Source organism: Niabella ginsenosidivorans (assembly GCF_001654455.1).
Taxonomy (GTDB): Bacteria; Bacteroidota; Bacteroidia; order Chitinophagales; family Chitinophagaceae; genus Niabella; species Niabella ginsenosidivorans.
Map to the genome: position 1 here is coordinate 4,382,732 of NZ_CP015772.1, position 115,343 is coordinate 4,498,074.

At 45.2% G+C, this 115,343-nt stretch carries 97 protein-coding genes and 1 tRNA gene (2 of these 98 running past the window's edge); 38 read left to right on the forward strand and 60 right to left on the reverse strand.

Annotation, left to right across the window (positions count from 1 at the left end; all coding sequences use genetic code 11):
- The 4 genes from metH to A8C56_RS18535 all read right to left on the reverse strand — a co-directional run.
- On the reverse strand, positions 1-288 hold the start of the coding sequence (gene metH, locus A8C56_RS18520; protein WP_067759366.1) for a methionine synthase. It extends 2,499 nt beyond the left edge of the window; the window shows 288 of its 2,787 coding nt (coding positions 1-288); the start codon lies at positions 286-288; its stop codon lies beyond the left edge, outside the window.
- 55 nt (positions 289-343) lie between these two features.
- The gene (locus tag A8C56_RS18525; RefSeq protein ID WP_067759368.1) at positions 344-1,387 is read right to left on the reverse strand and encodes a homocysteine S-methyltransferase family protein; all 1,044 of its coding nucleotides are present in this window, start codon (positions 1,385-1,387) and stop codon (positions 344-346) included.
- Positions 1,388-1,626: 239 nt separating this feature from the next.
- Positions 1,627-2,223, reverse strand: coding sequence for a recombination mediator RecR (gene recR, locus A8C56_RS18530; protein ID WP_245645577.1), 597 nt, complete (start codon positions 2,221-2,223; stop codon positions 1,627-1,629).
- 242 nt (positions 2,224-2,465) lie between these two features.
- Complete coding sequence (locus A8C56_RS18535) at positions 2,466-3,047, reverse strand: DJ-1/PfpI family protein (RefSeq protein ID WP_067759373.1); 582 nt, start codon at positions 3,045-3,047, stop codon at positions 2,466-2,468.
- Positions 3,048-3,359: 312 nt separating this feature from the next.
- On the opposite strand from A8C56_RS18535, the gene A8C56_RS18545 reads away from it, so the two are divergent.
- Positions 3,360-4,796: an Ig-like domain-containing domain gene (locus A8C56_RS18545; protein ID WP_084490278.1), complete on the forward strand. Its 1,437-nt coding sequence runs from the start codon at positions 3,360-3,362 to the stop codon at positions 4,794-4,796.
- A 60-nt stretch (positions 4,797-4,856) separates the two neighbouring features.
- On the opposite strand, the gene A8C56_RS18550 is transcribed toward A8C56_RS18545, so the two are convergent.
- A complete protein-coding gene (locus A8C56_RS18550) occupies positions 4,857-5,507 on the reverse strand; it encodes a tetratricopeptide repeat protein (RefSeq protein ID WP_067759379.1) in 651 nt (216 codons plus the stop codon).
- Between the two features lie 95 nt (positions 5,508-5,602).
- Here A8C56_RS18550 and A8C56_RS18555 point away from each other — a divergent pair, with 95 nt between their 5' ends.
- A complete protein-coding gene (locus A8C56_RS18555) occupies positions 5,603-5,962 on the forward strand; it encodes a hypothetical protein (protein ID WP_245645915.1) in 360 nt (119 codons plus the stop codon).
- A gap of 324 nt (positions 5,963-6,286) precedes the next feature.
- Here the strand turns inward: A8C56_RS18555 and A8C56_RS18565 are convergent, their stop codons facing one another.
- The 8 genes from A8C56_RS18565 to A8C56_RS18600 all read right to left on the reverse strand — a co-directional run bounded on the left by A8C56_RS18565 (position 6,287) and on the right by A8C56_RS18600 (position 18,225).
- Complete coding sequence (locus tag A8C56_RS18565) at positions 6,287-7,801, reverse strand: alpha-L-fucosidase (RefSeq protein ID WP_067759385.1); 1,515 nt, start codon at positions 7,799-7,801, stop codon at positions 6,287-6,289.
- A gap of 128 nt (positions 7,802-7,929) precedes the next feature.
- Positions 7,930-9,741, reverse strand: coding sequence for a RagB/SusD family nutrient uptake outer membrane protein (locus A8C56_RS18570; protein WP_067762262.1), 1,812 nt, complete (start codon positions 9,739-9,741; stop codon positions 7,930-7,932).
- A 72-nt stretch (positions 9,742-9,813) separates the two neighbouring features.
- On the reverse strand, positions 9,814-11,562 hold the full coding sequence (locus tag A8C56_RS25330; protein ID WP_067759388.1) for a SusC/RagA family TonB-linked outer membrane protein: 1,749 nt from the start codon (positions 11,560-11,562) through the stop codon (positions 9,814-9,816).
- Positions 11,480-13,234 carry a SusC/RagA family TonB-linked outer membrane protein gene (locus A8C56_RS25335; protein WP_169818799.1) on the reverse strand — a complete coding sequence of 585 codons (1,755 nt, stop codon included), beginning with the start codon at positions 13,232-13,234 and terminating at the stop codon, positions 11,480-11,482. Before A8C56_RS25335 ends, A8C56_RS25330 begins: the two co-directional genes overlap by 83 nt.
- Positions 13,235-13,448: 214 nt before the next feature.
- A complete protein-coding gene (locus tag A8C56_RS18585) occupies positions 13,449-14,480 on the reverse strand; it encodes a FecR family protein (protein ID WP_067759394.1) in 1,032 nt (343 codons plus the stop codon).
- A gap of 44 nt (positions 14,481-14,524) precedes the next feature.
- Complete coding sequence (locus A8C56_RS18590) at positions 14,525-15,091, reverse strand: RNA polymerase sigma factor (RefSeq protein WP_067759397.1); 567 nt, start codon at positions 15,089-15,091, stop codon at positions 14,525-14,527.
- 279 nt (positions 15,092-15,370) lie between these two features.
- Positions 15,371-16,888, reverse strand: coding sequence for a sulfatase (locus A8C56_RS18595; RefSeq protein WP_067762264.1), 1,518 nt, complete (start codon positions 16,886-16,888; stop codon positions 15,371-15,373).
- A gap of 572 nt (positions 16,889-17,460) precedes the next feature.
- Positions 17,461-18,225, reverse strand: a complete 765-nt coding sequence (locus A8C56_RS18600; RefSeq protein WP_067759398.1) for an outer membrane beta-barrel protein — start codon at positions 18,223-18,225, stop codon at positions 17,461-17,463.
- Between the two features lie 202 nt (positions 18,226-18,427).
- On the opposite strand from A8C56_RS18600, the gene A8C56_RS18605 reads away from it, so the two are divergent.
- Positions 18,428-18,501, forward strand: a tRNA-Ile gene (locus tag A8C56_RS18605).
- 297 nt (positions 18,502-18,798) lie between these two features.
- On the opposite strand, the gene A8C56_RS18610 is transcribed toward A8C56_RS18605, so the two are convergent.
- Positions 18,799-19,179, reverse strand: a complete 381-nt coding sequence (locus A8C56_RS18610; RefSeq protein WP_067759400.1) for a winged helix-turn-helix transcriptional regulator — start codon at positions 19,177-19,179, stop codon at positions 18,799-18,801.
- Positions 19,180-19,400: 221 nt separating this feature from the next.
- Here A8C56_RS18610 and A8C56_RS18615 point away from each other — a divergent pair, with 221 nt between their 5' ends.
- From A8C56_RS18615 to A8C56_RS18625, 3 genes are all read left to right on the forward strand, one after another.
- Positions 19,401-20,054 carry an NADPH-dependent F420 reductase gene (locus tag A8C56_RS18615; RefSeq protein WP_067759403.1) on the forward strand — a complete coding sequence of 218 codons (654 nt, stop codon included), beginning with the start codon at positions 19,401-19,403 and terminating at the stop codon, positions 20,052-20,054.
- A gap of 81 nt (positions 20,055-20,135) precedes the next feature.
- Positions 20,136-20,735 carry a UbiX family flavin prenyltransferase gene (locus A8C56_RS18620; protein ID WP_067762267.1) on the forward strand — a complete coding sequence of 200 codons (600 nt, stop codon included), beginning with the start codon at positions 20,136-20,138 and terminating at the stop codon, positions 20,733-20,735.
- An 8-nt stretch (positions 20,736-20,743) separates the two neighbouring features.
- The gene (locus tag A8C56_RS18625) at positions 20,744-22,237 is read left to right on the forward strand and encodes a UbiD family decarboxylase (RefSeq protein ID WP_067759405.1); all 1,494 of its coding nucleotides are present in this window, start codon (positions 20,744-20,746) and stop codon (positions 22,235-22,237) included.
- Between the two features lie 271 nt (positions 22,238-22,508).
- Here the strand turns inward: A8C56_RS18625 and A8C56_RS18630 are convergent, their stop codons facing one another.
- From A8C56_RS18630 to A8C56_RS18765, 28 genes are all read right to left on the reverse strand, one after another.
- Positions 22,509-23,351 carry a cyanophycinase gene (locus A8C56_RS18630; protein ID WP_084490281.1) on the reverse strand — a complete coding sequence of 281 codons (843 nt, stop codon included), beginning with the start codon at positions 23,349-23,351 and terminating at the stop codon, positions 22,509-22,511.
- Positions 23,352-23,353: 2 nt separating this feature from the next.
- A complete protein-coding gene (locus A8C56_RS18635) occupies positions 23,354-24,385 on the reverse strand; it encodes an isoaspartyl peptidase/L-asparaginase family protein (protein WP_084490282.1) in 1,032 nt (343 codons plus the stop codon).
- 21 nt (positions 24,386-24,406) lie between these two features.
- Positions 24,407-25,477 (reverse strand): cyanophycinase, encoded by a 1,071-nt coding sequence (locus tag A8C56_RS18640; RefSeq protein WP_067759410.1) that lies wholly within the window; start codon positions 25,475-25,477, stop codon positions 24,407-24,409.
- A gap of 2 nt (positions 25,478-25,479) precedes the next feature.
- Positions 25,480-26,877: a RagB/SusD family nutrient uptake outer membrane protein gene (locus A8C56_RS18645; RefSeq protein WP_067759413.1), complete on the reverse strand. Its 1,398-nt coding sequence runs from the start codon at positions 26,875-26,877 to the stop codon at positions 25,480-25,482.
- Positions 26,878-26,887: 10 nt separating this feature from the next.
- On the reverse strand, positions 26,888-29,995 hold the full coding sequence (locus A8C56_RS18650; protein ID WP_067759415.1) for a SusC/RagA family TonB-linked outer membrane protein: 3,108 nt from the start codon (positions 29,993-29,995) through the stop codon (positions 26,888-26,890).
- A 161-nt stretch (positions 29,996-30,156) separates the two neighbouring features.
- Entirely contained in the window at positions 30,157-31,194 is a 1,038-nt protein-coding gene (locus tag A8C56_RS18655) for a FecR family protein (RefSeq protein ID WP_067759417.1), read from the reverse strand.
- Positions 31,195-31,207: 13 nt separating this feature from the next.
- Positions 31,208-31,747 (reverse strand): RNA polymerase sigma factor, encoded by a 540-nt coding sequence (locus tag A8C56_RS18660; protein ID WP_067759419.1) that lies wholly within the window; start codon positions 31,745-31,747, stop codon positions 31,208-31,210.
- 359 nt (positions 31,748-32,106) lie between these two features.
- Positions 32,107-32,883: a hypothetical protein gene (locus A8C56_RS18665; RefSeq protein ID WP_157098035.1), complete on the reverse strand. Its 777-nt coding sequence runs from the start codon at positions 32,881-32,883 to the stop codon at positions 32,107-32,109.
- 51 nt (positions 32,884-32,934) lie between these two features.
- Positions 32,935-35,358 (reverse strand): TonB-dependent receptor, encoded by a 2,424-nt coding sequence (locus tag A8C56_RS18670; RefSeq protein WP_067759424.1) that lies wholly within the window; start codon positions 35,356-35,358, stop codon positions 32,935-32,937.
- A gap of 130 nt (positions 35,359-35,488) precedes the next feature.
- A complete protein-coding gene (locus A8C56_RS18675; protein ID WP_067759427.1) occupies positions 35,489-35,941 on the reverse strand; it encodes a Fur family transcriptional regulator in 453 nt (150 codons plus the stop codon).
- 301 nt (positions 35,942-36,242) lie between these two features.
- Positions 36,243-37,565, reverse strand: coding sequence for a sugar porter family MFS transporter (locus tag A8C56_RS18680; RefSeq protein ID WP_067759430.1), 1,323 nt, complete (start codon positions 37,563-37,565; stop codon positions 36,243-36,245).
- Entirely contained in the window at positions 37,562-38,326 is a 765-nt protein-coding gene (gene araD / locus A8C56_RS18685; RefSeq protein ID WP_067759433.1) for an L-ribulose-5-phosphate 4-epimerase AraD, read from the reverse strand. Before araD ends, A8C56_RS18680 begins: the two co-directional genes overlap by 4 nt.
- A gap of 252 nt (positions 38,327-38,578) precedes the next feature.
- Entirely contained in the window at positions 38,579-40,786 is a 2,208-nt protein-coding gene (locus tag A8C56_RS18690) for a glycoside hydrolase family 31 protein (RefSeq protein ID WP_157098036.1), read from the reverse strand.
- A gap of 13 nt (positions 40,787-40,799) precedes the next feature.
- Entirely contained in the window at positions 40,800-42,257 is a 1,458-nt protein-coding gene (locus A8C56_RS18695) for a glycosyl hydrolase family protein (protein ID WP_067759436.1), read from the reverse strand.
- A 100-nt stretch (positions 42,258-42,357) separates the two neighbouring features.
- On the reverse strand, positions 42,358-43,983 hold the full coding sequence (locus tag A8C56_RS18700) for an aldehyde dehydrogenase (NADP(+)) (protein ID WP_067759439.1): 1,626 nt from the start codon (positions 43,981-43,983) through the stop codon (positions 42,358-42,360).
- A 215-nt stretch (positions 43,984-44,198) separates the two neighbouring features.
- Positions 44,199-45,062 (reverse strand): amidohydrolase family protein, encoded by an 864-nt coding sequence (locus tag A8C56_RS18705; protein WP_067759441.1) that lies wholly within the window; start codon positions 45,060-45,062, stop codon positions 44,199-44,201.
- Entirely contained in the window at positions 45,059-46,057 is a 999-nt protein-coding gene (locus tag A8C56_RS18710) for a Gfo/Idh/MocA family protein (protein ID WP_067759444.1), read from the reverse strand. The genes A8C56_RS18705 and A8C56_RS18710 overlap by 4 nt, the downstream gene beginning before the upstream one ends.
- Positions 46,054-47,148, reverse strand: coding sequence for a mandelate racemase/muconate lactonizing enzyme family protein (locus tag A8C56_RS18715; RefSeq protein WP_067759446.1), 1,095 nt, complete (start codon positions 47,146-47,148; stop codon positions 46,054-46,056). Before A8C56_RS18715 ends, A8C56_RS18710 begins: the two co-directional genes overlap by 4 nt.
- A gap of 22 nt (positions 47,149-47,170) precedes the next feature.
- Complete coding sequence (locus A8C56_RS18720) at positions 47,171-48,112, reverse strand: U32 family peptidase (RefSeq protein ID WP_067759450.1); 942 nt, start codon at positions 48,110-48,112, stop codon at positions 47,171-47,173.
- Between the two features lie 53 nt (positions 48,113-48,165).
- Positions 48,166-50,289, reverse strand: coding sequence for a DUF2961 domain-containing protein (locus A8C56_RS18725; protein WP_067759453.1), 2,124 nt, complete (start codon positions 50,287-50,289; stop codon positions 48,166-48,168).
- A gap of 9 nt (positions 50,290-50,298) precedes the next feature.
- The gene (locus A8C56_RS18730) at positions 50,299-52,554 is read right to left on the reverse strand and encodes a GH92 family glycosyl hydrolase (RefSeq protein WP_067762273.1); all 2,256 of its coding nucleotides are present in this window, start codon (positions 52,552-52,554) and stop codon (positions 50,299-50,301) included.
- Positions 52,555-52,558: 4 nt separating this feature from the next.
- Positions 52,559-54,664: a DUF2961 domain-containing protein gene (locus tag A8C56_RS18735; protein WP_067759455.1), complete on the reverse strand. Its 2,106-nt coding sequence runs from the start codon at positions 54,662-54,664 to the stop codon at positions 52,559-52,561.
- A 133-nt stretch (positions 54,665-54,797) separates the two neighbouring features.
- Positions 54,798-56,951: a hypothetical protein gene (locus A8C56_RS18740; RefSeq protein WP_157098037.1), complete on the reverse strand. Its 2,154-nt coding sequence runs from the start codon at positions 56,949-56,951 to the stop codon at positions 54,798-54,800.
- A 91-nt stretch (positions 56,952-57,042) separates the two neighbouring features.
- Positions 57,043-58,920, reverse strand: a complete 1,878-nt coding sequence (locus A8C56_RS18745) for a discoidin domain-containing protein (RefSeq protein ID WP_169818800.1) — start codon at positions 58,918-58,920, stop codon at positions 57,043-57,045.
- Between the two features lie 352 nt (positions 58,921-59,272).
- Positions 59,273-60,100 carry a DUF3823 domain-containing protein gene (locus A8C56_RS18750; RefSeq protein WP_084490284.1) on the reverse strand — a complete coding sequence of 276 codons (828 nt, stop codon included), beginning with the start codon at positions 60,098-60,100 and terminating at the stop codon, positions 59,273-59,275.
- A 25-nt stretch (positions 60,101-60,125) separates the two neighbouring features.
- Positions 60,126-62,216, reverse strand: a complete 2,091-nt coding sequence (locus tag A8C56_RS18755; RefSeq protein ID WP_067759465.1) for a RagB/SusD family nutrient uptake outer membrane protein — start codon at positions 62,214-62,216, stop codon at positions 60,126-60,128.
- Between the two features lie 25 nt (positions 62,217-62,241).
- Positions 62,242-64,887 (reverse strand): SusC/RagA family TonB-linked outer membrane protein, encoded by a 2,646-nt coding sequence (locus A8C56_RS18760; RefSeq protein WP_067759469.1) that lies wholly within the window; start codon positions 64,885-64,887, stop codon positions 62,242-62,244.
- 14 nt (positions 64,888-64,901) lie between these two features.
- Positions 64,902-65,489: a carboxypeptidase-like regulatory domain-containing protein gene (locus tag A8C56_RS18765; protein WP_067759471.1), complete on the reverse strand. Its 588-nt coding sequence runs from the start codon at positions 65,487-65,489 to the stop codon at positions 64,902-64,904.
- 335 nt (positions 65,490-65,824) lie between these two features.
- Between A8C56_RS18765 and A8C56_RS18770 the strand changes: the two genes are divergently transcribed.
- Positions 65,825-66,688, forward strand: a complete 864-nt coding sequence (locus tag A8C56_RS18770; protein WP_067759474.1) for an AraC family transcriptional regulator — start codon at positions 65,825-65,827, stop codon at positions 66,686-66,688.
- A gap of 411 nt (positions 66,689-67,099) precedes the next feature.
- Entirely contained in the window at positions 67,100-67,537 is a 438-nt protein-coding gene (locus A8C56_RS18775) for a pyridoxamine 5'-phosphate oxidase family protein (RefSeq protein ID WP_067759476.1), read from the forward strand.
- 83 nt (positions 67,538-67,620) lie between these two features.
- Here the strand turns inward: A8C56_RS18775 and A8C56_RS18780 are convergent, their stop codons facing one another.
- Genes A8C56_RS18780 through prpB form a run of 3 tightly spaced genes read right to left on the reverse strand, consistent with a single transcriptional unit; the run spans position 67,621 to position 71,156 of the window.
- Positions 67,621-69,072 carry a bifunctional 2-methylcitrate dehydratase/aconitate hydratase gene (locus tag A8C56_RS18780; protein WP_067759479.1) on the reverse strand — a complete coding sequence of 484 codons (1,452 nt, stop codon included), beginning with the start codon at positions 69,070-69,072 and terminating at the stop codon, positions 67,621-67,623.
- Between the two features lie 34 nt (positions 69,073-69,106).
- Positions 69,107-70,261 (reverse strand): bifunctional 2-methylcitrate synthase/citrate synthase, encoded by a 1,155-nt coding sequence (prpC, locus tag A8C56_RS18785; RefSeq protein ID WP_067759481.1) that lies wholly within the window; start codon positions 70,259-70,261, stop codon positions 69,107-69,109.
- Entirely contained in the window at positions 70,251-71,156 is a 906-nt protein-coding gene (prpB, locus tag A8C56_RS18790; protein ID WP_067759484.1) for a methylisocitrate lyase, read from the reverse strand. The genes prpC and prpB overlap by 11 nt, the downstream gene beginning before the upstream one ends.
- Positions 71,157-71,369: 213 nt before the next feature.
- Here prpB and A8C56_RS18795 point away from each other — a divergent pair, with 213 nt between their 5' ends.
- The 3 genes from A8C56_RS18795 to A8C56_RS18810 all read left to right on the forward strand — a co-directional run bounded on the left by A8C56_RS18795 (position 71,370) and on the right by A8C56_RS18810 (position 73,569).
- Entirely contained in the window at positions 71,370-71,612 is a 243-nt protein-coding gene (locus A8C56_RS18795; protein ID WP_067759486.1) for a hypothetical protein, read from the forward strand.
- 265 nt (positions 71,613-71,877) lie between these two features.
- Positions 71,878-72,597 carry an SDR family oxidoreductase gene (locus tag A8C56_RS18805; protein ID WP_067759491.1) on the forward strand — a complete coding sequence of 240 codons (720 nt, stop codon included), beginning with the start codon at positions 71,878-71,880 and terminating at the stop codon, positions 72,595-72,597.
- A gap of 51 nt (positions 72,598-72,648) precedes the next feature.
- A complete protein-coding gene (locus tag A8C56_RS18810; protein ID WP_067759493.1) occupies positions 72,649-73,569 on the forward strand; it encodes a helix-turn-helix domain-containing protein in 921 nt (306 codons plus the stop codon).
- Positions 73,570-73,663: 94 nt separating this feature from the next.
- Here the strand turns inward: A8C56_RS18810 and A8C56_RS18815 are convergent, their stop codons facing one another.
- The 4 genes from A8C56_RS18815 to A8C56_RS18835 form a co-directional block, all read right to left on the reverse strand.
- Positions 73,664-74,059 carry a DoxX family protein gene (locus A8C56_RS18815; protein ID WP_067759495.1) on the reverse strand — a complete coding sequence of 132 codons (396 nt, stop codon included), beginning with the start codon at positions 74,057-74,059 and terminating at the stop codon, positions 73,664-73,666.
- Between the two features lie 369 nt (positions 74,060-74,428).
- On the reverse strand, positions 74,429-74,728 hold the full coding sequence (locus tag A8C56_RS18825) for a DUF1330 domain-containing protein (RefSeq protein WP_067759499.1): 300 nt from the start codon (positions 74,726-74,728) through the stop codon (positions 74,429-74,431).
- A gap of 23 nt (positions 74,729-74,751) precedes the next feature.
- The gene (locus tag A8C56_RS18830; protein WP_067759502.1) at positions 74,752-75,159 is read right to left on the reverse strand and encodes a DinB family protein; all 408 of its coding nucleotides are present in this window, start codon (positions 75,157-75,159) and stop codon (positions 74,752-74,754) included.
- A gap of 84 nt (positions 75,160-75,243) precedes the next feature.
- The gene (locus tag A8C56_RS18835) at positions 75,244-76,176 is read right to left on the reverse strand and encodes a helix-turn-helix domain-containing protein (RefSeq protein ID WP_245645579.1); all 933 of its coding nucleotides are present in this window, start codon (positions 76,174-76,176) and stop codon (positions 75,244-75,246) included.
- Between the two features lie 119 nt (positions 76,177-76,295).
- On the opposite strand from A8C56_RS18835, the gene A8C56_RS18840 reads away from it, so the two are divergent.
- From A8C56_RS18840 to A8C56_RS18850, 3 genes are all read left to right on the forward strand, one after another.
- Positions 76,296-76,637, forward strand: a complete 342-nt coding sequence (locus tag A8C56_RS18840) for a YciI family protein (protein ID WP_067759506.1) — start codon at positions 76,296-76,298, stop codon at positions 76,635-76,637.
- An 83-nt stretch (positions 76,638-76,720) separates the two neighbouring features.
- Positions 76,721-77,071 carry a YciI family protein gene (locus tag A8C56_RS18845; protein ID WP_067759509.1) on the forward strand — a complete coding sequence of 117 codons (351 nt, stop codon included), beginning with the start codon at positions 76,721-76,723 and terminating at the stop codon, positions 77,069-77,071.
- Positions 77,072-77,116: 45 nt separating this feature from the next.
- The gene (locus tag A8C56_RS18850) at positions 77,117-78,349 is read left to right on the forward strand and encodes an RNA polymerase sigma factor (protein WP_067759511.1); all 1,233 of its coding nucleotides are present in this window, start codon (positions 77,117-77,119) and stop codon (positions 78,347-78,349) included.
- A gap of 441 nt (positions 78,350-78,790) precedes the next feature.
- On the opposite strand, the gene A8C56_RS18860 is transcribed toward A8C56_RS18850, so the two are convergent.
- From A8C56_RS18860 to katG, 9 genes are all read right to left on the reverse strand, one after another.
- Positions 78,791-79,321 carry a DUF1697 domain-containing protein gene (locus tag A8C56_RS18860; protein WP_067759516.1) on the reverse strand — a complete coding sequence of 177 codons (531 nt, stop codon included), beginning with the start codon at positions 79,319-79,321 and terminating at the stop codon, positions 78,791-78,793.
- A gap of 491 nt (positions 79,322-79,812) precedes the next feature.
- A complete protein-coding gene (locus tag A8C56_RS18870; protein ID WP_169818801.1) occupies positions 79,813-80,214 on the reverse strand; it encodes a hypothetical protein in 402 nt (133 codons plus the stop codon).
- A 305-nt stretch (positions 80,215-80,519) separates the two neighbouring features.
- Positions 80,520-80,987, reverse strand: a complete 468-nt coding sequence (locus A8C56_RS18875) for a carboxymuconolactone decarboxylase family protein (RefSeq protein WP_067759524.1) — start codon at positions 80,985-80,987, stop codon at positions 80,520-80,522.
- A 240-nt stretch (positions 80,988-81,227) separates the two neighbouring features.
- On the reverse strand, positions 81,228-81,602 hold the full coding sequence (locus tag A8C56_RS18880; protein ID WP_067759526.1) for a DoxX family protein: 375 nt from the start codon (positions 81,600-81,602) through the stop codon (positions 81,228-81,230).
- Between the two features lie 214 nt (positions 81,603-81,816).
- Positions 81,817-82,950 (reverse strand): IS110 family RNA-guided transposase, encoded by a 1,134-nt coding sequence (locus A8C56_RS18885; protein WP_067758764.1) that lies wholly within the window; start codon positions 82,948-82,950, stop codon positions 81,817-81,819.
- The gene (locus A8C56_RS24715) at positions 82,913-83,128 is read right to left on the reverse strand and encodes a hypothetical protein (RefSeq protein ID WP_169818802.1); all 216 of its coding nucleotides are present in this window, start codon (positions 83,126-83,128) and stop codon (positions 82,913-82,915) included. The genes A8C56_RS18885 and A8C56_RS24715 overlap by 38 nt, the downstream gene beginning before the upstream one ends.
- A 301-nt stretch (positions 83,129-83,429) precedes the next feature.
- Positions 83,430-83,993, reverse strand: a complete 564-nt coding sequence (locus tag A8C56_RS18890) for a Crp/Fnr family transcriptional regulator (protein ID WP_067759529.1) — start codon at positions 83,991-83,993, stop codon at positions 83,430-83,432.
- 54 nt (positions 83,994-84,047) lie between these two features.
- Positions 84,048-84,974 (reverse strand): SRPBCC family protein, encoded by a 927-nt coding sequence (locus tag A8C56_RS25135; RefSeq protein ID WP_179946949.1) that lies wholly within the window; start codon positions 84,972-84,974, stop codon positions 84,048-84,050.
- 652 nt (positions 84,975-85,626) lie between these two features.
- Positions 85,627-87,903, reverse strand: a complete 2,277-nt coding sequence (gene katG, locus A8C56_RS18900) for a catalase/peroxidase HPI (RefSeq protein ID WP_067759531.1) — start codon at positions 87,901-87,903, stop codon at positions 85,627-85,629.
- 958 nt (positions 87,904-88,861) lie between these two features.
- Between katG and A8C56_RS18910 the strand changes: the two genes are divergently transcribed.
- From A8C56_RS18910 to A8C56_RS18980, 16 genes are all read left to right on the forward strand, one after another.
- Positions 88,862-90,961 carry an LTA synthase family protein gene (locus A8C56_RS18910; protein WP_067759535.1) on the forward strand — a complete coding sequence of 700 codons (2,100 nt, stop codon included), beginning with the start codon at positions 88,862-88,864 and terminating at the stop codon, positions 90,959-90,961.
- 619 nt (positions 90,962-91,580) lie between these two features.
- On the forward strand, positions 91,581-92,195 hold the full coding sequence (locus A8C56_RS18915; protein WP_067759538.1) for a hypothetical protein: 615 nt from the start codon (positions 91,581-91,583) through the stop codon (positions 92,193-92,195).
- A gap of 57 nt (positions 92,196-92,252) precedes the next feature.
- The gene (locus A8C56_RS18920) at positions 92,253-93,296 is read left to right on the forward strand and encodes a patatin-like phospholipase family protein (RefSeq protein ID WP_067759540.1); all 1,044 of its coding nucleotides are present in this window, start codon (positions 92,253-92,255) and stop codon (positions 93,294-93,296) included.
- Positions 93,297-93,672: 376 nt separating this feature from the next.
- Positions 93,673-94,602, forward strand: coding sequence for a ring-cleaving dioxygenase (locus A8C56_RS18925; protein WP_067759543.1), 930 nt, complete (start codon positions 93,673-93,675; stop codon positions 94,600-94,602).
- A 40-nt stretch (positions 94,603-94,642) separates the two neighbouring features.
- Positions 94,643-95,596 carry a VOC family protein gene (locus A8C56_RS18930; RefSeq protein WP_067759545.1) on the forward strand — a complete coding sequence of 318 codons (954 nt, stop codon included), beginning with the start codon at positions 94,643-94,645 and terminating at the stop codon, positions 95,594-95,596.
- 5 nt (positions 95,597-95,601) lie between these two features.
- Positions 95,602-96,228 carry an alpha/beta hydrolase gene (locus tag A8C56_RS18935; RefSeq protein WP_067759547.1) on the forward strand — a complete coding sequence of 209 codons (627 nt, stop codon included), beginning with the start codon at positions 95,602-95,604 and terminating at the stop codon, positions 96,226-96,228.
- A gap of 173 nt (positions 96,229-96,401) precedes the next feature.
- On the forward strand, positions 96,402-97,847 hold the full coding sequence (locus tag A8C56_RS18940; RefSeq protein WP_169818803.1) for a TolC family protein: 1,446 nt from the start codon (positions 96,402-96,404) through the stop codon (positions 97,845-97,847).
- 23 nt (positions 97,848-97,870) lie between these two features.
- Positions 97,871-98,896: an HlyD family secretion protein gene (locus A8C56_RS18945; RefSeq protein WP_067759550.1), complete on the forward strand. Its 1,026-nt coding sequence runs from the start codon at positions 97,871-97,873 to the stop codon at positions 98,894-98,896.
- A complete protein-coding gene (locus tag A8C56_RS25340) occupies positions 98,896-99,555 on the forward strand; it encodes an ABC transporter permease (protein ID WP_218917202.1) in 660 nt (219 codons plus the stop codon). Before A8C56_RS18945 ends, A8C56_RS25340 begins: the two co-directional genes overlap by 1 nt.
- Before the next feature lie 35 nt (positions 99,556-99,590).
- Positions 99,591-100,061: an ABC transporter permease gene (locus A8C56_RS25345; protein WP_317041116.1), complete on the forward strand. Its 471-nt coding sequence runs from the start codon at positions 99,591-99,593 to the stop codon at positions 100,059-100,061.
- Positions 100,058-101,203, forward strand: a complete 1,146-nt coding sequence (locus A8C56_RS18955) for an ABC transporter permease (protein WP_067759552.1) — start codon at positions 100,058-100,060, stop codon at positions 101,201-101,203. The genes A8C56_RS25345 and A8C56_RS18955 overlap by 4 nt, the downstream gene beginning before the upstream one ends.
- 232 nt (positions 101,204-101,435) lie before the next feature.
- The gene (locus A8C56_RS18960) at positions 101,436-101,804 is read left to right on the forward strand and encodes a hypothetical protein (protein ID WP_067759554.1); all 369 of its coding nucleotides are present in this window, start codon (positions 101,436-101,438) and stop codon (positions 101,802-101,804) included.
- Between the two features lie 19 nt (positions 101,805-101,823).
- Positions 101,824-102,687 carry a pirin family protein gene (locus A8C56_RS18965; protein ID WP_067759556.1) on the forward strand — a complete coding sequence of 288 codons (864 nt, stop codon included), beginning with the start codon at positions 101,824-101,826 and terminating at the stop codon, positions 102,685-102,687.
- A gap of 65 nt (positions 102,688-102,752) precedes the next feature.
- Complete coding sequence (locus tag A8C56_RS18970) at positions 102,753-103,646, forward strand: pirin family protein (RefSeq protein ID WP_067759559.1); 894 nt, start codon at positions 102,753-102,755, stop codon at positions 103,644-103,646.
- 1 nt (position 103,647) lies between these two features.
- Positions 103,648-104,622 (forward strand): quinone oxidoreductase family protein, encoded by a 975-nt coding sequence (locus A8C56_RS18975; protein ID WP_067759561.1) that lies wholly within the window; start codon positions 103,648-103,650, stop codon positions 104,620-104,622.
- A gap of 47 nt (positions 104,623-104,669) precedes the next feature.
- A complete protein-coding gene (locus A8C56_RS18980) occupies positions 104,670-104,984 on the forward strand; it encodes a GNAT family N-acetyltransferase (protein WP_067759564.1) in 315 nt (104 codons plus the stop codon).
- 209 nt (positions 104,985-105,193) lie between these two features.
- Here the strand turns inward: A8C56_RS18980 and ffh are convergent, their stop codons facing one another.
- Positions 105,194-106,534 (reverse strand): signal recognition particle protein, encoded by a 1,341-nt coding sequence (ffh, locus tag A8C56_RS18985; protein WP_067759566.1) that lies wholly within the window; start codon positions 106,532-106,534, stop codon positions 105,194-105,196.
- 318 nt (positions 106,535-106,852) lie between these two features.
- Here ffh and A8C56_RS18990 point away from each other — a divergent pair, with 318 nt between their 5' ends.
- On the forward strand, positions 106,853-107,230 hold the full coding sequence (locus tag A8C56_RS18990; protein ID WP_067759569.1) for an START-like domain-containing protein: 378 nt from the start codon (positions 106,853-106,855) through the stop codon (positions 107,228-107,230).
- A 15-nt stretch (positions 107,231-107,245) separates the two neighbouring features.
- Here A8C56_RS18990 and A8C56_RS18995 read toward each other — a convergent pair whose 3' ends face one another.
- Positions 107,246-107,860: a hypothetical protein gene (locus A8C56_RS18995; RefSeq protein ID WP_067759571.1), complete on the reverse strand. Its 615-nt coding sequence runs from the start codon at positions 107,858-107,860 to the stop codon at positions 107,246-107,248.
- A gap of 118 nt (positions 107,861-107,978) precedes the next feature.
- Between A8C56_RS18995 and A8C56_RS19000 the strand changes: the two genes are divergently transcribed.
- The 7 genes from A8C56_RS19000 to A8C56_RS19030 all read left to right on the forward strand — a co-directional run.
- Positions 107,979-109,745 carry an LptF/LptG family permease gene (locus tag A8C56_RS19000; RefSeq protein ID WP_067759574.1) on the forward strand — a complete coding sequence of 589 codons (1,767 nt, stop codon included), beginning with the start codon at positions 107,979-107,981 and terminating at the stop codon, positions 109,743-109,745.
- Between the two features lie 6 nt (positions 109,746-109,751).
- On the forward strand, positions 109,752-110,753 hold the full coding sequence (locus A8C56_RS19005) for a cation diffusion facilitator family transporter (RefSeq protein WP_067759576.1): 1,002 nt from the start codon (positions 109,752-109,754) through the stop codon (positions 110,751-110,753).
- A 110-nt stretch (positions 110,754-110,863) separates the two neighbouring features.
- Positions 110,864-111,271, forward strand: a complete 408-nt coding sequence (locus tag A8C56_RS19010; RefSeq protein ID WP_067759585.1) for an RrF2 family transcriptional regulator — start codon at positions 110,864-110,866, stop codon at positions 111,269-111,271.
- Positions 111,272-111,681: 410 nt separating this feature from the next.
- Positions 111,682-112,317: a peroxiredoxin gene (locus A8C56_RS19015; protein WP_067759587.1), complete on the forward strand. Its 636-nt coding sequence runs from the start codon at positions 111,682-111,684 to the stop codon at positions 112,315-112,317.
- 89 nt (positions 112,318-112,406) lie between these two features.
- On the forward strand, positions 112,407-113,102 hold the full coding sequence (locus A8C56_RS19020; protein ID WP_067759590.1) for a phosphoadenylyl-sulfate reductase: 696 nt from the start codon (positions 112,407-112,409) through the stop codon (positions 113,100-113,102).
- A gap of 83 nt (positions 113,103-113,185) precedes the next feature.
- Positions 113,186-114,094, forward strand: coding sequence for a sulfate adenylyltransferase subunit CysD (cysD, locus tag A8C56_RS19025; RefSeq protein ID WP_067759592.1), 909 nt, complete (start codon positions 113,186-113,188; stop codon positions 114,092-114,094).
- A 118-nt stretch (positions 114,095-114,212) separates the two neighbouring features.
- Positions 114,213-115,343: the 5' portion of a sulfate adenylyltransferase subunit 1 gene (locus A8C56_RS19030; RefSeq protein WP_067759594.1), read on the forward strand. The gene runs 111 nt beyond the window's last position; 1,131 of the gene's 1,242 nt are visible here — the first part of the coding sequence; it begins with the start codon at positions 114,213-114,215; its stop codon lies off the right edge, out of view.

Genomic DNA, 115,343 nt, shown 5'->3' on the forward strand with positions numbered 1-115,343 from the left:
ATCCGGCTCACTTTGCACCAGGTTAATAAACGTGGTCATTGCCTGCACTCCATCCAGCAGGGCATCGTCCATATTAATATCAATGACCTGTGCACCGTTCTCCACCTGCTGCCGCGCCACACTCAGTGCTTCTTCATATTTATTCTCGCGTATTAACCGGGCAAACTTCTTTGAGCCCGTTACATTGGTACGTTCCCCAACATTAATAAAATTTGTTTCCGGCCGCACTACCAGCGGCTCCAGACCGGAAAGACTTAAATACGAATGAATTTTTATATCTGCTGACATTAAAAGTAATCTTGTTGCTTTTTTGTTTTAATGTTATAAGCGTTCCTACCTGTTTTCAGGCAATGGCTTTCACTACCGGCAATGGCCTTGGCGCAACCCCGGCCACCGCTTTTGCAATAGCCGCAATATGTGCAGGCGTGGTGCCGCAACAACCGCCTACAATATTTACAAATCCTTCTTTTGCCCAGTCCTCCAGGAATGCGGAGGTCTGTTCCGGCTGCTCATCATACTCACCCATCGCATTGGGGAGGCCCGCATTGGGGTAGGCAGACACAAAGCAAGCTGCCAGGTGCGCCAGCTCTGCCACATGCGGGCGCATTTCTTTTGCTCCCAGCGCGCAGTTCAGGCCCACACTTAAAGGATTGGCATGCGCCACGGAAATATAAAATGCTTCCAGGGTTTGCCCGCTCAGGGTTCTGCCGGAGGCGTCTGTAATGGTTCCGCTGATCATGATCGGCGCGCCTTCAGCCCCGTTCTCAAAACGCACTGCTTTTTCAGGATGCTCCCTGAAGAACTGCCTGGCTGCAAAGATGGCAGCCTTTGCATTCAGAGTATCAAAGATGGTTTCTATCAGCAGCAGATCGGCGCCGCCATCTACCAGGCCTCGGATCTGCTCTGTATAAGCTGCTGCTACTCCATCAAAGGTAACGGCCCGGTATCCGGGGTTATTTACATCCGGCGATAAGGACAGGGTTTTATTTAAGGGACCGATTGCTCCTGCAATAAATTTGGGACCAGTGCCCGGGTTTTCTGCCACAAATTCCTCAATGGCTTCCCTTGCACATTTTACGCTGGCCACATTCAGCTCATAGGCCAGCGATTGCATTTCATAATCGGCCTGGGCTATAGAAGTGGAGCTGAACGTATTGGTTTCAATAATGTCAGCACCCGCCTTCAGGTATTCCTTATGAATGCCTTTGATCACTTCCGGCCGGGTAATGCTCAGGAGGTCATTATTCCCTTTTACATCACAATGCCACTGGGCAAAGCGCCCGCCCCTGTAATCAGCTTCTGTAAGCCGGTGCCGCTGGATCATGGTGCCCATGGCCCCATCCAGCACCAGTATACGTTCTTCCAGCAGTTCTTTTATTTTGCTCATAATACAAAATTTTAAGCCCGGCAATTTATATTGCCTTAATGAAAAACCCGAAAAAATAAACGTGGAAAATCTTTGAAGGAATTTTACGTTTATTAGTTCAGATTTTTAACAGGCTGAACAATAAACAAATCCGCCTGCGGCTGCAAAGGTAAGAAGAATTAAGTTATTCAGTTCTCAGTTTTTAGTTTTCAGACTGATCACTGACAACTGATTACTGAGAACTTATTGCTGACAACTAACTACCTGCTCATGTATTTTTCTACCGGCAGGCGGTTTTGCAGGCTCCGCCCCAGGGTAAGCTCATCAGCATATTCCAGTTCACCCCCAAAGGCAATGCCCCGGGCAATTGTGGTAATCTGTACCGGCTGTCCCTGTAATTTTTTCTGGATATAGTAAATGGTCGTATCGCCCTGTATGGTAGGATTCAATGCAAAGATGAGCTCTTCTGTTTTTTCATGCTCTACGCGGTACAGCAGGGCCCCTATGTTCAGCTGATCAGGCCCTATGCCGTCCAAAGGAGAGATAACACCGCCCAGTACATGATAAGTGCCATTGTATTGCTGTGTGCTTTCAACAGCAATAACATCGCGGATGGTTTCCACCACACAAATAGTATGTTGCTGGCGGTGCGAATTGGAGCAGACAGAGCAAAAATCTCCATCGGCCACATTAAAGCAGCGCTTGCAGAAACGGATCTCCCGGCGCATCCGCTCAATAGTTTCGCTGAACTGGCCTACCGCTTCCGGTTCCTGGCGCAGCAGGTGCAATACCAGCCGGAGGGCTGTTTTTTTACCAATGCCCGGCAGCTTTGCAAATTCATTAACGGCTGATTCCAATAAGCTGGAGGAAAACTGCATCCTGCAAAGATACACCTGAAAAAGAATAATCTTTTCGTTTAGTTATGCAAATTGAAACAGTGTTATCATTGATCCGCGCAAGATTTACAAGAATTTCTCATATATGTTCAATAAAGAACAGAACACTGAAGTGTGCGGCGCAAGGAAGTACCTAGTAGCGCTGCAGCCGGGGCCCTAAAAAAGCATCCGTTCCAATGAATGCGCCCTGCAATTGGCGGCTCCTATAATTTAATGGTAGTGCCTAAAACATCCAAAAAGGCTTTTATCCATTTTGGGTGGCCCGGCCATGCGGGCGATGTAACCAGGTTACCATCCACCACGGCCTCTGTGGGGGCAATGGCAACATATTCACCACCGGCAAGTGTTACCTCCGGCCCTACAGCCGGGTAGGCGGTCAGCCTGCGGCCCCTTACCACATCCGCTGCTGTTAATATTTGTATGCCATGACAAATGGAAGCCACCGGTTTACCCGCTTCCATAAAATGTTTTGCCAGTTCAATTACTTTTTTATCCAGGCGCAAATATTCCGGTGCCCGGCCACCTGCCATACAAAAGGCGTCATAATCTTCCCCCTTTACATCGTCAAAGCTATAATTGAGCTCAAACAGGTGCCCCGGCTTCTCACTATAGGTCTGGTATCCATCAAAATCATGAATCGCCATCATTACTTTATCGCCCTTCTTTTTACCCGGGCAAACCGCATGTACCTCGTGCCCTACCATGACAAGCATTTGAAAAGGCACCATGGTTTCGTAATCCTCTGCAAAATCGCCGGTTAAAAACAAAATTTTTTTCTTAGCCATAATCAGTGCTTTTAAACTTCAATTTACTAAAAAAAGGGTTCAGTGCCAAACAGTTGCCGGATACCTGGCATCCGGCAAGCCCATCATTCTGTATGAATAATGTAAGTACTTTCTTAATATCGTAACAATAAATGTTCTGCAGCATAAAGCAGACTTCCGCCTCTGGCGAAAGCACAAATAAAATGTATGCATCTGCAAGTTTTGCGCTATTTAGCCATGCTGGATCCGGTTTACCTGTTTGCAATGACTAAATTGCGCTTTATTAACAATCACTAAGTATTTGTTTATCCTTCATTTTCCTTAAAAGCAGTTATGTTTGCAAATCATATGCGGCTAAAAAGTATTTTAAGTTTATTTTTTATCCTTTTTGTTTCTATGCTGCTTATTTATTACGGCAGCGGTTGTGCAAGTGTTGTGCCTCCTTCCGGCGGGCCAAGGGATTCATTACCTCCCAAGATTGTAGAAGTGGATCCGCCCAATGAAACCAAACATTTTAATCAACAAAAAATCACTTTTCAGTTTGATGAATATGTAGACCTGAATGATGTTTACCAGAACCTGGTGGTTTCCCCTTTGCCCAAGACCATACCCCAGGTGGACCGGAAACTGCGTACCGTTACGGTGAAGCTAAAGGACTCCTTAAGGGCCAATACCACCTATGTGCTGAATTTTACCAACGTTATTAAAGATATTAATGAAGGGAATAAGGCAAAGGACATGCTTTACGTGGTTTCTACCGGCGACTATTTTGATTCCTGCCAACTGAGTGGTAATGTAAAAATAGCCAAAACCTTTAAGCCCGATTCTACCCTTACCATAATGCTGCATTCCAATCTTGACGACAGCGCGGTTGTAAAACAGCGCCCGGAGTATATTGCCAAAGTGGACAGCAGCGGCAATTTTTTGTTCCGGTTCTTAAAACCAGGTACCTACAGGGTGTATGCACTAAAAGATGAAGGAGGCGCCTATTTATATACAAGCCCGCAGCAGATCTTTGCTTTTGCAGACTCCGCCGTGGTCATTGGCCCCGTTCCCCCTGCTCCTGTACGCTTATATGCCTACGCAGAAGAGGAAGAGGAAAAAAAGACAGCAGACGAAGAGCAGCAGGAACCGGATAAAAAGGAGAAACGCCTGAAATTCCAGATCAACCTGCAGGGTGATAAACAGGATCTGCTGGAACCATTTACGATGACCTTCCCAACGGCGCTGAAAAATTATTACCCTGAAAAAATGGAGTTGTCCACGGATAGTACTTTCACCCCTGAGACCACGCATAAGTTTACACTGGATAGCACGCGCAGGATCATTACGATGAATATTCAGTGGAAAGAAGGTACCCGTTATAATTTAGTATTGCCAAAAGATTTTGCATCAGACAGCCTGGACAGGGGCCTTTTAAAGCCGGATACCATTAGGTTTACCGCTAAAGAGCAAAAGGATTATGGACAGGCCCGCATTACTTTTAACAACCTGGATACTGCAGTACATCCTGTATTGCTCATTTCACAGGGAGGAACCCTTAAAAACTCCTTCCCGTTAAAATCCAATATACTGCAGATTGACCTGTATAACCCCGGGGATTATGACCTGCAGATCCTGTATGACCGTAACCACAATGGCAAATGGGACCCGGGCGATTTTAAAAAGCATCTGCAGCCGGAGCTCATTGTTCCGCTTGACCGGAAACTGAATTTTAAAGCCAACTGGACCCTGGAACCGGAAATTAACCTGAAACCGGAGCCAAGGTGATCAGGTAATTGTAAGTTATCAGTAGTGACTAAAACTGATCACTAATAACTGGGCAACGCCTTACCCCGGCATACGGGAGATGTATTTTTCAATTTCTTTGATCTGGCTTACGATCTGCGGAGTGGTGGGTTTGCAGGCCTTTGCTTTCCGGAAGAAATCTTTGGCTGCGCGGAACTCTCTTTTATTCATCATGATGCTGCACATCTGCAGGTAAGCGGCAGCTTCATTTTCCTTATCTGGCAATCCTTTGCGGATGGCCTGGCGGATATAGCTTTCTCCCTGTTTGGTATTGCCCTTTTGCATGGCCAGCATGCCCATTTGCAGCATACTTGCGCCTTCTGCCTCTTTCATAGGCATTCCCAGGTCAAGCCCTTTCTTCATCATGGTTTCCGCACTGTCAAAATCCTGCTTGCTCATAGCAATATTGCCCTTTAATGTATAGTATACAGAGCGGATAGGCTTATACAAAAGATTGGGGAATTTAATAGAATTCAATACTTTTTCAGCGCCTTCCAGGTCGCCGTTTTCCATATATTCCTGTATTAAACGTAACGGACCAAAGAAAAAATGGCTGAAAACCAAAATGGCCCCGATAAGATATAAAGGAAAAGCCGGCCAGAAACTACCTGCATAGTTTACATAAATGCCCCCTAAAATGAGAATCACGCTGATGATGAGCCGGTATTTTATTATAAAATTATATGCTTTCATTAAAAATCCTGTTTTAAAGGTTTACCTTATACTTAAGGGCTGCAAAGATAAGGGTTGCCAATGAGCGTAAAAAGGCTTATTACTATTTGAGAAGGATGTATTTTTGCGCCATGATAACAGGCGATGATTTACAGATACGTTGGTGGAACCTGGAGGCAAAACTGGTGGAGCGGTTTGGAAAGAAGCCGGACCTGGAAACTATATTGTTTTTAATTGGTATACAGGAGTTTGGAGAAATAAAGCCCAAATTTTCAAAGGAACAGAAACAGGAACTGATGCATGTAGCGGTTTGCAGCCTGCTGGCTCCCAGCGGGTATTACGCTTACGAAGGGAAGGATAAGGATGGCTGGCCACACTTTAAACAGCTGAAGCAAATGCCGGTGATGGACCCCATTGAGCAGGAGCATTTCCTGAAAGACCATGTATTGCTGTATTTTGACCAGAATGGCATCTGAGCCGGCAGCTTCATTTGCCGGTTTCTGGTCTGAAGTTTACCTATTTAAGCAATTTCCACCACCATTGGTGTTAAGTACGATTTATGCGCGAGGGAAAGGCGCCAACGGCATAACAATGCTTGTTAGAGTTTCTGCAATCGCCGCAAAGCTGGTGCGCAACACCCAACAAAGGGGCAAACAATAAGACGCCATTTTAGATGCTGAAATAAATTCAGCATGACAAAAGGGACTCTTTGGTTGGCCCCAATAGACTTACCGCCATCTTCCTGCTCAATCACCTTTAGTCTTGCATACACTCCCCCCATATACAGCATAGCTTCTTTGCTACCGGTGTTCGGCAGGGCTGCAATACAATCCCACCTCTGCAATAGCCGGGTTCAACCTGGATGATTCAATTTCAATCCTGATTGCATCAGCTGTTACCGGATCAAAGCGCAACAGGCGTTTATAACCAATAGTCGATTCCTGTATAAGGGGTTTCCATTGATCGCCGTTTTTGTAATAAACGCTGAACCTTTCCACGCGCTGCCCTACCCTTATATTCTCCTGTACAGAAAATACATTAAACGTTTTTGCCTGTTTTAAACTGAAAAGAATGACAGTGGCGGTATCTGTACCTTTTGTTGTAAAATGGGTAGCATTATTACCATCCAGCATTGCCGGCATATTCAGCCCGTTTTTACAGGTAATAGCTGCACCTTTAAGCAGATTGATTTTAAACAATTCCCTGCGTATACGGCTCCATTCCTGCAGGGTTTTTACATCATGTTCATTAATGAGGCCTCTTTTATCCGGCGGTACATTTAACAGCAATACACTATTCATTCCTACGGAGGTGAAATAGATGCTCATCAGCTCTTCAGGAGTCTTAACCTTTTGATCCTGATCTGCATGATAAAACCATCCCGGGCGGATGGATACATCTGTTTCCGCAGGGTACCAGACAAGTCCTTTGGCATTTACAATTTTCTTACGGCTGCCCAGGTCATCGCCGGTCATATCTCCCTGTGGCTTAAAAATAACCCCTTGCTGGGAGCCGGCTGCAATCCGGTCCTGGTCTAAATTATTGGTAGGTACCACGCTCCATTCCATGCTGCGTCCATGACCGCTTTCCGTTCCCACCCATCGTACATCCGGCCCCATAATGGCAATCACGGCCTGTGGTTGCAGTTTGCGTATCAGCCGGTACCAGCGGTTAAAGTCATATACCTGTTTTTTCCCGTTTGGCCCTTCCCCGTTGGCGCCGTCAAACCAAACCTCATCCACTTTTCCATAACCTGTTAGCAATTCGGTCAATTGCTGCACAAAAAAATCGTTATAGGCATCCGTTCCGTACACCGGGCTGTTCCTGTCCCACGGTGAAAGATAGATCCCAAAGCCCATTCCCAGTTTTTTACAGGCAGTTGCTACTTCTTTTACCACATCGCCTTTCCCGTTTTTCCAGGGGCTGTTTTTTACGGAGTGCTGGGTGGTTTTTGTTGGCCACAGGCAAAACCCGTCGTGGTGCTTTGCTGTAACAATAACCTGTTTAAAACCCGCGTCTTTCATGGTTTGTACCCATTGTACTGCATCCAGCGCTGTGGGGTTAAAGATGGCAGGGTCTTCTTTTCCATCGCCCCATTCCCTGCCGGTAAACGTATTCATACCAAAATGGAAGAAGGCGGTCAGCTCTAATTGCTGCCATCGTAACTGCCGTGTGGAAGGAACAATATTTGCCGCTTTTTGAATGATCTTCCGTTCTGATTCGCCGGGGGTGAGCTGCACATAATTCGTTTTTTGGGCAGTAACACTAATGCAAAGTACCGTGAACCCGATCGCTAAAAATAGTTGTTTCACCATAAACTTAAAATGCTTTTAAAGAAGAGGCTGACATTATTTTTTGGTCAACCTTCATACAATTCAATTTATCTGCATATCCGTCTCCGGCAGCCGCAGCAGAAACGATGCATACAGTACATTATTCATTATTACCAGCCCGGGTTCTGGGTAAGAGCACCTTTACCAAGGTTGATCTGATCCTGTGGTATCGGGTTCAGGTAAAGCTTATCATTCCATACACGCATAGGAATTGTATAAGGGGCTATTACCTGCTTGTTTTTCCCATCCCAATCAGTGATCGTTTTAAGATTCACTCCTGTGAAAACATTGGAGTTATAATAACTATTATATTCATTTCTTACATTTTGGCTGGCTACTATTCCATAAACCGTTTTGGGGTTTTCAATTAATTTACCCGCATTCCATCTTACAATATCATCCCACCGGAACCCTTCAAACGCCAGTTCAATCCTGCGTTCCCGCCTGATCTCATAAATCAGCGGGGTAACCGCATAACCGTATCTGGGCTTTCCGTTAATTGTAGTTGCATTCGGGTCTGCGGGGGGATTCAATGTTAGCCGGGCCATTTTCCCATCAGGCAATGAAGGCTCGTCCAGCCGGGCGCGCAATAAATTGATCGAATTATCCAAATCGGCCTGCGTAATAGTGCCCAGTTCTGCCAGCGCTTCCGCATAAATTAATAAAACCTCGGCATAGCGAAACACAAACATATCGTAAGTGGTTTGGTTGGCTTCATTCTGTTTGGTAATAGGGCTTCTGAATTTATAAGCCAGATATCCGGTAGGCGTACTGCTGGAAATCGGAGATAAATAATTGGAAACGAGGTTGCCATTATTCATATTACTTGGCAAAAACCGGTTATCGATCATATTGCGCAGGCGCGGGTCTCTGTTCAGGAACTCTATAGCTGCAGAATCATCCCCTTTGTATCTTGAACTGAGCGCAATCGGCAAACCATCATCGCACAGGAAATCTTCAATAAGGTCCTTACTTACCCCCACATTGGGCTCTCCTACCGTTCTTGATAAACCGCTGGTCAATACATCAAGAACATATATTTTGGGCATTACACATTCCTTATTGGTGGTAAGATCTTCTGTAATAAATTGCTCCCGGTAATATAACGGGTAATCCCTTGCAGCGTGTGTTCCTGTTTTCGCATCTACCAGGTCCCCATTCTTGTAATAAGATAATGCTGTTGGCTTTGGAATAGCGTAAAGATTGCTTTGCATCATTTGTTTTGCGGCATCCACTGCATTATTAAGATACACTTGCCAACCGCTGATGTTGCGGTACTTCATCCAGGTGCCCTGGTACAGGTTTACCCGGGCCAGCATTTGCAGGGCTGCATATTTATGCAATCTTCCCAGCTCTGCCTTATCCGGTGTTGGTAAATTCGTTACGGCAAAATTCAGGTCGGCTATAACACTGTCTATTACAATTTGGCGCGCAGTTCTGGATTGGTACAGGAAAGAACTGTCATTTGTGTTCAGATCTTTGTTGATCCAAGGTACATCTCCAAAGCTTTTTACTTTATTAAAATATTCATAAGCTCTGAAAAACTTTATTTCGCCTACGTACTGGTTAATTACAGCCGGATCGTCAACCACCTCCTGGTAATGTGTTAAAAAATAGTTGGCGTTCCGGATATATTGCCAGTCACCAGATGCCCAGCCACCATTATTTGCAGGCACCACTGTTTGATTATAGAGAAAAGAATTGGGTGTATTGGGCACACTATTGTCACTTTGATTCTCAGATGTGCTGGTAGGTACTGATAATCTTTCATAAAAGTTGTTGCAGTATAATTTCAGGTTGTCTACGCTTTTCCAGAAATTCAGGTCGGTAATAGCATCCTGTGGCGACCTGTCCAATACCTTTTTACAGGAAGTGCCCAGCGAGAGCAAGGTGATTATATATAATAAATGTTTTGTTTTCATCTGTATATTTTTATTTACCACTTTGGGTGAATGATGGATATTAAAAAAATGAAGCAATACCTTTATAACTGCTTATTTCAATGTAATACTTAAACCAGCAGCCCAGGATTTAGTAACCGGGTAACCCAATAAGTTGAGGTTTTCAGGGTCATACAAACTGGAAAGCTTTGTAATCGTCAATACATTCTGGCCTGTTACGTAAAACTTCACTGAACTGATCCGGGCCCGCTCAAGCCAGGGCCGGGTGATCGTATATCCTAATGTTACCTGTTTTAAGCGCAGGTAAGCTGCGTTTTGCATATACCGGTCAGTACCATAGCCGAAACCGCCACGGTTCCCGTGAGCGCCGTCTATATAAGGACGTGGCAGGAAGCCGTCAGGATTTTCATACGACCAGTAATTTAGCGCCGCTTCCATAGGCACATCCCACTCGCTGGCAATACCGTAATAGCGCCCATCAGGCATCCAGTCCCTTTTGGCTACGCCCTGGACGAAAATATCCAGGTCCAAACCCTTCCAGGATAAACCTGCTGTAACACCATACTGATACCGGGGAGTTGAATTACCTATTATACTTAAATCACCACTTGAATCGGCAGTAGCTTTGCCGCTTGTAATCTTTTTATCACCATCCAGGTCAAGATACTTTACATCGCCCGCATGCCATGTTCCGCTATACAATAATGACTGATCAATAGGATAAGCTGCGGCTTCAGCATCAGACTGGAACAAACCATCGGTTTTTAATCCCCAGATTTCACCGATATGCTGGCCAACATAATAGAAACTATTATCCGTGCTCAAAAGCTTTGTAGGATTATTGTATTGGGTAATATAAGCATCGGAATTGGATAACACAATGCCCACCCTGTAGGTGGTGTTTTTACCAATATTGTCATGCCAGTTGGCGGAAAATTCCCAGCCTTTTGTTTTTAAATCAGCTGAGTTAGTTCTAGGCACATCTGTTCCTAATACACCTGGTAATGGTGAACTTGGCCCAAACATGCCTGTTGTATACCGGGTATAATAATCGTAGGATATGCTAAGGCGATGCTGCAGGAACTCCATTTCTGTTCCAATATTCCATTGGCTTACCTGTTCCCATGTAAAGGTAGGGCTTACCAGATTACCCGGGGCAATACCTACAGGAAGTGTTGTGCTGCTTCCCAATATATACGGATATGCTGTGTTAACAGCGTAATTAGATATATAAGGAAAATAGCCAAATTGATCAGGATTCAGTACCTGGTTGCCCAGGCGCCCATAAGAGCCTTTTAATTTAAATTCATTGAACACATCAGAAAGCGCCGTATTATTTTTCCAGAAATTTTCGTTGCTGATCCTCCACGCACCTGAAACAGAGGGATTGAATACATACCTGTGCCCGGGGGCGAAAATGCTGGTGCCGTCATATCTTCCGATCAGGCTCAGGTAATAGCGGTTGTCATAATCATAATTGAGCCTGCCAAAATAACCCTGAACGCCCCAACTGGGCAGTGCCTCATCCACGGCCATATCACCGGTTGCACCGTTTAGCACAGGGAGGCTGTTATCAATGAGATTCTTTCTTTGAGCGGAATAGAATTTCAGGTTCTTTACTTCCTGGTTGTATCCTGCCATTAGGCTAAAACTGTTCCGGCCAACCCTTTTTGCATAATTCCCATAAATATTCAGGGCATGATAATAATCATTATTGTTACTCAGGTTTACTAAATTAGGGTTTGTCCAGGGGTAAATATTATAGGTACCGTCTGCATGATTCCCTGAACAATTGTGAAGTAAATTCAGTATTATCCGAATAAGGATTAAAAGTATAATCAATATCTAACTTTAAATCCTTTATTGGCGTGATCGTAGCCGCGGCCGTTGCCCACAAATCATTTTTCTTTGTCTGGCTGTGTCCGCCCAATGCACCTACGGCAAAAGGGTTTGTAAAATTTCCCTGGCCTGCAAAATTCCCGTCAGGGTGCCTTACCGGCATCAAGGGTCTTAAATCGCCTTTTAGTGAACCGCCTGTTGCTGTCAGCCCTGAGTTACCACCTGTACCACCTGATGGATGATCTTCAAATGAGTACGTATACCGTATTTTACCAGACAGCCGCAGCCATTTGGTCACATCGGAGGTAATATTCAGATTAATATTATGCCGCTGATAGTAATCGTTGTAGGATGCCAGGAAACCATTCTGCCGCATATTTCCATAAGACATGTAGTAAGAAGTGTTTTTTGAGCCGCCGCTTAATGAAACATTATTTTGTAAAATACTGCCGCTTTTATAAAGCGCATCTGTCCAGTCAGTATTCCCCACATAGGTATAATAGCCGGTCTTATCAATCGAGGGATCATATAATACATAAGGATTATGTGCCGGATCATTAAAATAAGCTGTTACCCCATCCCGTATACGCTGGGAAAAATACAGCCCGTTGCCGGCATTGATGCTGGCAGAGTCCATATAATTGATATAGGTAAGGGAGTTTACATATTTGGGCCTTACGGTAAGATCATTGATCCCATAAGAGCTGGAAACATTAATTGAAGGAGACTGGTCTTTTTTACCGCTTTTGGTTGTAATTAATATAACGCCATATGCTGCCCTTGCCCCGTATATTGCTGCTGACGCCCCGTCTTTTAAAACAGTAACACTGGCTACATCAGCAGGGTTTACCAGGTTAGGGTCCTGTACCACACCGTCTACAAGGATCAATGGCCCGCCACCATTAATGGAAGTAATACCCCTGATATTAAAATTAGAGCCCTGGCCCGGCGCACCGCCCTGCGGGGTGATCTGCAGGTTGGGCACCACGCCCTGAAGCCCCGCGCCGATGTTCGTAATGGGGCGGTTTTCCAGCACTTCCCCGGATACCTGGGTTATAGCTGCTGAAACATCGCTTTTTTTCTGTGTGCCATAACCTACAACAATCACTTCGTTAAGGCTGTTTTCTGCCGGCAAAAGTATTATTTCCATATTTTCCTGGCCGGCAACTGCTATTTCCTGCGTCTGATATCCGATCAGTGAAAATACAAGGGTATCCCCGGTATTAGCGTTCAGCGAAAACCGTCCGTTTGCGGTTGTAATAACTCCGGTACTGGATCCTTTTATAATAACGGATACATTTTCCAGCAGCTCTCCTTTATTATTTTTGACAACTCCTGTAACAATACGCTCCGGAAAACCTGAACTGCTGCTATCTGCAACATTCCCTGTTACCACTACCTTATTGCCCGGCAACTGTTGCCAGTGCAGATGGGAGCCTTCCAGTATTTTCCGCATTACTTCATCCAGGGAAGCATTCTGCACGTTGATGGAAACAAAACGCGTTGCCGGCAGGATATCATTACTGTAGTAAAACCGATACTGAGAATGTTTTTCAATCTTTTGAAATACTTCAGGAAGAGAAATATTTTCTGCTTTTAAATTCAGTACCTGCTGCCCGTAATTAGCAGCGGACACCTGTAACGCAAAAAAAAGAAATACCGCAGATAACTTCATGATTAATACAAATTCCCTATAAAGGGCCCTGTTGCCTTTTTTATGGCAAGTACATTTTTGCATATATTTGTTTTGAGTTAATTAATACAGCACATTAGAGCGCTTACATACCTTTAATGTGCAATTACTTAGGGGAATGTTGGCGCATTCCCTTTTTAACAGATCCTGTTTTCTTTTTATCCTACCATAGTTCCTGATTTATAGTTTTGTAATCTTATTCAATAGTGATCCGGTTTTTATCCCTCTGGAATTTAATGGGTTTGGAAAGCTTCAGTATTTCCAGTATCTGATCCAGATCTGTATCATCAAAGGTTCCTGTATACCGGTACTGCCTGGCCTTTTCTGATTTAAAAACAATCGTTACACCAAATACCCGCTCCAGTTCTGCCGTAATTTCAGCTAAAGGCCGGTCAACAAAAACCAGCCGGCCTTTTGTCCAGGATGTTTCGGCAATCAGGCTGTCTTTAACCGTTACCGGCAGGATCATTACAGAGTCTGTTTTATTGTTGTTATGGCTGGCCACCAGCTTCTGGCCGGGTTTCAGTACAAAATCTTCGTCTGCATGATCCTTTAACCGGATGGCTACTTTTCCCCGGATCAATGCAGTTTCAAAAACGCCGTTATCAAAGGCCTTCACATTAAACGCTGTACCCAACACTTTTATAGTTCCGGCACCTGTATGAATGATAAACGGCCTGGCAGCATCATGCGTTACATCAAAATAAGCCTCTCCCCACAATGATACTTCCCGTACATCTCCTTTAAACTTTTCGTCATAGTTCAGCCTGCTGTTGGCATTGAGCAGGACAACAGTACCATCCGGCAGGCGAATCCGCGACCTGGATCCTTTTGTAGTAGCCATTTCATTACCTGCACCGGGTATTGCGCCGGGTTTCCTGTTAAGAAACACTACCAGCAGCAACACCGCTAACAACACTGCAGCCGCAACAGGCACTACCCATCTTTTTGTAAAACGAACGGGGTGCTGCCGGGCAGGCAATCCCTGTTTTTCGGTCAGCATTTCCTGCACATACATATTGGCCGCATGTGCCGCGTAGGAAATCTCCGCCCGCTCTGTATCCCTGGCGTCCCGCTGCGCGGGTTTGATCAATTCATCATAAAAAAACTGCAGTTCAGGATGTTGTACCAATATGGCTTCCAGTTCCTGCAACTCCTCTGCATTGGCTTCTCCAGATAATTTCAGTGCAAACAACCTGTAAAACCTATTTTCCAGTTTTTTGTCCATTGCTTTTTAATAAGACTGTTAAAAATGGGGTTACCGTGAACCCTTCAGGATTTTTTTTTCATAAGATAGTCATCCAGGGCATTCCGTAGCTTTTTTAATGCCGAACGCATATGCGTTTCCAGTGTATTCTGTGATAATTCCAGAACGGCTCCTGCTTCTTTATAAGAGAGCTCCTCTTCTTTTATTAACCGGTATACCATCTGGCATTGGGGCGGTAATGCCTGCACTGTTTGTTCAATCAGCACTGAAAGTTCCGTGGCCATTAACTGCTGATCAGGGGTATCGGCAGACATCGGTTCTCCATTACCCGCAGCTTCCGGCAAGCGGGTCTCCATACGGTGTTTTTTTAAATAAGTAATGGCGGTATTGCGGGCAGCAGTTAACAGGTACGTGTTTAAATGACCTACATAGGCCAGCTTATTTTCCATGGTCCATATCCTGATCATTACATCTGCAACGACCTCTTCAGCCAAAACATCCTGCTGAAGAATAGTATAGGCCATTTTGTAAAGAGCAGGATGAAAATACAGGTACAATTCTTTATAAGCCGCCTGATCCCTGGCATAAGCCACCCTGTTTTGCAGGTATAACAAATGTGCCCTATCCTTCATATAACGCTAAAATCAGGGGGAAGATAAAAAAACTGTAATAAACGCGACAGGAAAGTTTCCAAGAACCGACATTGTAAGGGATCACTTCTTTTTTCTAATACTAATAAACAAGAAGCATAGCAACTGTTCCCTACTTTAAAGCACTAATTAACTGCCGCCGTGTTAATGGGTTAACAATATGGAGCTCTCCATTTTGTATGCGGGGACCCACCGCTTAAACTCCATTTAATTAATTGTAAATAAATTAATTACATCAATCAACTTATGCCAAAAGAGCGACTACTCCACCGGAAAAGGAAGCGGCTTTCCTGTTGTTTTTTCAACAGGCATCGGCGCTTTCCATTCTTTTAACTGATGAAATAATTCCGTAGTAAGGAGTCTGCAGCGGTCCGCGTTTCCGGAAGCAAGGTCTTTTTCTTCCCCAATATCTGTCTTTAAGTTATACAGCTCCGTTTTACCTGTTCTTAAACTATAGATCAGCTTCCAGTCGCCTTTTCGTATTGCACTGTAATAATTGATGCCAGGGCCTGCGTCGTCTTTTATCCATTTATTTGGAATATGCCATATAAGGCTCCGGGTATTCTGAGTCTGGTTGGGGTTTTTCAGCAGGGGCACAAAACTCTGTCCGTCTATTTGCTGAACCAATTTGTAATTCTTTATACCGGCCATTTCCAATATTGTTGGGAAAAAATCTTCAATAATTACATATTGGTTGGTTACTGTACCGCCCCTGACCACTCCCGGCCATTTTACAATCATAGGCTCACGGATGCCTCCTTCGTTTACAGAACCCTTGCCTGCTTTTAATGGCTGGTTTTGCGTATTGGGCTTACCACCCCTGTTTGTAATGCTCAGGCCGCCATTGTCACTCATAAAAATAATAATGGTATTTTCTGCCACCCCCTTCTTTTTTAGAAAGTCCATAATATCTCCCAGGCTTTTATCCATTCCTTCAATTAAGGTGGCATATGCGGCTTCCTCCGGGTCAAGGTCTTTATAGTGCTCAATGAACCGGGGATCTGGCTGAACAGGAACATGGAGTGCAAAATGCGCCATATTCAAATAAAAAGGCTCGTTACGGCTAATGGGCGTTTCTATTGCTTTTAAAGCTTCCCGGGTAAGTGCTTCGGTGAGGAAGGTATTGGTTCCGTAATAATCCTGAAGGCCGGGGGTTGCCCGCACAGAATAGATGCCCGGTTTATTTCCATAATTCTCCTCACCATAATAGGATTGTTCCTGACCAGCCGCGCCACCGCCAATATTTACGATAAAGCCCATATTGTTAGGGTTTGCGCCGGGAGTTCCCTGTGAGCCCCAGTGTGCCTTACCTACATGCACTGTAAAATAGCCTGCATCCTTTAATAATTGAGGAAAAGTGGTGGCATAAATGGTGTAAGGAACTCCCGGAACAGGGCTGAGGCCATTATAATTCCAGTCTGCCGTCTCAAACTGATCATCCTTTTGATCAGTAGGCGTATTGAGCAGGGGAGACGTCCAGTTGGTAACCCCATGGTGCCCCGTATTCATACCCGTCATTAAACTTACCCGCGAAGGAGTACATACTGGTGCTGCGTAGGCATTCGTAAACTTCATGCCCTCTTTTGCCAGCCGTTCCATAGAAGGAGTGCGATAAATTTTATTTAATGGTGTTTTCTCTTTCCAGAAAGGTTCCGAGGTATCCTGCCAGCCCATATCATCTACCAAAAACAAAATAATATTAGGGCGTTTTGCCTTCTGTGCATGAAGCGTTCCTCCAACAATAACGGAGCTTATAAAAACAATCAACCAATTTTTCATGAGCATCTTTTTAATAATCATAAAGGCAAATACTGATAGCCGGTTTTGAAAGGCATCTGCTGTATCCAGCCTGACCGCACCCTCAATCAGGGACCGGTAATCTGTAAAGATATTTATTACCAATAAAGCTCCGTGGTTATTTATTGTTCAGTGACCGATATGTTTTACCTGTACTTAGAAACCTTTACAACCTGCCCTGAGAGAAGATAAAAAAACTGTAATAAAAAGTAACAGGAAATTTCAGAGAACAAGCATTGTGAAGATCACATACCTCTGTACAATAAACAAATAAGCGGATCAACCGTTCCAAACTACAAAGGCATTAATCGCATTCCACGTTAATAGTTCATTGTGCGAATTTCCTCTTTTTAAACGGCAGCTACCGGCAAAAAAAGCGGATCAAATGATCCGCTTTCATGCATTTATTAATCAATATTGTATTTACTACGTGCCATTGAAGGCTGTTAATAGCAGCACTGCAGCTGAAGTGTGCGACGCAACGAAGTTTCATAGCAGTACCCTGCCGGGCTCAATATAAAAAATACGAACTTAATAGTGCTCTTTTAAAAATATTATAAGCCGCCAAAGCTCAGGCCAACAGTAACCGGGCGCAGGTTAGGCCCAACGCCATCTTTGAGCAACTTGGTAAACTGGTAAGAACCAAACAGGGTAAAATGTCCCACACCGATGCGGGCAGTTCCTGCAATACGTGTTGTATTGAAATAATATTTACTGGACTCCTTTAATATGTATTCCTGGGTACCAGGTTCCTGCAATTTGGAACGTGTGCCTGATTTGATCAAAAACCCTCCTTTTATACCAATGGCAAACTTAAAGCTGCCGTCACTGTGCTCCGGGTTGGCTACATAGCGCAGCTCTATCGGGGCTTCCAAATAGCTGGTTACCACTTTTGTTTTTTTGATGGTTGTGGTAAGCGTATCATACAGGAATGGCATTGTGCCTGAAGTTGCCTTTACATTAGCAAAATTCTGTTTTTTATCCAGTGATATGTGGTCTGATCCAATGCCCAATCCAATAGCCGCGCTTAGCTGAGGAGTGGTTTTAAAGGGGAAGTCCAGCATAAAATATACGTTCACGCTCCTGGGCAGCCCCCCAGTTTGAATGCTGTCTGGTTTGCTCAGCCAGTTAGTGTAGCCAAATTGGACAAGAAAATGGTCATTAGCCCTTTTGGTAAGATCGTATTTCTTTTTAGGCCTGGCAGGAGTTTCTTTTGTTTCTTTTGTTGGCGGAGGTATGTTACCTGTGGAATCAACCTGTGCGTACAATATCCCGCTAAGCAAAAAGCTGGCAATAAGAAATAAAGCTATTTTCTTCATAAATATTTTAAAGTTGGCGCAAATATATTCGTCTTTGGGTTAAAATTAGGTTAATACGCCCCTGTTATTTTAATGAAGCCGTATTTTTTCCTGATTAAATTGATATTTTTTGCTTGCAGCATCATATTTTTTTTTAATTTCGCCCTCCCCTTTACCGGAAGGAGAAAACGATTTGCCTAAAAAATTTGCTGTTAACAGCATTGGTCCTATAGCTCAGCCGGTTAGAGCATCTGACTCATAATCAGAGGGTCCCTGGTTCGAGCCCAGGTGGGACCACAAGAAAATCAGGCAGTTACGAAAAAGTAGCTGCTTTTTTTGTGATTGCTGATAAACAATTGACAAACATTTTTAGATAACATTGTCATTCGCAAAAAATTCTTATTCTTTTTAGACGCTAAATATTGAATAGACACAGGATCTTCCATCAGGTACGCTGCTTTATCAAATAACTGTGGAAAAAGAAACTACTACTTACTATTTATATTTAAAGGCGCCGTTCCCTGAAACCAAAGCTTTGGAAACCTTCACTATTCTTATTGCAATATGTTCTTCCCGGCAATCATTCGTGATGAGTTATTTCTCCTGTAATTCCACCAGCTCTCCTCTATTCGCTCCTAAATTCCTGCCCCATTTTGATATGGCGTTAAGCGTTTCAATGAGGGTTTTTCCAAATTCAGTAAGTGAATATTCCACACGAACGGGTGGTTTAGAGCCGTACACTTTCCTTTCTATTAAGCCGTCCGCTTCCAGTGTGTGCAACTGAATGCTTAACATTTTCTCAGTAATAGCAGGTATCCGTTTCTTTAATTCCGCAAAACGCAATGTACCGCCCTTCAGATACCAAAGCACTACTGCTTTCCACTTACCGCCAATATACTTCATTGTAATGTCCATTGGGCAATGATATAATTTGCCATCCAGCCTGTAAACGACATTTTTCCCTTTGACAATCATACCAAGAAATTTAACCTGTTAAAATTGACAGTTATTGCTGACCGAAGATACCCTATTTATTTTTGCTACTGAAAAAAGTATAGCTCTGTTTAAAATCAGAGTATGTAAACTACATCGTTTTGCTGTTCCGGGAACTATCCCGTAAGCTGACCCGCTCTTAATGAAAGGGTCGTCAGGTCATTACAGGAATCAGAAAATTCATCACATTAAAAAGCATAAAAATGAAAAAAATAGGAATATTGGGAACAGGAATAGTAGGAAGCACCATCGGTTCAAAGCTTACAGCATTAGGCTACGAGGTAAAAATGGGCTCAAGAACTGCCAACAATACCAAAGCCGCAGAGTGGGTAAAAGCCAATGGCAAAAGCGCCACACAGGGCACATTTGCCGATGCGGCAGCTTATGGTGAAATTATTTTTAACTGCACAAAAGGCGCATATTCGCCTGAAGCGATAAAAATTGCCGGCGCGGCAACACTTGCAGGAAAAATATTAATTGACATCAGTAATCCGCTGGATTTTTCAAAGGGGATGCCGCCAACGCTTATACCTGCGCTTTCCAATACCCATTCCTTGGGCGAAGCCATTCAACAACTACTTCCCCAAACCAGCGTGGTAAAAACATTGAATATTGTAAACTGTGAAGTAATGGTAGATGCGGCTAAATGTGGTGGCGACGCTACAATGTTCCTGGCGGGAAATGACAGCAGCTCAAAAAAGGAAGCGGAGTTAATATTGAAACAATTTGGCTGGAAGGATATTATTGACCTGGGTAATATTACACATTCCCGCAGTACGGAAATGATGCTGCTGATATGGCTAAGTACCACTATGGTTACTAAAAACAGATACATCGGGTTTAAAATACTCCGGTAACAAGTATACTAAAAATAACTTTAATGACAGGAGCAAATGCCGGAATCACAAGACCATCTGTTCAAAAGAACCAGCAAGACAATGGATAAACATTCACAAAACCGACCGGATCGGAAGCGGCGTATTATTATCGGAATCAGCGGGGCAACCGGTATTATTTATGGCATCCGGTTGTTACAGGTATTAAAAGAAATAGCCATTGAAACACATCTGGTGATTACCAAACCCGGAGAAATGACCCGATCCTTTGAAACAGAAATTTCATCCGAAGCGTTAAAGAATCTTGCAGATTTCAGTTATAACGTTCAGGATATTGGAGCTGCGATCTCCAGTGGCTCCTTTAAAACAATGGGAATGATCGTGGCTCCGTGCTCAGTAAGAACACTATCTGAAATAGCAACCGGAGCTACCGGCAACCTTCTTACGCGCGCAGCAGATGTTGTTTTAAAAGAAAGGAGGAAACTGGTGCTCCTGGTTCGTGAAACGCCCCTGCATGCCGGGCATCTGAAAAGCATGCTTGCGGTAACAGAAAACGGAGGCATCATTGCTCCCCCGGTTCCGGCATTTTATAATAAGCCCGGATCAGTAAACGACATCGTTGATTACACAGTTGGCCGGACGCTTGACTTATTTGATCTGGAAGTTCCGGGTATGTTCCGGTGGAAAGAAAAAACTGAATAAACTTAAAAATGAAACATTTAAAAAGCCTTAGAGCATTTATTGAAGCCCTGAAACAAATAGGTGAAGTACAGGAAATCGACGAGGAAGTTGACTGGGATCTGGAGATGAGCGCCATTACAAGGCGAAGCATGGACCTGAGAGCTCCTATGCCTGTTTTTAACAAAATAAAAAATATCGCTGGTTTTCGTGCATTGGGAGCGCCCGGAGGTTTGTCAGCAAAAAAAAGCTATAAATACAGCAGGGTAAATATTGCTTTGGGAGTGGAAGCAGATGCATCCCCCTTAGAAGTGATCGAAAAACTGGTGGCAGCAAGAAAAAGGGACCTGATCCCACCGGTCATCAGTCAAAACAAAAAGGTTCCCTGTAAAGAAAATGTATGGATCGGGGATGATGTAGATCTGTTAAAACTGCCTACCCCTAAAATTCATATGAAAGACGGCGGCAGGTATCTGCAGACTTTTGGGTTGAACATTGTAACAACGCCTGATGGAAGCTGGACGAACTGGTCCATAAACCGGATGATGCTGATTGATAAAACAAGACTGGCCTGTTTGATCCCACCGAATCAGCACCTCGGAATGATCCATGCGAAATGGAAAGAAAAAGGAGCGCCCACACCTGTTGCTATTGCGTTGGGGGTAGAACCTGGTCTCCCCTACGTGGGCGGCATGCCTGTTCCGGAAAATGTGGATGAGGCCGCCTATCTGGGTGCCTATTTCAATGAACCGCTTGAATTGGTCAGGGCAGAAACAGTGAATATCCTTGTGCCTGCCACGGCAGAAATAATCATAGAAGGGCACATTTCTCACATAGATGTATACGAAGAAGGCCCGATGGACGAATATCCGGGTTATGTAGGCGATGAAGGTTCACCAAAACCCGTCCTGCATGTCAGTGCAATCACTTACAGAGACAATGCCATTTTACCATTTGCGGTTGCGGGCACACCTGTTGATGAAAATCATACGGGCTGGGGATTACCCCATGCTGCAGAAACGCTTTACCTGCTCCGTTCATCAGGATTGCCTGTTTCAATGTGCTGGATAGTATTGGAAAGTGCCAACCATTGGATGGTAGTAGCGGTCCGTAAAGACTGGCACGAAATAACAAACCTGTCTTCAAAAGAAGTTGCTGAAGCAATCGGGAATGTTGTATTTCATTCCAAAGCGGGATTTGGCATCGCAAAAATTATTCTGTTAGAGGATGATATCGATGTCACCAATCCGGAAGAAGTAATATGGGCGTTCGCAAGCCGCGCACATCCGTATCACAGTGAAATATATTTTTCTGAACAGGCGCAAAATATTTTACCTGTTTTTCTTGAACCGACAGAAAAGCAAAGATTTAAAGTAACTAAAGTTATTTATAATTGTCTTTTAGCGGATCGGTTTGACAGGGACAAACGCCCTGTGCGTTCGGACTTTAATAATGCATGGCCTGCATCCCTTCAGGAAAAAGTATTACAGAATTGGAAAAATTATGGGTACAGCGATGAAGGGTAATTCAGGGTTATATTCCGGCAATCTATAAGGTAACAATTAATGCAATCAGGGTGACAATAGTATATCAGTAAGTTTGTGTTTTCTGTTCCAATTCACATGCGGGAATAACGCCGAATTATTCAATAAGCCCTATCATTTTATCTCCGGAATCTTCTATCCGTCACAATTTCAAACTTTAAATTGTCTTTTACACATTTTTGATGCATTTGTCATGGCATCCTGCCAACCGGAGGATTACACATACAAATGCAGAAAATACCGGGACTGGCCTCTACGGAAGAATATCAAATGTTTGCCCGCTTGTATAAATACCCAGCCGGATATTTTTAGAGGCCAGCCGGCCCCCGGAAGACACTTTTACCGGCTCTTCCGCTATCAACCGCAGCACCTGGCTTTCTCCCACTACGGTTGCCTTATTGCCTTTTACAATGATAGCTGTTGACTCGTCTATCCCTACTCCATAATACCCGGGATAAGCCGCCAATGCAGACAGTAGGCGGTTATAGCGGCTGCGTTTTATAAAATGCTGATCGATGATCGTATGCTGCAACAATCCCAGCCCTTCGGAAAACTCAATATTAGCCGGAAGCAGCTTATCAAAAGTTTCCTTATAAACCGTATCCTTTAACTGGCGGCCCGTGATCATATATCTGCTCATCACTGCTGCACCGGCGCTGGTGCCTGCAATGGTGCTTCCGTTCTTAAATGCAGCATGTATGGACTCATAGACCGGGGTATTTTTAACAACGGCCATAAACCGGTTCTGGTCGCCTCCTAAAATATAAATAAGCCGCGCATTGCGCAAAGAATCAACACCGCTTTTATCCGCAACATTGCGCTTCCTGAAATCAAATAACAGTACAGGAGCGTTTGTAAATTTTTCCAGTTCCTCTTTGATATACTTATACCCGGTATCCGGCAGTTCGCTGGCCATGGGCAGAACCACTATATAATCCTTCTTATGAAGCCCGGCTGTAGTTACAAGGCTTTTAATTAAGGCATCGCCGCGGGAGCCACCTCCTATAATAAATAAGCAGCCTTTACCGGCAGGCTGCTGGCTATACGCCTGAACAGCCAGCAGGAGCACCAGGATCAAACTATTCAGCAACCTCATTCTCAATTTTTATAGATCTGTACTTCAATTTTACCATCGGCCGTTACAGCACCCCTGTACATACCTTCAGTATTGAAAGGCATGGCCATATTTCCATTCTTATCCAGGATGATCAGGCCCCCATCACCGCCCATTGCGCCCACATTGTCCAGTACTTCTTTTGAAGCCTGTTCAATGGAATAGCCCTTATACGCGATCAGGTCACAAATCGTTTTGGCTACCACATTCCTGATGAAAAACTCTCCCCAGCCGGTACAGGAAATACCTGCCGTGCGGTTATCGCAATACGTACCGGCTCCTATGATTGGAGAATCGCCCACCCGTCCGTATTTTTTGTTGGTCATACCACCGGTAGAAGTACCTGCCGCCAGGTTGCCAGCATTGTCCAAAGCCACACAACCAACTGTACCAAACTTATAATCCCTGTTGATGGTGCCCAGTTTGGAAGTGGTTTTGCTGTTGTGGTCCAATACGGCTTTTACTGAATCTTCTTTAATAGCTTCCTGCAATCCCTTCCACCGTTCCTTTGTCCAGAAATATTTAGGGTCTACGATGGTAAGCCCCGCTTCTTTTGCAAAAATTTCCGCGCCTTTACCCACCATCATTACATGCTCCGATCTGTCCATTACCGCCCTTGCGGCAGTGATCGGGTTCCTGATAGTGGTAACACCTGCCACGGCACCTGCTTTCAGGGTTTTACCATCCATGATGGAAGCATCCAACTCATTTCTTCCATCGTGTGTGAACACAGCGCCCTTTCCGGCATTGAACAAAGGATTGTCTTCCAGTACATGAATGGCTGCTTCCACCGCATCCAGGCTGGCACCCCCGTTTTTAATGACGTTATACCCCGCCTGTAATGCCTGTGTAAGCGCTTCTGTATATGCTTTTTCTTTTTCAGCGGTCATGTTCTTTTTTAAAATGGTGCCGGCGCCGCCATGCACTACGAGAACATATTTTTTATTTTGCGCATGAACTGCAGCACAGAAAAAAATCGTAAGGATCAGCAGAATGCTTTTAAAATTATAAATCATATACAAGAGAATTAAACCGGACTATAATTGTTTTTTAAATAAGACTCCATTTGCTATATACCAATAATACCAGGTGCCTCCGGAAAAAGAATCCACATCAAAGCTAACTGTATTTACCGAGCCTGCGCCACTGTTGCTCCCGGTTATTTCGTAAACACGTACCGCTTTTTCGTTATCAGACCAGGTAACTTTCTGACCAACCTGAAACTGCTCAGGTTTTTTCGAACTATCAGTCAGTAAAAAGTACGCTTTTGATGAACCGAAAATCTTAGCTGTTCCTTCTTTATCAATGCAAACGGCAGTACGCTCATCAACGGCAATCCCTTTGGCCGCAACCGACCAGTCTTTCATGATCCTGCCCAGGAACGTCATCGTTCTGCCCTCCCTGCTCCTTGTAAGGAAGTGTTGGTCCGTAATCACATTTTTCAACTGGCCCGATTGAATAAAATCAGAATTGTATAACGTAATATTTACATTATACGGATTATTTAATGCTTCCTCTGAAGTTACCCCGCCTGTTTCCCCGCTGTAATACAGGTTGCCCAGTATGGCACAGCCTGCGGAGGTTCCTCCCACAGGCGTTTTTTTTTCATTTAACAGATAGTTGATCGCTGCTTCGGTTTTGGTACCCTTCCAGTATTCCCGGTATTTTGACTGATCTCCACCGGCAATAAAAAGCATTTCCGCATTCCTGATGATGCGCGCTATGGCATCATTGTCAGCCAGTTCCCGGCTGTTGATCAATAAGGTTTCAACAGAGTTAACAGCGCCCAGCTTGTACACATAAGGATTATAGGCATCTGTTCCGGACGCGCGGATGATCACTACATCGCCGCCGCCGCTTCTGTCAATCATCCATTTAAAAGCTGCGTCTACATCTGTACCACCGCCCATCAGCACCATGCCGCCCCCCGTACTTTTTATTACATCCGCTGTATCCCCTACCAGCCCCAAGGACCCGGGTCTTTGGGGCGTTTGTGCGCCACCTCCGGCTGGCGGAGGATTTGGGCTGCCGGTACTACTGTCTTTACCGCAGGCCAGCGTATGCCAGCAGGTAAGTATTATTATAAAAGGAAATAAATGCTTCATCATCCTCAATAACCGGGATTTTGTTTCGTTGCTTTATTGATCAATACCTCAGTTGCAGGAACAGGAAATGCATATTGTGCCGCTGTTGGCGCCAGTGTTACCGCACCAGAGGCATTTACTGCGTCTTCAGGCAACCGCTGAACGCTCAATCCTCTGCGCCTTAAGTCGTAAAACCGGTGACCTTCAAAAGCAAGCTCTTTAAACCGTTCCTCCATAATAGCCGTAATCAACGCTTCTTTACCTGCAAAAGCAGCATTTGTATAATTACGGATGCGTTGTGCTCTTAATGCATTTAAAGTGGCTGCACCATCCGCCCAGTTACTTCCTTCTGCCTGCGCTTCTGCTTTTATAAGATACACCTCGCCGGTGCGGAATAGTTTAATATCTGTTAACCCCGGAGCTGAAGCCGTTCCCCCGATGTATTTACTGACGCGGTATTTTGATTTGAGACCGGTCCTGGACGGATCGTATGTGATATAGGCCTTTGCCCTGACATCATTGGTGGTATCAAATAAATGGATCAATTTAAAGGCAGGTGCGTACAATACAATTCCGCCCTGTTCCCTGTAATAAAAACCTCCGACCCGTGAACCGGTTGTTCCCACTCTTTTTGCTTTCCAGATGACTTCATTGTCATTGGCATCCGTCCAGATGCCGGGAAACTGGCTTTTAGAGGCCAACGGCTGTGCATCAATGACCTCATTGGCATAGGTAACGGCTTCGCTCCATTTCTTTTCGTATAAAGCGATCCTTGCCTGGAGAGCAGCAACCGCAGCCCTAGTGATCCGCGTTTTATCATTGAAAGATGCAGGGATCAGGTCTTTTGCTGCCGACAGGTCTGCCTTAGCATCCGCAATCACTACTTCAAAATTATCCCTGGCAGGATAGCCGATCGCTGAGGCTTTCATATAAGGCACACCCATTGCGCCGCTTTCGTAGGCGGAAGCATATGCTCTCAGCAGCTCAAAATGAAAATAGGCCCTTAATGCTAAAAGTTCTCCTTTGTACTGGTTTGCAAGCGGGGCATCCGCATTGCTGATCGTTAGTTTTTCTAACCCTTCCAGGGTCCTGTTCACCCGGTCAATAGCCGTATAGCCCGTATAGTAAAAAGACGTGACAGAGCCGCTGCTGGGCGTATACAACCACCGGAACGCATCGCTGTTGCCTACTGTATTTTCCGTTGGGTACATGGCTTCATCAGAAACCGTACTATTCAGGCTGATCTGATCATAATCCACCAGGGCATATACGCCTATCAAACCCATATTTACATCAGACACATTTCTGAATGCCTTGGAAGGATCTATGACATCGGTCGGCTTCAGGTCTAATTTAGTACAGGAAGCGGCTGCAAAAATTGTAAACAGTACTATATAGATATTAACAGTTGTTTTATTGATCATCACTTGTTCTTTAAAGGTTCATGTTTAATCCAAAAGTGTAAGTACGTGCATTAGGATACTGGAAGCGTCCGTAAACACTGTTGTTTTCAGGGTCCAGCCCTCTCCAGGAGGTCCAGGTATATAAATTTTCAGCCTGTACAAACACTTTCACATCCGTAAAGAATTTTGTGGGTGCCAGCAGCTGTTTGGGCAGCGTGTAGGACAGCACTATATTTCTTAATCTTAAAAAGGAAGCATCCTGAATATCTTTGGATGTAAAATTTCTTGGAATATCAAACCGTTGCAGGATGGCATTATCGCCAGGCTTTTTCCAGCGGTCGTACAGCATGCGTACGGATTGGTTGCTGGTTGCATAGCGCTGGTTCTCGTTATAAAAATCTTCATTGTTCCATCGCATCACATCATCAACAAACGAAAACAGGCTGCTCAGGCTAATGCCTTTCCAGGAAACCGAAGTGCCAAACCCACCTGTAAACTTTGGATATAAACTGCCGGATCTGGTAGTGCTTTGCTCTGCTGCATTATAGGTGGTGGTAATGGTCCCGTCAAGATTATAATACCGGGCTTCACCGGTTTGAGGGTTAACGCCTGCCCATTGCGGGGCATAATAGGTTCCATAAGGATATCCCACTTTAAAGATCCTTGTATCCCCATCTAACAGCTCATCTGCAAGCGGGGTAAGGTGCAGTATTTTATTTTTATTATAGGCGGCGTTTACAAAAAGGCTCCATACCAGGTCTTTGTTCTTTATCACATCCCCGCTTAACGCAAATTCAATACCCCTGTTCTGCATTTTCCCGGTGCTTAACGGCAATGTTGAAAAACCGGAGGTGGCCGACAGGGGCTGATCAAAAAACATATTGAATGTTTTGCGGTTATAAAAATCGGCTGTTAACCTTATCCGGTTTGATCTTAACAGGGCTATATCAAAACCCGCATTGAACTCATTTACATACTCCCAGTCATAATCAGGATTTCCGGGGTTTAAAGGCCTGATCCCCGCAACGCCGCCATAAGAAGTAGCAGTAGAGTAAGTTGGGAGGTATTCAAAATCATTGCCGATGGGGCTGGCGGTAATACCGTAGCTGGTACGGATCCTTAAATCCTGTATAAGATCCGATTCTTTGAGGAAGGCTTCGTTCTTTACTGCCCAGTTGGCACCAAACGAATAAAAGCCATGCCATTTGTTTTTGGGCGCTACTCTTGTAGACCCGTCATACCGGTAGCTGCCTGTAAACGTATACCTGTCATTAAACGTATAACGTAAGATGCTCATAAAAGAGGCTAATGCGCTTTTCGTTTTACCACCGCTTACCACTGGCATAAAATCAGGGTTTCCGTTTGTTACACCTGCCGGCGTTTCAGGCAGACGGCCATCCAGGCCAAAACCGGTAAATCCAAAGCTGTTATAGTTATTATAGATGTATTCGTAAATACCGGAGGCCTCAATTTCATGCACCTGATTAAAGGTATTTTTATAGGTGATACCGGAAGTGGACACTAAACTAAAATTCCTCCTGGTGCCTTCATCCAGTCTCCCCTTGCCTCCTACTGTGTTTGAATTGTTTCTTGAACCATAGTAAGAGTCCGGATTAATGTAACGTTGATCAGTTGAGTTCCGGTAATCAATACCGGCCCGCGTAAATAATTTTAAGACCGGCAGGAGGTCATAGTTAAGATTGGCGCCTATAATCGTTTTCAACTGGTCTGTTTTGTCGGAAGAGTTGAGCAGCCGCTCCAATGCCTGGCTTCCCTCCCGCTGATCGAGTATAAAATAAGAAGACTCATTGCCGGGGTGCACCAAGGTACCATCCGGCGCGTAAGGGTATTCATAAGGAAGCGCATAATAAACAGCAGACATTGCTGTGCCGGCGCTTGTAGAGCCTTCTCCTTCCGTAAAGGACGATTTGGAGTAGCCGATGGCCACATTTAAGCCGCCTGATAATTTTTTGTCTTTAAAATCAACATTGCTCCGCAGCGTAAACCGGTCCAAGCCTGTTCGTTTTGCTATACCCTGCTGACTGTAGTAATTTAAAGAATTATAGAACCGCACCTTTTCATTGCCCCCGCTGAGCCCTACCTGCTGTTCAATAAATTTTCCTTTTTGAAAAAAGAAATCCCGCCAGTCTATATTTACTTTTTTCAAACTATCCAGGATATGATCTGCCCTGTCCCTGAAGGCCTGCGTACCGGAAATATAGTCGGGGTTTTGGGGGGAATAGGTCCAGCCGGGCCCCAGGTTTCTGCCATAGTCTGCTCCTATCTCCTCTTCAAACTGAAGCCGCTGCGCTGTATTCATCATGGTAAAGCGGGGGCTGGTAAAGTTGGAAAAACCGTATTGGGAATTGTACTGCACGTTTATTTTTCCTGCCTTACCCTTTTTAGTGGTAATAACAATTACACCGTTTGAGCCCCTTGATCCATAAAGCGCTTTTGCAGAAGCATCTTTTAATACCGTAACCTTTTCTATATCCTCCGCATTGAGGGTCTGGAGATAATTACCTTCAATAGGAACACCATCCAGCACATATAAAGGCATTGAAGAACCATTAATACTGCCGATGCCGCGTATCACCACTGCAGCTGACTGACCCGGCTGGCCGGAGGAAGATATAACGCTCATGCCCGGTACCCGCCCCTGCAATATCTGATCCAGCGTGAGCGCCGGAACATTATTGATCTTATCAGCTGTAACAACCGTGGCTGCATTCGTGGAGTTTTGCCTGGAATAACTGGTATAACCTGTAATGACCACATCCTGTAAAGAGGTTGAATCTTTCGTAAGCTTTACCATTATTGAGGTATTACCCTGCCGGGCCAGCGTATAACCTGTAATGGTACGCTCCTCATAACCGATATGGGTGAACGTAAACCTGTATTTGCCTTCGGGGTTAATACCGGAAAATGAAAAGGCTCCGGAACTATCCGTTACTGTGCTGTAAGCATATTTTGTATTGACCGTATTATGGGCTTTTACTGTTACCCCATCCAGGGGCTCCCCTTCAGCATTGGTAACCATACCGTTAACAGAAACAAGCGCCTGACTTGTTCCGGCAATGGAAAATAAGCAGCAGCCCAGCATACACAGTAAGCAGGTTTTAATCAATTTTCTTTTCATTAAACAAACATAATTTTAGAAGAATGACATCTTTTCTCATATTATTTATACGCAATCAGCAGGGGCTACCCCCTATTCTTCTTTATATTTTTTCAAAAAAATAGATATGCCCTGTTATAAATGAAAGGACTTAACCGGGAAAGGCACTACCGCGGTCATTTTTATTTCCGGGATACCTGGTAATCTTTGTCAGAAATTTTTACCAGCTTCAGGTTATTGATCTGGGCAATATTCTGCAGCAATTTCTCTACAGACTCCTGCCGGGAGTAATCTGCTATTATATGAATCGCTTCCAGATCCTTTGCTGTATAGGTGATGCGTACATCAAAAACGTCTGCAATTTTATCAAAAGCCTCTTTGAGAGGCACGTTTTTAAAGGAGATGGTTCCTTTTAGTGCTGCCTGTTGCTTCTCCGGCTGCCGCGGCCTGGAAGATTCCTGTTTTGCCGGCTGCAACAGGGATACTGTAAACCTGTTTTGATTGGTCTTAAATACGATCTGGCGGTTGGGCGTCAAAAAATACTGCGGCGGATTGACCTGATCTTTATTCCATACCACCACTTTTCCTTCATACAACCGTACCGTAACCTTTTCTTTTTCTGCTTTTATTTTAAACCGGGTGCCCAGCGCTTTTGTGGCTATATTGCCGGCCCAAACAACAAATGGCCTTGCGGTATCTCCGGCCACTTTAAAGTCTGCCTCTCCTTCAATAAAGACCTGCCGTTCTTTTAAGCCGGAATTGTTTATGTATGTAATGCAGCTGTTATTGTAAAGGATTATGGCTGTATGATCCGGCAATTGAAGCTGTTCCGGCTTACCGGAACTGTTGGCCTGCTGCATTGTTTGCGGTTCAATGTTAACAACAGCGGCGGAGTCGATTCCGGTGTTTTGTTTTTTTAAAGAAAACACCAGCCAGCCTGCTATGCCTGCAAGAATTAAGAAAGAAAGGATGCCACCTTTTAGTGCCCGTTTCCTGGCTGCGCTCTTTTGAAGCCGACTATGTATCCGGGCAAGCAGTTTCCCGGAAGTAGCGCTGTCTATTAACGAACCGCCGGACTGCCCGGCGGGCAGATCATCGGGCTGCAGGTAGTTATTTAATGCCTCCCTGTTATTTTCAAAGTAGGATAAAACTTCTTCCTCCTGCTCTTTTGAACACTTTCCGGCAAAGAAATCTGCAATTATATCGTCAGGGATCTTCATTATTGATATTTGCTTATAAGCAAACGGATAAAGCCAGTAGTAATACCATATACCAGTACAGTTTAATATGCTTTAATGCATGGGTAATATGGCTTTCTACTGTTTTTATACTGATATTGAGCAGGTTTGAGATCTCTTTGTGCGATAATTCGTCAAAGCGGCTGAGCTCAAAAACCTTTTTCCGTACGGGTGGTAACGTGTTAAGCAGTTTTTCAATCCTTGCCCTCGTATCGTTAAAATTTACTTTATTGGCAACATCATGATTTACGGGCTCGTAAGCCCTGTCTGCCTGAGGCGCCCGGTAAACGGAATTCTTTTTGCTGTATTTTTTCCGCAACTGGTCGATCAGCACTGTTTTGGCAATCTGAAAAACCTGTGTACGCAGCTCAATATGTTCCGGTATTTTTTTCCGGTTGTTCCAGAATTTTATAAAGGTCAGCTGTACAACTTCCTCAGCAAGGTAACTACAGCCTACCTTCTTCTGCACGAAATCATATACTTCAGCATGATATTCATAATAAACAGTATTAAAAATTGCTTCGGGGTTATGCATCCTTATATTCTGGAATAAAAATTAATCACGAATTTATGTATTTATATCATATAGTACCCCGGAAAACCTTGTTTTCGGGGGCAAACACATCTGATAATAACCGGTTATCAAAAATATTATTTTATACAAAAAGCAATTGAAGCACAACAGACCACCGTACGGGCTGTTGCCTTTTATTCATCCATTCTACTATCTCCTGTGGGACTGCCCTGCGGGCAACCTGCTGAGGATTCAGAGTATTCAAAAATGAACTTTCATTCATAGTACTGATGCTCACGCTGGCGGATCCACCCTTATAAGAACAGCACCTGCTTTTGTTAAAGCAGGTACTGTTTTTATAAAGAGAAGGTATTACCGGATCAATTTGTTGTTTGTATCTTCAGATGGAACAAGGTAGCAAAGTCTGTAGCGCCAAAGGGAGCATTGACATCGTTGCTGGCTTTGGAAAAGGCATCATCATACCAGGGATAATTTTTAGTAAATTTATCCTGTATGCCATGCCGTAAATCTACAACCATATCAAAATTTTGTCCTGCTTTTACAATATGAAAATAACCGTTTAAGCCTATCTTCTGGTTCGTAAACCTGGTACCTTTATCTCCGTAGAAATAGCTCAGCCCGCCATGATCGGCAAGTCCGTTAATGTTTGTAAACCCGATGATCTTATCCCCATCGTCATTTGTCTGGTCTACCGGCTTGATGCTGCCGGATGCAACCGGTACAAAGAAGAACTGGTGAATATAGGCACCGGCTTCCTCATTATCTTCTTCGGTATATTCGTCATTACTGATCTTGCCGTCTTCATCGCGGAAGTTGATCTGGAACTGGTAGTCGTGCCCGGCCGACCAGGTAAGCGTAGGCGTCTCTGCCTTCACCGTATCCTTACCGTTAATGGAATAATACTGCCCCAGCGCGTCCACATAATAGGTTTGGGAAGCGCCGTCAGCCGTAAACACAGGAAGCGCACCGGTTGTGTCGGTCAAATGACCCGGTGTTACCACCAGTTCCGTAGAGGAGTAAAATTCCTGCGGAGCCACCTTTTGCCCTACATCGGAGGGGGTTTTTGAACAGGAATTAAACAGCAGGGCGCCTGCCAGGATTGCCGCGCCGGGTAATAAAATGTTTCTCTTTTTCATTTTCATTTGTTTTAGATTACCGTATTATTTATTTTATTTGTTTTCCATTGATCAGAATCTGAAAATGGCATGCAACTGTATGTTCCTGCCGATCTCATCCGTGTAATATCTCCAGCTGTCCAGGTAGTCGCGGTAAGCTTTGTTGAACAGGTTCTCTACCGCCAGGTCAATGGTCAGTGATCTGCTTCCGTTGCCCAGCAGGAATTTAGTTCCGGCGTCCAGCCCCCATAAGCCGTAAGGCCCGGGCGGAAGTGAATAATCGCTGTTGGGCTCGTAGCGCGTTTGCCGCGTTACATACATATAATTCACCTGTAAGAAATTATCTGTCGTTTTTTTGGATGAAGGAATGTTCCATTGCAGGCTGTTGGTATACCTGTCTGCCGGGATAGCGGGCAGGTAAGCCTCTTTGGTATGGTCGTAAGCCCGTATCAAAGCTGCTTTTAATTCGTACTGGAACTGTTTGCCATCATTGCCAAAATTGTATTTGCCGTCAAAATCCAATCCTTTAAAAAAAGCATTCGTTTGCCCGAACCGGAAAATAGGGTAGTAGCCCGTGACCGTTTTTGTAAAGGAGCCGGCCGGGTTCAGGAAGATATAATTCTGTATATACTGAAAATAGAGATTGGTGTAAAATGAAAACCGGGCGCCTGATTTTGTAAGCGTTGTGATCCATTTATAACCATGCTCGCTGCTCAGCGTGCTGTCGCCGTATTCATATTTATTGGCGCCCTGGTTCAGCCCATAGGCATACAATTCTTCCGGATTGGGCGTACGCCATGCCAGGCCCAGGTTAGAGCGCAGGTCCCACAGGTTATTTATCTTCCATAAGCCGCCTGCAATAAAGGAAAAGCTGCCAAAATGCCTGTCTCCTCCATATTCGTGATAAGCACCCCTGAGCGTAGTATACCCATTATAATTCCCCAACTGTTCAGGCGGTATTATATTCCCCAGACTGTCATAATACTGATACAGGAAACGCCGTGAAGAAGCGTTAAATTGCTGGTAGTCGTACCTTGCGCCCGCTTCCAGGTCTATCTTATCATTTAAAGTAAGCCGTTCTATACCAAAGACGCCTGCAGAGTTAGCACTGTAATTGGGTATAAACGGGTTGGAGAGCGTAATGGTATCGTTATAATTGCTTTGCCCCCTCAGGTTAATGCCTGCCGTGGTATGCCATTTTTCCGCAAAGGTTTTTTGCCAGGTACCTTCCAGTGTATTGGTATGCAATATCCAGTCATTAATGGGCAGGGTGCTTCTGTCGCCGCGCCGCCGGTCATACTCCTGCCGGTGGTCAATCTGTAAATTGTAATTGACCTCAAACCGGCTGCCGTCATAGGTATTATAATAAATACCGGCTTTTAATAACCGGTGCAGCACGGTTTGGTAGGGCGCACTGTATTTATAGGAAAAGCTGCCTTCTTCAAAAGGGCCTGTTGATTGCATGCGGGCCTTCAGATCATCAATGCTCCCAATATCAGACGCGAGCGAGATACCGAGGCTTGTCTGGAACTGGCTGTAAAACACCTGCCCGCCGAAATGGGTTCCCTGGTACCCCAGCGCACCGGAGAAGTTCTTTTGTTCCGTTCCGGTATTTTCCAGGAAATAATTTTTTGTACGATAATCACCCAGCTTTACATAAGAGCCCTGAACGCGCCAGGCAAGCCGGGGCGTTTTTTTAAAACTGCTGTTCAGCATTGCCGAGCCTGAACCACCCCGGCCGTTAGAAACGCCATTTATATTTACTTCCCCGTGCAATGCGGGGTCATTGAAAGGCAATGCTGCGGGATCCAACAGTATGACGCCTCCCAATGCTTCTGCCCCGTAGCGCACTGCATCTGCTCCTTTAATTACTGTAATATGCTGCGCAATATTGGGGTCTACTTCCGGCGCATGTTCTATGCCCCATTGCTGCCCTTCCTGCCGGACGCCATTATTGATGACCAGTACCCGGTTGCCGTACAAGCCACCTACTACGGGCTTTGCAATGGTGTTACCTGTTTGCAGCATGTTCACCCCCGGAATCGTTTGCAGCAGGTTGGCAAGGTTGGCGCCGCGCATTTTATCCAGGTCCTGTTCTGTTAATACAGTGGCGGGGGCAATGGCATTTACACCATTGGTTACTTTATATCCCGTTACGGTTACCTGCTCTAAGGTGCCTTCGCCTGGTGTAAGATAAACCGTATCAGCCTCAATCGTATTTTTTGGGAAAAAATGAACATCCAGCCTATTGTATCCTATCAATGAAAACCTTGCATGAAAACTTTTTAACGAAGGCAGATGCAGCACAATCCTCCCACTGTCATCCGCAGCATATTGCCTGGCATTAACTGTTAGCCCGGTAGACGGCAATGGCAAACCGGATGTCCTGTCTCTTATAATAAGAGAAAGGGTGTACCCTGTTTGCTGTGCTTTTGCGGGGAAAAGAACGGATAAAAACAGACTGAATAAAAAGAATTTCACCAATACCCTTGCCATTACAATAATTCAAATAATAAAATGCAACTACGATGCATTTGACAAATGTATACAATAATTGCAACTATGTGTCAAAATTTTTTCTGGTTTTTTAAAGCGGGGAATTGCAGTAAAAATTTAAAAGAATTGTCTACGGATTGATCAATTTTGACTGCCTGCTTTTTTTACATTCATTACAGATGCCGTAAATGAAAGTTTCGGATCTGGTTACGTTTAAATGCGGCGGTAAGCTGATCGGGGGGATGTTTACCCCGTTCAGGTAAAAAGTTTTATTACATTTCTCACATATAAAATGGGAATGCCCGTTCAGTGTTGATGCAGACTGGTCTGCATAGAAAGCATATGCAATACTCAGGTCTGTTGTAGGAACCACGTACAATAGCTTTTTCTTCACAAAAAGCCGGAGCGTTCTGTAGATAGTAGCTTTGTCCAGCTGGCCGTTAAAGATCTTACATAACTTTAGCTGACTGACAGCAACGTTAGTAGCCAGAAAGGTCTCCAGGAGCAGTTTGCGGGAATAGGTAACGGATAATCCCTTATTTTTTAATAAAAGTATCACATTATCATTTGATCGTTCTCCCATTTTGATTCACATGTATGCAACAATGTTGCAAATGTAAACAGATGGTTTGATTCTTCAAAATTCTGTTTGCCGGGGAAAATTCAGGCAGTAACTTATAAAGCTTAAAAAAGGGTGAACGAATTAAACCGCCACCCTTTGTGCTGGTTAACAGCAACTATTTTTTTTAGCTTTTATAGTTTTTTACGGGCTATATTCTTCAGGCTGTATAAAAGGAGCTGATAAATTCTTGCGGTAATATGAATTGATACGGCGAGTCCGGTGCTATTGATCACAATAAGGCACAAAGAGCCGCCTGGGAAATTCATTTTTCATATAGCTCCTCTAACTCCTCAAGTGTTTTACCTTTTGTTTCCCTTAGCATGGTAACGGAGAACAGCGCAGATAATATACACATAGCGGCATAGATAAAGAATGCATAGCCCTGCATTTCTTTTAATAAGATGGGGAAAGTGACTGTAACCAAAAAGTTAGCGACCCACATAACAAAAACAGAAAGGGCCACCCCTTCACTCCTGTATTGATTAGGAAATATTTCCGGAATGAGTACCCAAACAACAGGACCCAGCGAAAAGCCAAAGGAAGCAATAAAGCCCATAATGCAGAACATTACCCAGGATCCTCCGGTATGCTTTGTAACAAAAGTCAGCGCCAAAAAAATAAGGGATATTCCCATGCCAATGGAACCAGCAATCATTAATGGTTTCCGGCCGATCCGGTCAATAAATAAAAAAGCCAGCAGCGAAGCAATCAGATAGACCACGCCAATTATTGCAGTTTGGAATAAAGCGGCGCTTTGACCAAAATCAGCTGCCTTGAAAATAGACGGTGCAAAATACATAATGATGTTTATACCCGTGACCTGCTGAAAAACAGCTAAAAGGCAGCCTACTACAAGGATCTTTAAAATGGTTCCTTTGAACAGCGCGCCCGGTTTAATAGTGGGCGAAGATTTCAAAGAATCCTTTATTTCTGTAATTACGGATTGCGCTACAGCTTTTGTATTCAGCCGTTCAAGTACCAACAGCGCTTCTTTATCCCTTTTCTTTTCCACCAGCCAGCGGGGGCTTTCCGGAACAAAGAACAGGAACACCAGAAAGAGCACTGAAGGGGCAGCCATTATTCCGATCATCCATCTCCAGTTATCGGTTCCGCCCACCTGCTGCAAGGCATAATTGGAAAAGAAGGCAGCGGTTTGACCCAGGATGATCGCAATCAGGTTAAGGGTCAATAGTTTTCCCCTGTGCCTGGCCGGCGATATCTCCGCAATATATACCGGGGCCAGGGTGGAAGCGGCTCCTACAGAAATACCGGCAATCAGCCGGTTTACGATAAACACCATATACGTATTTGAAAAAGCGCAGCCCAAAGAAGAGATAAAAAAAATAACAGCGGCAAACATCAGGGCCTTTTTCCGGCCATATTTTGTACTGATCCTCCCGGAAAGACCACTGCCGATCATACAACCAACCAATATACAGGCAACCGTCCACCCCTTTTGAATTTCATTTAATTCAAATTTCGGCACCAGATACTCAATGACGCCGGAAATGACAGAGGTATCAAATCCAAAAAGAAACCCGCCTGCTGCTGCAACCAGGCATACCAGAACCAAATAAGTTTTCATTTATTATTATTTTTTTTAAGAAAGAATAAAGCAATCGTTTTTACCAGTTCCCCGCCTGGCACTCCTGCTTTAAACCTGGCCGTAACAGGCCCCGCACCATGTTTCCTGAAAAAGTGTTTTTTCAGCAGATCAGGGGAAATGGCTTTTACCCTGTTACCCTCTAAAGCCAGCGTATGAAACGCCATTCGGGCTACTGTTTTCAATACAACGGCATTAAGCACTGCTTCAACAGTATTCCGGCCCCAGGTAAACGGCCCATGGGAGTGAACCAATGCCCCCGGAATCATATCAGAGTTCTTATTCTCAAACTGCTCCACAATTACTTTATCCGTTTCTGATTCATAGCCGGCATGGATCTCACCCGGGATCATAAGACGTGTTACGGGCACTTCATCTGCAAAATAGTCTGCATGTGTTGTTCCTAAAACCGGTATAGGTATTCCGGCCTGCGCAAAAACAGCAGCCCAATGAGAGTGGGTGTGCAGAAGGCTTCGTACGTTCCTGAAACTGCGATACAGGTACAGGTAGGCAGGCGTACAGGACGACGGTTTACGGGTTCCTTCTACCATTTTCCCTGCCTCATCCGGCACTACCATATCCGCTGTCTTCATCGTATCATAAGGCACTCCGGAAGGTTTAATCACCATCAGCCCGGTAGCGCTATCATATGCTGAAACGTTACCCCAGGTAAATGTTACCAATCCGTACTCCGGAAGTAGCCTGTTTGCTTCAAAGACCTCCTGTTGCAATTTTTCCAGCATGTATTTGCCATTTATTATTTAAATGCATGTATAGATTCCCAAACACCATCCGGGGCTGCAATCACTTTTTTGAATAAGGCATATTTTTGATCATCAGTAGTCTTATACGCAGAACGGGGCATTATCCTGTAACCGGGCCTGACCATATTTCCGGCGGCAGCCGTCTGCCAATGGGTGGCAATAGCCACTATTATCTAATCCAACTTTGATACTATCTTAATCGCTTAAAATGCCCCGGGGACGCGCTCCTGGTTATTTGATCACCTCCCATCCGGTAACCTTATACAGGGATCCTTTAAAATTTCCTGAACGCTTGAGCTGAACCCGGCTCCTGTTCCAGGCCAGGCTAACCCAATTGAATGCGCCCCTTTCAAAATTGAAGGTGTGTCCATCATCTTCAAACAACCGGACGGGGGCACCCGGAGTACCGTATATACGACATTTCAAAGCAAAAGTAGTTCGGGGTGTAATGTATTCAACCGGCTTGGCAAGGGGCAGAATCGTTCCGTCTTTAACGAACATAGGTATCTGATCGAGCGACATGCTTATGGCATATTCTTTCCCTCCCTGGTATTTTTTTCCTGTGTTAAAATCATACCAGGTGCCGGCCGGAAGATATACCTTGCGGGATGAAGCACCGTCTATAAACGGGGCGCAAAGAATGGCATCTCCCATCATATACTCATCATCTGTTTTCCATACACCCGGATCGTCCGGATAGTCAAGCACCAAAGCGCGAAACGGAGGCGTGCCATTAAAATGATACCTGGCAAATGCAGCATACAGGTAGGGGATCAGGCGCATCCTCAGCTCAATCAAATTCTTTGCTTTTTGTTCCAGCTCCCTGTAATTAGGTAAAAATTCGCCCCGGTTGTTTTTTTCCCTGTCATACTGGTACCAGGGAAGGTTTTTCAGGAACCAGCAATCCACCACCATTTGCGAAGCCATAACCGTTGTTTGTAACCTACGTATCAGGTCAGCATCGGAGCCGGTTTGCCGTACCTCGGGCGACCAGTTTAAACCTGAGAACCCGGAATTTACGATCATCCGGACAAAATCAGAATGATCATACATATCAGAATAGAGAACAGAACAATAAGGAGCAGCAAAAAGGCCGGAAGCCCTTACATCCAGAAGCGTTCGCCGATTAACTTTCCTGAATTCGTCAGATAATGTTTTCTGGTAAAGCAGTCCAAACAACTGCCGCATCTGTTCCCCGTCAATGCCCGAAGGGAACCGTGCAATGTCCGGAAAGCTCCATTCCCCCTGAGCCTTGTCGTAATAAGCAGCATCACATTCATCCAGTTTGAATGACGCAATACCTTTATCAATAAATGCATTCTTATGATATCCCCCGAAAATATGCCTGGCTTCGGAGGTTACAAAATCCGGAACAGCGCCCTTCCATACAGCATAATCGCCTGAATAAGGAAGGATGCTGTCAAAAATCGGCGAAGTCGGATGCACATAGGCATGCTCCCACAGGTTTAATTTATAATTCATGCCCTGCATTATTTCTAACAAGCTGTCGGGATTTGAAAAATTCTTTTCATTCCATTTGTATGAGCAGGAATAAGCTGCTGACTGCCATCCGGGCTCCAGCCCTAACATGTCACACGGAATATGGTTATTTCGGAAATATCCGGAGAAGTTGATTACCTCAGCAGCAGTAAAATTGCTTTTTGCCCGGTATTTGAGTCCCAGCCCCCAAAGCGGAGGTATGGCTCCGCCACCGGAATACAGATTGTACCGTTCAACAACCTCACGCATTCCCGGGCCTTCAAATACATACAATTCCATTCCTTTGGTCCCATCTGCCAAAATCTCAACATCATCGGAGGGCTCATAGTGCCGGTCATAAAGCGCTGCAGGTGATGATGCGTCTTCACCGGGCCCTTCCTTCAGCGTTTGTTTCAGCGCTACCGATTGTTCCAGCTTATGTTGCGCCCCCATATAGAAAGTAACATAGCGGGAAGTATTTATCAGCAATCCATATCCTTTTGAAGAAATATAGAATGGCATGGGTGCATGACTGAACCCGATGTTGCCGATTGTCCAGCTGTTGGTACGGATATCACGGCGAAGGCCGCGCTGCTCAAAAGTATTTACCTGCAGGCCAAAACCATAGATCCGCTCTGAAGATTCCAGTTTCAGGCGGGCCAACGCCCCTTTTTCGGTCTGGTTAAAAAGAACAGCATCCAAAGCTATTGGTGGTTTATTGGAATCAGGGAGCTTTTTTAAACCTTCCCAACAGGCTTCTTTTTTGAAATCGGCAGGCCGGATCTTTTCCGGAGACCCAAAAGTAACTTTCCATATTCCCGGTCCGACTTTCTCAATACGTCCTGCTTGCGGCACTCCCAAAGCAGCTGTTGTTTTGCTTATTGTTTCCTGCTTCAAAGAGCCGGAAACAGCCCGGGTGCACATGGCGGATAAAAGAATACTAAAAAATAATTTTTTCATAATTAAGGTATAATCAGTATAATGGCAACCGAACAATTACAGCAGAGCTTACCGCCAGGTTTACGTTATACCGGCCATTACGCTCCGTTCCGAGGCTGGTCCATTGTCCCTTCCAGGGCCGGTTGTTTGTGATGGAATCACCACCAAGTGTGATCCCGCTTGTTGCGCCGGCATCGTTACCTGGCGCAGTAAGGAACATAGCAGAAGCTTTTCCGCCTGTAAAACCTTTCGCTGAGATTGTGGCATATACATTACGCGCCCCGGCGCCATGTTCTTTATTAATAATGGTAATGTAAAGATAGCGATTGCCCTTAATCGCATAAGCGGTCAGATTCACTCCGGTGGGATTGGAGATGGTTACAGGTTCTGTGCGCCCGCCGCTCACCAGGTCAAACGCTCTGATGGCATGGGCTTTGGGGTTAGCCAGGAGCTCTCCGGAAGGCCCCTGGTAAATGGTACAGGTTTTTAACCACTGGTTGTTGTGAAAGTTAATGCCGATCAGTCCGCGGGCGGCCTGCCAGTGCATATAGTCCAATGCCCAGAGGGCCGATGACATGGCATTGCTTGCGCCTGCAATGCCGCCCAGGTAATCATTGGCTTCGGTCATCCGGCAGGAAAAACCATATGGTGCCACTTTCTCCCCCGTATGGGCATAGATGTAAGGGTACTCCCCTGTCAGCCATTTGGGAGACAGCATACTGTCGATGGCCTGCTGTGCTGTCAGCGGTACATTATGAACCACCGGCCTGCCCCCGGGATACTGGTGGTGCGTGATCATAGTGATCCGCCCGGAGCCTTTCTCATCCCTGGCAAATTCTTCCGTCCAGTCCCACCCGCCCGAGTCAGGCCCGGCAAACCTGGCGCCGGGAACTGCTTTTAAAATAGTGGCAGCAAAGGTCTTCCAGGCCGCGATGTATTGCCGGTATGTCTTTATTGCACCTACCGGGGCCTCTTTATAAGGCGGACAGTTCGGCTCATTTCCAATAGAAAAGCAGACCAGATAATCCCTGTAATGCGTCCAGATATATTTGGCAGTAAGGGCATCAGCCGTATCGTTGGCATTGAGCAATGGCAGCGAATAGATTACTTTTATTCCGGCAGCCCTGGCAAAACTAAAGACACTGTCAATGGCTGCACGATCATGAGCCGCCTCAGGATAGATATCAACCGTGCCGCCGCCAACGCGAAGGATCCGTATACCGCTGTTGACAAAAAGACGGATCAATTGCCTGTTTGCTGAAGAAAACAGGTATCCTTTCACACCCCGGTGGTTAGGTAAGGCGGCATCTGCCTCAAAACTGATACCTGTAAAATCAGCCGGCACCCTGAACCCGGGTGCATCGCTGACATTTACCTCTACCACTGATGGTGCTGAATGTGCGCCCTGCCCGCTGGCAACAGCCCCTGAAGCTATTAAGATCAATACCGGTAAAGCAAGCCGGGCAAAAAAATCAGGACTCAGTTTTTTCATACCTTTTACGATTAATGATTGCAGGCCTGATAGCAGCACAACACAACAAGCCTGTTCTTCTGCGATTGTATACGATCTGTTTTAAGTGCTGTAATTATTATTATATATCTTTTCCGGATCCCCTGTTTACTTCTACCTGCTGCACCGGATCTTTTGTCCAGTTGCCATCCACCAGGCGAAGTATATTTAACGGATTTGCATTTTGCAGGGCTTCAGGCAGCAAATGATCCGGAAAATCCTGGTACGCTACCGGCCTTACAAAACGATAAATGGCTGCTGTTCCCACCGACGTGGACCGGGCATCTGTTGTGGACGGGAAAGGGCCGCCATGCTGCATGGCATGGCAAACTTCGACACCGGTAGGATACCCCCCATAAATGATGCGGCCGGCCTTCTGAATAATTATATCGGTTACCGGTTTCAGGTCTTCTTCATCTTCCGCTGTAGCATGTATAGTGGCAGTAAGCTGGCCTTCCAGGGATTGCAGCACATTTTTCAGCTCTTCTTCATTTTTACAATGAATAATAAGCGTGGCAGGGCCAAAGACCTCATCAGAGAATTTTTTGTCTGCAAGAAAAATGCGCCCGCTTACAGTACATGCCACCGGCGGTGCCTGATACGGTTCATAACTGCTTTCTTCCGGCGTTGTCAATGAAGTGATCCCAGCAGTATTTTGCCAGGAGGTTACCCCTGCAGAATAGGCGCTGTAAATTGCCTTGCTGAGCATAGTGGCCGGTAATACAGTATTGATACACTTTGCAAACTCTTCCAGAAAACTTTTTGAGGCATTACTTTCCTTCATTATTACCAAACCAGGCTTGGTACAAAATTGACCGGCGCCCATTGTAACGGAACCTGAAAGCCCTTTTGCGATCTTTTCCTTTTGTGTGCGCAGTGCGCCTTCAAATAAAATAACAGGATTCACGGCACTCATTTCAGCATATACAGGTACCGGCTCGGCACGTGTTACCGCTGCATGAAACAACGCCATACCTACCCTTCGCGAACCGGTAAATCCAACCGCTTTTATGCCCGGATGCTGTACCAGTTGTATTGCCTGCTCATGAGAAAGGGACAGCGATGAGAAAATGCCTTCAGGCATTGCTGTTTGCTGTGCAGCCCTGATGATGGCCGACGCCACCAATGCATTGGTACCGGGATGCGAGGGATGGGATTTGACCACCACCGGACAGCCTGCGGCCAATGCAGATGCCGTATCACCGCCGGCTGTGGAAAACGCCAAAGGAAAATTGCCGGCACCGAATACAGCAACCGGTCCAAGAGGAACGAGCATTCTTCTGATGTCTGGCGCCGGTAAAGGCTGGCGCTCCGGCTGCGCCTTATCAATGCGCGCATCCACCCACCAGCCATCCCGTAATAATTTTGCGAAAAGCTGCAACTGGTCACAGGTCCTCTTCCGCTCTCCAGTAAGCCTGCCAACAGGAAGGCCGGTCTCTGCCGAGCATCTTTCTATGAGCACATTCCCCAGATCCATAATTTCCCGGGCAATGGCATCAAGAAATGCTGCCCGCCGGTCATAAGACAGTGCACGGTATGCCTGAAAGGCACGGGCTGCCTCATTTACGGCCCATTGCAGCTCTTTTTCTGTGGCGATCGTAAAGGCTTCCGGCAAATATTCATCCTTAGCGGGGGCAAATGCCCGGAAGGTGCTGCTCCCCGCTGCGCTACTTTTAAATCCTATAAAATTTGCTCCTGTTATATTCATATTATTACCTGTATTGAATCCTATCTTTTAAACAATAAACCCTGTTCCATAAGCAATGTTGGGGTGAGGCACGGATGATCGCAGATCAAGTCCTCTGAAATGTCAAAAACGATTGTCATGCTGAGCCCGGCCGCGCAGGCCTGCTGAACAATGATTCGATTATAAAAATCACCCTTCGTCAGGCTCCGGGAAGATACTCCAGAGCTTTTCACCGGCTACCGGTTCAATAAATTTAATTTGTAAAACCGGGCGGCATTGCTGCCAAAAACGGCATTCCACTCTCTATCCTCTAACTTTTCTGGCAGATCTTCCAAAACAGCTGCCAGTAAGTTATGCACCTGCATATACGTTGCAGCCTGTAAACACACCGGCCAGTCACTTCCATACATCAGGCGCCTGCAGCCAAAGTGTTTTATCATGCACTGCACATAAGGCACAAAATCCTGTTGCTGCCAGTTGCTGTGATCGGCTTCCGTTACCATGCCCGATAGCTTACACCATACATTCGGGAATCTGCTGATCTTCCGCATCCAGAAGCGCCACGATGCTATTTCGTGCGTACGGATCTCCGGCTTTGCCATATGATCGATCACCGCTCTGAGCAGCGGTACCTTTTGCAGCATCTCATAAATGTGCGGCAGGTGCCGGGGATAGACCAGGATGTCGAACGGAAAATCCAGAGCTGCCACTGTCCGAAGATTTTCCAGTACCCGGGGCCTTAAAATAAACCGGTCATCCGGCAGATCCTGCAACATAGGCCGTACACCTATAAATTTGGGATTTGCCCGGAAAGCATTCAACCTTTGTATAAACGTACCCGGATCGGTGTCAAAGTCAATCCACCCCACAACCCCTGCTATGTAGTCTGCTCCCCTGGCGAGATCCAGCAGCCACCGGGTTTCCGCTTCCGTTTCAGCTGCCTGTACCAATACGGTATAATCAACGCCCGCTTCTTCCAGGCGGGGCTTCAGATCGTCCGGCAGGTATTCCTTATACAGCACGCCCGCCGCCGGGGTTAAGAACCCATAATCATTTGGCCGCTTTGTAGACCAGAAATGCTGATGTGCGTCTATTTTCATATAAAGGCCCTCCTTTTTGCCCGGGCATCTTCTTCTGCCCGGATAACCATTTCCAATACCTTAAGGGCGTCCCATAAAGTGGACAGAGGCGGCGTGCCCCCCAGTATACATTCATTAATGAAATACCGGATCTCGTGCTCATAGGTTTCCTCATACCGGCCATATGAACAGGATAATGTACCCAGCGCGCGATTAAGAACAACATCCTGCCAGGAAAGCTGCGTGCTTCCCCGGGTGCCCAGCACTTTTACTACAAAAGACCAGGGGTTTGTGGACTGATCTGTTACGGCAAAACTGGCAAACAGATTGCTCATAGAACCGTCCGGCATCATCAGCGTAAGCATCATCTGGTCATCGCGATCAAGGTGCGGATATAAGAACCGGGTGGTATGGGCCGTCATGGATGCAGGCTCGCCAAATAAATACCGGTGCGTGTAGAGCAAATGGGTACCGATCTGGCGGACGATTCCCGGATAACGGGCACAGAGCTCTTCATTATGATGAATATGATACATGAACCAGGAAACCGGGATCCGGCCAAAACAGCCTTCTTTAATGTTCTTCCTCAGCCGGTACATATCCGGAGAATAAATGTAATTATGCGCCGGCATGCACTGCAATCCTTTTGCCTCGGCTAAGGCAGCCATTTCTTTAATTTCATGCAATGCACCGGCTACCGGCTTTTCTACAAGTACATGTTTGCCGGCATTCAGCGCAGCCATTGCATTTGTGTAATGGCTGTCAACAGGGGTCAGAACAAATACCGCCTTTATTGCTTCATCATTCAGTAATGCTCCAAGGCTTTCAAAGGCAGCAACGTTCCATTCACCGGATCTTCGTTTCATCAGACCGGGATCACTGTCGTATATACCGGCCAGCGCTGCATCAGGGCAAGCCATCAATCCCTGGTAATGCAATTCGGCAACTGCACCGCACCCGATGAAGCCGATCTTTATTTTTGATGCAGCTGATGCATTAGTTCTGTTTGTTTTCATTTTACCTGATAACGTTTTAACAGTTTCCAATCAAATTCAATCCCATGCCCCGGCAGCTCCTTGGGCCGCAAAATACCATCTGTGGTACGAACGGGATTGAGCTGAACCGGATGAAACCAGGGCAGGTATTCTGCTATATAGGCATTGGGTATGGCGCAAAGCAGGCTTACATGCAGATCCACCATAAAGTGAGGGGCCATCTGCAAATTGTATACATCTGCAAGATGTGCCACTTTTAACCATTCTGTAATTCCACCGCAACGCACCACATCTGCCTGAACCACCTGCATCGCCTGCTTTTTGAAATAATCATTAAACTGGTATCCGGAATACAGATTTTCACCGGCTGCAATGGGGATACCGGTTATTCTTCCCAAAAGGGCGTGGGCATCAATATCTTCCGGTATAAACGGTTCCTCTATCCAGGCAAGGCCTATTTCCCGCAGGGCGTTGGCCCGCATAATGGCTTCATTGATCTGCCAGCCCATATTGGCGTCCACCATAATTTTAGCTCTGTTACCTACCAGCTTCCTTACTCCCCGCAAACGCGCCACATCTTCTTCAATATCCAGCATGCCTACTTTTACCTTTACGCCCACAAACCCGCTTTCCATATGCTCTTTTGTTTCTTCCAGCAGTTCATCAAGGGAATAAGAAAGATTCACCCCGCTGCCGTAAGCCGGTATACCATTACGATGCTCCCCGATAAATTTATAAAGCGGCTGGCCTGCTGCTTTGGCCCTGGCGTCCCAAACACCAATATCAACCGCCGCCATAGCCAGTGTTGCAACACCACCGCGGCCGGCCCAATGCGTCCGCCACCATGCTTTTTTCCATAAATAATCATACTGTCGTAAAGGCTGGTCCTTATAAACAGGAATGATCTCTTCTTCAATCATCTGTTTTACTGTTAATGCATTGTGGCCTGTGGTATAGGTATACCCTATTCCTTCTATGCCTGTATCCGTTAGCATACGGGTCACAATAATCTCCAGTGACGGGATACGATGCGTCGTATCCGTTACATCATTCTTTGCAAATAACGGGGAGGGTACCGAATAATGTTCAGTTGTAAGCTGTTCAATGATCATTTTAATAGTATTTGAATAGTTGTTAGGAAAGGGTTGTGTGCACCGGAATTCCCAGGCCTGCAGCCCCGGGTCCGGAGGTGACGGCCTCCGGGTAATATTTTTCGATCATCTGCATGCCCAATAAAGCGCGGTGCACTCTTTCTTTACATAGCGCGATATTGACGGCTTCCAGGTGTTTGCCGGAGGGATATACATCCGGATGGTTCCTCAGACCGAACTTAATATAGACCGGCGACAAAACGCGGATAAACTCAGCAATTTCATACAGCCGGATAAATCCGCCAAAGTTATCAGGCACTTCCACATATAGATCAATAGGAATATCTATCGCCGCCCGAATGGCCGCCAGCTTAGGTAACGTAAGCGCAGTGGGAACGTTATAGGTATCAGCACCAAGCTCCTGCATCAGCTTTACTGAAACGGGGTTGGATGCCATCATCTGCACCGAGCATTTTATGACAAAATCCACGGGCAGCAATCCTGCCTGTTTCATTTCCCTGGTCAGTAGCAGCAACCCCTCATCACCCACCAGGGCACTCCTCAGCCCGAGCCGGGCGCCCCGCTTCAGGTCTTCCATGGCATAAACCAGCTGGTCGGCCCCTTCATGACGGATTCCTGATGCCTTACCTGCCGGTGTGAATGGCTGCGCGCTGATATCCCAGGTTCCACGTGGTCCCACAAACAGGCTCAGCTCCATGCCACGGCCGGCGCACATGGCAATCATCGACCTGATCTCATTGTCGGAAAGGAGCATGATCCCGCTTCCCTGTGAAACCCGGTGCACCAGCAAACCATTATGCTCCGTTTCTTCCAGTGTTGCTTCAAGTGCCTTTGGCCCTTCTATGCTTGGCAGCTCAATACGGTATTGCGCCCCGTCGGGGAACCGCTTTGCTGAATCGGGAAGGTTATACAGATCTCCTCCCGGGTAACCTAATTTTCTTAAAAATTCCCTGCTCTCTTTCATTCGAAACTATTTATTTTTTCAATGGTTAAATCATCTCTTCATCATACCCGGTTTTATAAGCCATAGCTGAACACTTTCATGAAGTAACTATTCAGTTCCTGATTGGCAGCACGGACATATTCGATCCTGACCCGGATATTCTTTTTATTCTTTGTGTATCTCTCCGGTATTTCATACTCACTTTCGAACCAGCCGTCAAATGAGCGGCTGCCTTTTGCTGTCTGATCGGAATAGGTGAGTATATACCAGGGTTGCGGTATTTTAACACCATCCACATATACATTCGCCAGTTGAATCCCATTTCCCTTCCTGTTGATCTTATTACGTAACCGCACCCCCTGGTTCCGGGGATTGATGGCTGCATTGAAAGCAATGGCTTTATTAAAGGCCCTGCCATCGTCTTTGTTCTCAGAATAATTATCCGCACTTTCATAACTGTCAAAACAATCTGTAAGGGTTTCCCGGCGCGTTTGCCCTGTGATTGAAAACCGGTGCTGTTTTTCACTTACTGTGTTTCCGATATCTATACTATCCGTCTGGTGCATCGCAAATGAAGTGTTTGCCTTGTAATACCACACCATAAATTCTGTTTCAATAAGGGTATCTAATGTGCCCATTCTTGCACGCGGGCTGTTTTCTTTGTACTTAGAGAATGTATTTTCAAACCGCATTTCGATGCTGTCGTAAAAAATATAAGGCTCATTCAGATGAATCCTGTATGCTCCTTTTACGCCGTTCTCCAATGCGCCCCATAACGGTTTCTGGTATTTGCCCCCGGCCCATCCCTGGTTAAAATCATCTTCCGTGCCATCGCCATGGATCTGCGGTGTATTACTGCCATCGATATATGTAAATTCATCGCCATCTTCCCAATAGTTACCGGAAAACATTTCCAGGGCCACTACGTGCCCGTGTCCTGTTTCTTTAAAGGCAGTTTCAAAAGGTTTTGAATACACTTTTGGCGCTCCTACAACCTTTGCTCCGCCGGAACAGGAATCGGTGGTAAGCTTTGCCATAAAGTACCCCGTCTTATTTTCAGGGTAATTCATAACGGATGCCGGCTTTACGCTAATGGCATAAGCTAATTCATCGATCGGAGCAGCAGATTTATTAACAATTTCAATTTTCGCCTTTTCAAAATACGGCATGGGGAAATAGCAGTAAAACGAATGCGCCTGTGCATCAAATCCGAAAAGCAGCGATCTCAGTGCTTTACTGCTGAATTGATCTTTCCATCCCCCGCCTCCAAAAAAGTAGCTGACCGGCACATCTACTGCCGGCTGCGCCAGGTTGTCCCAGCTCATCCGTATACAGGTATGATAAAATGTTTCTTCAGTGAATGGTTCCAGTTTCAGATGAATAGCCGCAATGGATGCCTTTCCTTTTTTGTCAAAAATAACAGCACTGCTTCCCGGCGCTATCTGCACCTTTCCTTCCGATACCTGATCACCTGCTGAAGGCTGTGGATTGTTCCCCTGGTGCAGCCATTGCTCCCTGACCCTGCTTTTATAAACATCCGGCCGGGAAGCCGACCAGGTCACCGCAGGGGTGCCGGCAGGATAGGTAAGGTAGTCATACTGGTACCAATTGCAGCTCTGGTCAATATTCTCTTTTACCAGCCTTTTCAAAGCAGTATCTGAAAGGGCCACCTTCAGCCGCTTCTGAAAAGTAAAGGGATAATACAGAATGGCAAACTGCTTTGCGCTTTTAAAGGCAAAAGGCGTGTCTACCGGGGCATCATCGCCATTAAAGAAATCATTGACCGAAGCATTGATCCTGGGCTCCTGCTCTTCATCAAAGTAATACTTTATCCGTATGCTATTGCTTAAAGTTCCGACCCCTTTACTTCCCCAGATATTCATCTGCTGACGATACAAACATCCCGGTCCGTATGCATCAAAGATCACTACGTCCCCGTTTTCATCCACATATTTTTTGAATGTATTCATCAATAGCCCAAAACCATTTCCGCCGGTAGCATCGTAGGAGATCAGCCGGTTCTTTTTAGTGCCGTTGGGGTACAGGAGCGGTAATCTTTCTATCTTATACATTTGCTCAAACCCGGTTAAGATACCCGTTCCCCGTTCCTGAGCCAATAGCGGTGCGCTTGCAACAAAAAGGGCCGGGATAAGTACACCTATTCTTTTTGCTGCCTGATTGAATAACTTATAGATCATCTCTTTTTTTTAATATACTGATTTAGGCCTGTTTTCTTTTAAAGAACCAAAGTTTTTATTGGGTTTGCTGCCCATTACAAATTCAAGGTTGCCGCCCCTGACAATATCCTGGTGCAGGATATACGTTTTGTGATAGGGTTTGCCATTCAGTTTTACTTTTTGAATGTATTTATTTGCCGGCTGGTTATTCACCGCCGTTATGATGAACTTTTTTCCTTTTGACAGGTGAACCACCACTTTGTCAAATAAGGGGCTTCCTATAACATACGCTCCGTTGGCAGGGAATACCGGGTAAAAACCGAGCGATGAAAAAATATACCAGGCAGACATCTGACCGCAATCTTCATTTCCGCTGATACCATCTGTAGCATCCTTGTATAATGCTGTAAGGATGTACCTAGCCTTTTCTGCTGTTTTCCATTGCTGCCCCACATAAGGATATAAATAGATATTATGATGCCCCGGCTCATTGCCGTGCGCATACATACCTACCAACCCGGCAATATCCGGTGGCGCGTCAGGATCAGGAGGTAACGGCGTATTGAAAAAAGAATCCAGGCGTGCCGAAAATTGCTGATCGCCACCCAGCAGGCCGATGACGCCTTCCACATCCTGCGGGGCCAGCCACGTGTATTCCCATACATTGCCTTCGCAATAATCATTGATCCAGGGCCTGGAAGATTTCCAGGGATCCAGCCGTGGATTCCATGCACCTGTTGAATCTTTCCCCCTGAAGAAATTGGTTTTGGGATCAAAAAGAATGCGATAATACTTCGAGCGTTGTGTGAACAGATCATCATCAGCATTCTGCCCCAGTTGCTTTGCCATCAATGCAATACTTCCATCACTGATCCCATATTCCATTGTTCTTGCTACCGATTCCCTTGTTACTTCATAGGGAACATAGTGCAGGCTTTTCAGATACCCCAGGCCCCTGTATTGATCCTGGCTGAGTATAGAATGCTTTACTGCTTCATATGCCAGCCGGGTATCAAAACCGCGGAACCCTTTCAGCCAGGCTTCTGCCACCACCTGGGTAGCGCTGACGCCCGGCATAAGGTTTGTTTCACAACCTGCCAGATGCCAGATCGGCAGCTTACCCTGCTGCTGATAAACGGCGAGCATGGAATTGATAATATCATCCACTTTTTCCTGCTGAATGATCGTGTACAAAGGGTGCAACGCGCGGTAAGTGTCCCATAAGGAAAAGATGGTGTAATTTTTAAACGGAGCCTTGCGGTATACCTTCTTATCCGTTCCCCGGTAATCGTTATTGGCATCGTTAAACAATGCCGGATCTATCATTGTATGGTATAATGCCGTATAAAAGATCTTTTTGTATGCCGTATCCGGCGTTTCGATCCCGATCTTTGATAATTCCTTATTCCATTTATCATCGGCCTGCCGTACAATAGCATTAAAATTCCAGTGTGGTATCTCAGTCCTGATATTTGCCAGCGCATTTTCTTCATTGACCGGCGAAATACCCACTTTTAGTTTTACCACGCCCGGGTTATGCTGAAACGTCAGCACGCCCTTAAGGTTTTTGTCCCTTGCCGATGATCCGTTCAGCAAGGTATCATTCCTATAAAGATTAAAGGAGCTAACGGGCCGGGACAGTATAACGGCAAAGAATAACTGCTGATTCTTTGCCCACCCACTGGAGAACCGATAGCCTACAATGGTTGTATCATTCAGCAACTGCAGCCGGGCATCCGTTGACCGGTCGCCGGTACCTTCCTTCAGATCAATAATGATATGCGCCTCTTTATGATCATCGGGATAATGATATTGATGAAAGCCCACCCGCTCTGTTGCCGTTAATTCTACCCGGATCTTATAATCATCCAGCACCACGTTATAATAGCCGGGGCGTACCTGTTCTGTGGAATGGGAAAACAGGGAACTGTAGCCTGTACGGTGGTGTTCCTGCGTGCCTTTATCAGTTTTTATTTCGCCTGTGAAGGGCATTATCAGCACATCCCCCAAATCACAACCACCCGTTCCGCTCAGGTGTGTTTGCGGAAAGCCGATTATGATACTGTCTGAATAATGATACCCCGAGCACCAGTCCCAGCCTTTGAATATATTGGAGGGGCCTACCTGAACGGCGCCAAAAGGAACGCTTGCGCCTACAAAAACGTGCCCATGCCCGCCGGCCCCGATCAAGGGATTGACATACCGGGTAAGCTGCTGTGCAGCAGCATCAGCCATTTGAATAAGTAATGCAGGAATTATCAATAACAGGAAAAGATAGCGCTTCATTTTATTATCTGGTTTGATCATTATCTACATAACTGTACACTTTCAGGAAATAGGAATTCAGCTCATTCTTTATGGAACGTACATGCTCTATCTTAATGGTTACGCTGCCTTTCCCTTTAGTGTACCTGGCAGGAATTTCGTATTCGCTTTCAAACCATCCGTCAAAGGAGCGCCTGCCCCTGGCATGCTGCTCTGAATAAGTTAAAATATACCAGGGCTGAGGCAGTTTTTCCCCGTCTACATAAACATTGGCTACCTGAATGCCGTTTTCTGTACGGTAGATCCTGTTACGAAGCCGGATGCCCTTATTTTGCCTGCTGACAGCCGTCCTGAACGTAATCGACTGATTGTATGCCCTGCCATCATCTTCCATCTGCATATAGTTATCTGCCGTTTCATAACTGTCGAAACAGGTTTCCTTTTTACCGTAAAATGTTTGCCCGCGGATGGTAAACCGGTGCTTTTTTTCACTTTGTGCATTCCCTACATCAACACTATCTGATAACTGCAGCACAGGGCCTTTTCCGCTTTTATAATACCATACCATAAACTCTGTCTGTATCATTGAGTCAGGAGTACCGTATCTTCTGCGCGGGGCATCTCCCGGGTATTTGCCGGCATTGTCCTCAAAACGGATGTTGATATCGTTATAAAAGATGTACGGCTCATTCATATGAATCCTGTAGGAGCCTTTTACACCGCTTTTTAAAGCCCCCCACAGTGGTTCCTGGAACAGGCCTCCTGACCATCCCTGGTTAAATTCATCCTCTGTACCGGCACCATGGATCTGAGGCGTATTGCTGCCATCCACATAGGTAAATTCATCACCATCTTCATTAAAGTTCCCCGAGAACATATTAATTGCTTCCACATGGCCGTATCCGCTTTCTGAAAAGGCGTTCTGGTAGGGTTTGATAAAATGCTTCCTGGTTTGGCCGCCCGGGGTTGAGTCTTTTGTAACCTTTGCCATGAAATAGGCGGTCTGGCCCCGGGGATAATCCAGCACAGCGGAGGTCTTCCTGCTTATCCTGTATCTGAGATCAGCGATATCAACAGGCGAGTTATTGATGATCTCAATCTTTGCATTTTTAAAATAGGGCATGGGAAAATAGCAATAGGCTGTTCCTTCACCGGCATCAAACCCATATAGCAGGGTCTTTAGTGTTTGCTTATAGAACTGGTCTTTCCACCCGCCTCCGCCAAAAAAGTAGCTGATGGGCATATCAACGGCCGGCGCTGCTAAATCATCAAAGGAAATACGAATGTTGGTATTATAAAATGTTGCTTCATTGAAAGGGATCATTTTTAATTCAATGGCGGCGATAGAGGCTTTTCCGGTATCCTCAAAGATGACCGCCGCAGCGCCTGCCGGGAGTGGGGCCGACTTTTCACTTACCACATTTCCGGTGGCTGCTTTCGGGTCCCGTCCCAGATTCAGCCACTGCTGCCTGGTAATGGCTTCATAAGGATCGGTTCCTTTTGTCCAGGATTTTACGGTCACATCCTGGGGAAACGTCAGGTAGTCAAACTGGTACCAGTTACAGGAGCGGTCATTATTTTCCTTCAGCAATCTTGTAATAACCGTATCAGATAAAGCGATCTTCAGTCTTTTATTAAAGGAAAAGGGATAGTAAACATCTCCGAACTGATGAATCTTCATAAAACCAAATGGCTCCCTGACCGGGTCGTACTGCCCTTTAAAGAAGTCAAGCACCGGTGCGTCTATCCGTGGTGTTGTTTCGTCATCAAAATAGTATTTAATGCGGATCGTTTTGCTTATTTTACCAATTCCATTATCCGTCCATATATTCATTTGCTCGCGGTACAAACAACCGGGCCCATAAACATCAAAAATTACTACATCCCCGTTTTCATCAATATATTTCTTAAAGGTATTTATCAACAGCCCAAAGCCGTTACCACCGGATGCGTCGTAAGAGATCATCCGGTTTTTTTTTGTTCCGTAAGGATAGAGGAGCGGCAGGCGCTCTGTTTTAGCCATTTGCTCAAAACCCGTTACAGGGTTATTATTCAGCGTCGTTGTAACCTGTGCAAAATTGAAAAAAGGAATCAGTAAAGCGAAGTGTAACAGAGCTGTCTTATGCTTCATGCGTTAAAATGATTTGTCGTTTATAATAGAGGTTGTTTTAAAAATCTGTATTCAGGCACATCCGCCTGTAGGAAGCAACCGCTCAGGATCACGGATCAGCATGCTGTCAGCAGCAGGGAGCAGGCAGGCACATTTATTTTTCCATTAATACGACCACAGAGCGGGCCGGTATATCTACCTCTCCTTCGCTGCCGGTTGCAGTAAGCGTTTCGGGCGTTACAACATTGAACTGTGTCCTTTCTTTTCCCTCCAGCCGCACATGGGCGTGAATGCCCCTGTCCTTTTCAAAGTTGGCCACCACTACTGCCTTTTTGCCGCTGGCTGTTACAAAAACCGAGTACCGGTGCGCTCCGTCAGCCCCTACAGTTGCGCCCAGAACATCTCTGAATTCTGCATTCCAAACCCATTCTTTGTATTTTTTTCTTAATGCATCAATCTTTTTGCCGTAAGCCAGGGTAAGCGGAAAGTCCGTTACATGCCCTTTGAAATTATAAGGCTCATAACTGATAATATACCGGTCCATCAAAATAAGATTCAGCTTTTCACGGTCATCAATACCTGTAACGGCCACCACCAGCGGGGTTTCGGAATCTATATACCGGTCAACCGCTGTTGAGGCCAATCCCATACGGAAATAGGAGCACTGGTAATTCTGCAACAGCCAGTCCATCTGGCCTTCACCGGCAAATAAAAAATCCGGGTTCCTTTTAAAAGCCATTGCATTCAGCTTCGACGCCAATGGCATATCCCCGCCATAAATGTACCCCGGTCCTTTGTAGCCATTGGGGAAAAAATTATACAAGGCGGGTCCGTGATGGCAGTTCTCATCAAACAACCACCCGGAAGGATTCAGGTCAAGTACTTTTTTAAATTCCCTGGTGATGGCTTCCTGATAGCCTGGCGCATTAAAATCCATAATGGCTCGGCGGTGGTTGTTGATTCCGGCCAGCTGGGTGGGCGTGTAATAGCTGTAGCCGCCTTGTTCATAAGGAATTCCGTAGGGGTCTTTTACTTCATATTTGTACCATTCTTTTTTATAGGCCGGAGTGGTTTTATCGGCCCAGTTTATTTTTCCGAACAACACCATGTGAACGCCCAGGTCTTCAATTTTTTTGATCGCGTCACGCAGATCATTCCAGGTTCCCAAATGATCTTCAAAATCCTGTGAAGGGTCATTGCCATCCTGCCCCAGCTTGTTCCAGCCAACCAGTTGAATACCCGTAACGCCATTGTCTGCACACTCCTTACCATATTTGTACAGGTCTTTAAACTGAACGCGCCAGTCATCTTCAGGTGAGTTGATCTGCAGCTGAAGCCAGGAATGCACATCCTTTACCCATGCCGGCAGGTTCGGTTTTTTAAACCAGGTCTTTCTCCATTCTTTATAAATATCCACACCGGCCTGCCAGTCGCCATTATAGGGTGTAAACAGTATGGGAATGAGGTCGGTTGCTGAATGGGGCGCTGCAAATACAAAATGACACAAACGGAACTCCGTGTTAACGGTTAAGCCGCTTACCTCATCCGGCCGGGGCACCAGGCCACTTACTGAATTAAGGTTGGCCGGATGCTGCTCCCAGGTATATTCCACATAATACCGCTGCCGTGGTTCCTGCACGCCTACATATAAGCCCTGATTAGCCGATGTTTGTAGTAAACAATACAGGCTGTGATGAGACCCTTTTGTTTTTGTGGGATTAAAAACGCCCCAGTAGCCTTTCCGGTTGTCAAAATTCGGATAGATCTCCTCTGTTTCCAGGTTGCCATACCACATGGTACGCGCATTTATGGAAGCATTCTTCGCCGGAGCGTTCAGATCTCCTAAATAGGGATAATCTATTGTTTCAATAGTAAGAGCCGAATTATTGATGAGCTTACCGGTAAAAGTCAGCTTCCCATCTGCCAGGGTTACCGTAGCACTAAAGACCAGGGGTAAAACGCCGCCATTTTCACTTTTTAAATTACTCCATTCAAAATGGATCTGGCTGTCGGATACTTGATGGACAACCGCGTGCTGTTTTTGCCCATAAATGTAGTTAAACCGGCGGTCAGGCATGGGTGCGTGCATCCGGAATGAAATACCCAATGCCGCTCTCCGGTTAATGATCCATCCTGTTTGAACATTCTCCAGCCTGGTGATAGCGCCGGTTTCGGAATCAAAAACCACCTTCAGTTTTTTATCCTGCAGTTCTATGTCTGAAGCCATTGCCCAACCCGGCATTATTAAAGACAGAACTGTAAAGAACAATAACAGTCTCTCGCCTATTATCTTTGATACCTTTTTCATTTTTCCTATTTTTTAAGTACGATGTAATGGATCGTTTTATTTTTTTTATTGCCGCTGTCAGTAAAGCCATCAATCGCCGGCCTGCTTATCTTTATTTTTTACCATAAATTTCAACATCGCCGATCCTGGCCCTCCCGTCTTTACCAGGGTCCGTAATCTGCAGCCGCACATACCTGGCCCGTACGGGCGTTATATCAAAATCCGACACATCGCCGGTGTTATTGACGCAAACATTACCCGTTGTCCAGCTTTTGTTATCCATACTGGTTTCCAGTTTAAAGGATCTTGTATTCAGGGAAGGCCTTAACCCTCCGGCACCGGCATGCCGGACAACATACCGGTTTATGAGGAATGGCTCTTTAAAATCAAAACAGATCTGTTGCGGGCCTGTGCCGGAAGCCACCCATTGGTGCGCAACAGAAGGGCTGCCGTCTGCCACCTTGCTGATAGCTGCCTTCTTATCTTTTGATGCGATGCTGATATCCGGTAAAAGACAAAGATTAAAATAGTGGTTATTTGCCTGGTTGAAAAGATTGAAGAAATGATCTCCCCTGCAAACAACGACGTTTCCCGGGGATAGTGCTTCCAGCCGTTCTTTTAAGACGGTGATGTTTTCCGGGGTCATCCGCCAGGCTACTCCCTGCGCCGTCAGAAAAACAGGATGTTTACCATCAAAATGCTGAATAGTATCTTTCCATTTCCTGAAGATCTCCTCTATATCGCCCGTATAACCCGGCCTGTTGGGAATAAAAGGCATGCGGTCGTTTATTACATAGGTTTTAAGCGGTGCGCCTTTTCCCCAGTCGTGTGTTGTATTACCGTATAAATAACGGCAGTTTTTTTCGTACATCCGCATTCGCTGTTCATCAATATCATCCCAGATGGTAACCACCCGCAGGCCGGAGCGTTCCAGGTAGGGTTGGGAAAAACGGGTGTAGGCATCCAGCAAGGCATTATCTATATTAAACCGCTTTCTGAACACATCATAGATCAGCGCATAACCCACACCGGAAGGCCCGGATACCAGGCAATCATTTGCTGTAGCCGTTTTATTATAGTAGTTCAATAGCTGCGGCGCGGCATCCAGCAAGGCCGGGCTCACTGTCCAGTTAATGGGTATGGCGCCTCTTTTTTCATTTCCCCAGAGCTTTGCCAGCGCATGCTGGCAGTATTGTATATTATCACCATCACTCAGGAAAATGGTCAGGTAAATCTTATTTTCCAGTTCCGGCATTTTGGGAACCGCAGCCATTTCAATCTGTTGTGACTGGCCGGCATAAATGGTGGCATTTTCAAAAAAGTCAGCTGCCACCGTAGCAATTCCATGCCGGGTTCCGATACCGACACCTGTACGCTCTTCCGGCCACCAGCCCATTATAAAACTGCTTCCCTGACGCATATCGCTAAGAAATTTATCGGCAAGAAGGGAATCTTTCTTCTTCCGGATGTCCAGCCATATTACAGCAGACCGTGTGGCTACGGCCAGATCCCGTATAAAATTTGGATTACGGGGAGATAAGCTTATGTACAATCGTTTATTGCATTCTTTCCAGTAATGCCGGTAAAGATATTCATAGATTGCTATCGGTGTTTCCAGATCCAGGCTCCTCAGATCTGCCAAAACAGGAGGCAGGCTCACTTTTTTTCTTTGCAGTTCCCCGTATAAAGAGTCATTGACCGGCAAAGCATTCTTAATACCGCTTATGGTGGTTGCCAGATTAACGAAATGCTCATTTTGCCGGTTGCCATATAGTACCAGTCCGGACACTTCATTTTTATATTTATCAAATAGCGCCCAGGCCGATGCGCTCTTTTTTACCTTCAGATCACAGTGCCGTATCCAGAACTCTTTCCCTTCTCCGCCCTTATCTACTAAAATGATGCGTGGTCTGGTTTTATTTATCAGGCCCTGCAACACTGTAAAAAATAATTTTTCTGAAGGCTGCAGTTTTAATTCCTGTAAATCCAAAAGGTCTATCAAAGGCGCCGGCGCAGCAAATTGAGGAAGTATTTTATTTTCAGGCCATAACAGGTCCCGATCAAAAGAGCGCCGCTGTTTATTAAAATTACTCTGGCTGAATCCCGGTATTAAAAAAAGACAGAATAAAAAACAGCTTTGTAAAGTTTTTAAACCCATGTAAAAAAATTATTAATAACCAACAAAAATAATTCCTGCAAGCGCTGAGCCTCCTATATTCACGAAGCAGCAATTACATGAAATTTTTAAAAAACCACCTCGTTTAGATTGTTGAAGCAAAAGAACATCTTTTTTAAACGTTTTAATGGCTGTGTTTTTTTATAATTATTTTTATTCAACTATTTTATTTACTAACAGTAACCGTTTGAATAGTGGAATAATTTAATGGCGTGCCTACAACAGGTATATTCGTTGTGGTACAGGCCCCTACCCTAACCCACCAGGTCCTGGGCGTAGATGTCGGTGCAATTTTACCTATTGACTTTACAATATAATTATTGCCATAGGCAAACACATTTGATGTAACCACTCCATTCAGCACAACAGTTTCATTGTTGGGAAAACTGGTTTTCACATTTGTATAACGATTATCATAATTGGAGTTTGCAGGATAAGGGGCGTTACCATTTATATAAAAATTAATATTCTTGATTGCATCATGGTTGTATGCGGGATGGTTGGTACCGCGGATTACTTTAATAGTTGCTGTAATGGAGCTATCGGATGCATTAAACACAGGAGGCGTAACCCACTGGATCACCAGCATGGAAGATACGGTAAAATCTTTAGTGGTTACACCCTGGATATTAATATTCCGGGAAGAATCTATTACAGAAGGCCATGTGGGCGCCAAAGGAACAAATGGCCCATTGATATTGATGTTATAATACCCCTTAAATATCCTGGAATTGTTATAATAACCTTCGGTGTTAGCACCAAAGTTCGGATTAGGTGTTGGAGCTGTGGCCGTCCAGCTTAACTCCAATAGCTGGATACTTGCTTCTCCCATATCCAGCTGAAGCGGCTGACCCGTCAACGAGTCATAAATAGTTCCCCTGATGGTGGCATCAGGTTCTGCATAGCTATCCGCTTTAATACAGGCAGTAAGGCAGCTGACAATCAGCATAGCGATCAGAACTACGGGCATTGGATATTTATTTCCTCTTTGCATTGTAACGATTTTTAAAATTCCACAATTAATAACCTATATTTTGAATCATTTTTTTGTTATTCGATATTTCAGAACCCGGGAAGTTTTGATAATACCATACAGATTTCCATGTGTACCCATTACTATATCTTGTCATTTCCTCAAAGGGTTTAATATCAAAAATATATTTGCCGGTCTCTGCTACATAGAATGGAGTTAACTGACGATAAATGGTCGCATTCATTTCTGAGTCAAACAATCTCCAGCGATTCAGATTGAACCACGTTTTGTTTTCAAAGGCAAATTCCTTTCTCCATTCCTTCCTCACTGTATTCAGCGAGAAGGAAGCCAGCGGGGTCTGGGTAGCGCCGGCCCTGGCCTGGATCTGATTCACATATCCCAGGGCTTCACTTGTATTTCCGCCTAACTCCATAATGGCTTCAGCAGCGGTCAGTAACACTTCCGCATACCGAATCTCGATCCAGGTTTGATTACTATGCCCATAGCTGCTGCTGGAACCCATGTCGGCAGGCGCCTTACTCGGATTCAGGTATTTACGTATTGAAAAACCCATAAAAGCAGAGGAGCTATACCATGCACCCCCACCGGTGGAATATATACCGGCATTGCCGGCAGCTAATATTGTTTGCCCGGCATTAGGATACCCCGCGGGTATCGTATAGAGGCGGTTGGTATTACCACTGCCTGTGTTTGTTGGTCCCAGGCCAACAAATATCTGGCTGCCGGTATTCGTAATATCATACCTGCTGTTCAAAGGCGTGCCTTCACCCGAGTTCTTGATATCATCAGGACTGATTGCTCCCCCGGCATGCCCCTGAGGTTTTACAATACCCGCCCTTATTTCTATAACAGAACCTTTTAGCACATCATAGGGGGTAATGACAAAAGCCTTCAGGCGTGGTTCTGCGTTGGCAAACAGGTCAGTTGGGTTGGCATACTGTACATAGGTCCCGTCCGGATTCAGGTTTTTCAACCTGGGGCAACCAAAAGCGTTTGGCAGATTCTGGATGGCCTTAGGCCCGTCCCCGTTCCAGGTTGGAATGCCATCATACATTTCTACAAAATCCAATGTAGGGCTTACTTCAGAGCCCCACCCCCATCCTCTGATGCAGTCAGGGATCATATACAGGTCCCAGTTATGGCCGGAAGACAGGTATGTATCATATTGCCTTACAAAAATATTTTCCGGACTGGCGGCATCAAAGAACATATCGATCATATTTTGGGTTTGAGCAGCCAAATTACCTGCCACCCAACTTTTCATATACAAACTGTAGGTTTTACCGGCAGTACCGTTTATGACCAATTTAGCAGCATCATACGCAGCCTGGAAATAAGCAGCTGCTTTGGCCGGGCCATCCGCAAAGCCGCATAATTGCCCTGTACCATATTGGTTCGCAGGAGAAATGTTGGTGTTGTATTTAGCAATACATCCCGCATACAGCATTGCCCTGGCTTTGTAGGCGGCTGCGGTACTTTTATCAGCCCGGCCTGTTTGATTGGTTACAGGCAGCAGATTATAAGCAGAATCCAGATCAGAACCGATAAAGTTCCATGTGTCCTCTTCTGAAGACCTTTCCAGACCATTGATGGCTGCCGAATCTGTACTGGTTGAGGGGTAGTTAATGGGCGTTTTCACCAAGGGAACGCCGCCAAAACGTCTTACCAGGGCATAATAGCAGGTAGCACGTACAAAATGCGCTTCGCCCAGCCAACCCTGTACCTGTGCAGCAGAGAAGCTCCCCGCATAAGCAGGAAGGTTTTGTATAAAATAATTACAATCCCTGATGGTACCGTACACCGCATTATAGTTAACAACATTACTGTTCTCATTAGGCTGACGCCAGTCTCTCCCTAAAGATTCTCCGGTTGATTTACTGCCCCAATTAAAGGCATTATACGCGTTATTGTAACCATTGGAGGGAGAATATTTAAAGTCTTCTATGGGCATTTCACTATATAAACGCGCCATATAAGAGGTTACACCATCCGGAGTACCTAATATGGCAGCATCTGATAAAATGTTAGGAGGCGGAACATCCAATTTTTTACAGGAATCCATCATTATTGTAAGGCTCATCAATAACAATGAGAAAATTAAAAATCTTTTTGACATAATATAATAATTTTAATTTCTTGAATTAGAATTTCAGGTCAAGACCAAAACTCACTGCCTTGTTCAACGGATAAGCATAACCACTTGCCTCACCATTATTTCCCGGATGTTCCGGATCCATGGATGCAGGCGCTTTTTGCAACGTCCAGATATTATATGCATTAACAAAGAAACGTACGTTGCTGATCCCGCTTTTCTTCAGTATAGCTGGCGGAACCGAATACCCCAGCTCTATTGATTTTAATCTTAAATAAGAGCCATTGATGTAATACGAAGTTGTTGTTGTAGGAATAGCATTTCCGTTCATAGGATAGTAACCGGGCACCCATTCCTGTGTAGGATCATAAGGATCTGCAGCCGGGTCGGCAGGATGCCATGCATTCATAAAGTCTGCAATGCCGTTCCCTTTAGACTGTCCAACAGAGAACCTTGTAAACTCGCCCGGAAGTTGTAAGTACCGCATCGTTGCGCCCTGCCACACCATTGCCAGATCCAAATCCCGATATCTTAAACCAACGGAAGAACCAAAGTTCATCAACGGATAAGCGCCATTAGCATTGATCAGGAAAGTACCATAGTTATAGGTAGAACTGGCGGAACTTTGTTGCCCGATCCCGGCATAATCTGTATAGTAGAAATCGCCGGGAAGGGTTCCGTTAGGTACATACCAGGGAGAATTTAAGATCTGATCCCAGCTTTGGTATTGCCCTGCAGTTTGTTCCATAAAGGTCACATCAGCAGGTCTGTTTACCAAATTATTCCGCCAGTTGTTATAAGAATTGGTCTGTTTAGCATCTCCGGGACGGCTGGTCCAATAGGTTCTTGTATAAGACGCATTTACGGTTGCATCCAATACAAACTTACCAAAAGTGCTATGGTGCGTCAACGTCAATTCAAAACCATGCGCCTGATCATTATTGAGGTTTTCCTGGGGCAGACTGGCACCCACTATACCGGGCAGTGCAGCCGACCGGGTACCTAACAGCCCAGACCTGTTCCTGACAAAATACTCAGCTGTAATTCCTAACATCCCCTTCCACATGCTGTAATCGAGACCTACATTAAATGTTTTAGAGGTAAGCCATGTTAAATTTGGATTTGCAATCCCTTTATTTTGAGAAGCAGATACAAACTGACCGTCAAATACAGCTCCCGCCGGCAGATACTGAGGATTCAGCGTATACCCAAGACCACCGGTGGCAGGATAATAATACCCTGTCAGAAATTGGTAGGCGGCAGAACCGTCATCGCCCAATACACCATAAGAAGCTCTGAATTTCAGGTTATCTACAAATGATAAAAAGTCAGCATTCCTAAAGAACTTTTCATCACTGATCTTCCAGCCGGCAGAAGCGACGGGGAAAAATCCCCATTGATCCGTGCTGATAAATTTAGAGGATCCGTCATAGCGGAAGGAAACTTCTGCCATATACTTTGACCTGTAGTCATAAGCTAAACGGCCTACATACGCTCTGTTTACATAATCATACGGATATCCGCCGTTCATGCCCGCGTTATTGTTTGCATTCATTATTCCTGCAAACAAATAGGGTACAGACAGGGCTAAATCCCTTTGTCCATTAAAGTTATCCCCTTTACTTTCTGTTTGTTCCGCCAAAATCATGGCGTCCACGTTATGTCCGCTGAATGATGCCCGGTATTCTGCCTTTATCCTCGTCATCCATTGTTTCGTAACAAAGTATTGCCTTGTAATGGTGCTTGGTGATTGTTGTACATTGCCCTTGGGATTATTCTGTAAATAGGTGGCAGATGTGTCAGCATACAAACTATATGTCTTAGCGTAAAAATCATTATCGCTGTTACTATAATTATAGCTTCCTGTAAAAGAGAGCTGCAGCCCCTTTAAGAAGGGCGCATCATAGGTAATATCCACCAACCCGTTTGCATAAAGGTTATTGTACTTTTTATAGCCCACTGTATTAGGGTCCATTAATATCAGCGGGTTCCAGCCATAGTCAAGCCATGATTGCTGGGGATATTGTTGTGCTTCATCCCAATAAGGCTTCTGTATGGGATTCATATTCCAGGCAGTATAAAAAAAGTTATTTACATCTACATAAGGCTGATGCCTGTCATCGGCGATGGCATCCAGATTAAATTTAATTTTCAGATCTCTTGTCAGTTTTGCGGATATGTTATTTGTCAAAGAATACTTATTGTATTTAAGCGCATTGTTTTTAAATAATCCATCCTGGTATAAATAACTTAAGCTGGAGTAAAAAGTGATCCTGTCGCTACCACCTGTAGCGCTCAATGTATGCTGTGTTTGCGGCGCATTTTTTAACATGGTCATATTGATCCAGTCCGTTCCCGTTAAGGTTCCGTTCCGATACAGGTTGATCGCAGAATCTGAAAAAGACCGCACCAATCCTGACGCCGGGCCGCCGGCGCGCTCTGCCATTTGGTTGGCGATCGTCATATACTGTACAGGATCAGCCATTGTAGGTACGCCGGATCTGTTTTGCAATCCATATGTGCCCGTATATTCCAAAGAAAATCTTCCGGACTGTCCTTTTTTAGTAGTTACTACTACCACACCATTGGCAGAGCGGAAACCATATACTGCAGCAGAGGCATCTTTCAATATGCTGATGCTTTCTATATCGTTAGGGTTTAAGCGGTAAAATACGCTGGCATCCTTTTGAATCACCCCATCAATAACAATCAGCGGTGTCCCCCCAGCCCCCGGATGTTAAAGGTATTATCATAGGTACCGGGTTGGGCAGAGTTCTGAACAATGATCGCACCAGGCATTTTACCTGCCAGCGCGTTTAGAACGGCTTCATTTTTAGTGGTAATGATCTGATCCGTGTTAATAGACGTAACAGCCCCTGTTAAAGTAGCTTTCTTCTGGGTGCCATATCCTATCACAACAACATCGTTCAGGTCCAGTTCCGACTGTTTCAGAACTATTGACAGGCTGGTATTATTTCCGGCCCGGACTTCCTGTGTTGTATATCCTAAATGGGAAATTACCAAAACAGCATTGCTATCCTTTACCGTAATTGTAAACCTGCCATCTTCCCTGGTAACCGTTCCATTGGATGTTCCTTTTTCAACAATGCTCACTCCAGACAGCGGATTGCCATCTTCATCAGTTATTTTGCCGGACAAAATAAATTCAGGATTAAAGCTGCCTGCCCGGGCATCAGTGATAGAAGGCAATGTCAGGAATATAAGCAGTTTCAGAACTACCAGACAGGTCTTAACCCGATAATTTCTTACCGGCCTTTTAATATCCGATCTTTTCATATACAAACACGTTGGATTTAAATTATATTAATAAAATTTATAATATACTATCAGATAATAATCACCCTAAAGTTTCTTTTATTGCTTAACTACCTGATTTTTTTGAAAAATATTGCGTATTGATGATCTGCTTTGAGTGTGGCAACACAAAACCGTCTCTTAATAAATTTTTGTTTCCTAATTTTTCTTCATACTGGCAACCCTGCTAATTAGCCCAGGTATCGTAAAACGAATGTACAGCCCATCCTTTTTAAAATTTTTGCGTATTTTTATCAGTTTATACCTTATTTTGTAATTTTTTCAGCATATTCCCACAATTCTATTCAAAATAGATCATGAGAGCTCAGTACAATCCGATTTCTCCACTTGAATCCAATTCATTTAAGGCAGAATACCAGGTAAGAGAAAAGTTTGATACCCCCTGGCACTATCATTCAGAATTTGAGCTCACGCTGATCTTATCAAGTAATGGAGTGCGGTATGTAGGCAATCATTTTGAAGATTTTTGTGAACACGATCTGGTGCTGCTGGGGCCCAATCTTCCGCATTGCTGGACAACTATAGGACCGCAGAGTGTTCCTGCCAGGGCAATAGTTATACAATGGAAAGAGGATTTCCTCGGAAAGGATTGGATCAATTGCAAAGAATTCCAAATATTTAAGCACCTTTTCAAGCTATCCCAGGAGGGAGTCAGATTTGATGAACCTGTTGCTCTGAAGCTAAAAGAAAAATTTATAAAGCTGGTTGATTTACAGCCGCTGAATAAACTTACCAGCCTTTTGGAAATTTTGCAGGAGCTCAGTTTTTCAACTCATTTTCAAACGCTGTGTGATCCGGATTTTAAATACAAGCTGAACCATATGGACAACGAACGACTGAGAACAGTTTTCCAGTTTGTAGACCGTCATTTTTCAAAGAAAGTGACACTGAAAGAACTATCGGAGATGGTTTATATGACGGAAGAATCCTTTTCCAGGTTCTTCAGCAAAGTAATGAATAAACCCTTCTTTTTCTTTTTGAACGAGTACAGGATCAATATGGCATGCAACCTGCTGCTTGAAACCGACCGGCCTGTAAGTGATATTTGTTATGAAGTCGGATATGAAAGTTTTCCGTTCTTTTACCGGCAGTTTAAAAAATTTAAGAATTGCACGCCTCAAAAATTCCGCAAACAGTACCTTACGTTTAAAAGTAGCTAACAGTTTTTTACCTGCTCCCTTTCCGGAAATCAAAATTTTTATCTGATCCGATACCGCACCGACAGGATATCCCTTACAGCAATCAATGACAACCATTTTATTGAATGTTTTGAAAACGAACCGGCCATTCAATTCCTGCGATCTGACACCACAGGGCTGATCCTGACCCTTGACAAGGGCATCCGGGACATTACCAGAAAGCTGGAAGTATTAAACCTGCCCCTCCTGTATTAATACACTATAGCGAGAATCTGAAAAGTCAGTACCTGATCCGGGGCTCCGCTGATCCTGATTCATCTGCAAAAGCTGCTGAAACGCCTCTTTCCAACAATATTCTCCTGAAAAATAGTATATTTATTAAGGGGGAGCAGTTGAAGCTCTGAAAAACTATTTAACTTAAAATCAAATAAAATGGAGCAGGAACTGGAAGAAGAACAAATAGAGCATATTTTGCATCAGAATGTCCTGGGGCACCTGGGCTGTCATGCCGAAGGTATTACCTATGTGATCCCGATCTGTTATGCTTATGACGGAACCTTTATTTATGGCCGTACCTATGAAGGCCTGAAAATAAAAATGATCAGGAAAAACCCCGATGTTTGCTTCCAGGTGGAATCCATAAAAAACATGATCCAGTGGGAAAGTGTTATCGGCTGGGGTAAGTTTGAGGAGCTGACCGATGACGGCCAGCGTGAGGCAGCCATCCGCACCCTTAAAGAACGCATTACAGCTATTGTAAAAAGCGACGAGCTGCGCGGCTCTCCCTACTGGCCCTTTTCTGCGCCCGGTTCCAAAGGGATCCTTTTCCGCATCCGGCTTAATAAAAAGACCGGCAGGTCTTCATTATGAAATACGTTTGTCATTCCTGTATTTCCCGGAATATTTCCGGTTCGCGAGACGAGAACCGGGGCGTCTGAACTTCAACATCCGCCCTATAATACCATACTGTCTGTAAACTCATGTACAGGTGTTTGAATCAGGCGGTGATAATCCAGCGAATTTTCCAGCACCGTTTTTTGTTGCTTTTCGGGGAATATCCTTGCCAGGTTGATCCTGTATTTTTTGATCAGTTCAGGAATGCCTTCCTCCCTCCTGCGTTTATGCCCGATGGGGTATTCCACCACCACTTCCTCCCAAATCGTTCCGTCGTTGAGCTCAACCGTCAGCGCATTGGCAATGGAGCGTTTTTCCGGGTCGTGATAATCTTTGGTAAACTGCGGATCTTCCACACATTCCATCTTATCGCGCAGCGCATCAATTCCCGGATCTGCGGCAACAGCGTCTTCATAATCCGCCGCTGTCAGTCGGCCGTAGATCAGCGGAACGGCAATCATATACTGGATACAATGATCCCGGTCAGCCGGATTATTCAACGGGCCTTTTTTATCGATGATACGGATCGCCGCTTCATGCGTGCGGATGGTAATCTTTTTAATGTCTTCCGCTGTTTTGTCTGCTTCTTTCAGTTTTCTATGTAAGGTCATTGCGGCTTCAACTGCGGTCTGGGAATGGAATTCGGCCGGGAAAGAGATCTTGAACAGGATGTTTTCCATTACATAGGAACCATAATCCCTCTGGAACCGGAAGGCATTGCCCCTGAAAGAAACATCATAGAAGCCCCAGGTCTTTGCCGTTAATACGGATGGATAGCCCATTTCGCCCGTTTTCGCGATCAGCGCCAAACGAACAGCCCTGGAAGTAGCATCGCCCGCTGCCCAGGATTTACGGCTTCCCGTGTTGGGCGCATGGCGATAAGTCCTCAACGACTGCCCGTCTACAAATGCCAGTGAAACCGCATTGATGAGCTCCTCCCGCGTCAGCCCTAAAAGCTTTCCCACAACCGCAACGGAAGCCACTTTTACCAGCAGCACATGGTCTAAACCTACTTTATTGAAAGAGTTCTCCAGTGCCAGCACTCCCTGTATCTCGTGCGCTCTTATCATAGCATCCAACACCTCTCTCATCAGCAACGGCGGCTTACCTGCCGTTACAGCCGTTCTTGAGATCCAGTCGGCCGTTGCCAGGATGCCCCCTAAATTATCAGAAGGATGCCCCCATTCAGCGGCCAGCCAGGTGTCGTTAAAATCTAACCAGCGGATCATGGCGCCAATGTTAAATGCAGCCTGAACGGGGTCTAACTGGAACTGCGTTCCCGGCACTTTAGCACCGTTCGGCACTATTGTTCCTTTTACGACCGGCCCCAGCAATTTGGTGCAGGCCGGATAGGTTAATGCTTCAAACCCGCAGCCCAATGTGTCTAAAAGACAATAGTGCGCTGTTTGCCAGGCTAGTTCGCTTTTAATCTCATAGTTGAATACATAATCCGCAATGTCTGCCAGTACTTTGTCCGGCTGCGGCCGTTCATTGGAAATGTGTGATGCCATTATCAATTGAAAGTTGAGAAATGAGAATGTTTTTTTAGTTTCTTTTTTCTATTGGAACAAATGCTTTGTTTTCCGGACCTGTATAATTGGCGCTGGGGCGGATGATCTTACCGTCCTGCCGTTGTTCTATAATATGCGCGCTCCAGCCCGTAACCCTTGAAATTACAAACAGGGGGGTAAACATTTGGGTAGGCACTCCCATCAAATGATAGGATACCGCAGAGAACCAGTCCAGGTTCGGAAACATTTTCTTCTCGTTCCACATTACCGTTTCCAGGCGCTCTGCAATATTGAACAGGAGCAGATCTCCGGCTTCTTCAGAAAGCTCCTTTGCCACTTTTTTGATCACTGCGTTCCTGGGGTCGGAAATAGTGTAAACCGGGTGCCCAAAACCGATGATCACTTCTTTATTGACCAGCCGTTTACGGATATCTTCCTCCGCTTCCTCCGGAGAATGATAGCGGCTTTGTATATCAAAAGCCACTTCATTGGCGCCCCCGTGCCTGGGGCCTCTTAATGCCCCGATCGCACCGGTAACCGCCGAATAAATATCCGAACCTGTGCCCGCAATAACCCGGCTGGTAAAGGTGGAGGCATTGAACTCATGCTCTGCATACAGGTTCAATGAAACCTGCATGGCTTTTACCCAGGATGCGGGAGGCTCGGTTCCGTGTAGCAGGTGTAAAAAATGCCCGCCGATGGTATCATCATCTGTTTCCACATCGATCTCTTTCCCGTTATGCGTATAATGATACCAGAACAATAACGCAGAGCTGAAGGAAGCCAGCAACTTGTCTGCTATAGCTCTAGCACCAGCCTCATTATGATCTTCCTTTTCAGGAAGAAGCGTACCCAATACAGAAGCTGTAGTGCGCAGCACATCCATGGGATGCGCCGCAGGAGGAATATTTTTTAAACAGTCTTTTACCCCTCCGGGAAGCCCTCTCAAAGAACGCAGCCTGCTTTTATAGGCATTCAGCTGCGGTTGTGTGGGCAACTGGCCATAAATAAGAAGGTAGGCTACTTCTTCAAACTGCACCTTTTCTGCCAGGTCAAGAATATCATAGCCACGGTAATGCAGGTCGTTCCCGCTTTTTCCAACACTGCACAGGGCTGTATTACCGGCAGCAACGCCCGAGAGCGCTACACTTTTCTTTGGCTTAAAAGCGCTTTCATTATTATTGGACATTTTTATTCTTTTTAAAGAGGTGATCTAATTTCTGTTCATAGTCGTAATAGCCGATGCTTTGATACAGTTCTTCCCGCGTTTGCATGGTATCCAGCACATTTTTCTGTGTGCCATCTTTGCGGATATGCGCATACACATTTTGGGCGGCTTTATTGGCTGCGCGAAAGGCAGAGAGCGGGTATAAAGCCAACTCCACACCAGCCTCCCTTAATTCATCAACAGTATACATTTTTATCATCCCGAACTCGGTAATATTCGCCAGCACGGGAATACCCGTAGCATCTACAAACTTCTGATAAAGATCCAGGCCCGGAACAGCTTCGGCAAAAATAAAATCAGCACCGGCTTCCTTATAGGCAACCGCCCTTTCCAGGGTCTTTTCCAGCCCTTCACTGGCAAAGGCATCTGTACGGGCACCTATTACAAAATACTCATCGGTACGTGCATCTGCAGCGGCTTTTAGCCGGTCTGACATTTCCTCTTTGCTTACAATTTCCTTTCCCGGGCGGTGCCCGCAACGTTTGGCGCCTACCTGGTCTTCTATATGCAGCGCTGCGGCGCCCGCTTTGATCAGCGATCTTACCGTACGGGCAATATTAAAGGCCGATGGGCCGAAGCCGGTATCCACATCCACCATCAGCGGCAGGTCGCATACATTGGTGATCCGCTGTACGTCTGTTAAAACATCTTCCAGCGTGGTAATGCCCAGGTCCGGAATACCTAACGAACCGGCAGCAACCCCACCCCCTGAAAGATAAATGGCATTAAAGCCTGCCTGCTGTGCCAGCAAAGCATGATTGGCATTGATGGCGCCAACAATCTGTAACGGTTTTTCTTTTTGCATCGCCTCTCTGAAGCGGAGCCCCGGAGTGCTTATTCTGTTCTGATTCTTCATGCTGACTGTTAAAATATGCTTTCAAATATAATACACTGCCCCGTAATTGATAAATTAACAAAAAAATTGCTTCTTTTCTGCATTTGAGAGGTACCAGGCAACGGAGATGTTGCATGAATTTGTGGCTAGAACAGTGAAACCGGCCATCTATACCCTCCAGTACCATTATTACAAAACATCCAGGCCGTTCTGATTTTATTTCCAAAGCTCTTTTTGGCTACAACAATCTGTCATTTGGTTATAGCGGTATTTTGGACCTGGCCGAACTTTGCAGCAACAGAAAGTATTATTAACTATAAACATTGTATTAACAGGTTCCTTGAGGAACATGGGAAACCACTCACGCAGGAGCTGGTGCAAAAAGGGCATCCGGTAACAGTAGCCAGCAGCGGGGCTATAGAAAAGACAGAACTGAAATGGCAGGTCATTCCGGATGAAGCATTACTGAACGAATGACCGGCAACGGGATTTAACCCGCAAATTGCCAAAGGTTTTGTGGAAATGCAGACGGCACAGGGTTCAGGGGTTCTGTACGAAGATTATTACCGCAACAGGCCGGTATTGGGCAGGTAAAGCTGAACGATTTTGCAAAGGAATTCGCCGGTTTGTATAATGCTTCAGATGAATAAAGCAGTATTGTAACAATCCTAAAACACAGGATGCCTTTCCGGCAGGCGGCGCTGCCTAACACAGCATTATTCAATAAATAAAACAGCATCCAATGAAAACAGCGTTTATAACAGGGGCAAACAAAGGGATTGGCTTTGAAACTGCCCGGCAGTTAGCCCAGCTCGGTTATTTTGTTTATATCGGTAGCCGTGATCCATCCAAAGGGTCTGAGGCCGCAGAAAAACTAAAGGCAGCAGGATGCACCAATGTGGATTGTATTAAAATAGATGTTACGGATAGCCATTCCATACAATCAGCAGTAAAAAAACTGGAACGTAAAATACCCTGTTTAGACGTTTTAATTAATAATGCAGGCATTGCGGGAACACAGCCGCAAAACATATCGGCCTGTAAAACGAAGCTTTTACGGGAGGTGTTTGAAACCAATTTTTTTGGTGCCGTGCAAACAACGCAGCAATTCATTGGCTTATTAAAAAAAGCGGCGGCACCACGGATCGTAAATGTTTCCAGCCAGTTAGGATCCTTAACCGTTCAAAGCAGCTCTCAAAACCCCAACTACAGGGTCTATGATGCATACAGTTGCTCTAAAACAGCGCTCAATGCTTTTACTGTGCTGCTGGCAAAGGAATTCCAGGGCACTCATTTCAAAATAAACAGCGTAGCACCAGGCTATACGGCAACTGACCTGAATCAGTTCCGGGGAACACAAACACCCGCGCAGGCAGCACAGGTCATTGTAAAATATGCCACTTCAGACAATGACAGGCCAACAGGCGGCTATTTCAAAAAAGAGGGCGAACTTGCATGGTAGCAAATCCCTGGATCTATTGTTGTTTTACAGTTTACAAAATAACTCATACAGATGGCGAGCACAAAAACACAAAGGATAAAAACGATAACTGAGTTTCACCAGCTCAGGGGTCTGCCAAAACCGGAGCATCCTTTGATCAGTGTAGTGGACTATACCAAGATCAGACGTCCGCCTGATATCAGTGCAGTGAACTGGGTCTTTGATTTCTACCAGATCTCCGTAAAAAAAGGGATAAATGCCAAAATGAAATACGGGCAGCAGGAATATGATTTTGATGAAGGGATCATGTTCTTCATTGCTCCTAACCAGGTTTTCAGAATTGAAGCAGAACCCGGCCCAATGGCCGAACGTTCGGGCTGGATAATGCTGATCCATCCGGATTTTCTCTGGAACACACCTTTGGCAAAGACCATTAAGCAATACGAATATTTTGATTATTCGGTGAACGAAGCCCTGTTCCTTTCAGAAAAAGAGGAAACAACCGTTAACGGCATCATACAAAATATCCGCCAGGAGTATCATTCCAACATTGATCTGTTCAGCCAGCGCATCATTATTTCGCATATAGAGGCATTGCTCAACTATTCAGAACGCTTTTATCAACGGCAATTCATTACACGAAAGATCACCAACCATAAAATCCTGGACCGACTGGAAGCATTACTGTCCGACTATTTCAATAACGATGACATTACAGAAAAAGGGCTGCCCACTGTACAATACATTGCCCATGCATTAAATGTTTCGCCCAAGTATTTAAGCAGCCTCTTAAAGACATTGACGGGGCAAAGCACCCAGCAGCACATTCATGACAAGCTGATAGAAAAAGCAAAAGAAAAATTATCCACTACCGGACTATCAGTAAGCGAAATTGCCTATGAACTGGGCTTTGAGCATCCCCAATCCTTCAGCAAGTTGTTCAAAACAAAAACCCGTCAATCACCATTGGAGTTCAGGGCTTCATTCAACTGAATGATCTTTACAAGCTTCTTATATCCAAATTGCAATAATTTTTGAAAACAGACACAAAATCTGCCCGCCTCAAGGAACAGAGCCTGGTTACAGATTATCGTTTATAATTTACGATCTTTCCGGATGCAGGTCTTAACCACCAGGATAACAGGGTAAATAATGTAAATATCAGCGGAAACAGTACTGAAGCATAATCTTTTACAACGATATGGGATATAACCGCCCCCGTGAAAAGAAAGCACAGGCCTGCATAAGCCCATTCTTTCAGTACTGACAGGCGGGGCAGCAGGATCACAATTGCGGCAGGGATCTTTGCGCTTCCCAAAATAAAAGCCAGGTATTCCGGATAGCCTAAACGGGAAAGCACGCCCTGCACGCTTCCCTTATTAAGGATATTAAAATCCCATAAGGCACCGTTGATCAGTTCAAAGGCAAGCAAGGCCGTAATGATCCAAAAAATCACCGGTCTTATTTTTGAGGGTTTGCCCATAAAGCACAATTGTTTTATAACCAATCATTTTACCAGGACCACCAGCCAGACTGCCGCTTTTTATGTTCTTTTATTTATTGATGAAAAACGCCAGGAAAAGACAAAAATTGTCTGTATGGGTTTCAATTTTTTAAGCACGTTTTTTTTAGTTAAACCCGGCTTCCTGCCCCTGTAACAAAACTCCTTTGATTTCCTGAAAAATGTTCCGCTACCGATAAAGGATCAACCGCCCCGACCCTTTTCAGAAAATAATGCGCCCGTTTTATTGATAATATCGGGGCTATTTGTATAGCAAAGGAGCACCTACAGCATAACCCGCTAAAAGGCCGGCAGAAAATGTACCGGCATCTATCATTGAAAGATACGTGCCTACAGTTCTTTTTCAAATGCTTTTACCAGCACCATTGTACAGTTCTTTACAGACCGGTGCCGGATCTCTTTTATAGCAGCATATTCAGGGTCATTATAGCATTGCAGGGCTGCCTCCAGGGAGGGGAATTTTATAATGGCATTCATTTTACGGGCAGTACCTTCTACCGGCAGGGCATTAGTATCCGAAGCCAGCACTTCCGCTCCGTATTTTTCAAGCAGCGGGCGCACTTTTGGCGGATACTTTTCAAATTCAGCTTCATCTTCAATATCATAGCTGTTGATATAATATACAATCATAATCAGGGTATTATAGAAAGGTTTTAATATACATATTCAGGGGGTTCAATACCGCTGCACCTCAGGTAAACAACTGCCTGTCCGCGATGGTGGGTAATATGGTCCAGAGTTGCATAAAGGCCCTGCAAAACCCGGTCATTCCATTTTACCGACCCGAGCGTGCTTTTCAGATCCGTATACGCGTCGCTGAGGCAGGCAATAACGGACTGTTTACCGTTTTTTGGCGCAGGCGGGTCCCATGCGGTTTCCTGGTTTTTAACATAATTTTCCTGCCACCAGTAAATACCATATGTTATATGGTTCATCAGTTCCGAAAAATCCCAGCCGCCGTTCTCCGGTCTGAAATGATATGCCTTTTCCGGCATGGCAGCCGCTACATCAAGTGTATACTTCATCGAGGTTTCCAGTGTGGACAATGCATGCTCTTTCATATAATAATTTTTAGAGCGCCAAAATTACCTGCAGCAAAAAGCAATCTCTTAAGGAATCTTGCTGTTTTGGAAAACGGGAGCCATTTATTCCGGGTAATGATCTTTTATGAGAAGATGCCCCTGATGCAATTCCCTGAATTTTGCGGGAGAACAGGTATACCTGCTTTTAAAGGCAGCGCTGAAGTGCTCTATACTGTTAAACCCCGAAGAAAACCCGATATCCCCTACCGGCAGACGGGTATGCTGTAAAAGCATTTCCGCGTGCTTAAGCCTTAATCCCAGCAAAAAACGGTGCGGGGAGGTACGGGTAAATGTACTGAATATCCGGCTGAAATGAAAAGGACTGATGTGGCAATGCTTTGAAAGATCCGTTAACGAAATATCGCTGGTAAATTGCTGCATCATATATTCCTTAGCCCTTTCAATGGTTGTTAGATGATTTTTTTTCAGTTGGGCATGAACGCGTTCATCAGGTTTATACACTGTAAGATGCTCCAGCACCCTGCGAATGATCTGCATCACTATAGTATCCATATACAGCCTGCTTTCTGTTTGATGCTGTATATGCTGCAGGAGGGAAAAATGCAGCCATTCCGTTTCTGCCGTTGTTTTGATCAATGTGGAATGCAGGTCTTCATCAGTAAAAAATTTCACACCCGCATACTGCTGCTTCAATGCTGCATAAAAATCATTTTTAAAATCGAGGATGGTGCATTCATCAGGAATCGAATGCGCATGGGTAACCGTGCGTTCATACCCCGGTTTGGTAACGAGCACACAACCGGTATAGGAGTCCAGTGCATGTCGGAAAACATTAAAAATAAAATTGCCCTTGCGTACAAAGCTTATAGAAAAGCTTTTGCTGTACTCCGGCCCGGAAGTACAGCAATCCCTGCACCGGCACTTAAAGTTGAGGATACGATAAAAGCCGGAACCGTATAATAAATGAATATCGGCATCCATGCCTATAAAGATAGAAGCTTTTACAAAACCGGCCAATGCATATTCTACCGGCACACAGCGCTTTTTTTTAATTTTGGGACACCCGGCTAAATCTTTTAAAAATTTACCGGATTTATTGTCCAATTTCACGCCCTTTGGTTGTTATTTATTTTTAATCTTTAAAATTTAAAACAATGAAAGAATTCTTATTCATCTACCGCAGGGATGTTAATAACATTCCTAAAGGCTCCCCGGAAGAAATGCAAAACGAAACCAAACGCTGGATGGACTGGATCGGCGGCATTGCAGCCCAGAATAAGCTGGTAAACAGGGGTAACCGTTTGGAGCTTGATGGGAGAGTTTTGAAAAGCGACAGTCTTATTACAGACGGGCCTTATGCAGAAACAAAAGAATCTGTCGGAGGATATACCCTTGTAAAGGCGGATACCATTGAAGAAGCCTGCGAAATGGCAAAAGGATGCCCTATATTTTCCATAGGCGGCACCGTGGAAGTAAGAGAGATCAGCGTAATGTAACCGTTATTAAAAATTTCATCCGGAATCTGTCTTGTGTTGGCTGCCCCGGTTGTCATTTGTTTTTAACTTATAAAAATTAAACAATGAAAGAATTCTTATTCATCTTCCGGGTTGACTATTCAAAGATGCAGCAACTACCGCCACAGGAGTTGCAAAATGTGGCAGAAAGCGCTAAAAACTGGATCGAAAGCGTAGCTGCACAAAATAAGCTGGCAGATAAAGGCAACCGTTTAGTACCCAATTCAGGAAAAGTTTTAAAAAGTAAAACCCTTGTCACAGACGGTCCTTACGTAGAAACAAAAGAAGCCATCAATGGCTACCTGATCATTAAAACAGATACGCCTGAGGCAGCTGTGGAACTTGCAAAAGGCAACCCTATATTCACTTTCAACATCGGGGGTAGTATAGAAGTGAGGGCAATCAGCACAATATAAGCTTTCCAATAAAAGCCTTCGTATTTTTACAGGGCTTTTATTTTTATGAATGAAGAAAAATTAATTCCGCATCTGTTCCGTACAGAATACAGGAAAATAGTGGCAGTGCTCTGTAAAACCTTCGGTATAGAGCATATCGAAACAGCAGAGGACATCGCCAGCGATACTTTTTTACAGGCTTCCGAAACCTGGGGCATTAAAGGCTTACCCGAAAACCCTGCGGCCTGGCTATATACGGTTGCAAAAAACAAGACCAAAAATTATTTAAAGCGGGATAAGATACTGACGGATAAAATTATTCCGCAGATAAAATACCAGGCAACAGGAACTGAAAAAACGGAGATCGATTTGAGCGAAGCGAATATTAAAGACAGCCAGTTACAGATGATGTTTGCCGTCTGCCATCCTTCCATTGCGGCCGAAGCACAGATAGCATTGGCGTTGCGTGTACTTTGCGGTTTCGGCATTGATGAAATTGCTTCGGCGTTCCTGACCAATAAGGAAGCGATCAATAAAAGATTGTTCCGCGCGAAGGAAAAATTGCGCGCAGAAAATATTGCCGTTGCATTGCCATCTCCTGATGAAATCAGTAACCGGCTGGATATTGTATTGCGGACTTTGTATCTGTTGTACAACGAAGGTTATTATACCTCGCAAAGCGAAAAAGTATTGCGGAAAGAATTATGCTATGAGGCGATGCGATTGACTTTTCTATTGACGGAAAACGAACAGACCAACCTGCCACAGGTAAACGCCTTAATGGCTTTAATGAGTTTCCACGCCTCGCGCTTTGATGCGCGTACGGATGAGAACGGCAACCTGGTTTTATATGATGAGCAGGACGAGTTGCTTTGGAACCTGCAACTGATACAACAGGGGGCTTATTTTTTGCAGCAGGCATCACGGGGCAATCAATTGACTAAATATCATTTGGAAGCAGGTATTGCTTACTGGCATACGCGCAAGGAAGATACCAAAGCAAAATGGGAACATATTCTGCAATTGTACAATCAATTATTGACGCTGGAATATTCGCCCATCATAGCGCTGAACAGGACCTATGCCTTGTCCAAGGCCAACAGCATTGATGAAGCGATTATTGAAGCGGAGAAATTACAGCTTATCCAAAGCCATTTTTACCATACTTTACTGGGCGAGCTGTATAAACACAGGAATAAGGAGAAAGCAGCTTTCCATTTTTCGGCTGCACTGCAGTTGGCCAAAACACCGGAAGACAGGCAGCTCATTCAACGGAAGATAGAAACGTTGCATCTTTAAACCATTAAAAAGCTAAGAAGAGTTAAGTCTTAATGTTCCTTAATCTAAATGGGGCCAGGCTGCTTAGCTGCTGCGAATTCACAAATGTGCCTCCGGCATTGCCGGAACACCTTTGATACGGTGATCACTCCGCCACCGTTAGTGTTGAGTACAGCTTATGCGCGAGGGAAAAGCGCCAATGGCATAACAGCCTTTGTTGGTGTTTCTGCTATCATCCGGAACACTTTTGATGGCGTGATCACTAATAGCCTGCTGACAATGCAGACTTCCCGCGCTTTGGCGGAAGCGCAGATCAACCGTATGCATCAGCGAAAATCTGCGAAATCTGCAGAGTGCTGTTTTAACTCCTTTTCTTTTAGCCGGTTTTCTGTAAAATGGTTTATTGGGTTGGCTGCAAAGCACCCTATTTCCCGGTTATTCAGCAGGCCCTAAATGATTCTCTTATCCGCATTTTGCCAATATTTTTTCAAGCGTATTTACATTCCGGTTGGTAATAAAATGTTTAACAGCCATTTTGTTCATGTATTTCCCAAAAGCGCTGTCAAGCGTGTACCCTTTCTGTACGCACCAGTAAACAACACCTGCACCTGCTTTTACGGCTTCCATATTTTTGTCCAAAACACCGCAGTCTTTCACTAATTGCTTTTCAAAACCGTTTTCAGTAAAAACGATATAGCGATGAAAGCCGGCATCAATATTTGTAAAAGCATATTGCCGGACAATATTTTCCAATTGCTCCGGGGTAAGTGCTAGCACCTTTGCAGGGTAATTAAAAGCAGCCGTTAGTTCAGCCTCTGCTTTCTTCTGTAGCTTTGCAATATTCTTTTCATTTGCCTGCACAATCACATTGCCTGTTTGCAGGATGGTTTGCACATTTTGATAGCCGTTCTCTTCAAAGCAGGATTTCAATGCTGCCATCTTAATAGTTCTGCCGCCAACATTTACACCACGCAAAAGAATAATGTATTGCATAGGAAGAGTTTTAGTGTCTCAAAAATAAGCCAATTCTTTTTGACGGCGAGGGCTTTAACAGGCAAATATTTCCTGCATTTTCTGTATTACGCTTCTGCGCCTGCCATATATCTCAGTTAATCTTTATTATCGGTAGCAGATTCGTAAATTACGGAAGTGACCAGTTCTGCCATTTAAAACCGGCTTATTCTTCTTTTATTATTCTTTTCACTGACTTTTTCTTCTAATTTCCGGGTGCCCTGCAAAACCGGTATAAATACCGACCGGTGCAATTGTTTTTACCAGCAGCCCAAATGGTGCCAGCTTATGCGCAAGGCTTTCTGAAAGCCGTCCTAAACAAATTGAGCTGCAGCATAAAGAGAACATGCAGGCCCAACCAACCAAAAACAGAAATAATATTAATGAACATTCTGTTTTTTCTTCTACGGAAATAAGGTAAAATGCCTTTGTTACCCTTATAGCGCCCAACAGATCCGTATGGATCTGCTTCTTCAGGTTACCTTTGTTTTTTCAGCGCCAGGTTTACCACTATCCTGTACCAATAAATGGCATCGCCCAATAACCCCGATAAGCTCATATAACAACCAGTAAATAGCAGCACCTGCCTCATAAAATAAAGCCAGAACAGGGACCAGCTCGCTCATACAAATTTTAAGATCATCCATTAAGCGATTAAAGGGCGCTTCGGGCAGACCCTCTTTATATATTTGTGCAGGATCATATAAAAAAACGTCCGGTTGTTCATTCTCTTTTACGATTTCTGCTAGACTATGAAACAACTGTTGCGCATCATCTGTATCACCTGAATAACCTTTTATTGGCTGGTTTGTAAATCTATGCTGTGCCCTTGTCAGTTTATTCCCATTACCGCTCGCAGATAGCAGATTAGGCATTCCGGCGGAAAACCTTTTTGCCAGCCCAAAACCACCTTTTCCTATTCTACTAAAAATTGCTATAGTTTTATTCATGATTAATTAGCTGTTGTGCTTTAAACTCAGGCTACCGAGCATCGCCGGTGATAAAATCATGATGCTTCTTCAATTTCCCGGCTGATTATCAAAACGCTATACCCCGGAATAACCTCACGTTTCCTGAAGCAGAAGGGCACAGCAATAACAGGTAAAATCACAGGGGTATAACATATCATTTCCCCTGTGATTTTTATAAAAAAACAACTTCTCTGCATTAAGACAGAACTTTAATTTTGTTCAAACTGTCCCACTTGGTAGCTGCCTACATCTGCCCCAAATGCAATATTGAGGCGGTTATAGCTATTAATGGCAATTACGCCTAACGTGAGGGCTAACAGTTCTTTCTCAGAAAATTGCCTGCGGGCCGCTTCATAAATCTCATCAGGCACCAGGGGCCCTTTAAGGATTGTCAGCGCTTCTGCCCAGGCCAGTGCGGCCCTTTCCCGTTCGCTGTAAAAAGGTGCTTCCTGCCATGCATCCAGCACATAAAGCCGCTGTTCCGATTCGCCCATTACCCGCAGGTCTTTAGCATGCATATCCAGGCAAAAAGCACATCCATTGATCTGCGACACCCTGAAGTGGACCAAAGCCAGCAATTGTTTCTCTATAGAAGAGTTTGCCAGGTATTTATTTATGGGATATAATGTCCTCAATACTTCCTGACCCGCTTCGTTTAACTTAATTCTTTGTGTCATTATATATCATTTTAACGGTTAAAAACAAATGACAACCGAAGGATGTGAAATTGGACAGCATTTTTGTTTTTTTTATTGTCGCAGGAGAAAAACCCACAACAGATTGCTTTTCAAAAAACAGCTGTCGTCCAATCTGCCGGGAGAGGAGTCTGAAACAGGCGGCCATAAAGGGTTCTGAAAAATACTGTTCCCTTCTTCTGAATCATAAAAAGCTACAATTCCTCATATCCCATATCGTTGCTATTGATTCATAAATACTCTGCCACAGGCTATTAAAATACAAATGATAAAAAGAATAACATTTGTAAGCACATTTTTGGGTTCATTTCTTTTATAGTGTATCCTTGCTGCAAACGGCATAATGAAAGCAAGGCAGATAGCAGCAACAGGCGTAAGCCAGACCGCAATATGAAGGTATACAGGTACAATCAACCCTATAACACCTGCTACTTCAGATATACCAATAAACTTTATAAAATACGGATGTAGCCCCTCAACCCCTGTTTGCCCCATAGCTACTAATTTTTGTTCGGGCAATAACAGCTTGCAAACGCCTGAATAAAGAAAAGCGCCGGCCGCAATTATTTGCAAGACCCATAGAATACTATTGCTCATAACCTTTTATTTTTAAAATGCAAAGGTCAGAACAACAATGAACAGCCCTTTTGATATATATCAAAAAATCAGCCAGGGTCGTGCCAAGCCTCAATTTTCTCCCGCAGAATGCGCTGACTTACGCAGATAATCAAATCATTCTGCGCTTTTCTGCTAAATCTGCGGGAAACATCGACTTACACTTTATTGTGCCAATGACAAGATATGTAATGCACTATATTTCAACTAATTTCAAGTTGTGTTTTGTAGCCAGTTTCAATAAATACTGTTGCTCGCGTTGCTTTAATTGCTGTTCATATTTAGCAGCTCCTTGTTCTAAATAAGCTGTCCCTTTAGTCAGTAAGTTATAAAATGCAATAGCAATTTTTCTGGCTCCTGCTTTTATTGCAATTGCGGGACCTTTCCTGGTGCGTATTCTGCGTATAAATGTTCCAATGGCTATAGGTTTGCTATTGAGCAGCGATTGTGCGATCTCCCTGAATATCTGGCCCACTCTGGAACTGTTTTTCATTTTTGCTTTCCTGCTGCGGCTGCCGCTTTGGTTATGACCAGGGGAAAGCCCGCACCAGCTTACATAATGCTTTTCCGTAGGAAATCTACTCAGATCGGTACCTGTTTCTCCCAGCAGCTTCAACATAGAATAGTTGGTTACTCCCGGCAGACAGCCCGCATCTACACCGTATATATTGAGCAATTTTTGATTTAAATCCTTAATCATTGGCTTATGATGGCGTACGGGCTTCTCCTTATGTACCGGCGCTACAAATGAACTACCTTGCTCCAGAAAAGAAAGCAACACTTCCATACGCTGATCTACTATGAGTATTTGCTGCTCATGAATTTTCCAAAGCTTGAGGTTCTGTTCCAACAAGAACAGCCAGCTTTCATTGTAGTTGCCTTCTAAGGCCATCAATACCTCGTCTGCCTTTTTATCTTTTATACTTTTGTGACACAGGCTTAATAATACCTTTCCGTCCCTTTCCCCTCTAAGGATCGCCTCTATCATACGGATACCACTGACACCAGTAATCTGAGAAATAACCTCCGTCAATTTGATGTTCATCAACTCTAATGCCTTCTGCATTTTATTTACATAACTGCTGCCCATACTGATAATATCTTCCCGCTCCCGCATTAGCATCCGGAGTTCTTTCAATCTACCGGCCGGTATATAGCTTTGCCGTACCAATCCTGCACTAAACATTTTCTGCATCCAACAGGCATCCGCAACATCTGTCTTCCGACCTTTTACCTGCTTTACCTCTTTGGGATTTACCAGGCATACACAGAAACCGGCTTGCTCCAGCAGCTCATGCAGCGCAATCCAGTAGACGCCTGTAGCCTCCATACATACATTTTTTCACCTGCTGGCTCCTAAGATCTTCAATACACTTACGATAGCTAAACGTAAAAGTATCGTAACTTTTAACCGTAATCCCATCACAGGAAACGAAGATTTTCTTTGAGCCGATATCTATAGCGGCTGCACACGCATTGTGTTGTTCAAAACTGACTAAATTTGACATAACTACTTTTTTAAGTATTAATTAAAAAAAGCAGGTTACAGCTCAAAGAGGTTCAATAAAAAAGCAATGTGCCAAACGGGAATGCTGCTGCAAACAGTATCACCAAACATTAATGCACCATTCTTTGAAGCAAGTGTCGACAGGAGGTACAAAACACTAATCGATACGACGGCTACGCTGCTGTAACCTGCTTCTTTCAAAGATACCACTTGTCATTACTCATTAATTTTGATCCCTAATTAACAAGTTGACATGACACTATAGGATAAAATTGACCTATGCAAGCTCTGGTTTTACAGGTTCAGACCTGCGAACGTATCCGACTCAATGTTTCCTGCGTAATGCCCAGATAGGAAGCAATCATGCCCAGCGGCACTCTTTGTATAAAGGAAGGATTGGTTTGCATTAATACCCGGTAGCGTTCCAGAGCCGTTGCAAAGTGCAGGTCATCAAATTTCTGCTGCAATTGTATCAGTCCAGCCGATACGAGCTTTCTGAAAAGTGTTTCAATGTCGTGATAGCTGTTGCAAAGCTTATCCAGGTCATTATAGTGGAGCGCGTACAATACAGCATCCTCTAAAAGCTCAATGCCGCGCCTGTCCGGCTTTCGCGTAATAAAACTGATAATAGAGCAGGCAAATGTATATTCATCACTGATCCAGTCTGTAATCGCTTTACCGTCTTTCAGATAATAGGTGCGCGTTAACCCGCTGTCAATAAAATAAGTAAAATTGCAAACGGTATCCGGCTTAACAAGTGTATACCCTTTGGGCAATACCTGTTTTCTCAGGTGCGCAGCCAGCTCCTGCCTGCTTTGTGCAGACAGGTGGGTATACTGAGAAACCGTTGAAAAGAAATTTTCCATATTGCCTCTATTCTTAAATGATTCAGTTTTTTTATTGTTATTTAAATTTTGCTTTCATCGGCCGGATCTCCATGCTTCAACAAACCCGGCATCAAAGCCCTCGTATTGTTTGGAAATGGGATTGCCCTTACCTGTTGTTATAAGCTGGTACAGGCTTTCGCCGATCAGCTCATCCCAGGCGGTTTTACATACTGTATAACATTCGCATTCCTGAACCAGCCCATGATGCGTAAAAAGTATCTGCGTTTGATCGCCTTTTCTTATAATATCAAAAACAATTTTTGTGCCTTCCAGTTCTGCCTTATCCTGTGTAAAATTAAAAAAGAAGTCTTTTACAAACCATACGATCTTATCGTAAGGTCGCAGCTCAACAATTTTTAATTTCATTAAGTGAACGTCATTGTAATGATAAAATAATTCCGCCCCGGTTTTATTAGTGTTGCCTTCAATATTTTCAGACCACCAGTTTTTTATATCATTAATAGCTTTAAATACTTCCCCGGGCGATTTATTTACAAGTATAGAGGTAGTGTATGAATGTTCATCCCCTGAAATGTCGTTGCCCTTTCCTGTCTCTATCAGTTTTTTTAAACTGTCTTTTATAAAAAAGTCCCAGGAGCTGGAGCAAACAGTGAAACATTCAAATTCCGGCACGAGCCCTACATGCGTAAATTTAACTTCGGTACTGCCTGCTTTGTCAGCTATTTCAAAAACTATTTTCGTTCCGTCCCACTCGGTTTTATGTTTGAAAAATTCGTTGTGTGTTTCAATCACGTCCCAAACAATTTTTTGTGGCGTACAATGAGTGATACGCATTTTTGCAGTAAGGTATTTATCGCGGTAAACAAACACACTGTTCAACTGATCCGTACTTCCTTCAATATTTTCAGACCACCAGCCGCGTACATTATTAATACCGTCAAAAACTTCCTGTGGTGTTGCATCTGTTACGAACCTTGTTGTAAAATCCCGGGGTTTCATGATCATTTTTTTTATTATAATTAATGTATCACGTTCCGGGTTCAAAGTTACAGACAGCCATGTAACGGGCAGAGGGTAAAACGGACATTATCAAGGGCTGATCCAGACAATCCGGAGTAATATGCTCTGCATGGACGGCATAAGGGCGATTTATAAAACAGCCAGCTATCCACCAACAAAAGAGGATGTATCAAAAGTCGTTATTGCGAGTTTTTTATTTGCGTGGCCCGTCCGATTTCCGGGCAGGCAAAAGCATCTGAACGTTCGGATGAGGTGATGACATTATAATCTTCCGTCACCTTGCGAATCCCGCGACAGTGGGAGAAGTCGAAAGGTCTCCAAGTTGAAGAGATGCTTCGGCTACGCTCAGCATGACGAAAGTATAATTGATCCCCAATGCATAATACAACATGTCAGTGGCAGCGCAACGCCCGCCTGTACCATTCGGGCAAGCTTTAGTCTATATGACGATTTTCCGCCACCGTTAGTGTTGAGCACGGTTTATGAGCAAAGGAAAGACACCAACGGCATAACAGCGTTTGCTGGTGTTGCTGCTATTGCTACGAAGCCTCCGCGCAAAACTAACAAAAGCGCAAAACTTAAAAAGGCAGCCCGTTCAGGCTGCCTCTTCTGTTATTCTTGTAGGGGTGACTTATTTCAGATCAAACCGGTCCAGGTTCATCACTTTATTCCATGCTGCTACAAAATCCTTTACAAATTTTTCCTTACCGTCATTGCTTCCATATACTTCCGCAACGGCCCTCAGCTCTGCGTTAGCACCAAACACCAGGTCGGCACGGGTGGCGGTCCATTTCAGAATGCCGGTACTGCGGTCGCGGCCTTCAAACAGTTCCCTGTCTTCAGAAGCAGCTTTCCATTCTGTGCGCATGTCCAGCAGGTTCACAAAAAAATCATTGGTCAGCTGCCCGGGGCGCTGTGTAAGAACACCATGTTTAGAGCCGTCAAAGTTGGTATCCAGCACCCGCATGCCGCCTATTAAAACGGTCAGCTCCGGAACGGTAAGCGTTAGTAACTGCGCTTTGTCTACCAGCAATGCTTCTGTGGATACAGCAGCTCTTTCTTTGCGATAGTTGCGGAAGCCATCAGCAGCCGGCTCCAGGTAAGCGATGGATTCCACATCGGTCTGCTCCTGCGAAGCATCCGTACGGCCGGGCGTAAAGGGAACCGTAATAGTATATCCTGCATCTTTTGCTGCTTTTTCAACAGCTGCACAGCCCGCCAGCACAATCAGATCTGCCAGCGATACTTTTTTACCATCGGCCTGTGCCCCGTTAAATGCGTTCCGGATGTCTTCCAGCACCGCCAGTACTTTCCGCAGCTGCGCCGGATTGTTTACCGGCCAGTTTTTCTGGGGTTCCAGCCGGATGCGGGCGCCATTGGCACCACCGCGTTTGTCTGATCCGCGGAAAGTAGAGGCAGATGCCCAGGCAGTGCCTGCCAGCGCAGCGATGCCCAGGCCAGATTCCAGCACCTTTACCTTCAAAGCTGCAATATCCGCTTCATCGATCAGCACATGGTCAACCGCAGGAACAGGATCCTGCCAGATCAGCACTTCTTCAGGCACATCCGGCCCCAGGTAGCGTGCACGGGGGCCCATATCACGGTGCGTCAGCTTGAACCAGGCGCGGGCAAAGGCATCCGCAAAGGCATCAGGATCTTCCAGGAAACGTCTTGATATTTTTTCATAAACCGGGTCAAAACGCAGGGAAAGATCGGTGGTCAGCATAGTAGGCAGGCGGCGTTTGGAAGCGTCAAACGCATCCGGGATAATGCTGTCTGCATCTTTAGCGACCCATTGATGGGCTCCTGCAGGGCTTTTTGACAATTCCCATTCAAAGCCAAACAGGTTCTCAAAAAAATTATTGCTCCATTGGGTGGGCGTTTTTGTCCAGGTAACTTCCAGCCCGCTTGTGATCGTATCGGCCCCTCTTCCTGTTCCAAAACTATTCTTCCAGCCAAGCCCCTGTTCTTCTATACCCGCGGCTTCGGGCTCCTTGCCCACATGTGTGGCCGGTGCAGCGCCATGGGTTTTGCCAAAGCTATGCCCACCGGCTATTAAGGCAACTGTTTCTTCATCGCTCATGGCCATGCGGCCAAACGTATCGCGGATATCTTTTGCTGCCGCAACAGGATCGGGGTTGCCATCCGGGCCTTCCGGGTTTACATAGATCAGGCCCATCTGCACGGCGGCCAGCGGTTTTTCCAGGTCGCGGGAGTGGATCTGCCCGTCTGCATCATCGTCTGACACCAACACGCCATGATGCTCTTTTACACCCTCTGAACCGCGCGCATAACGAATATCGCCGCCCAGCCAGGTGGTTTCAGAACCCCAATATACATCTTCACTCGGTTCCCAGGCATCTTCGCGGCCGCCGGCAAAACCAAAGGTCTTAAAACCCATCGATTCCAGCGCCACATTGCCTGTAAGAATCAGCAGATCGGCCCAGGATATTTTATTGCCATATTTTTGTTTAATGGGCCAGAGCAGCCGGCGCGCTTTATCAAGACTTACATTATCCGGCCAGCTGTTTAGCGGCGCAAAGCGCTGCTGTCCGGATCCGGCGCCGCCACGGCCATCACCCACACGATAAGTGCCGGCACTGTGCCAGGCCATACGGATGAACAAGGGCCCGTAATGGCCAAAATCTGCCGGCCACCAATCCTGGGAATCAGTCATCAATGCGTGCAGGTCTTTTTTTACCGCTTCCAGATCTAGACTTTTGAAAGCTTCGGCATAGTTAAAATTCTTGTCCATAGGGTCAGACAATGAAGAATGCTGGCGAAGAATGTTCAGGTTTAGCCGGTGGGGCCACCAGTCATGAATTTGGGTGCCGCCGCCAGCCACATTTGGTTTTATGCTGCCATTATGAAACGGGCATTTGCTGATGTCTTTTGAATCTTTTTCCATTTTTTTATTATTTTATTTTTTAGGAACTGCTGGTTGCTGTTCAAAACGCAATCATTTCAATAAAACAAACTTATGCTAATTAATACATAAACACAATCGATTAATTTTATAATTTCATAGATTAAAACTATACAAACAAGAACCTTCTCAAAGCCGTTACCGGCTGCTGAGCAACTCATACCCGGGTTCAGAATAAGACACCTATACTATACTGATCAGGGGCTGACCAAAAAGTAATGTCAGCCTGAGCGTCAGGCTGTTAATGAAGAGTGTTGCATTATGCTGAAAACCAACAACATACAAAATAATCGTTTCGACCATAGCGAAGTATAGCGGAGAACATTTGCACCGAAGGTAAATCTCTACAAAAGTTCGAGCCCCGTCCGTCCGGCGTTCAGCCGGGCAGGCTTCGGGTCCGCTTTGCGCCTGCCAATGACATATGTGTTATTGTTTTGAAAAGCAATCTTTCTTTTTTGTCATGCCGGGTTTTTTATTTGTGCTGCAAAAACAATATGGCAATGACAAATCTTCCTATCGTCATCCTGCGGAAGAAGTCGAAGGATCTCTCAATCATCGAGCACTTCAATATTTCAGAGACTCCCCGGCTTCGCTCGGATCCGAACATTCGGATGACGAAAGTATTATTGATCCTCAATGCATAATTCCATCTGTCATTGGCAACTTGTTCCGGCATCTATTTATTGCTCACCTGGGCCCTGAAATAAAACAGATCCCGGAACAGGTCCGGGACATCTTCAGGGTGACGGTAAAAAGGTTCGTCATTTCAAAGAACTTGATCTGCGGTTATTTGTGCCTCAATATGGCAATCAGGGAGGCTTTGGAGCTGCCCCGCTTTCTAATACAGGAAACGCCGCAAGAATGCCTTTTAGTGTTTAACACTTTCCCTGAGAATGAAAATTCAGAATTTCTCCTAAATCGCTTTCTACTTTAGCGGGTTATGAATGTTGGTGCGTTGTTGTTTCCGCTAAAAAAATTTGCTCCGGTAAGAATATTGTTGCTCATTGCCATCGGAATAGCTTTTATTACCAGGCTGGTACTATTGCTCAGCTTCTGGCACCCAATAGCCCCCGGCTTCAGCAATATACTCACAAGCTTTATCATTGGCTTTGTATACGATGCAGTGGTATCCATACTGCTCACCACACCTTTCCTGCTCCAGATAGCTTTTACAACTAATTATATCTATACCAATAAGGGAAAATGGATCACCATTTTCTTTTTCGTGGTAGTATTATCGGTGGTTGGTTTCACGTCCCTGGTTCCCAAAGAATTTAACAGTGACCTGTACCATTCGCTTATTGGCTATCTTATTGCCCGCTTTGCCATATTTCTGTTTCTGCTGCAGCGCTCCTTTTCCTTTCGGCTGAAATGGAGAAGCGGGGTGTTAAAACTATTTTTCTTTATTACGGTTTTTCTGTTGGTCTCTAATGCGGTAAGCGAATGGTTCTTCTGGAATGAGTTTGCCTCCCGCTATAATTTTATTGCAGTAGATTATCTGATCTATACCAATGAGGTGATCGGAAATATACGGGAGTCTTACCCGCTGTTTCCCATTATAACAGGTGTGCTGCTGCTCAGCGCAGCGATCTTTTATTTTACATCCGGGCCAATAGCCTGCTCCGTAAGAACGCCGCTGGCCTTTTTAAAAAGGCTGCTGTTTGCAGCAATAATGATAGCAGCAGGACTGCTGCTGGCCCGGGTCATACCGCCACAATGGAAATATTTTAGCCGCAACACGTATGTGAACGAGCTTGCGGGCAATGGCATTTATGATTTTGTACAGGCTTTTAAAAAGAATGAGCTGGATTTTTATACCTATTACAGAACCTTACCAGACACAACGGCCTTTAAGCTGGTAAGAGAACAACTGGGTATGCCCAACAGCCGGTATATGCCCCCTGACCTTACCAATCTGCGGCGCAGCATAAGGGATAGCTTACCGGAAAGGAAAATGAACGTGGCGCTCATTAGCATTGAAAGTTTAAGCGCTTCATTTATGCAGGCATTTGGAGACAGCAGCCATATAACTCCGCAACTGGATGCGCTGGCCAGCCGTGGTATGTTCTTTACCCGGCTCTATGCTTCCGGCACACGTACCGTTCGCGGGCTGGAGGCCCTGTCGCTTTCCATACCCCCGCTGCCGGGCCAGAGCATTATAAAAAGGCCGGATAATGAAGGACTGTACAATATAGGCGCTGTTCTCAAAAGCAAAGGCTATATTACACAATATCTTTATGGTGGCTTCGGGTATTTTGATAATATGAACTATTTCTTCGGGCATAATGGTTATGAAGTGCTGGACAGAAAAGCGCTGAAGCCTTCAGAAATACATTATGCCAATATCTGGGGAGTAGCAGATGAAGACCTGTTTACACTGGCTTTAAGAACGATGGATTCAGACAACTTAAAACAGCAGCCTTTCTTCATCCATATAATGACCGTATCCAATCACAGGCCTTATACTTATCCCGCAGGGCGCATCAACATTCCTCCATCGGCACATAGCAGGCAGGGCGCAGTAAAATATACGGATTATGCCATCGGCAATTTTATAAAGCAGGCAGCACAAAAGCCCTGGTTTAAAAATACGCTGTTTGTGATCGTAGCGGATCATTGTGCTTCCAGCGCCGGCAGACAGGAACTGCCGCTGCCCGGTTACCACATTCCCCTGATCATTTACGCGCCCGGGATTGTTCAACCCCGGCAGGTGAATGCATTGATGGGGCAGATCGATATTGCGCCTACCATTCTGGGGCTGCTTCACTTAAATTACACTTCCTTGTTCTACGGAAACGATATACTGAAAACGCCCCCGCAAAAGCAAAGAGCCTTCATCAGTACCTACCAGGGACTGGGCTACCTGAAATCAGACACGCTTATTGTACAATCGCCGGTTAAAAAAATCAGCGCATACAAAATAGATCCGGTTACAAAAGAACAGCAGGAAATTGCACCTCCCGGCCAGCTGGTCAATGAAGCAATCGCTTATTACCAAACCGCTGCCTGGCTGATCCGGCACAGGAAATACCGGTTTTAACTATACCCGTTTTAACCCAATATGCAGATTCCGGCTTCTATTTCATTTTGGCGGGATTTAAAGAACCAATAATACGCAAGTGAAATTTATTACAGATCTAAACAAAGCATTGCGGCTAAGTAGCCAGAGCATTAAAAGGTTCCCAAAAGCAGATGGATCTATTTTAGGATAGGGCATTCCCGACATCCCGGAAGAATCAAAAGAAAGGGCGGGTGCCATTCAATGCTCCCGCAGAACGCGCTGAATAACGCTGACAGCCAGACCATCTGCGCTTCCGCCAATGGTGGAAGCCTGCGTTCCGAAGGTTCGGAACAGCGGGACATAACATGCAAGTGAAATTCATTACAGACCAACAAAAAAAGCGTTGCGTTTTCTGAAAACCTTTCGGTCTGATTAAAAATGTCACTTCCGTATAACCCGTTTATTCCAAAAAATACCATAAATAGGTGATTGCCCCGGCCGGTGCAGACCGCTACCTTTAGATAAAAATGACGGTTGTACTATGAAGGGAATGCATTTGCCTGTTGCTCAGAAGCGGCATGCGCTTCCATAAAACGGGAACAGGATGCTTATGCCGTATTTTGTATACAACTGCTTAAAACCATCAATATAAAAGACCATGCTCTCATACACACCCGAATTAAAAAACAGCTACCGGCATCTGTTCAATATCTGTACAATAAAGAACGAGAAGGTGGCCGTAGTAAACAGGATCGTACAGAAAATATTTAATAACAAGGTACGGTATACCAATGTAGCCCATGTTCTTTCAATGCCCTGGTATGTTATTGCCGTTATCCACAGTATGGAGGCTGATCTGAATTTTAACTGCCATTTGCACAACGGGGATCCTCTTACGGCCCGTACCGTGCATGCACCGGCCGGCCGGCCTTTAACAGGCACCCCGCCTTTTCCCTGGGAATTCAGTGCTGTAGATGCTTTGAAATTTGATGGCTTTGACCAGTGGGCAGACTGGAGCCTTGCCGGTATTTGCTATAAGCTGGAAAAATACAATGGCACCGGCTACCGGGCTTTTCTGATCAACTCCCCCTATTTATGGAGCGGCAGCAACCTGTATGCATGCGGAAAGTATATAGCGGATGGAACATTTTCTCGTACAGCTGTATCGGGGCAGATAGGCGCAATGGTCTTATTAAAAGACATGAGCACAAAAGGCCTGATCACCTTTCAGAATGCTATAATCACCGCCCCGGAAGTGCCTCATTCATCATAGGGCATTCGACAGGTGCATCATTCGCTATTAAAATTCACTATTCAACAACGTTCTTTTATGAAAAAAATCAGCATTCTTTCTCTCGATGGCGGCGGCATACGCGGCATCATTCCCGGCGTAATCCTTACATATATAGAAAAGCAACTGCAAAAACAGGATAACAGCAAACAAAAGATCGGGGATTATTTTGATTTTATCGCAGGCACCAGCACCGGGGGCATTCTTGCCTGTGCCTACCTCATGCCTAATCCTGATGAGCAGGCAAAAGCCCACTATTCCGCAGAACAGGCTGTACAGCTGTATCTACAGGAAGGCCATGATATTTTTAAAGAAAACATTCTTGATAAAATCATCAACCCATGGAGTCTGGTCACTGAAAAATATTCCGCCGGGACGCTGGAAAAGAATTTTAAAGAATTATTCGGGCACACCCTGCTCAGTGAATTTATAAAGCCCTGTTTGATTACCAGCTACGATATCACATCCCGCAACGCGCACTTCTTTACCAGTGCGGATGCTAAAACCAACGACATTGAAAATTTTAAAGTCATTGATGTGGCGCGCAGTACATCTGCCGCTCCCACCTATTTTGAGCCTGCCCGCGTTCAGTCAGTAACGGGGCAAATATTTAATCTGATCGATGGCGGTGTCTTTGCAAATAACCCTGCCCTTTGTGCTTATGCTGAGGTACGCAAGCTTCCTTTTTCCCGGCTGCTGAATGATCCCAAAAAACCGGATGCACCTTCCGCCAAAGACATGCTGATCTTATCCATTGGTACCGGTACCGTAAAAAAGCCCTATCATTTCAACGATCTTAAAAACGCTGGCGAAATAAAATGGATAGAACCGATCATCGACATCCTTATGTCCGGCAACAGTGAAACGGTCGATTATCAGCTGAAACAGATCTATGGCACCCTTTCCCGTAAAGATGAAAAAGATTATTACCGCCTGGAGCCACCATTGCATGAGGCGCTCTCAGATATGGACAATGCGACCGGGGTAAACGTGGAGCACCTGCGCCAGGCAGGATTGCTGTTTGTAGAAAAAAATCAACCGCTGCTTGATGAAATTGTAAAAAAGATCCTGGCCAATCAATAAGGTATCCCTGTTTTATTAGCTTTGTGCTTTCAGCAGGCAATGAACCATTACAACATCTATTCTAAAAAGCATCCGGCGGTCAATGCCCTTTAAGGACCGATATAACCCAATACTATTAACTGATCCCCAACAGGTATATCCAAATTAACTTAAAGGCAGTCCATTTTTTTTTAGATATAAGGAATTGTACAAAGATCACCAATCCGGGCTTTCCTATTTACACTGCCAAATCATCGAGCGAGGCATCATACCTGGGCTGCCTTACAGCAAATGCACAGTAAGATAACATTATTCCTGCCGTTACGGCTTAACCTACTTTAACTTTATCCGGTAATAAAGACAGTACTTTTGTCTTTTAATTTTTAAAATCAACAGCATGGAAAATAAAGTACTGGGTTTACACCATATAACCGCAATTGCAGACAACGCAAAGCGCAATCATGAATTTTATACAACAGTTCTGGGATTGCGCCTGGTTAAAAAGACCGTCAATTTTGATGACCCTTCTACCTACCACTTCTACTATGGCAATGAAAACGGCACCCCCGGAACCATCCTTACCTTTTTCCCCTGGGAAGGGATCGGCCAGGGTAAGAACGGGGCGGGCATGGCTACTGATATCGGCTTTGCAGTTCCGGAAAACAGCCTTGACTCCTGGAAAGAGCGTTTTAACGGCAATAAGATACCCTACAAAGAGGAGATGGTATTTGGGGAACAACAGCTGTCATTTGCAGATCCGGACGGCTTAAAGCTGTCGCTGATCATTCCCCGAACCAAAGATGAGCGTACACCCTGGCAAACAGCAGCTATTGCACCGTCCATGGGCATTAAAGGGTTTCATAATGCTACTTTAACATTGCGTAAAGCAGCCCCTACAGCAAAAGTGCTGACTGAATTATTAGGGTACCGCCAGACAGTGCAGGAAGGAAACCGTTACCGTTTTACAAATGAAAATATTGACACAGCCAATCATATTGACATTATAGAGGATGCAAATGCCGGCTATGGCCGTAATGCTGCCGGCACCAATCATCATATTGCCTTTCGTGTTAAAGATGATACCATTCAAATGGAATTAAGAGAAAAGATCGCTTCGGCAGGGCTGAATATTACTCCGCAGATAGACCGCGATTACTTTTACTCCCTCTATTTCCGTGAACCGGGTGGCGTACTGTTTGAAATAGCAACAGATAACCCGGGATTTACAAGAGATGAGCCTTTAAATGAACTGGGCACAGCACTAAAACTGCCCAAACAGTATGAAGGGGCAAGAGCGAAAATTGAATCCATACTGCCAAAACTTTAATGGCCGGTATGTATACAGGTTACTTATTAAAACAGGCATCATGGGCAGGCTTATAGATGGATTGCATCACGTAACAGCGATCAGCAGCAGCATACAAAACAATATTGATTTTTATGCCGGGGTGCTGGGCCTGCGGCTGGTAAAGCAAACGGTGAACTTTGATGCGCCGGAGGTGTATCATTTTTATTATGGTACTGAAACCGGCGCCCCCTCCACCCTGCTTACGTTTTTCCCCTACCAGGGCCTCATCAACGGCCGGCAGGGCAAAGGAACGGCAAGCACTACGGGGTTTTCTGCAGATCTGGCTGCAATGGATTACTGGCTGCAGCGGCTAAAAAAATTCAACATCCCTTACAAAAAGCCGCAGCAGCGGTTCCCGGATGAAATAGTGGTGTATTTTGAAGATGAGGACGGGCTGGGCCTCGAGCTGGTCTTTAATGAAAAAGACAACCGGCCGGGATGGAATAATACTATTATTCCAAAAGCGTACAGCATTAAAGGGCTGTACCACGTTGAGCTGTGGCTGGATCGTGCAGAGCTTACAATGAATTTATTCACAGATCAGCTTGATCACACTGTTATCCGGCAGTCCGGCAACAGGACCCGTCTGGCTACCGCAGACGCTCCGGGCCATTACATAGATCTTATAAGTACGCCGGAAAGCCTGAAGGGCCTGGCAGGAAGCGGCACTGTTCATCATATAGCACTTAAAGCAACCGGCCCGGCAGCACAGGAAACAATAAGGCAACGGGTCATTGGTCGGGGACTGGCTCCCACGCCTGTAAAGGATCGCAACTATTTTACATCCGTTTATTTCCGGGAGCCGGGCGGCGTTTTGCTGGAGGTGGCCACAGCCACTCCCGGGTTTACTACAGATGAGCCCCCGGAGGCATTAGGCATGCATCTTATGTTACCACCGCAATTTGAACATCAGCGGAAACATCTTACAGCAATATTACCTCCTTTTAAAAATAATTGGTCACAGTTCAAATAATTACAATGCATACATTACAGATCATCAAAGGTGGAAAGGAACTGAGCGAAGCTGAAAAAGCATTAATTCTGCTTCATGGCCGCGGTGCCAGCGCAGAAGATATACTATCCCTGGCAGCTCATTTGCAGCTCACCGGTTTTGCGTTGCTGGCACCGCAGGCCACCAACCATACCTGGTATCCTTATTCTTTTATGGCTCCGGTTCACGAAAATGAGCCCTGGCTGTCTTCCGCAATTGACATAGTGCAGCAAACAACTGCTGCAGCAGAGAAAGCAGGCATTACAAAAGACAATATCTACTACCTGGGCTTTTCCCAGGGCGCCTGCCTTACGCTGGAATTCATTGCACGGAATGCTACACAGTATGGCGGTGCCGTGGCTTTTACAGGCGGGCTGATCGGCGACAGGATCAACCCGCATCGTTATAAGGGCGATTTTAAGCAGACTCCTGTTTTTATCGGAACAAGCGATCCGGATTTTCATGTGCCGGTTGAGCGGGTATATGCCACCGCAAATATTCTGAAACAAATGAATGCGGATGTTACGGAAAAAGTATATGCCAATATGGGGCATACGATCAACAGTGATGAGATCAGCCTTGCCAATAAGCTCGTCTTTAACCGGCAGCGCTAATGGCAGCAGCGCCTGGCAGCAAAGGCAGCCGCTTACAGGACCCGCGATCGTATCTTTGTTTTTTTGTAATTGATCAAACACTCCCCGGATCTGTGATGCCTGTAAACTTATGCCGGGGGTGGAATGGTATCTCTGCCGGAATAGTTATTTTTGGAATAAAATACTCTTCCATAATGAAAAAGATGCTGCCTTTCCTCATCCCTCTGCTGCTTTCTTTCAATTATTGCAGGGCACAACAGTCGCTTTCATTACAGGATTGCATTCATAAAGCGCTTGAAAATAACACGGTGGCCCGGCTGGCCAGACAGTCTGTTGAAACCCGTCAGCAGCAGTATAACGCTTCAAAATTAAACCTGCTGCCCAAAGCCGATCTGCTTGCAGGCTATAACCACCTTAGCAAGCCGCTCACGCTGGATATGGGTGAACTAAAAGATGGCATTGTGGAAGGCGCCGCTAACCAAAGTGTAAATACCGCCAATACCCTTTATAACCAGATCACAGGCAATGAGCTGCCAAAAGCGGTGCAGGATAGGATCTATTCTACAACAGAGAGCATCATTAATGCTTTTTATCCAACCGGTAACCCCGAAATCAGCAGGCAGGATTTTGTAACGGCAGGCATTCTTTTTCGCCAGCCCATTTACCTGGGCGGCAAATTAAAAGCCCTGCAGGAGCTTGCAAAGCAGCAGCTGGAATCCGGCAAGGTAAACCTGGATGCGGTGAATGATCAGTTAAAATTCAGCATCGCTTCCCAGTACATCCAGATCCTGTACCTCAACTCTATGCTTAATAAACAGGCCCAGCTGGTAACAGCTTTTAACAAAACCCAGCAGTCTGCTGAAGATTTGCTAAAAGCAGAGATCATTCCCCCCTATCAGAAAAAATGGGCAGATGTCATACAGGCACAGGGCCGCACCAGCTATGAAAACTTAAAACTGGAAAAGGAAAACGCATTGTTGCAAATGAAGCAGCTGATGGGCATGGCGCTGACAGATTCGGTTATCATCAATGACACTTTAGCTGACAATGCACAATTGCCACCGGAATTCTTAGACCCGGATATTGAACAAAACCCGGATCTGCGTTTATTAAACAGCAAGCACGATGAAGCGAATATTGTTGTAAAAACAACAAAAACAGCCAATATTCCCAATGTTTTCGGGATCGCCAACTATCAGTTCCTGCAAAAGAACTTACCAGCCATTATGCCACCATGGATGGTTGGCATTGAAATGCAGTGGAGCCTTTTAGACTGGGTACAGAACTCCAAAAAGGTAAAAGCAGCAAGATCCCTATCCACCGAAAGCGAATTGCTCATCCGGCAAAAAAAGGAAACGCTGAACCTGGGCACCCGTATAGCGCAAAATAAAATCCTGTCGCTGCGCAACCAGATGCTTACGTTAAAAATGGCAAGCAGTGAAGCCGCTAATACAGCAGCTATTGTACAAACAAGACTGGAGAACAGCCTGGCTTCCGTTAAAGATGTTAATGATGCGCAACAGCTGCAATTTGAAGCAGAAAAAATCTATTACACCTCCCTGTTGGCCTACAAGATTGCAATAGCAACCTATTTCTATATTTTAGGGAAGCCGGAAACCATAGCACAGTTCATCAATTAAAACAGGTAAAACAAATTTTTAAAATGGAACAGCAAACAAATGCACCATCACGGCGTAAAACAGCGGGTTTTAAAAATTACCGGGCAATTTTAATTCCTGTTGTGATACTGCTTATTGCCTTTTTCTTCCTGTTCAGGAAAGATAAAAACAAGCCGGAAGCAACGGTTACCGGTATGGTAGACGCCTCCAGCATAGACGTAAGCGCCGGTATGCCGGGACGGCTGGAAGTAATAAAGGTAACGGTGGGCGACACGGTTGCCGAAGGACAATTGCTGGCCGCTCTGAAAAGTGAAAGTTTTGACGTTGTAAGCTCACAGGCGGCTGATGCGGTAAACATTGCACAGCAAAACCTGGATCTTTTAAAAAGAGGGGTGGCACCGGAAGTAGTGCAGTCTGCGGTGAACATTCAGCAGATCGCGGAGCAGCAGCTGGACCTGGTTACAAAAACCTATGACCGTATGATCAAATTATACGATCAGGGCGTTATTTCAGGACAGGAAAAGGACCTGATCAGCTTTAAATATGAGGCTGCAAAAAAGGAGCTGGAAACCGCCAAACTCAATGTGCAGTTGCTGCGCAAAGGAAGCAACCCGCAAATGCTGGGGTCAGCAGCATCAATGCTCAGCCAGGCAAAAGGCGCCGAGCAACTGGCCCATAATATAAAAGAAGGCACTGAAATAAAAGCACCTGCCTCAGGCATTATTACCTCGCTGATCTCCAAACAGGGAGAAATGGTAAACGCGGGTTACCCCATAATGACGCTCCAGAAAACCAATTCTTTTTTTGTCAACTTTAATATCCGGCAGGACCAGATGTCAAAAATAGCAAAGGGCACTGTAGTGGATCTGAAGATACCGGGCTGTGTGCCCGAGAAAATGAAAGGAACGGTAACGGAACTGGCGCCCGCTCTGGGCTATGCCAACTGGGTACCGGCCGACCAGTCGGGTCAGATGGAGCTGCGCACCTTCAGCATCAAAGTAACGCCACAAAACAGCAATGCAATACAGGGGCTACGTTCCGGAATGACCGCACAACTGATAGTACCCTGATGAATACTTTTGCCCACATAATTATAAGAGAGTGGAAGCGGATCGTATCCCTGCCGGCGCACTATGTAGTGCTGCTGGTGATTCCGCCGGTTGTGTTCCTGTTCTTTGGCCTTATTTACAATAAAAAATTCGCAGAGGATATGCCCGTCATGGTCTGGGATGAAGACCATTCGGCGCTCAGCACCCGGCTTACTGATATACTCAATGCCACTCAAAGCATCCGCATCAGCAGCATTGCAACCGATGAAAACCAGGTGCGGTCGGCAATTAGAAGCGGCAGGGTTTCCGGAGCCATACACTTTCCGCCGCGCATGGAAGCCAATCTCAAAAGCAATCACCCCTCCGTAGTAACCGTTTATACCAATGCAGCGGCCATTGTGCCCGCTAAACTGATCTATAAAGATGCGGCCGGCGTTATTGTAAAAGGCGGGCTGGCAGTAGTACTGCAAAAGTTTACCAGGCAGGGAATGCCGGAAGGGAAGGCTATGGCGTTATTACAGCCCATCCAGCTCAATACCGTTACCCTTTATAACCCTGATTATAATTACCAGCAGTACCTCACACCCGGACTGATCACGGTTGGCTTCCAGATGGCGCTGATCCTGGCGGGCGTTTTGCTGATCAACTATGAAAAAAAACAAAAACGTTTGAAGAGCTGATCCAAACCGCAAAGGGATCTGCCGCTTCTATCATTATTGGAAAAAACATTGCCCATTTAACCGTGGCCTGGATCAATTACCTTTTAATTGCCGGAATTATCTTTCCGCTTTACGGGCTTTCCAAACCCGGTGCCTTCTGGCCTTTCTTTGTACTTTTTTCCCTGTTATCCCTGGCCTGTATTGGTATTGGGATCCTGGTTTCCACCATTGTCAGTGATGTTATTACGGCAACGGATGTGGCGCTGTTCTATACGTCCCCTGCTTTTGTGTTCAGTGGTTTTACTTTCCCCCGGTGGGCCATGCCCTGGTACGACCAGTTTTATGCCGGCCTGATGCCATACACTCCTTTTCTTGACGGATTTATAAAAGTATATTTCATGCAGCTGCCTTTATACTATGCCCGTAAGGAATGTGGCGTGCTGCTTCTTTTTATTGGTGTAACACTACTGGTATCCATCATATTGCTTCAACAAAAAATAAATAACAACAAAACGGTTCTGGCTTGAAGTCGGTCATCAACATATTAAAACGGGAGATCCGGTTTGTTTCCGCCCAAAAGGCGCTGGTGCTTATTTTCCTGATCGCACCAATCGCCTACGCGTTTATGTACGGAAGCATTTATGCCAATAAGCTGGAGGAAAAGGTAAAGATCGCAGTAGTGGATATGGACGGCAGTGAATTGTCGCGTATGATCGCTACCCAGCTTAACGCCACACAAATGGCAGATGCCGTTTATGCCAGCGATCTGAACGATGCAGAACAGCAATTATATCACGGAGCCGTGCAGGGCTATTTATTTTTAGAAAAAGGGCTACAGGAAAAAGTACTGGGTTTGCAAAAAGCCACTGTTACGCTTGCAGTAAATGCTTCCCGCTTTCTGCCTTCCAGCGATCTTACAGCCACCCTGTCAAAGATTAGTTTAACGCTTGGCGCGGGAATACGTATGAAATACATCAGCAAACAGGGTACCGGTAACGAAGCGGCATTACAGCAGGCCAATCCTTTAAGTTTAGATTACCGGCCGCTGTATAATGAGACCTCCAGCTACGGGGCATTTTTATTGCCGGGGCTTTTGGCCATCATTTTACAGCAAACATTATTGATAGGCCTGGTGGCAGGTATGGGCATTGAACGGGAACAACGGTTTTCCGGGCTTTTCCGGATGGGTAACAGTTCTGCTGTGCTGCTGGGTAAAGGGATTTTCTACCTGGTCATCTTCCTGATCATCGGGCTGTTTTTTGTAACCATCAATTTTACCGTGCTACGGGTGCCTATGCGGGGCAGCGGGTTCAGCCTGTTGCTGCTGAGCGCCGTTTTTATTGCCGCGCTGATCCCTATGGGCTTATTCATCGGCTCTTTTTTCAGGTCGCCCTTAATGGGTATGCAGGTGATGGCCTTCTCCTCCTATCCCATCTTCCTGATCACCGGTTATTCAATGCCCTACCATTCTTTACCCCGCACCGTTCAGTGGCTGTCAGCACTGTTGCCTACCACACCCTTTTTAAAAAGTTATCAATCTGTTGTTCAGGCAGGCGGCAACCTGCTGGATAATAAAGAACCGCTGCTGCACCTGCTCCTGCTTTGGGCAATATATTGTTTCCTGTTCCTGTGGCGCTTCAGCTATGTGAGGAAAAGAATTGAGCGTTGAGATTCGGGAATTGAGTTTTCAGTCTTCAGTCTTCAGAATTGAGAAGGAAGAGCCTATGAACTATGAACCATGGACTGTCTACCATTGACTCTCCACTCGCCCATCACCTACTTACTACCATCTGCTTCCTATTTCTTATTCCTTATTTATCCCTCTCCCTATTCACTACTTAACCTACATTAAGAATAAGAGCGCAGCATTGTTGTAACTTTATAGAAAAGGAGCAATAATTATGAAAGCAGCTATTCTTGGAATTAATATCAGCAACCATATAACCGATCATTTAAAAAAACATTCGGACTGGAGCATTGTTCCAGCAGCAACAGTTGAAGAGGCCATCGAAAAAATGCAGCAAATCGATTTTGAGGTAGTAACCGCCCCGGACGCCTGGCTGGAAGAAAAGGAAGAGGCAAAACTGAAAAAATTGCTTTCCATACAGCAGCACGATAGTATGTGGATCACTTATACGGATGAAACGGCCAACAGCCTGGAAAAAGAAATTGAAACATTTATAACCGATAAAGCGGCCGCGCCCCGGTCTTCTTTTTCCGTGATCGATGACGGGTTTAAAAGCCCTGAAATTACAATTGAAATCCTGTAGAACAGGAAGAAGGAATAATATGCAAAAAACAATCGCAAAAATAACGCCCCGCCCTGCACAACCACATATGGTAGGTGACGGGTTCAGGGTATTCGGATTCATACCCACAGCAGTGGAAAGGCGGGCAATAAGCCCTTTCCTGGTACTGGACTTTAACCCGGAATACGATTTTGGTCCGTCTGAAATTCCCAAAGGCTTTGGAACGCACCCGCATAAAGGATTTGAAACCGTTACTATTGCTTACAAGGGAAGTGTACAGCATGCAGACAGCAGTGGTGGCGGCGGTATCATCAACGAAGGAGACGTACAGTGGATGACGGCCGGCGCCGGCATCCTGCATAAGGAGTTTCATGAGGAGCAATTTTCAAAAACCGGCGGCCCGTTTGAGATGGTGCAGCTTTGGGTAAATCTTCCTGCAAAGAACAAAAATGCCCAACCGCGCTATCAGTCTGTTGGTAAACAACGCATGGGCAAATACGAAATTCCCGATAACGGCGGTACCGTCAATGTGATAGCCGGAACATTTAACGGCGTAAAAGGCCCGGCGCAAACCTATACGCCAATAGTCCTTTCAGACATCCGCTTAAAAGCAGGCGGTACGGTAACTACACAGCTCCCGGAAAACTATAATGCTGCCCTGTTAATCATTAAAGGCAATGTGGAGGTAAACGGATCACAAGCTGCTGAGCACAGTTTTGTACAGTTTAATAATGAAGGGGAAACCGTCACCATTAAAGCCGCAGAAAATGCAATCATGTTATTGCTGGGCGGCGAACCGATAGAGGAGCCCATTGCCGCATACGGCCCTTTTGTAATGAACACGCAGGAGGAAATTTATGAAGCCATAGAGGATTTCCGGAACGGCAAGTTTGGTACCCTGTAACAACAAAACCTGCAGGATCAGGATGGTTCCGCAGGTTTTATTTATTTTCAGATAAATAACACGTTATGTCAAATATTGGAATGATCATAGAAGAACGCGCCGCAGACATCGGTAATTTTTTTGTAGGGCGCCTGTTGCCCTTCCGTCAAAAGCGGATGGTAGGCCCCTTTATATTTATTGACCACATGGGGCCGGCAGATCTGAAGAACTATCAGAACCTGGATGTGCCTCCGCATCCGCATATCGGGCTTTCTACGCTTACCTATTTGTTTGAAGGCGCCATTATGCACAGGGACAGCCTGGGCACTGCAGTGGAAATACAGCCGGGCGCGGTGAACTGGATGACTGCCGGAAAAGGGGTGACCCATTCTGAAAGAACCCCGGAGCATTTAAGGACCTCGGACAAAAAACTGCATGGACTGCAAATATGGGTGGCCTTACCAAAAGAGCTGGAGCAAACGGAGCCTTCCTTTACGCACGTAGCCGCTGAAGACATTCCTGCCTGGGAACAGGATGGCATGCAGCTAAAATTAATAGCAGGAACCGCGTTTGGCAAAACTTCCCCGGTACCGGTGCACAGTCCGCAATACTTCATCAAAATAATAACGCCCAAGGGGCAAAAAGTAGCAATAGGAAAAGACCTCTATGGGGAAAGCGGCCTGTATATTCTTGAAGGCAACATGCTTAGTGACGGAAACACGTATGGCCCTAAACAACTACTGGTAGCCAGGGATAGCACGCTGTGCGAATTTGAAACAACGGATCACACAACAGTGTTTATCTTTGGTGGAGCCCCATTCCCGGAAGAACGGTTCATTTACTGGAACTTTGTCAGCTCCGACAGGGCAACGATCGAAAAAGCCAAACAGGACTGGCTGGAACAACACTTTCCTCCGGTGCCTGGCGACACCGGTTTTGTTCCTTTACCGCAACAATCCCCTAATATAAAAATCAAATAGTATGAAGGCAGCTGTTTTAAAAAAACTGGGCGAAGCGCCTGTTTATGAAGAATTCCCCGACCCTGTTATTGCTAATGATCAGCAGGAGATCATAACCATAAAGTCAGCCTCTGTAAAAAATTTAGATAAGGCAAGGGCTGCAGGCACACACTATTCCGGATATAAACAATTACCCGCAGTAGCCGGTATTGATGGTGTGGGATTACTGGCAGACGGCACTCCTGTTTATGCACAGGGCGTTTCAGGTACCCTTGCAGAAAAAGCGGTCATTAACAAAGGACAGTATATAAAATTACCGGAGGGAATTGATGCTGATACAGCCGCCGCGCTGCCCAATGCGGTTATTGGCTCAGCAATGGCATTACAATTCCGTGCAAAAATAAAGCAGGGCAGCACCGTTCTTGTAAATGGCGCCACAGGCGTTACCGGCATCATAGCTGTGCAACTGGCAAAATATTACGGGGCAGGAACTGTCATTGCAACAGGGCGCAATGCAAGGCAACTGGAAAAAGCAAAAGAGCTGGGCGCAGATCATATCATCTCTCTTTTACAGGAGGATGCTGAGGTCATCACCCAGATAAAATCGATCCATCAGCAGACCCATATTGATTATGTAATCGATTATTTATGGGGCAGGCCCGCTGCCATGCTCCTTGAAGCGCTGCAAGGAGCAGGCGTCAATTATGTGTCGGATAAGGTGACCATTGTAACCGTAGGCGCTATGGCCGGAGACCTGCTGCCCCTAAGCTCCGGTACTTTACGCAGCAGCGATATTGAGATCCTCGGATCAGGATTTGGCAGCCTTTCTTCCCGGCAGTTCCAGCAATTTAATACCTCGCTGCTTCCGGAAGCATTTCAACTGGTGGCTGAAAAAAAGCTGCACCTGGAAGTAGATGTAGTGCCCTTAGAGGATATTCAGAATGCATGGAATAAGCCCGTTTCTCCAGGGAAAAGGCTGGTAGTAAAAGTCAGCTGAACCGGGAAAAAACGGCGCCTTAAAAAAAATAAACAAACCCATCAATTATGAAACCGGAGTATACTGAGATCCCATTGATAAAAAATGATGCCTTGCAGCAATTTGAAATAACCATTGATGGCTATAAGGCTTTCATAAAGTTCCATGAAACGCCTGGTCATTTTACATTAATTCATACGGAAGCAGCACCGGAGCTGGAAGGCAAAGGGGCCGGCACAGCCGTGGTGGAAAAAACACTGGAATACATTGCACAAAGCAATAAAACGCTTATTCCTTTGTGCCCCTTTATTTTTGCCTATATAAAACGGCACCCGGAATGGAAAAAGCAGGTTGCTCCGGAGTTTAAAGGCTTTAACGATTAATTGAAGTTCTTCTGTTCCCGGGCGGGTCTATGGATGCGGTCCTGCGTCCTGGCATGTGCACTATTGCTGTTATCTTATGGTCCGAGCTTATGGCTCTCTGCTTTCGTTACCGTTATTTCAGCAACGAACTAAAGTTCCTTGTTAACACATCCAATCGAGGCTATGCTTCTTATTCTGCGTATTTCGCGGAAGTATCTGTGCCTGTGCTTTCAGGATGGCATTTTAAATTTGCCCATGCCCGGCATCATGCGGCCGAATGCGCCCATTTTGTTCATGTTCTTCATCATGTCGCGCATCTGTTCAAATTGCTTCATAAAGGCGTTCACGTCAGCAATATCCTTTCCGCTGCCCAAAGCAATACGTTTGCGGCGGCTGCCATTGATCAGGTCGGGGTTGCTGCGCTCTTCGGGGGTCATAGAGTCGATCATTGCCTCTATGCCTTTAAAGCTTTCATCGCTGATGTCGAGGTCTTTTATTTTAGCGCCTACTCCGGGGATCATGCCCAGCAGGTCTTTCATATTGCCCATTTTCTTGATCTGCTCCAACTGCATTTTAAAATCGGCAAAGTCAAATTTATTTTTCCGGATCTTGCTTTCCAGCTTCTTTGCCTGCTCTTCATCAAACTGCTGCTGTGCACGTTCCACAAGCGTGGTAATATCTCCCATGCCCAGGATCCGCTGTGCCATCCGCTCCGGGTAGAACACATCCAGCGCATCCATTTTTTCTCCGTTGCTTACAAACTTAATAGGTTTCTGAACCGTGTATTTGATAGATAAGGCAGCCCCGCCACGGGTATCACCATCCAGCTTGGTTAAAACCACACCGCTGAAATCCAGCCGCTCGTTAAAGGCCCTGGCCGTGTTTACAGCGTCCTGTCCGGTCATGCTATCCACCACAAACAGGATCTCCTGCGGGTTTACCGCATTTTTAATATTGGCTACTTCGGTCATCATCTGCTCATCAATTGCCAGACGACCGGCTGTATCTATAATAACAACATTCTTGTTTTTAGATCTTGATTCCGCAATTGCATTTTTGGCAATGCTGACAGCATCTTTATTTTCAGCTTCAATATGTACTTCCACGCCGATCTGCTCCCCCAAAACGCGCAACTGTTCCATCGCCGCAGGGCGGTAAATGTCTGCCGCCACCAGCATGGGCGACAATCCTTTCTTGGTTTTCAGGTAGTTGGCCAGCTTGCCGCTGAAAGTGGTCTTACCGCTACCCTGCAATCCCGCAATCAGGATCACTGCCGGGTTGCCTTTTGCATTAAAGCCGGCTTCCTCGCCACCCATCAGCTCCGTTAGCTCATCCTTCACAATTTTTACCATCAGCTGGCCCGGGCTGACAGCGTTCAGCACCTTTTCGCCCATTGCCTTTTCTTTGATCTTGTCGGTAAAATCCTTGGCAATCTTATAATTCACATCCGCATCCACCAGTGCGCGGCGGATCTCCTTTATCGTGGAAGCCACGTTTAACTCTGTAATACGGGCCTGGCCTTTCAGGTTCTTAAAGGCCGATTCTAACTTATCCTGTAAATTATTGAACATTCTTTACTGATTATTTGTTGATTTAGAACAAATTATTCAAATATAATTATCGCTCCTGTCACTCGTTGCAAACAGGCTCACCATTAATTTTAACAACAGCCTTGCCCATCAGCCCTGCCACACCGTTTTAAAAATGACAGCAAATATACTATTTTACAAGGCAGCAGCCATCATCGCCGGCCAAACACCCTACAGGAAATTCCTGGCTCAAAAACGGAATCGCTGTGCATAAACCCTTGATTTTAAAAAAAATTTTGAAAGTATGATAATTTTTATATTATTGCGACTTATTGCATCTATAAATATATTGAAAAAGAAATGAGTAAACAGCTGTACACACTGGAATATCCTGTTCGTTGCTCACCAACAATCCTGTATGAGTTTCTGGCAACCTCCAACGGATTGGGCGAGTGGTTTGCAGAAAGCGTGGACGAACGGGGAGGCCGCTTCTATTTCGGGTGGAACGGCTCAAACGAGGAAGCGGAAGTTGTGGACCAGGAAGAAGAAAAATTCATTCGCTTTCATTGGGTAAACTCCCCCAAAAACGAATATTTTGAATTTCGTATTGATAAATCTGAAATAACGAACCAAACGATCCTTGTCATTACCGATTTTGCTGAAAAAAGAGATATTAAGGATCAGAGCCAGCTTTGGGATTACCAGGTAAAGGAATTATTTCACAGGCTTGGCAATTAGACCCGCCGGAAAATTTTAATGCTGACGGCTGAGTATTTCAATGAATGTGCTGAACGCATCTCTCCAAAGTTCCGGCGCCTCTTTAAGTTTACTGACAGGAGCAAAGGATGCTATTTTAATGAAGGCATGCCCTGCAATTGCCTGCTTTAGCTGATGGGCTGTTAATCCTGCCAAAGAAATATAGTTGCTCCCCAGCAGATCATGATCCCATTCATCCCCGCTGTAGCTCAGGTAAAAACCCTTTTTTTGCAGCAGCGCAAAATGCCTGCTGATGGCGGGTGCAAAAAGTTGTTTCCACTCTCCTGAGAGATGTAACGTGGTGCTTATTTGCCTGCCCCACCAGAACATGCTTCTGATTGCAAAAATATGTTCCTGTTTAAAATTGCGCGGGTAATCCAGCACTACATACGGAAGCCCGTTATAGTTTTCACCTTTGGAAACCTTGCCATTGATTGCAAAAGAAGCAGGCGGCAGGCCCTGCCGGTTTTGAACAAGATCAATTGCCCAGGCATGCAATGCATCCAGCGCAGCTTTTACCTTTTGTAAAACTGCATTCTTTGTTAAAATAATGCCGGCATTGGCGGCTATTGCAAACTCCTCTGCAGAAAGGCTTAATTTTGTTTGTTCCATTATTGTATACGTTATTTGCAAAATAATGAATTAGGGTTAGAAAGTTCATAGATCATAGTTCATGCTCCATGTTCTATGAACAATATGCCATGAACTATGAACCAGAAACAGGAAGCAGTTGAAAAAGTTAGATAAACTTATTATTAAATCATTTATCGGCCCGTTTGTGGCTACTTTTTTCATTACCCTTTTTGTACTGGTAATGCAGTTCTTCTGGCTCTGGATTGATGATTTTGTAGGCAAAGGGCTGGACGCTGTTACCATTTTAAAATTTATCTGGTACCAGAGCGCTGTGCTGATCCCGCTGGCATTACCACTTGCTGTGCTCCTTTCGTCCTTAATGACTTTTGGGAACCTGGGCGAATCCTTTGAACTGGTAGCCATTAAGTCTGCCGGCATTTCTCTGCTGCGCTTTATGCGGCCGCTGGTATTTGTATCGCTGCTGATCAGTCTTGGTGCCTTTCTTTTTGCCAATTATATTATTCCGGTAGCAACATTAAAATCGCGTACCATGCTGGCCGATATTGTGCTGGCAAAACCCGCTTTTGATATAAAGGAAGGCGTGTTTTATGACAAGCTGGACCGCTTCGCCATAAAGATCGGTAAAAAAGAAAAAGACGACAGCACCATCCGCGACGTAATTGTATTTGAGAATAATTACAGCGGGGGCGGGCTGCAGGATAATTTTGTGGTGGCTAAAGACGGGGTAATGAAGCCTTCCCCGGATAAGCGCTTCCTGGATATTGTTTTCAAAGACGGATGGCGCTACCAGGAACGGGGAAGCCGTTCCGATTCTTCCACGGAATACATCCGCCTTGGATTTAAGGAATATAAAATGCAACTGGACATCAGTTCCTTTAATTTTAAAGCCTCAGACGACAGCAGCAACCGCAACAATGAGCGGGTGCTGAGCATGCGGCAACTGGACATTGCCATCGATTCCATGACCCGGTTTGCCAATCTGGAAATAGACCGCTACCGGAGCAGTATGCGCAATAATTTCAGCCTGCTGATGTATAAGGACAGCGTGGTAAAAGGCGTTGTTATCCCGGATTCTGTTTTAAATTTCAAGAAAAACAATGATGCTTTCCGTGGTCTTGACAGCATCACGGGAAGGGCGGTATCCACATTAACGGATAAAGCAAAAACGCCTTCAGACAGTACGGTGCGGAAAAAAGATTCCGCCGGAAGCACTGCACTGGCAGGAAGCAGTAAACGCATCAGAAACAGCAAAAGCCGGCAGGCTGCTGCTCTAAAGAAACCGGATACAGTGGCTGCAGCAACCACACCTGCCGCTGCCCGGGCGCTTAAAAAGGATTCTGCCGCCCGGCGGGATTCTGCTGCACTTGCAAAACGCAAACTGGAAGCCAATACCATAACGGCCTTTTTGCCGGACAGTGCCCAGTTGAACCTTACAGAACGGGCCATTGGTAATATAAATATAGCAAAGGATAATGCCAGCATTAACCTGGGAAGCATACAGGAGCAGGAAAAGAGCATCCGCCGTTATAAAATTGAGTGGCATAAAAAAATTGTGCTGGCCCTGGCTTGTTTTTTAATGTTCATGATCGGCGCCCCGCTGGGCTCCATTATCCGGAAAGGAGGGCTGGGAACACCAATGATCTTTGCCATCATTTTCTTCCTGGTCTTTTATTTTTCATCGAACACCGGCGAAAAAATGGCAAAAGAAGGCAGCCTGACCCCATTCTCCGGCATGTGGCTCTCAACCTTTATTTTAACGCCTATCGGTGCGTTCCTTACTTATAAAGCCATGCGCGACTCGAATCTCTTTAATAAAGAGTTTTATAACCGGCTTAAAAGAAAGATGCAGGACGCGCTCAGAAAAAAACAGCAACGTTTAAAAACAAAACAAAAAACCGCATAACTCATCATGCGTGGAACCGGCTCGCAGCAAAACCTGAAGATCCAGAAATGGGTAGCCCTTATATCCCTGGTATTGCTGATCATAAAATTCATTGCCTACTTTTTTACCTTTTCTGTAGCCATATTAACAGATGCATTAGAGAGCATTGCCAATGTTGCTGCCGGGTTTATCGGTTTATACAGTCTGTATCTTGCCGCAAGGCCCAGGGATGAAAACCACCCCTATGGCCATGGAAAGGCAGAATTCTTATCGGCGGCTGTAGAAGGCACGCTCATCGGCATTGCCGGGCTGGTAATCCTTTATAAAGCTGTTGAGCAACTGGTGCATCCTGTTCCTTTACAAAAATTAGACCTGGGCATGCTCCTGATTACTGTTACAGCTCTGGTTAATTATATCCTAGGCTATATTTGTATTGCAACAGGAAAAAAGAACCATTCCCTGGCACTGGAGGTAAGCGGCCGGCATTTACAAACAGATACCTATTCTACCGTTGCCATCATTACAGGCCTGGCGTTGCTTTATTTTACCAACTGGCATTGGGTCGATTCTGTTGTGGCGCTTATGCTGGCCGGCTATATTCTTTATACCTCCTACTCCATTTTGCGCCGCTCTGTAGCCGGCATTATGGATGAGGCAGACCAGCAACTGCTGTCAGCAATGATCGATTACCTTAATACAAACCGTAGGGCCAACTGGATAGACCTGCACAATTTCCGCGTTATAAAATACGGAAGCGTGCTGCATATAGACTGCCATCTTACCGTGCCCTGGTACCTGACCGTGGCGCAGGCACACCAGGAGGTGGATGCACTGGCTGCCCTTATCCGTAACAAATACGGGGAAGCCGTTGAATTTTTTGTGCATTCAGATGGATGTAAACCTTTTCAATGTGCGCTTTGTTTTAAAGAACAGTGCCCCGAAAGAAAGCATCCCTTTGAAAAGCGTATTCCCTGGAGCCTGGAAAATGTGCTTCAAAACCAGCGCCACCGACTAAAAGCAGAAGGTTAAGCGCACAGGCCGGATTATTAATAAAAAGAATGCAGTATCAACTTTCCTGCAGATTAAGTTTTCACCCAATAGTTCCTTAACTTTATAATTGAACAGTTGTTATATAGGTTATGCTTACAAAAAAATCACAATATGCCTTTAAGGCGCTGACCTACCTGGCTAACAAGCAGGAGAGCGGCCCTGTGCTGATTTCTGAAATAGCCAAAAAGAAAAAGATCCCGCTGAAATTCCTGGAAAATATCCTGCTGGAATTAAGAAAAGCAGGGATACTGGAAAGCAAAAAGGGAAAAGGAGGCGGTTATTTTTTTAAGAAAGACCCCGCCCAGGTACAAATGGCCACTATTATCCGTTTAATAGATGGCCCCATCTCCATGCTGCCCTGCGTAAGCCTGTACTTTTATGAACGCTGCAAAAACTGCGATGAAAAGCGCTGCGGCCTGCATGATATAATGAAAGAAGTAAGAGATGCTACCCTTAAGATACTGGAAAACCGGACTTTAAAAGACCTGCAGGATTAAAAAGCGGCGTTGCTAATGGCAGTGCCACTGAAAGATCATTGTTCCCTGCAGGCCGGTATCGCCTTTTACACCCGGTCATTAAAAACCAGCAATCCGGATTGATGCAGTTTCATAAAATATTTTACCAGAGCCAGTAATAATCGCTTATCAGCACTAACACCGCCTGATAGCAGATAAAATACCTGAATGTGACGATACAGCCGCTCATAACATGCCTGTAGCAAACTCCGCGCAACAAACATTCATTAGCAATGCTATTCCATTTTGGAATAGTCAATAAAATTTTAATTATAGGGTTTGTACATCTCAATTGAAAAAAAAGCTGTACCTTGCCAACCACTCTATTAGTCTACCTGATTGGTAGGTTTATTAAGAGTGGCTATTTTGTCACTAAAAACTGTTTTAAAATTATGTCATTAAGATTAGGAGATACTGCGCCGGACTTTACCGCACAGTCTACAGAAGGAGAAATTCATTTTCATGAGTACTTGGGTAATTCCTGGGGCCTTTTATTCTCTCACCCCGCGGATTATACACCCGTTTGTACTACTGAATTGGGCAAAACAGCCTTATTAAAGAGCGAATTTGAAAAACGTGGTGTAAAAGCATTAGCAGTAAGTGTTGACCCACTGGATTCACATATCGGCTGGAAAAATGATATTAATGAAACTCAGAGCTGTTCGGTTGACTTTCCGATCCTGGCGGATCCGGACAGGAACATCGCTACTCTTTATGATATGATCCATCCGAATGCATCAGAAAAAGCTACAGTGCGTTCTGTATTTGTAATCGGGCCCGATAAGAAAATCAAATTAACACTGACTTATCCTGCTTCTACCGGCAGAAACTTTAATGAGATCCTGCGGGTGATTGATTCTTTACAGTTGACGGCCAACCACAGCGTGGCTACTCCGGCAGACTGGAAACAGGGCGAAGATGTGATTGTAGTGCCTTCCATCAGCACAGAAGATGCAATCAAAAAATTCCCTAAAGGGGTAAAAGAGGTAAAGCCTTACCTGCGTTATACTCCTCAACCCAATATTTAATTATAGTTCATAGCTAATGGTTCATAGTTCATGGTAGCTTTTGCTTTTAATTCCATGAACTATGATCTGTAAGCCATCAACAACAGAACGTGTTTACAGACGAACAAATACAAGAGATAGAAAATGCTTCACTGCCGGATGCGTTGAAATTAGTGGCAGAACAGTACCCGGATGAAACCGTGTTCTCCACCTCCCTGGGTCAGGAAGACCAGGTATTAACAGAGGTCATTGCCACTCATAAGCTCCCGGTAAAGATCTTTACCTTAGATACCGGCCGCTTGTTCTATGAGCATTATGAACTGCTGGAAAGAACAAATGCCCGCTACAAAACCAATATACAGGTTTATTTTCCCGAAGCGGCGGATGTGGAAGCCTACGTAGCAGCAAAAGGCATTAACGGATTTTACGAATCAGTAGAGAACCGGAAGGAATGCTGCTTCATCAGGAAGGTGAAACCCCTCAACCGCGCACTGGAAGGTGCAAAGGTCTGGATCACCGGCTTACGCAGTGAGCAGTCGGAGAACCGGAAAGACATGAAAATGATCGAGTGGGATGACGACCGCAAGCTCTATAAGTTCAACCCGTTGATCCACTGGAGTTATGATGAAATGACAGGTTATATACAACAAAAAAACATACCCTATAACCCGCTGCACGACAAAGGGTTCATCAGCATTGGCTGTGCGCCCTGTACCAGGGCCATTGAGCCCGGTGAGAATCCCAGGGCCGGAAGATGGTGGTGGGAAATCTCTCACAAAGAATGTGGACTTCATGTTCACCAATAGATTGAACTGTATAGCAAACCTGAAAAATCACTTTTTAATTTTAAAAAAATCCGCCCGGGCGGATCTGTATAAAGAAGACAAGTATGGGTGAGTACACACTGGATTATTTAGAACAGCTGGAAGCTGAAAGTATTTATATTTTCAGGGAGGTAGCTGCGCAATTTGAGAAACCGGCACTGCTTTTCAGCGGCGGTAAAGATTCTATTACCCTGGTGCAGCTGGCAAAAAAAGCATTTGCGCCCGGAAAAATTCCCTTTCCTCTAGTGCATATTGACACAGGGCATAATTTCCCTGAAGCACTGGAATTCCGCGATGCGCTGGCAAAGGAAGTAGGCGCAGAGCTTATTGTAAGAAAAGTAGAAGATACCATCAGACAAAAACACCTCACAGAACCCAAAGGTAAGTTTGCCAGTCGCAACTGGCTGCAGATCCATACACTGCTGGATACGATTGAGGAGTTCCGTTTTGATGCCTGTATCGGCGGTGCAAGGCGCGATGAAGAGAAGGCAAGGGCCAAAGAGCGCATCTTTTCCGTAAGAGATGAATTCGGGCAGTGGGAGCCTAAATTACAACGCCCCGAATTATGGAACATCTACAACGGCCGTATCCATAAAGGCGAAAATGTACGCGTATTCCCCATTAGTAACTGGACAGAGCTGGATGTATGGAACTACATAAAAAAAGAAGGCATTGCCCTGCCCTCTATTTATTTTGCCCATGAGCGGGAGGTGATTGAGCATGAAGGCCAGCTCATTGCTGTTTCCGATTATATTACCATAGACGAGGACGATGTGATCTCTACAAGAAAGGTACGTTACCGCACCGTTGGGGACATGACCTGTACTGCCGCGGTAGAGTCCAGTGCCACAACACTGGATGAAGTAGTGAATGAGATCATGGCTACCCGCATTTCCGAAAGAGGCGAAACCAGGATTGATGACAAGGTAACAGAAGCCGCCATGGAAGACCGGAAAAAGGGAGGCTACTTTTAAAGTCAGGAAGTTGTTAGTCCGGGAGTCCGAAAAAAAATCGTTCCCTCCAACTCCCGGACTCTTGGACTTTCCGACTTTAGATCTTTACTGAATTTTAAAAATTATAAGTATTTTAGAAATGGACATATTAAGATTCATAACAGCAGGTAGTGTGGATGATGGTAAAAGCACTTTGATCGGAAGGCTTTTGTATGACAGCAAAAGCATACTGGTGGATCAGCTGGAAGCACTGGAAAAACAATCCAGGAATAAAAACGCAGATGGCATCGACCTAGCCTTGCTGACTGATGGGCTGAGGGCAGAAAGAGAACAGGGCATCACCATTGATGTCGCTTACCGTTACTTTTCCACGCCAAAGAGGAAATTTATTATTGCAGATGCGCCCGGCCATGTACAGTACACCCGCAACATGATCACCGGCGCCTCCAACTCAAGCCTCATTGTTATCCTCATCGATGCAAGGGTTGGCGTAATTGAGCAGACCCGCCGCCACTCCATCATTGCTTCCTTATTAAAAATACCGCATGTGGTAGTGGCCATTAATAAGATGGACCTGGTTGATTTTTCTGAAGAACGGTATGAGGCAATAAAAGCAGATTACGAAAAAGTAGCTGCACAGCTTAACATAAAAAATACAACTTACATACCTATTTCAGCTTTATTGGGCGATAATATTGTGGAACCGTCAAAAAATATGACCTGGTATACCGGCAAACCTCTGCTGGAGTTCCTGGAAGAAGTAAAGCTGGACGCGGATATTAACCATAATGATCCCCGCTTTCAGGTGCAGTACGTGATCCGCCCCCAAACTACCGAGCTGCATGATTACCGTGGCTACGCCGGGCAGATCATCAGCGGTGTTTACAGGGCAGGTGACCGCATACAGGTACTGCCGGCAGGAATCACCACCACCATTACAAAAATTGAAACAGGTGGCCAGGAAGTGAGCGAAGCATTTGCTCCCCAGGCCGTTGTATTACATATTGCAGATGATATTGATGTGAGCCGCGGTGATACTTTTGCGCGGGTTGACAATTTGCCAAAAGTAGCAAATGAAATAGAAGTAGTGCTTTGCTGGCTGGATAATAAGCCACTTATACAGGGCAACAGGTACTTCCTCCAGCATAAAAGCCGTCTGGTAAAAACCATTGTGCGCGAAGTGTCCTATAAACTGGATGTAAATACATTGGAGCGCATACCCGCAGAAGACGGTGTAAAACTGAATGAAGTAGTGCGTGCCAGAATTAAA

Coding starts and splice junctions, on each gene's coding strand:
- A8C56_RS18960 (WP_067759554.1), top strand. CDS start 101,436: ATGAAAGCAGCTATTCTTGGAATTAATATCAGCAACCATATAACCGAT.
- A8C56_RS25340 (WP_218917202.1), top strand. CDS start 98,896: ATGAATACTTTTGCCCACATAATTATAAGAGAGTGGAAGCGGATCGTA.
- A8C56_RS18655 (WP_067759417.1), bottom strand. CDS start 31,194: ATGAAGATCCCTGACGATATAATTGCAGATTTCTTTGCCGGAAAGTGT.
- A8C56_RS18600 (WP_067759398.1), bottom strand. CDS start 18,225: ATGAAGAAAATAGCTTTATTTCTTATTGCCAGCTTTTTGCTTAGCGGG.
- A8C56_RS18565 (WP_067759385.1), bottom strand. CDS start 7,801: ATGGTGAAACAACTATTTTTAGCGATCGGGTTCACGGTACTTTGCATT.
- A8C56_RS18730 (WP_067762273.1), bottom strand. CDS start 52,554: ATGAAGCGCTATCTTTTCCTGTTATTGATAATTCCTGCATTACTTATT.
- A8C56_RS18925 (WP_067759543.1), top strand. CDS start 93,673: ATGGAAAATAAAGTACTGGGTTTACACCATATAACCGCAATTGCAGAC.
- A8C56_RS18945 (WP_067759550.1), top strand. CDS start 97,871: ATGGAACAGCAAACAAATGCACCATCACGGCGTAAAACAGCGGGTTTT.
- A8C56_RS18710 (WP_067759444.1), bottom strand. CDS start 46,057: ATGAAAACAAACAGAACTAATGCATCAGCTGCATCAAAAATAAAGATC.
- A8C56_RS19015 (WP_067759587.1), top strand. CDS start 111,682: ATGTCATTAAGATTAGGAGATACTGCGCCGGACTTTACCGCACAGTCT.
- A8C56_RS18980 (WP_067759564.1), top strand. CDS start 104,670: ATGAAACCGGAGTATACTGAGATCCCATTGATAAAAAATGATGCCTTG.
- A8C56_RS18805 (WP_067759491.1), top strand. CDS start 71,878: ATGAAAACAGCGTTTATAACAGGGGCAAACAAAGGGATTGGCTTTGAA.
- katG (WP_067759531.1), bottom strand. CDS start 87,903: ATGGAAAAAGATTCAAAAGACATCAGCAAATGCCCGTTTCATAATGGC.
- A8C56_RS18990 (WP_067759569.1), top strand. CDS start 106,853: ATGAGTAAACAGCTGTACACACTGGAATATCCTGTTCGTTGCTCACCA.
- A8C56_RS18780 (WP_067759479.1), bottom strand. CDS start 69,072: ATGGCATCACACATTTCCAATGAACGGCCGCAGCCGGACAAAGTACTG.
- A8C56_RS18555 (WP_245645915.1), top strand. CDS start 5,603: ATGTATTTTTGCGCCATGATAACAGGCGATGATTTACAGATACGTTGG.
- A8C56_RS18635 (WP_084490282.1), bottom strand. CDS start 24,385: ATGATTTATAATTTTAAAAGCATTCTGCTGATCCTTACGATTTTTTTC.
- A8C56_RS18615 (WP_067759403.1), top strand. CDS start 19,401: ATGAAAAAAATAGGAATATTGGGAACAGGAATAGTAGGAAGCACCATC.
- A8C56_RS18550 (WP_067759379.1), bottom strand. CDS start 5,507: ATGAAAGCATATAATTTTATAATAAAATACCGGCTCATCATCAGCGTG.
- A8C56_RS18845 (WP_067759509.1), top strand. CDS start 76,721: ATGAAAGAATTCTTATTCATCTTCCGGGTTGACTATTCAAAGATGCAG.
- A8C56_RS18840 (WP_067759506.1), top strand. CDS start 76,296: ATGAAAGAATTCTTATTCATCTACCGCAGGGATGTTAATAACATTCCT.
- cysD (WP_067759592.1), top strand. CDS start 113,186: ATGGGTGAGTACACACTGGATTATTTAGAACAGCTGGAAGCTGAAAGT.
- A8C56_RS18720 (WP_067759450.1), bottom strand. CDS start 48,112: ATGAAAGAGAGCAGGGAATTTTTAAGAAAATTAGGTTACCCGGGAGGA.
- A8C56_RS18690 (WP_157098036.1), bottom strand. CDS start 40,786: ATGAAAAAATTATTTTTTAGTATTCTTTTATCCGCCATGTGCACCCGG.
- A8C56_RS18680 (WP_067759430.1), bottom strand. CDS start 37,565: ATGAAAACTTATTTGGTTCTGGTATGCCTGGTTGCAGCAGCAGGCGGG.
- araD (WP_067759433.1), bottom strand. CDS start 38,326: ATGCTGGAAAAATTGCAACAGGAGGTCTTTGAAGCAAACAGGCTACTT.
- prpC (WP_067759481.1), bottom strand. CDS start 70,261: ATGTCCAATAATAATGAAAGCGCTTTTAAGCCAAAGAAAAGTGTAGCG.
- A8C56_RS18995 (WP_067759571.1), bottom strand. CDS start 107,860: ATGGAACAAACAAAATTAAGCCTTTCTGCAGAGGAGTTTGCAATAGCC.
- A8C56_RS18700 (WP_067759439.1), bottom strand. CDS start 43,983: ATGAATATAACAGGAGCAAATTTTATAGGATTTAAAAGTAGCGCAGCG.
- A8C56_RS18665 (WP_157098035.1), bottom strand. CDS start 32,883: ATGAAAAAGAGAAACATTTTATTACCCGGCGCGGCAATCCTGGCAGGC.
- A8C56_RS18825 (WP_067759499.1), bottom strand. CDS start 74,728: ATGATTGTATATTATATCAACAGCTATGATATTGAAGATGAAGCTGAA.
- A8C56_RS18585 (WP_067759394.1), bottom strand. CDS start 14,480: ATGGACAAAAAACTGGAAAATAGGTTTTACAGGTTGTTTGCACTGAAA.
- A8C56_RS24715 (WP_169818802.1), bottom strand. CDS start 83,128: ATGTCAAATTTAGTCAGTTTTGAACAACACAATGCGTGTGCAGCCGCT.
- A8C56_RS18620 (WP_067762267.1), top strand. CDS start 20,136: ATGGATAAACATTCACAAAACCGACCGGATCGGAAGCGGCGTATTATT.
- A8C56_RS18735 (WP_067759455.1), bottom strand. CDS start 54,664: ATGAAGCATAAGACAGCTCTGTTACACTTCGCTTTACTGATTCCTTTT.
- A8C56_RS18715 (WP_067759446.1), bottom strand. CDS start 47,148: ATGATCATTGAACAGCTTACAACTGAACATTATTCGGTACCCTCCCCG.
- ffh (WP_067759566.1), bottom strand. CDS start 106,534: ATGTTCAATAATTTACAGGATAAGTTAGAATCGGCCTTTAAGAACCTG.
- A8C56_RS18625 (WP_067759405.1), top strand. CDS start 20,744: ATGAAACATTTAAAAAGCCTTAGAGCATTTATTGAAGCCCTGAAACAA.
- A8C56_RS18590 (WP_067759397.1), bottom strand. CDS start 15,091: ATGAAGGATAGGGCACATTTGTTATACCTGCAAAACAGGGTGGCTTAT.
- A8C56_RS18870 (WP_169818801.1), bottom strand. CDS start 80,214: ATGCCTAATCTGCTATCTGCGAGCGGTAATGGGAATAAACTGACAAGG.
- A8C56_RS25135 (WP_179946949.1), bottom strand. CDS start 84,974: ATGAAACCCCGGGATTTTACAACAAGGTTCGTAACAGATGCAACACCA.
- A8C56_RS18890 (WP_067759529.1), bottom strand. CDS start 83,993: ATGGAAAATTTCTTTTCAACGGTTTCTCAGTATACCCACCTGTCTGCA.
- A8C56_RS18940 (WP_169818803.1), top strand. CDS start 96,402: ATGAAAAAGATGCTGCCTTTCCTCATCCCTCTGCTGCTTTCTTTCAAT.
- A8C56_RS18880 (WP_067759526.1), bottom strand. CDS start 81,602: ATGAGCAATAGTATTCTATGGGTCTTGCAAATAATTGCGGCCGGCGCT.
- A8C56_RS18765 (WP_067759471.1), bottom strand. CDS start 65,489: ATGAAAAGATCGGATATTAAAAGGCCGGTAAGAAATTATCGGGTTAAG.
- A8C56_RS18860 (WP_067759516.1), bottom strand. CDS start 79,321: ATGCAATACATTATTCTTTTGCGTGGTGTAAATGTTGGCGGCAGAACT.
- A8C56_RS18570 (WP_067762262.1), bottom strand. CDS start 9,741: ATGAAAACAAAACATTTATTATATATAATCACCTTGCTCTCGCTGGGC.
- A8C56_RS18545 (WP_084490278.1), top strand. CDS start 3,360: ATGTTTGCAAATCATATGCGGCTAAAAAGTATTTTAAGTTTATTTTTT.
- A8C56_RS18695 (WP_067759436.1), bottom strand. CDS start 42,257: ATGAAAAAACTGAGTCCTGATTTTTTTGCCCGGCTTGCTTTACCGGTA.
- A8C56_RS18770 (WP_067759474.1), top strand. CDS start 65,825: ATGAGAGCTCAGTACAATCCGATTTCTCCACTTGAATCCAATTCATTT.
- A8C56_RS18815 (WP_067759495.1), bottom strand. CDS start 74,059: ATGGGCAAACCCTCAAAAATAAGACCGGTGATTTTTTGGATCATTACG.
- A8C56_RS18650 (WP_067759415.1), bottom strand. CDS start 29,995: ATGAAAAGAAAATTGATTAAAACCTGCTTACTGTGTATGCTGGGCTGC.
- A8C56_RS18750 (WP_084490284.1), bottom strand. CDS start 60,100: ATGCAAAGAGGAAATAAATATCCAATGCCCGTAGTTCTGATCGCTATG.
- A8C56_RS25335 (WP_169818799.1), bottom strand. CDS start 13,234: ATGAAGTTATCTGCGGTATTTCTTTTTTTTGCGTTACAGGTGTCCGCT.
- A8C56_RS18705 (WP_067759441.1), bottom strand. CDS start 45,062: ATGAAAATAGACGCACATCAGCATTTCTGGTCTACAAAGCGGCCAAAT.
- A8C56_RS18660 (WP_067759419.1), bottom strand. CDS start 31,747: ATGCATAACCCCGAAGCAATTTTTAATACTGTTTATTATGAATATCAT.
- A8C56_RS18640 (WP_067759410.1), bottom strand. CDS start 25,477: ATGATGAAGCATTTATTTCCTTTTATAATAATACTTACCTGCTGGCAT.
- A8C56_RS18875 (WP_067759524.1), bottom strand. CDS start 80,987: ATGACACAAAGAATTAAGTTAAACGAAGCGGGTCAGGAAGTATTGAGG.
- A8C56_RS18915 (WP_067759538.1), top strand. CDS start 91,581: ATGCTCTCATACACACCCGAATTAAAAAACAGCTACCGGCATCTGTTC.
- A8C56_RS18830 (WP_067759502.1), bottom strand. CDS start 75,159: ATGAAAGAGCATGCATTGTCCACACTGGAAACCTCGATGAAGTATACA.
- A8C56_RS18645 (WP_067759413.1), bottom strand. CDS start 26,877: ATGATCAATAAAACAACTGTTAATATCTATATAGTACTGTTTACAATT.
- A8C56_RS18920 (WP_067759540.1), top strand. CDS start 92,253: ATGAAAAAAATCAGCATTCTTTCTCTCGATGGCGGCGGCATACGCGGC.
- A8C56_RS18610 (WP_067759400.1), bottom strand. CDS start 19,179: ATGATTGTCAAAGGGAAAAATGTCGTTTACAGGCTGGATGGCAAATTA.
- A8C56_RS18595 (WP_067762264.1), bottom strand. CDS start 16,888: ATGAAAAATTGGTTGATTGTTTTTATAAGCTCCGTTATTGTTGGAGGA.
- A8C56_RS18675 (WP_067759427.1), bottom strand. CDS start 35,941: ATGGGAGAACGATCAAATGATAATGTGATACTTTTATTAAAAAATAAG.
- A8C56_RS18910 (WP_067759535.1), top strand. CDS start 88,862: ATGAATGTTGGTGCGTTGTTGTTTCCGCTAAAAAAATTTGCTCCGGTA.
- A8C56_RS18970 (WP_067759559.1), top strand. CDS start 102,753: ATGTCAAATATTGGAATGATCATAGAAGAACGCGCCGCAGACATCGGT.
- A8C56_RS18525 (WP_067759368.1), bottom strand. CDS start 1,387: ATGAGCAAAATAAAAGAACTGCTGGAAGAACGTATACTGGTGCTGGAT.
- A8C56_RS18885 (WP_067758764.1), bottom strand. CDS start 82,950: ATGGAGGCTACAGGCGTCTACTGGATTGCGCTGCATGAGCTGCTGGAG.
- A8C56_RS18740 (WP_157098037.1), bottom strand. CDS start 56,951: ATGAAAAAGGTATCAAAGATAATAGGCGAGAGACTGTTATTGTTCTTT.
- A8C56_RS18810 (WP_067759493.1), top strand. CDS start 72,649: ATGGCGAGCACAAAAACACAAAGGATAAAAACGATAACTGAGTTTCAC.
- A8C56_RS18935 (WP_067759547.1), top strand. CDS start 95,602: ATGCATACATTACAGATCATCAAAGGTGGAAAGGAACTGAGCGAAGCT.
- A8C56_RS19010 (WP_067759585.1), top strand. CDS start 110,864: ATGCTTACAAAAAAATCACAATATGCCTTTAAGGCGCTGACCTACCTG.
- A8C56_RS19005 (WP_067759576.1), top strand. CDS start 109,752: ATGCGTGGAACCGGCTCGCAGCAAAACCTGAAGATCCAGAAATGGGTA.
- A8C56_RS18670 (WP_067759424.1), bottom strand. CDS start 35,358: ATGGCAAGGGTATTGGTGAAATTCTTTTTATTCAGTCTGTTTTTATCC.
- A8C56_RS18850 (WP_067759511.1), top strand. CDS start 77,117: ATGAATGAAGAAAAATTAATTCCGCATCTGTTCCGTACAGAATACAGG.
- A8C56_RS18930 (WP_067759545.1), top strand. CDS start 94,643: ATGGGCAGGCTTATAGATGGATTGCATCACGTAACAGCGATCAGCAGC.
- A8C56_RS18975 (WP_067759561.1), top strand. CDS start 103,648: ATGAAGGCAGCTGTTTTAAAAAAACTGGGCGAAGCGCCTGTTTATGAA.
- A8C56_RS18535 (WP_067759373.1), bottom strand. CDS start 3,047: ATGGCTAAGAAAAAAATTTTGTTTTTAACCGGCGATTTTGCAGAGGAT.
- A8C56_RS18965 (WP_067759556.1), top strand. CDS start 101,824: ATGCAAAAAACAATCGCAAAAATAACGCCCCGCCCTGCACAACCACAT.
- A8C56_RS18725 (WP_067759453.1), bottom strand. CDS start 50,289: ATGATCTATAAGTTATTCAATCAGGCAGCAAAAAGAATAGGTGTACTT.
- A8C56_RS18755 (WP_067759465.1), bottom strand. CDS start 62,216: ATGTCAAAAAGATTTTTAATTTTCTCATTGTTATTGATGAGCCTTACA.
- A8C56_RS18775 (WP_067759476.1), top strand. CDS start 67,100: ATGGAGCAGGAACTGGAAGAAGAACAAATAGAGCATATTTTGCATCAG.
- A8C56_RS18630 (WP_084490281.1), bottom strand. CDS start 23,351: ATGAGGTTGCTGAATAGTTTGATCCTGGTGCTCCTGCTGGCTGTTCAG.
- prpB (WP_067759484.1), bottom strand. CDS start 71,156: ATGAAGAATCAGAACAGAATAAGCACTCCGGGGCTCCGCTTCAGAGAG.